This window comes from Acidisoma sp. S159 (genome assembly GCF_009766125.1).
Lineage (GTDB): Bacteria > Pseudomonadota > Alphaproteobacteria > Acetobacterales > Acetobacteraceae > Acidisoma.
This window is the reverse complement of record NZ_LMUG01000059.1, coordinates 215,396-330,738: the sequence shown is the minus strand read 5'-3', so window position 1 is coordinate 330,738 and position 115,343 is coordinate 215,396. Positions and strand designations below refer to the sequence as shown.

Annotated in this window: 104 protein-coding genes, 5 tRNA genes and 1 pseudogene; 34 read left to right on the top strand and 76 right to left on the bottom strand. The window is 63.2% G+C overall.

What is annotated here, in order from left to right; translation table 11 throughout:
• Positions 1–167 precede the first annotated feature (167 nt).
• Complete coding sequence (locus tag GSQ92_RS18335; protein WP_254065703.1) at positions 168–503, bottom strand: hypothetical protein; 336 nt, start codon at positions 501–503, stop codon at positions 168–170.
• A gap of 101 nt (positions 504–604) precedes the next feature.
• Positions 605–1,327 carry a DUF2786 domain-containing protein gene (locus GSQ92_RS18330; RefSeq protein WP_158803675.1) on the bottom strand — a complete coding sequence of 241 codons (723 nt, stop codon included), beginning with the start codon at positions 1,325–1,327 and terminating at the stop codon, positions 605–607.
• Between the two features lie 392 nt (positions 1,328–1,719).
• Between GSQ92_RS18330 and GSQ92_RS18325 the strand changes: the two genes are divergently transcribed.
• A complete protein-coding gene (locus GSQ92_RS18325) occupies positions 1,720–2,745 on the top strand; it encodes a helix-turn-helix transcriptional regulator (protein WP_159013823.1) in 1,026 nt (341 codons plus the stop codon).
• Positions 2,746–2,928: 183 nt separating this feature from the next.
• On the opposite strand, the gene GSQ92_RS18320 is transcribed toward GSQ92_RS18325, so the two are convergent.
• Positions 2,929–3,126: a hypothetical protein gene (locus GSQ92_RS18320; protein ID WP_159013822.1), complete on the bottom strand. Its 198-nt coding sequence runs from the start codon at positions 3,124–3,126 to the stop codon at positions 2,929–2,931.
• A 45-nt stretch (positions 3,127–3,171) separates the two neighbouring features.
• Here GSQ92_RS18320 and GSQ92_RS18315 point away from each other — a divergent pair, with 45 nt between their 5' ends.
• Positions 3,172–4,626, top strand: coding sequence for a diguanylate cyclase (locus tag GSQ92_RS18315; RefSeq protein WP_159013821.1), 1,455 nt, complete (start codon positions 3,172–3,174; stop codon positions 4,624–4,626).
• A 26-nt stretch (positions 4,627–4,652) separates the two neighbouring features.
• Here GSQ92_RS18315 and GSQ92_RS18310 read toward each other — a convergent pair whose 3' ends face one another.
• Genes GSQ92_RS18310 through GSQ92_RS18300 form a run of 3 tightly spaced genes read right to left on the bottom strand, consistent with a single transcriptional unit; the run spans position 4,653 to position 11,351 of the window.
• Positions 4,653–5,558: a transglutaminase family protein gene (locus GSQ92_RS18310; RefSeq protein WP_158803672.1), complete on the bottom strand. Its 906-nt coding sequence runs from the start codon at positions 5,556–5,558 to the stop codon at positions 4,653–4,655.
• A complete protein-coding gene (locus tag GSQ92_RS18305) occupies positions 5,555–8,086 on the bottom strand; it encodes a circularly permuted type 2 ATP-grasp protein (protein WP_216856870.1) in 2,532 nt (843 codons plus the stop codon). Before GSQ92_RS18305 ends, GSQ92_RS18310 begins: the two co-directional genes overlap by 4 nt.
• Positions 8,076–11,351: a DUF2126 domain-containing protein gene (locus GSQ92_RS18300; RefSeq protein ID WP_158803736.1), complete on the bottom strand. Its 3,276-nt coding sequence runs from the start codon at positions 11,349–11,351 to the stop codon at positions 8,076–8,078. The genes GSQ92_RS18305 and GSQ92_RS18300 overlap by 11 nt, the downstream gene beginning before the upstream one ends.
• A gap of 326 nt (positions 11,352–11,677) precedes the next feature.
• Here GSQ92_RS18300 and GSQ92_RS18295 point away from each other — a divergent pair, with 326 nt between their 5' ends.
• Together GSQ92_RS18295 and GSQ92_RS18290 are read left to right on the top strand one after the other, a co-directional pair.
• Positions 11,678–12,469 (top strand): SDR family NAD(P)-dependent oxidoreductase, encoded by a 792-nt coding sequence (locus tag GSQ92_RS18295; RefSeq protein WP_158803670.1) that lies wholly within the window; start codon positions 11,678–11,680, stop codon positions 12,467–12,469.
• A gap of 26 nt (positions 12,470–12,495) precedes the next feature.
• Complete coding sequence (locus tag GSQ92_RS18290; protein ID WP_158803669.1) at positions 12,496–13,899, top strand: FAD-binding oxidoreductase; 1,404 nt, start codon at positions 12,496–12,498, stop codon at positions 13,897–13,899.
• Positions 13,900–13,924: 25 nt separating this feature from the next.
• On the opposite strand, the gene GSQ92_RS18285 is transcribed toward GSQ92_RS18290, so the two are convergent.
• The gene (locus GSQ92_RS18285; RefSeq protein WP_158803668.1) at positions 13,925–14,353 is read right to left on the bottom strand and encodes a DUF1810 domain-containing protein; all 429 of its coding nucleotides are present in this window, start codon (positions 14,351–14,353) and stop codon (positions 13,925–13,927) included.
• A 202-nt stretch (positions 14,354–14,555) separates the two neighbouring features.
• On the opposite strand from GSQ92_RS18285, the gene GSQ92_RS18280 reads away from it, so the two are divergent.
• Positions 14,556–14,753, top strand: a complete 198-nt coding sequence (locus GSQ92_RS18280) for a hypothetical protein (RefSeq protein ID WP_158803667.1) — start codon at positions 14,556–14,558, stop codon at positions 14,751–14,753.
• A 21-nt stretch (positions 14,754–14,774) separates the two neighbouring features.
• On the opposite strand, the gene GSQ92_RS18275 is transcribed toward GSQ92_RS18280, so the two are convergent.
• Positions 14,775–15,086 (bottom strand): hypothetical protein, encoded by a 312-nt coding sequence (locus tag GSQ92_RS18275; RefSeq protein ID WP_158803666.1) that lies wholly within the window; start codon positions 15,084–15,086, stop codon positions 14,775–14,777.
• 21 nt (positions 15,087–15,107) lie between these two features.
• On the bottom strand, positions 15,108–15,755 hold the full coding sequence (locus GSQ92_RS18270; RefSeq protein ID WP_158803665.1) for a pyridoxamine 5'-phosphate oxidase family protein: 648 nt from the start codon (positions 15,753–15,755) through the stop codon (positions 15,108–15,110).
• A gap of 139 nt (positions 15,756–15,894) precedes the next feature.
• Here GSQ92_RS18270 and GSQ92_RS18265 point away from each other — a divergent pair, with 139 nt between their 5' ends.
• The 6 genes from GSQ92_RS18265 (at position 15,895) to GSQ92_RS18235 (ending at position 22,340) form a co-directional block, all read left to right on the top strand.
• On the top strand, positions 15,895–17,301 hold the full coding sequence (locus GSQ92_RS18265) for an amidase (RefSeq protein ID WP_159013820.1): 1,407 nt from the start codon (positions 15,895–15,897) through the stop codon (positions 17,299–17,301).
• A 485-nt stretch (positions 17,302–17,786) separates the two neighbouring features.
• The gene (locus tag GSQ92_RS18255) at positions 17,787–18,842 is read left to right on the top strand and encodes an ABC transporter ATP-binding protein (protein WP_254065702.1); all 1,056 of its coding nucleotides are present in this window, start codon (positions 17,787–17,789) and stop codon (positions 18,840–18,842) included.
• A complete protein-coding gene (locus GSQ92_RS18250; protein ID WP_159013818.1) occupies positions 18,839–19,987 on the top strand; it encodes an ABC transporter substrate-binding protein in 1,149 nt (382 codons plus the stop codon). The genes GSQ92_RS18255 and GSQ92_RS18250 overlap by 4 nt, the downstream gene beginning before the upstream one ends.
• A 175-nt stretch (positions 19,988–20,162) precedes the next feature.
• On the top strand, positions 20,163–20,678 hold the full coding sequence (locus GSQ92_RS18245; protein WP_158803660.1) for a hypothetical protein: 516 nt from the start codon (positions 20,163–20,165) through the stop codon (positions 20,676–20,678).
• Positions 20,675–21,544: an ABC transporter permease gene (locus tag GSQ92_RS18240; protein WP_158803659.1), complete on the top strand. Its 870-nt coding sequence runs from the start codon at positions 20,675–20,677 to the stop codon at positions 21,542–21,544. The genes GSQ92_RS18245 and GSQ92_RS18240 overlap by 4 nt, the downstream gene beginning before the upstream one ends.
• Before the next feature lie 10 nt (positions 21,545–21,554).
• Positions 21,555–22,340: an ABC transporter permease gene (locus GSQ92_RS18235; protein ID WP_158803658.1), complete on the top strand. Its 786-nt coding sequence runs from the start codon at positions 21,555–21,557 to the stop codon at positions 22,338–22,340.
• Between the two features lie 6 nt (positions 22,341–22,346).
• Here the strand turns inward: GSQ92_RS18235 and GSQ92_RS18230 are convergent, their stop codons facing one another.
• Together GSQ92_RS18230 and GSQ92_RS18225 are read right to left on the bottom strand one after the other, a co-directional pair.
• Positions 22,347–23,852 (bottom strand): diguanylate cyclase domain-containing protein, encoded by a 1,506-nt coding sequence (locus GSQ92_RS18230; RefSeq protein ID WP_158803657.1) that lies wholly within the window; start codon positions 23,850–23,852, stop codon positions 22,347–22,349.
• 54 nt (positions 23,853–23,906) lie between these two features.
• Positions 23,907–24,242, bottom strand: a complete 336-nt coding sequence (locus GSQ92_RS18225) for a TIGR02300 family protein (protein ID WP_158803656.1) — start codon at positions 24,240–24,242, stop codon at positions 23,907–23,909.
• 126 nt (positions 24,243–24,368) lie between these two features.
• On the opposite strand from GSQ92_RS18225, the gene aroA reads away from it, so the two are divergent.
• The 3 genes from aroA to rpsA all read left to right on the top strand — a co-directional run bounded on the left by aroA (position 24,369) and on the right by rpsA (position 28,350).
• The gene (gene aroA / locus GSQ92_RS18220; protein ID WP_158803655.1) at positions 24,369–25,724 is read left to right on the top strand and encodes a 3-phosphoshikimate 1-carboxyvinyltransferase; all 1,356 of its coding nucleotides are present in this window, start codon (positions 24,369–24,371) and stop codon (positions 25,722–25,724) included.
• Positions 25,721–26,374 carry a (d)CMP kinase gene (cmk, locus tag GSQ92_RS18215; protein ID WP_158803654.1) on the top strand — a complete coding sequence of 218 codons (654 nt, stop codon included), beginning with the start codon at positions 25,721–25,723 and terminating at the stop codon, positions 26,372–26,374. The genes aroA and cmk overlap by 4 nt, the downstream gene beginning before the upstream one ends.
• Before the next feature lie 251 nt (positions 26,375–26,625).
• Positions 26,626–28,350, top strand: a complete 1,725-nt coding sequence (rpsA, locus tag GSQ92_RS18210; protein ID WP_158803653.1) for a 30S ribosomal protein S1 — start codon at positions 26,626–26,628, stop codon at positions 28,348–28,350.
• A gap of 658 nt (positions 28,351–29,008) precedes the next feature.
• On the opposite strand, the gene GSQ92_RS29855 is transcribed toward rpsA, so the two are convergent.
• Both GSQ92_RS29855 and GSQ92_RS18205 read right to left on the bottom strand, forming a co-directional pair.
• Positions 29,009–29,179: a hypothetical protein gene (locus GSQ92_RS29855; protein WP_174247825.1), complete on the bottom strand. Its 171-nt coding sequence runs from the start codon at positions 29,177–29,179 to the stop codon at positions 29,009–29,011.
• Between the two features lie 82 nt (positions 29,180–29,261).
• Entirely contained in the window at positions 29,262–29,468 is a 207-nt protein-coding gene (locus GSQ92_RS18205) for a cold-shock protein (RefSeq protein WP_158803652.1), read from the bottom strand.
• A 334-nt stretch (positions 29,469–29,802) separates the two neighbouring features.
• Here GSQ92_RS18205 and GSQ92_RS18200 point away from each other — a divergent pair, with 334 nt between their 5' ends.
• Genes GSQ92_RS18200 through GSQ92_RS18180 form a run of 5 tightly spaced genes read left to right on the top strand, consistent with a single transcriptional unit; the run spans position 29,803 to position 36,199 of the window.
• Positions 29,803–31,047 carry an SRPBCC family protein gene (locus tag GSQ92_RS18200; protein WP_158803651.1) on the top strand — a complete coding sequence of 415 codons (1,245 nt, stop codon included), beginning with the start codon at positions 29,803–29,805 and terminating at the stop codon, positions 31,045–31,047.
• A gap of 58 nt (positions 31,048–31,105) precedes the next feature.
• On the top strand, positions 31,106–32,158 hold the full coding sequence (locus GSQ92_RS18195; RefSeq protein ID WP_158803650.1) for a flavin reductase family protein: 1,053 nt from the start codon (positions 31,106–31,108) through the stop codon (positions 32,156–32,158).
• Entirely contained in the window at positions 32,158–33,423 is a 1,266-nt protein-coding gene (locus tag GSQ92_RS18190; protein WP_158803649.1) for a cystathionine gamma-synthase family protein, read from the top strand. The genes GSQ92_RS18195 and GSQ92_RS18190 overlap by 1 nt, the downstream gene beginning before the upstream one ends.
• Complete coding sequence (locus tag GSQ92_RS18185; protein ID WP_158803648.1) at positions 33,423–34,994, top strand: FAD-dependent oxidoreductase; 1,572 nt, start codon at positions 33,423–33,425, stop codon at positions 34,992–34,994. Before GSQ92_RS18190 ends, GSQ92_RS18185 begins: the two co-directional genes overlap by 1 nt.
• 11 nt (positions 34,995–35,005) lie before the next feature.
• Positions 35,006–36,199, top strand: a complete 1,194-nt coding sequence (locus GSQ92_RS18180) for an FAD-binding oxidoreductase (protein ID WP_254065701.1) — start codon at positions 35,006–35,008, stop codon at positions 36,197–36,199.
• Here GSQ92_RS18180 and GSQ92_RS18175 read toward each other — a convergent pair.
• Positions 36,196–36,531, bottom strand: a complete 336-nt coding sequence (locus GSQ92_RS18175; protein ID WP_158803647.1) for a hypothetical protein — start codon at positions 36,529–36,531, stop codon at positions 36,196–36,198. The two genes, GSQ92_RS18180 and GSQ92_RS18175, sit on opposite strands and share 4 nt — an antisense overlap.
• 73 nt (positions 36,532–36,604) lie before the next feature.
• On the opposite strand from GSQ92_RS18175, the gene GSQ92_RS18170 reads away from it, so the two are divergent.
• A complete protein-coding gene (locus GSQ92_RS18170; protein WP_158803646.1) occupies positions 36,605–37,723 on the top strand; it encodes an FAD-binding oxidoreductase in 1,119 nt (372 codons plus the stop codon).
• A gap of 6 nt (positions 37,724–37,729) precedes the next feature.
• On the opposite strand, the gene GSQ92_RS18165 is transcribed toward GSQ92_RS18170, so the two are convergent.
• Entirely contained in the window at positions 37,730–38,239 is a 510-nt protein-coding gene (locus GSQ92_RS18165) for a hypothetical protein (protein WP_159013817.1), read from the bottom strand.
• Between the two features lie 154 nt (positions 38,240–38,393).
• On the opposite strand from GSQ92_RS18165, the gene GSQ92_RS18160 reads away from it, so the two are divergent.
• From GSQ92_RS18160 to GSQ92_RS18145, 4 genes are all read left to right on the top strand, one after another.
• Positions 38,394–39,440, top strand: a complete 1,047-nt coding sequence (locus GSQ92_RS18160; protein WP_158803644.1) for an AraC family transcriptional regulator — start codon at positions 38,394–38,396, stop codon at positions 39,438–39,440.
• A 64-nt stretch (positions 39,441–39,504) separates the two neighbouring features.
• On the top strand, positions 39,505–40,824 hold the full coding sequence (locus tag GSQ92_RS18155; protein ID WP_216856869.1) for a paraquat-inducible protein A: 1,320 nt from the start codon (positions 39,505–39,507) through the stop codon (positions 40,822–40,824).
• Positions 40,821–42,506, top strand: coding sequence for an intermembrane transport protein PqiB (locus GSQ92_RS18150; protein WP_158803642.1), 1,686 nt, complete (start codon positions 40,821–40,823; stop codon positions 42,504–42,506). The genes GSQ92_RS18155 and GSQ92_RS18150 overlap by 4 nt, the downstream gene beginning before the upstream one ends.
• Positions 42,503–43,093: a membrane integrity-associated transporter subunit PqiC gene (locus GSQ92_RS18145; RefSeq protein WP_159013815.1), complete on the top strand. Its 591-nt coding sequence runs from the start codon at positions 42,503–42,505 to the stop codon at positions 43,091–43,093. The genes GSQ92_RS18150 and GSQ92_RS18145 overlap by 4 nt, the downstream gene beginning before the upstream one ends.
• A gap of 13 nt (positions 43,094–43,106) precedes the next feature.
• Here the strand turns inward: GSQ92_RS18145 and GSQ92_RS18140 are convergent, their stop codons facing one another.
• The 5 genes from GSQ92_RS18140 to GSQ92_RS18120 all read right to left on the bottom strand — a co-directional run bounded on the left by GSQ92_RS18140 (position 43,107) and on the right by GSQ92_RS18120 (position 50,202).
• Positions 43,107–45,815 carry a molybdopterin-dependent oxidoreductase gene (locus GSQ92_RS18140; protein ID WP_159013814.1) on the bottom strand — a complete coding sequence of 903 codons (2,709 nt, stop codon included), beginning with the start codon at positions 45,813–45,815 and terminating at the stop codon, positions 43,107–43,109.
• A complete protein-coding gene (locus GSQ92_RS18135) occupies positions 45,812–46,621 on the bottom strand; it encodes a xanthine dehydrogenase family protein subunit M (RefSeq protein ID WP_158803639.1) in 810 nt (269 codons plus the stop codon). The genes GSQ92_RS18140 and GSQ92_RS18135 overlap by 4 nt, the downstream gene beginning before the upstream one ends.
• 7 nt (positions 46,622–46,628) lie before the next feature.
• Positions 46,629–48,338 (bottom strand): adenine deaminase, encoded by a 1,710-nt coding sequence (gene ade, locus GSQ92_RS18130; RefSeq protein ID WP_371418027.1) that lies wholly within the window; start codon positions 48,336–48,338, stop codon positions 46,629–46,631.
• A gap of 70 nt (positions 48,339–48,408) precedes the next feature.
• Complete coding sequence (locus GSQ92_RS18125; protein WP_158803637.1) at positions 48,409–49,707, bottom strand: hypothetical protein; 1,299 nt, start codon at positions 49,705–49,707, stop codon at positions 48,409–48,411.
• A 234-nt stretch (positions 49,708–49,941) separates the two neighbouring features.
• Positions 49,942–50,202, bottom strand: coding sequence for a hypothetical protein (locus GSQ92_RS18120; RefSeq protein WP_158803636.1), 261 nt, complete (start codon positions 50,200–50,202; stop codon positions 49,942–49,944).
• A gap of 585 nt (positions 50,203–50,787) precedes the next feature.
• Here GSQ92_RS18120 and GSQ92_RS18115 point away from each other — a divergent pair.
• Positions 50,788–51,114 (top strand): NIPSNAP family protein, encoded by a 327-nt coding sequence (locus GSQ92_RS18115; RefSeq protein WP_158803635.1) that lies wholly within the window; start codon positions 50,788–50,790, stop codon positions 51,112–51,114.
• 120 nt (positions 51,115–51,234) lie between these two features.
• Here GSQ92_RS18115 and GSQ92_RS18110 read toward each other — a convergent pair whose 3' ends face one another.
• Positions 51,235–51,993: an HpcH/HpaI aldolase/citrate lyase family protein gene (locus GSQ92_RS18110; protein ID WP_159013813.1), complete on the bottom strand. Its 759-nt coding sequence runs from the start codon at positions 51,991–51,993 to the stop codon at positions 51,235–51,237.
• Between the two features lie 155 nt (positions 51,994–52,148).
• On the opposite strand from GSQ92_RS18110, the gene GSQ92_RS18105 reads away from it, so the two are divergent.
• Genes GSQ92_RS18105 through GSQ92_RS18090 form a run of 4 tightly spaced genes read left to right on the top strand, consistent with a single transcriptional unit; the run spans position 52,149 to position 56,855 of the window.
• Complete coding sequence (locus tag GSQ92_RS18105) at positions 52,149–53,249, top strand: sugar ABC transporter substrate-binding protein (protein ID WP_254065699.1); 1,101 nt, start codon at positions 52,149–52,151, stop codon at positions 53,247–53,249.
• A gap of 33 nt (positions 53,250–53,282) precedes the next feature.
• A complete protein-coding gene (locus GSQ92_RS18100; RefSeq protein WP_159013812.1) occupies positions 53,283–54,800 on the top strand; it encodes a sugar ABC transporter ATP-binding protein in 1,518 nt (505 codons plus the stop codon).
• Positions 54,781–55,824, top strand: a complete 1,044-nt coding sequence (locus GSQ92_RS18095) for an ABC transporter permease (protein WP_254066643.1) — start codon at positions 54,781–54,783, stop codon at positions 55,822–55,824. The genes GSQ92_RS18100 and GSQ92_RS18095 overlap by 20 nt, the downstream gene beginning before the upstream one ends.
• Positions 55,825–55,847: 23 nt before the next feature.
• Positions 55,848–56,855, top strand: a complete 1,008-nt coding sequence (locus tag GSQ92_RS18090; RefSeq protein WP_158803630.1) for an ABC transporter permease — start codon at positions 55,848–55,850, stop codon at positions 56,853–56,855.
• A 12-nt stretch (positions 56,856–56,867) separates the two neighbouring features.
• Here the strand turns inward: GSQ92_RS18090 and GSQ92_RS18085 are convergent, their stop codons facing one another.
• The 37 genes from GSQ92_RS18085 to GSQ92_RS17905 form a co-directional block, all read right to left on the bottom strand.
• Complete coding sequence (locus GSQ92_RS18085) at positions 56,868–57,803, bottom strand: branched-chain amino acid ABC transporter permease (RefSeq protein WP_158803629.1); 936 nt, start codon at positions 57,801–57,803, stop codon at positions 56,868–56,870.
• Positions 57,804–58,691, bottom strand: coding sequence for a branched-chain amino acid ABC transporter permease (locus tag GSQ92_RS18080; RefSeq protein ID WP_158803628.1), 888 nt, complete (start codon positions 58,689–58,691; stop codon positions 57,804–57,806).
• Positions 58,692–58,705: 14 nt separating this feature from the next.
• Positions 58,706–59,938: an ABC transporter substrate-binding protein gene (locus tag GSQ92_RS18075; RefSeq protein ID WP_159013810.1), complete on the bottom strand. Its 1,233-nt coding sequence runs from the start codon at positions 59,936–59,938 to the stop codon at positions 58,706–58,708.
• Between the two features lie 42 nt (positions 59,939–59,980).
• A complete protein-coding gene (locus tag GSQ92_RS18070) occupies positions 59,981–60,673 on the bottom strand; it encodes an ABC transporter ATP-binding protein (protein WP_158803626.1) in 693 nt (230 codons plus the stop codon).
• Positions 60,666–61,418 (bottom strand): ABC transporter ATP-binding protein, encoded by a 753-nt coding sequence (locus GSQ92_RS18065; protein ID WP_158803625.1) that lies wholly within the window; start codon positions 61,416–61,418, stop codon positions 60,666–60,668. The genes GSQ92_RS18070 and GSQ92_RS18065 overlap by 8 nt, the downstream gene beginning before the upstream one ends.
• A 90-nt stretch (positions 61,419–61,508) precedes the next feature.
• Positions 61,509–62,273, bottom strand: coding sequence for a short-chain dehydrogenase/reductase (locus GSQ92_RS18060; RefSeq protein ID WP_158803624.1), 765 nt, complete (start codon positions 62,271–62,273; stop codon positions 61,509–61,511).
• Positions 62,274–62,799: 526 nt separating this feature from the next.
• Complete coding sequence (locus GSQ92_RS18055) at positions 62,800–63,123, bottom strand: hypothetical protein (protein WP_158803623.1); 324 nt, start codon at positions 63,121–63,123, stop codon at positions 62,800–62,802.
• Positions 63,124–63,864: 741 nt separating this feature from the next.
• Positions 63,865–63,954 (bottom strand) — tRNA-Ser (locus GSQ92_RS18050).
• Positions 63,955–64,034: 80 nt separating this feature from the next.
• Entirely contained in the window at positions 64,035–64,745 is a 711-nt protein-coding gene (locus GSQ92_RS18045; protein WP_158803622.1) for a response regulator transcription factor, read from the bottom strand.
• 176 nt (positions 64,746–64,921) lie between these two features.
• Positions 64,922–65,920 (bottom strand): MBL fold metallo-hydrolase, encoded by a 999-nt coding sequence (locus GSQ92_RS18040; protein WP_254065697.1) that lies wholly within the window; start codon positions 65,918–65,920, stop codon positions 64,922–64,924.
• 51 nt (positions 65,921–65,971) lie between these two features.
• Positions 65,972–66,046: transfer RNA gene (locus GSQ92_RS18035), tRNA-Val, on the bottom strand.
• 63 nt (positions 66,047–66,109) lie between these two features.
• Positions 66,110–66,376 (bottom strand): DUF1467 family protein, encoded by a 267-nt coding sequence (locus GSQ92_RS18030; RefSeq protein ID WP_158803621.1) that lies wholly within the window; start codon positions 66,374–66,376, stop codon positions 66,110–66,112.
• 28 nt (positions 66,377–66,404) lie between these two features.
• Positions 66,405–68,057, bottom strand: coding sequence for a ribonuclease J (locus GSQ92_RS18025; protein WP_158803620.1), 1,653 nt, complete (start codon positions 68,055–68,057; stop codon positions 66,405–66,407).
• Positions 68,058–68,076: 19 nt separating this feature from the next.
• Positions 68,077–68,886 (bottom strand): type III pantothenate kinase, encoded by an 810-nt coding sequence (locus GSQ92_RS18020; protein WP_158803619.1) that lies wholly within the window; start codon positions 68,884–68,886, stop codon positions 68,077–68,079.
• On the bottom strand, positions 68,883–69,671 hold the full coding sequence (locus GSQ92_RS18015) for a biotin--[acetyl-CoA-carboxylase] ligase (RefSeq protein WP_158803618.1): 789 nt from the start codon (positions 69,669–69,671) through the stop codon (positions 68,883–68,885). Before GSQ92_RS18015 ends, GSQ92_RS18020 begins: the two co-directional genes overlap by 4 nt.
• Entirely contained in the window at positions 69,668–71,092 is a 1,425-nt protein-coding gene (gene nuoN / locus GSQ92_RS18010) for an NADH-quinone oxidoreductase subunit NuoN (RefSeq protein WP_158803617.1), read from the bottom strand. The genes GSQ92_RS18015 and nuoN overlap by 4 nt, the downstream gene beginning before the upstream one ends.
• Entirely contained in the window at positions 71,089–72,624 is a 1,536-nt protein-coding gene (locus tag GSQ92_RS18005) for an NADH-quinone oxidoreductase subunit M (protein ID WP_158803616.1), read from the bottom strand. Before GSQ92_RS18005 ends, nuoN begins: the two co-directional genes overlap by 4 nt.
• 5 nt (positions 72,625–72,629) lie before the next feature.
• Positions 72,630–74,552, bottom strand: coding sequence for an NADH-quinone oxidoreductase subunit L (gene nuoL / locus GSQ92_RS18000; protein ID WP_158803615.1), 1,923 nt, complete (start codon positions 74,550–74,552; stop codon positions 72,630–72,632).
• A gap of 4 nt (positions 74,553–74,556) precedes the next feature.
• Positions 74,557–74,865 (bottom strand): NADH-quinone oxidoreductase subunit NuoK, encoded by a 309-nt coding sequence (gene nuoK / locus GSQ92_RS17995; RefSeq protein ID WP_158803614.1) that lies wholly within the window; start codon positions 74,863–74,865, stop codon positions 74,557–74,559.
• Between the two features lie 3 nt (positions 74,866–74,868).
• On the bottom strand, positions 74,869–75,594 hold the full coding sequence (locus GSQ92_RS17990) for an NADH-quinone oxidoreductase subunit J (protein WP_158803733.1): 726 nt from the start codon (positions 75,592–75,594) through the stop codon (positions 74,869–74,871).
• A 12-nt stretch (positions 75,595–75,606) separates the two neighbouring features.
• Positions 75,607–76,095: an NADH-quinone oxidoreductase subunit NuoI gene (gene nuoI, locus GSQ92_RS17985; RefSeq protein WP_158803613.1), complete on the bottom strand. Its 489-nt coding sequence runs from the start codon at positions 76,093–76,095 to the stop codon at positions 75,607–75,609.
• A gap of 15 nt (positions 76,096–76,110) precedes the next feature.
• Positions 76,111–77,121 (bottom strand): NADH-quinone oxidoreductase subunit NuoH, encoded by a 1,011-nt coding sequence (nuoH, locus tag GSQ92_RS17980; RefSeq protein WP_158803612.1) that lies wholly within the window; start codon positions 77,119–77,121, stop codon positions 76,111–76,113.
• 9 nt (positions 77,122–77,130) lie between these two features.
• Positions 77,131–79,218, bottom strand: a complete 2,088-nt coding sequence (gene nuoG, locus GSQ92_RS17975) for an NADH-quinone oxidoreductase subunit NuoG (RefSeq protein ID WP_158803611.1) — start codon at positions 79,216–79,218, stop codon at positions 77,131–77,133.
• A gap of 5 nt (positions 79,219–79,223) precedes the next feature.
• Entirely contained in the window at positions 79,224–80,540 is a 1,317-nt protein-coding gene (gene nuoF, locus GSQ92_RS17970; protein WP_159013809.1) for an NADH-quinone oxidoreductase subunit NuoF, read from the bottom strand.
• Between the two features lie 4 nt (positions 80,541–80,544).
• Positions 80,545–81,285 carry an NAD(P)H-dependent oxidoreductase subunit E gene (locus tag GSQ92_RS17965; RefSeq protein WP_159013808.1) on the bottom strand — a complete coding sequence of 247 codons (741 nt, stop codon included), beginning with the start codon at positions 81,283–81,285 and terminating at the stop codon, positions 80,545–80,547.
• Positions 81,286–81,287: 2 nt separating this feature from the next.
• Positions 81,288–82,496, bottom strand: coding sequence for an NADH-quinone oxidoreductase subunit D (locus GSQ92_RS17960; protein ID WP_158803608.1), 1,209 nt, complete (start codon positions 82,494–82,496; stop codon positions 81,288–81,290).
• Positions 82,497–82,499: 3 nt separating this feature from the next.
• A complete protein-coding gene (locus GSQ92_RS17955; RefSeq protein ID WP_159013912.1) occupies positions 82,500–83,045 on the bottom strand; it encodes an NADH-quinone oxidoreductase subunit C in 546 nt (181 codons plus the stop codon).
• A 94-nt stretch (positions 83,046–83,139) separates the two neighbouring features.
• The gene (locus GSQ92_RS17950) at positions 83,140–83,658 is read right to left on the bottom strand and encodes an NADH-quinone oxidoreductase subunit B family protein (protein WP_158803731.1); all 519 of its coding nucleotides are present in this window, start codon (positions 83,656–83,658) and stop codon (positions 83,140–83,142) included.
• 62 nt (positions 83,659–83,720) lie between these two features.
• The gene (locus GSQ92_RS17945; RefSeq protein WP_158803607.1) at positions 83,721–84,086 is read right to left on the bottom strand and encodes an NADH-quinone oxidoreductase subunit A; all 366 of its coding nucleotides are present in this window, start codon (positions 84,084–84,086) and stop codon (positions 83,721–83,723) included.
• Between the two features lie 188 nt (positions 84,087–84,274).
• Positions 84,275–84,351 (bottom strand) — tRNA-Asp (locus GSQ92_RS17940).
• Between the two features lie 159 nt (positions 84,352–84,510).
• Positions 84,511–84,585 (bottom strand) — tRNA-Val (locus GSQ92_RS17935).
• A 145-nt stretch (positions 84,586–84,730) separates the two neighbouring features.
• Complete coding sequence (gene lon, locus GSQ92_RS17930) at positions 84,731–87,154, bottom strand: endopeptidase La (RefSeq protein ID WP_158803606.1); 2,424 nt, start codon at positions 87,152–87,154, stop codon at positions 84,731–84,733.
• A 160-nt stretch (positions 87,155–87,314) separates the two neighbouring features.
• Entirely contained in the window at positions 87,315–88,568 is a 1,254-nt protein-coding gene (gene clpX, locus GSQ92_RS17925) for an ATP-dependent Clp protease ATP-binding subunit ClpX (RefSeq protein WP_158803605.1), read from the bottom strand.
• Positions 88,569–88,701: 133 nt separating this feature from the next.
• Positions 88,702–89,346: an ATP-dependent Clp endopeptidase proteolytic subunit ClpP gene (clpP, locus tag GSQ92_RS17920; RefSeq protein ID WP_158803604.1), complete on the bottom strand. Its 645-nt coding sequence runs from the start codon at positions 89,344–89,346 to the stop codon at positions 88,702–88,704.
• A 209-nt stretch (positions 89,347–89,555) separates the two neighbouring features.
• Positions 89,556–90,890: a trigger factor gene (gene tig / locus GSQ92_RS17915; protein ID WP_158803603.1), complete on the bottom strand. Its 1,335-nt coding sequence runs from the start codon at positions 90,888–90,890 to the stop codon at positions 89,556–89,558.
• Between the two features lie 89 nt (positions 90,891–90,979).
• Positions 90,980–91,064 (bottom strand) — tRNA-Leu (locus GSQ92_RS17910).
• Positions 91,065–91,123: 59 nt separating this feature from the next.
• Positions 91,124–92,557, bottom strand: a complete 1,434-nt coding sequence (locus GSQ92_RS17905; RefSeq protein WP_254065696.1) for an NAD(P)H-hydrate dehydratase — start codon at positions 92,555–92,557, stop codon at positions 91,124–91,126.
• A gap of 150 nt (positions 92,558–92,707) precedes the next feature.
• Here GSQ92_RS17905 and GSQ92_RS17900 point away from each other — a divergent pair, with 150 nt between their 5' ends.
• Both GSQ92_RS17900 and GSQ92_RS17895 read left to right on the top strand, forming a co-directional pair.
• Positions 92,708–93,100 carry a DUF305 domain-containing protein gene (locus GSQ92_RS17900; protein ID WP_158803602.1) on the top strand — a complete coding sequence of 131 codons (393 nt, stop codon included), beginning with the start codon at positions 92,708–92,710 and terminating at the stop codon, positions 93,098–93,100.
• On the top strand, positions 93,097–93,852 hold the full coding sequence (locus GSQ92_RS17895; RefSeq protein WP_158803601.1) for an SDR family oxidoreductase: 756 nt from the start codon (positions 93,097–93,099) through the stop codon (positions 93,850–93,852). Before GSQ92_RS17900 ends, GSQ92_RS17895 begins: the two co-directional genes overlap by 4 nt.
• A 22-nt stretch (positions 93,853–93,874) precedes the next feature.
• Here the strand turns inward: GSQ92_RS17895 and GSQ92_RS17890 are convergent, their stop codons facing one another.
• The 3 genes from GSQ92_RS17890 to GSQ92_RS17880 are packed head-to-tail and all read right to left on the bottom strand — an operon-like array spanning position 93,875 to position 96,746.
• Positions 93,875–94,552, bottom strand: a complete 678-nt coding sequence (locus GSQ92_RS17890) for an LUD domain-containing protein (protein WP_158803600.1) — start codon at positions 94,550–94,552, stop codon at positions 93,875–93,877.
• Positions 94,549–95,964: a LutB/LldF family L-lactate oxidation iron-sulfur protein gene (locus GSQ92_RS17885; RefSeq protein WP_158803599.1), complete on the bottom strand. Its 1,416-nt coding sequence runs from the start codon at positions 95,962–95,964 to the stop codon at positions 94,549–94,551. The genes GSQ92_RS17890 and GSQ92_RS17885 overlap by 4 nt, the downstream gene beginning before the upstream one ends.
• Complete coding sequence (locus GSQ92_RS17880; protein WP_254065695.1) at positions 95,961–96,746, bottom strand: (Fe-S)-binding protein; 786 nt, start codon at positions 96,744–96,746, stop codon at positions 95,961–95,963. The genes GSQ92_RS17885 and GSQ92_RS17880 overlap by 4 nt, the downstream gene beginning before the upstream one ends.
• 225 nt (positions 96,747–96,971) lie before the next feature.
• Between GSQ92_RS17880 and GSQ92_RS17875 the strand changes: the two genes are divergently transcribed.
• On the top strand, positions 96,972–97,757 hold the full coding sequence (locus GSQ92_RS17875) for an SDR family NAD(P)-dependent oxidoreductase (RefSeq protein ID WP_159013807.1): 786 nt from the start codon (positions 96,972–96,974) through the stop codon (positions 97,755–97,757).
• Positions 97,758–97,762: 5 nt separating this feature from the next.
• On the opposite strand, the gene GSQ92_RS17870 is transcribed toward GSQ92_RS17875, so the two are convergent.
• The 7 genes and pseudogenes from GSQ92_RS17870 to GSQ92_RS17840 all read right to left on the bottom strand — a co-directional run bounded on the left by GSQ92_RS17870 (position 97,763) and on the right by GSQ92_RS17840 (position 104,206).
• Positions 97,763–98,770, bottom strand: a complete 1,008-nt coding sequence (locus GSQ92_RS17870; RefSeq protein ID WP_158803597.1) for a zinc-binding dehydrogenase — start codon at positions 98,768–98,770, stop codon at positions 97,763–97,765.
• Between the two features lie 2 nt (positions 98,771–98,772).
• On the bottom strand, positions 98,773–100,092 hold the full coding sequence (gene hisD / locus GSQ92_RS17865) for a histidinol dehydrogenase (RefSeq protein WP_158803596.1): 1,320 nt from the start codon (positions 100,090–100,092) through the stop codon (positions 98,773–98,775).
• Positions 100,093–100,391: 299 nt separating this feature from the next.
• Positions 100,392–100,871: pseudogene (locus tag GSQ92_RS31770) on the bottom strand (ABC transporter ATP-binding protein); the annotation flags it as partial.
• A complete protein-coding gene (locus GSQ92_RS17855; RefSeq protein WP_158803594.1) occupies positions 100,868–101,668 on the bottom strand; it encodes an ABC transporter permease in 801 nt (266 codons plus the stop codon). The gene GSQ92_RS17855 and the pseudogene GSQ92_RS31770, both read right to left, overlap by 4 nt.
• A gap of 35 nt (positions 101,669–101,703) precedes the next feature.
• Positions 101,704–102,705 carry an ABC transporter substrate-binding protein gene (locus GSQ92_RS17850; protein ID WP_158803593.1) on the bottom strand — a complete coding sequence of 334 codons (1,002 nt, stop codon included), beginning with the start codon at positions 102,703–102,705 and terminating at the stop codon, positions 101,704–101,706.
• Positions 102,706–102,879: 174 nt separating this feature from the next.
• A complete protein-coding gene (gene hutC / locus GSQ92_RS17845) occupies positions 102,880–103,614 on the bottom strand; it encodes a histidine utilization repressor (protein ID WP_158803592.1) in 735 nt (244 codons plus the stop codon).
• Between the two features lie 10 nt (positions 103,615–103,624).
• Positions 103,625–104,206, bottom strand: a complete 582-nt coding sequence (locus tag GSQ92_RS17840; RefSeq protein WP_159013806.1) for a helix-turn-helix domain-containing protein — start codon at positions 104,204–104,206, stop codon at positions 103,625–103,627.
• A gap of 169 nt (positions 104,207–104,375) precedes the next feature.
• On the opposite strand from GSQ92_RS17840, the gene GSQ92_RS17835 reads away from it, so the two are divergent.
• Both GSQ92_RS17835 and GSQ92_RS17830 read left to right on the top strand, forming a co-directional pair.
• A complete protein-coding gene (locus GSQ92_RS17835; protein ID WP_159013805.1) occupies positions 104,376–105,503 on the top strand; it encodes an HlyD family secretion protein in 1,128 nt (375 codons plus the stop codon).
• A complete protein-coding gene (locus GSQ92_RS17830; protein ID WP_159013804.1) occupies positions 105,500–107,092 on the top strand; it encodes a DHA2 family efflux MFS transporter permease subunit in 1,593 nt (530 codons plus the stop codon). Before GSQ92_RS17835 ends, GSQ92_RS17830 begins: the two co-directional genes overlap by 4 nt.
• Positions 107,093–107,114: 22 nt before the next feature.
• On the opposite strand, the gene GSQ92_RS17825 is transcribed toward GSQ92_RS17830, so the two are convergent.
• The 8 genes from GSQ92_RS17825 to GSQ92_RS17790 all read right to left on the bottom strand — a co-directional run.
• Entirely contained in the window at positions 107,115–107,624 is a 510-nt protein-coding gene (locus tag GSQ92_RS17825; RefSeq protein ID WP_159013803.1) for an NADH-quinone oxidoreductase subunit B family protein, read from the bottom strand.
• Positions 107,624–109,120, bottom strand: a complete 1,497-nt coding sequence (locus GSQ92_RS17820) for a hydrogenase expression protein HypE (RefSeq protein WP_159013802.1) — start codon at positions 109,118–109,120, stop codon at positions 107,624–107,626. Before GSQ92_RS17820 ends, GSQ92_RS17825 begins: the two co-directional genes overlap by 1 nt.
• Positions 109,117–110,565 carry a hydrogenase 4 subunit F gene (locus GSQ92_RS17815; RefSeq protein ID WP_159013801.1) on the bottom strand — a complete coding sequence of 483 codons (1,449 nt, stop codon included), beginning with the start codon at positions 110,563–110,565 and terminating at the stop codon, positions 109,117–109,119. The genes GSQ92_RS17820 and GSQ92_RS17815 overlap by 4 nt, the downstream gene beginning before the upstream one ends.
• Positions 110,562–111,224: a hydrogenase-4 component E gene (locus GSQ92_RS17810; protein WP_158803586.1), complete on the bottom strand. Its 663-nt coding sequence runs from the start codon at positions 111,222–111,224 to the stop codon at positions 110,562–110,564. The genes GSQ92_RS17815 and GSQ92_RS17810 overlap by 4 nt, the downstream gene beginning before the upstream one ends.
• Positions 111,224–112,171, bottom strand: coding sequence for a respiratory chain complex I subunit 1 family protein (locus GSQ92_RS17805; RefSeq protein WP_158803585.1), 948 nt, complete (start codon positions 112,169–112,171; stop codon positions 111,224–111,226). Before GSQ92_RS17805 ends, GSQ92_RS17810 begins: the two co-directional genes overlap by 1 nt.
• Before the next feature lie 8 nt (positions 112,172–112,179).
• Positions 112,180–114,180 (bottom strand): hydrogenase 4 subunit B, encoded by a 2,001-nt coding sequence (hyfB, locus tag GSQ92_RS17800; RefSeq protein ID WP_254065694.1) that lies wholly within the window; start codon positions 114,178–114,180, stop codon positions 112,180–112,182.
• Between the two features lie 46 nt (positions 114,181–114,226).
• Positions 114,227–114,472, bottom strand: a complete 246-nt coding sequence (locus GSQ92_RS17795; RefSeq protein ID WP_158803584.1) for a helix-turn-helix domain-containing protein — start codon at positions 114,470–114,472, stop codon at positions 114,227–114,229.
• A gap of 433 nt (positions 114,473–114,905) precedes the next feature.
• Positions 114,906–115,343, bottom strand: a 438-nt coding sequence (locus GSQ92_RS17790; protein ID WP_159013911.1) for a plasmid pRiA4b ORF-3 family protein, incomplete at its 5' end; no start/stop codon positions are given.

Genomic DNA, 115,343 nt, shown 5'->3' with positions numbered 1-115,343 from the left:
GCCGCGAGGCCCAGAAAACGCACTGCTTTTGTCGCCATAATCGAGCCCCCGAGGAATGTTCCGAGAGGAAGCATTGTGATGCGCCGCTCTACTTACGAGGGATGCTCGTGGTTTGTTGACAACATGGGAGATTAAGGATGTGGGGCCAGCGGCCCCAAGAAAATGGCCTATGGATCGATGAAGACAGGGCGGGCACCTTCCATCAAAAGTATTCCGGCTTCCGTAAGGCTTCGCCGGAGTTCGGCTTCGTCGAGACGCAGGTAACGGACCAGTAATTGAAGGTAGATCCCAACAAAGCGCTCTCCATGCCCATCTGAATTTCCATCTTGAGTCGTGCTCATGGCATGGGCGAGTTCGTGCAACAAACACCACGACGGCGACTGCGGGCGCAGCCGAAGCGTGAGGCGGTCCGCATCGGCAATCCGGGTGCGCGCCTGTGCCGGCAAGGCTTCTACCCTCGGAGGATACCGTAGCCCCATCTCAGCCCAGATGGCGTCAACCATCCCCTGGGCCGCGAGAAATGCAACCAAGCTGGGATCACGCGGCGCGACCTGACGAGCCTCCCAAGCATAGACTCTTCCTCGCTGGAGATCGCGTTTTGGCACTACTGAACCAAGATCCGACCACGACCCTCGATCGGCCGTCTTAAGTTGACCCGCTCACCCGCTAGCCGCCCGGCCCGAAAAGCGGAGTTCCGCCGCTGAACCAAGCCGGGAAGCGCCTGCAACCGGATTTTGCGGGCACGGAAGGCGGTCTCCACTGTCTGGTGGCGAACGAGGATGAGCGCCGTGCCGGTCGAACTCTGTGCGGAAACCGACGCCTCGCGCTCGGCATGCAACGCCTCGAGCCTTTCGGCGATCCGCGCCGCCATGCCGTGCTGGAAACTCGCCGTGGCTCGGCGAAGCGCGGTGCCGGCAAAGCTCGTCGCGGTGGCCCGAAAATCCGAGAGTTCACTCCTGATGGCGCGATCGATCACCGCGAAGAGATAGGCTGCCAGGCTGGTATCCGTATCGAAGCCAAAGAAGACGTAGCGGGCCTGCCGCTCCACTCGAGTGATCCAGACCTTGCAGTCACAGAAGCGGGCGATGGCCGGTACACAGGCATCGATTGGCCGCCGCCTTTGGCCGCCGAACGGTACCTCTAACTGGATGCAGGGCTCCTGCCGGACGTCCACCTCCTGCATCGTCAGAGCATAGCGTTCGAGCAGGCGGCCAACCATTTCGGCGGCAGTCATCGCTTCCGCCTCGGTGCAGCCTCGGTCGATGGTCCGCTCGGTGAGCGCCTTGATCCGGGCTTTGACCCGGGCAAGTTCGTCATTCTGACTCAATGGGCTTCCTCGTGAAATGACCGACTCGGCCGATGGCCTCGCCGTTCGAGTTTAACCGAGGCTGCCGCAAAATATGCAGCTCTGCGAGCAAGCCATCGCAAAGCGGTGCTAAGGTAGAGCAACACAATCAACGGCTTATTGTTGTATTCCAATACATCGGCGTCATTATGCACGCTAAAGATGTATCGATTAAAGCCTACGAACAAGTTTTTTTGAACACTAGTCCAAATGGATTAACGGCAGAACCTCGTCCTAAGCTAGGATAGTCGATCATATCTGAACAAGGGAATGGTGCCCTGGTCGGCCTGCCATCATTGTCTCTCGCTGTCGGGCGGTTGAGTGATGCCCTGATCGACGGGTCCGACATCCCATTCCAGCCGGTCTGTGACGCGGTGGGCGCTTCCTATTCGCTGCTTTTTTCGGAACAGCAGATCGATGGTCGCGTTGATGACACTGTCGTACAAGGGGTCGATCCCGCTTACGCACAGAGGCTGAAAAATGCCTCGGCTGAGCGCCTGCTTCCTATTTGGCTTCGCGACCTCGATACGGGAACGGTAGTCGACCGAGCCGCATTGCAGCGAGACCACGATTTCGCGCGGTCGCCTTTCTTCGACTACGTTGTACGCCCCGAAGGGCGTTTCCACTGCCTTATTTCGACGCCGTTCGTCAGCGATACCCAGCGCTACCATTTGATCGTAGGCCGCCCTTTCCATCGAGAGGATTTTGCTCCGAGCGACGTTCGGGTGCTGCGGACGCTCCTTCCCTATATTGGCCGGGCAATCGCGCTCGAACACGAGGCGGCTGCCGCGAAAAGCGACGCGACCAGTCTACGTCTGGCCTTCGATCACCTCGCCTCGAACGTTTTGATCGTCGCTCAAGACGGCCGCCTAAGATTCGCGAATATCGGCGCCACCCGGTTGCTACAGGTACGGGACGGATTGGGCTTGGCTGGAGACATCATCACAGCGTCCAGTCCCGCGGCAAACTCCATGCTGCAACAATCGATCCAGCGCGTTTTGACCGCCGAAGGCGGAGCTGAAACCTCATTGCATCTGCCGCGTCCGTCGGGTTGTCCGCCGTTGCAGGTGAGAATCCTGCGACTGGAGATGCAGACGGAGCCGGTGCCGGGGAGCGGATTACTCGCGGGCCGCGTCATGATCGTCGTCCAGGAACACGAGCTCGATGACCAGGTGGACGGTTGGTCGATCGGAAAAATCTACGGGCTTTCGCCCAAAGAGCTCGAGGTTTCTGTGCTCCTCGCGCGTGGCCAAACACTTCGCACGGCATCCAGCACACTAGGTATCAGCTATAACACCGCCCGGTGTCATCTGCGCCGCGCGCTGGACAAGACGTCCAATCATCGACAAAGCGATTTGATCCGAATGGTTTTGAACGCGTCGCCTCGTTTGCGGAGGTAGCGCGGCTTGCGTCGCCGCAAGAGATTCTAGTTCCCAGGTAACGGGACAGCTATTGGTGCCAATGCAATGACGGGTTCGCACCCTTCCGAGGTGGCGGTCGAAAGCGCGATGACGGCCGGGTCCATTCTGTTCCAGGATTGCATTCGCGCGTCCCGTCTGGGCTTAGTGCCGCAGGCAAGGGCGCTAGCCTTGCAAGTAATTGGCACGTACGGCGAATCCGACGCCACCCTCCGGCTGAACGCAAAACTCCGCCTCATTCGGATCGAGTTCCAGGATGGCCGCCACGATGCCGCCCGCGACGCGGCGACGGGCGCGATCGAGGACGCGGCAAGACTTGGCGACCTCGCGAAGGAGTCTCTCGGCCGGTCCTACTACGCGCATCTCCTGGCCGAGGAAATTGAGACCGCCGCCGCCGCCGATCAGGCATTGGCGGCGCTGCGACTGGCGCGCGCAACCGGCGACCCACTTGCTCTGTCCACCGCATTGATCGTGCCGGCCATCATATGCTCCCGCCTCGGCCTTTATGACGCCGCAGTGGAATTGGCTGAACAGGCGGTGGTGCAGGCCCGGCTTTCCGGCGATGTTGAGGCAATCGCGCAGTGTATCTCCAATTTCGGCTCGCTGCACGCCGACTATCTTTACCGTTTCGCAGTGGTTTCTCCCGAAGAGCGGTACAGCTATTTGCAGACGGCGATCGAGCACAGCCGAATTGCGGCGGTTTTGGCGCGTGACCATGCGGATGGAGAGATGCAACGTCTCCCGGGTTACAACCTTGTCGAATTTCTGCTGCTCGCCGGCGACCGGTTAGCCGCCGAGGAAGCAATGCGGGACACCGACGCCGCAGCGGGAGAGCCATCGAAGCGTAGTCTTGTGCAACGCGGTCATGTTCATGCCTTGCTGCTTCTTGAACAGGGCGACCGAGCACACGCCATTGCGGCGCTTCAAGAAAGCATAGAGCGCTGCATCGCCTATCCCTCTCTGGAACTCGCGGTCTTCTCCTGCCACCGTCTGTCGCAGGTGCTGGAAGAAGAGGGCGACTTCCAGGCCGCCTATTCCGCACACGCCCGCTTTCACGAGCTCTTTTGCCGGCACACCAACGAAGATGCGAGCCGTCACATGCAATATTCGATCTTGCATGACAAGATCGAGGAAATGCGATCTCTCGTCGCGGAGGAAGAAGGACGCTCCAGCCGGCTCGAAGCGCAAAACATGAAGCTTGTCGAGGAGACTGAGCGTTTTGCACGTGAAACGCTGGAGGATGCCTTGACGGGTGTGGGAAATCGGCGCCGTCTGGATGCGGTGCTCGCGGAACTTTCTGAGAGCCGGCCCCGCTATGCAATAGCGATTGCTGACGTTGATCACTTCAAACTGGTCAACGACCGCTATTCTCATGTCACCGGAGATCTTGTGCTGCAGACAATCGCCTGGCTCATGCGTGGCATCGTCATGGACCCGGAGGAAGAAGGAAATCTTGTTGCGCGGATGGGCGGCGAGGAATTCGCGATCGTGCTTCTAAAGCGCTCCGCCGTGTATGGACGAGAGATTTGCGAGAAAATTCGGAGCGCGGTCCAAACCTATGACTGGGAGGGGCTAGCTCCCGGCCTTTCAGTCACAATCAGCCTGGGCCTCACCTTTTCGCAGGAAGGCAAAGATGCCGCCGAATGCCTCTCGATTTCAGACAAGAGGTTGTATGATGGTAAACGCGCGGGGCGTAATCGCGTCGTCTCCAGCGACAGGCAGCGCTATATGCGCGCACTAGCGGACTCTCAGGCTATCTGCGACCGGGTGATGTTCCCATATGCGAGAATGTGTCACACATCCGCCTCCGGGCTGCGCGGCAACCCGCGTTCCGGAATGCGGGTTCGACGGAAACCACTGTAGGACCGCTGGTCTAACCGCTGCTGTGGCTAAGAAACCACCATAGATGCTCCCTCGAATTCGCTCTCAGGGATCACATCGACTCCAACTTTCAAAGTCTGCTTACCCGGCGCCAAGATAATGCCGTCGATGGGCGCTACGTCCGAGTAGTCCCGTCCGATCGCCAGAACGATGTGATCGTTCTTGACGACAATGGCGTTGGTAGGATCGAATGCAATCCAGCCATTCTCTTCGCCACACCATACCGACACCCAGGCATGGGTCGCGTCCGCTCCCTCGAGCCGCACGCCGCCCGGCGGAGGCAAAGTGCGCAAATAGCCACTGACGTACGCGGCCGGCAGACCAAGCCCTCGAAGGCCCGAGATCATGATATGGGCAAAATCCTGGCAAACCCCACGCCGAACGCGAAAGGCCTCCGCCGCCGGCGTGGAAACATCCGTGGCCTCAGAATCATAGACGAAGTCGGAATGTATGCGGCTCATCAAATCCGTGGTTGCCTCGACAATCGCTCTACCTTGTCGAAAACTTGCCCGCGAATAGTCTGTAATGGCCGGAACCAACGGTGTTCGCGCCGTGGGATAGAGATACCCGGATGGACCATCGGGCTCGAGGGAAACCGTCGCGAGGCTGCGCGTCCTCACCGCGTCCCAAGACTCGCTGAAACCCGGCGTCTCGGCAGGCGCGTGAACATCCACACGAGACTTCGCTTCGATGATCAATGAGCGATGAGGTTCGTCGACCACAATCGACACCGTCCGCTCGCCAAATGGTCCGATACGCTCAAACCGATCGGACGGAGTGGGAGAAACAGTGATTGAGGTTTGCAAAACGGTCTGGGTGGAGGAGGATCGCGGCGTCAACCGCAGAACGCAACGCGCGTACTTTACCGAAGTGGCATAGCTATATGTCGTCCTGTGTCGAAGTTTGTAAATCACGCCAGGCCAGCGAGCTTGATCGTCGGAACGGCGTTGGCACCCTGCAGAAAATACCGCGCTGCAACCGCGTCCGAAAGACGCATCAATGCAAGTTCAAGCTTTCGCATTTTCGCGGCATTGAGATCCGCCGCGCTCTGAGTTTTCACTTCGCTGGACAAGGTGAGCAGAATATTGGCGGGCTCTTCCATCATTCCATCCTCAAGCAGAGATGGCAGAGACGAGAGATGCTCCGCCAACGTCACGATCTGGAAAGCCAGCGAACGCGTATTGAAGGGGTCGAGCATCACCATATCAAGCACCGGCGTCAGCGATAAACCCACGAGGTAGCGCGCCCGATAGGTGATCTGGCTGTCAGCCAGATCAAGAAGCAGGTCGAGGTCATCCGTTGTCGCCGCCTCATGCGACAGCGCTCGCGTGAACCGGCAAGTGTTGATGCCGCGCTCGAGTCTGCGTCCCATATCGAGGAACCGCCAACCCGCACTGCGATTCATGTTCTCCTGTGCCAGACCGGAGAGAGCAGCGAGGCTCTGTAGCGCGCTTTCGACCTGTTGCAGCGCGTCCGCTTCTGACAGCAGGTGACGCGCGGGATCGACCAGACCGCTTTCCAGGTTGAGCAGCAACGTCCAGAAGTCGGGTGAAAGTCGTTCCCGCATGCTCGCTGCCGTGCGACGGGCGGCGCGCACCAGATAGATGACCGAGCCGAACGCCTTCAGGTCGTGCAAGGCATCGCGGGCCGCGTCCAATGCCCTGCGGCCAGCCGCATCTTCATCCAAAGCGCCCCAGGCGATCAGCAACTCCTCGAGCCGAACCAAAGTCTCGCCGGCGCCGTGGATTGCCGCCTCCGAATCCATCAAGCTCGTGCAGAGGCTGCGCACAAGGCGCAGGGTCGCCTCCGCGCGTTCCAGGTAGCGCCCTAGCCAAAACAGATTGTCAGCGGCGCGGCTGGGCAACTGGCCCATGATCCGTCTGACCTTCACGTCGTCCTTGTTGGCGAGCAGCGTCACGCGCTCGACCGGCTTTTCAGTGATGACCCAGACATCAGCAGTACGCGCGCCGGCGCCCATCGAAATAGCGCGCACATCCGGAAAATCCGAAGTGCGACAAAACCCTCCGGGCATGACGCAATATCCGTCCGGCGTTGCCGCCACGAAGACCCGCAGCACGAAGGGCGCGGGCTCTAGTCTGCCGTCTCGAAGAACCGGCGTCGTCGACAGTCGCACGACTTCCTGGCCGACAAAATCGCAGGGGCGGTCGTCGAGACGAGAGAAGAGTTCCTTTCTCTCCTCCGCCGATAGATCCCCGACCAGCCTTGGCTTTGTCAGAAACTCGTCAGGCTGTTGCACGTTGAAGGCGGGACCTATCGCCAAGTCCGGGTCTCTTTCTACCCTTGCCCGCTCAGAGGGCTGTCCACACCACCAGGTCGCCACATTCGGCATCTTGAGTTCTTCGCCCAGCAGCCGGCGGCAAAGCTTCGGGAGGAACCCCAGCAGAGCTTTGGATTCCAGAACGCCAGAGCCCGGCATATTCAGCACGGCCACACCGCCCACGCGGATCGCCTCAAGCAGCCCCGGCACGCCAAGACGAGACGCGCTGTTCAGTTCCAGCGGATCAACGAAATCGGCATCCACACGCCGCAGAATAACGTCCACTCGCTTGAGGCCCGCGATGGTCCGAACATAAGCGCGGCCATCGCGAACAACCAAGTCGTCGCCTTCGACGAGCAGAAAACCCAGGTAGCGCGCGAGATGCGCTTGCTCGAAATAGGTCTCGCTATAGGGCCCTGGCGTCAGGAGACAAATACGCGGATCTTTGCGTTCCGCAGCCTGCGCCAAGCCTTTGCGCAATGCGGCGAAGAATGGGGCGAGACGCTCGACATTCATCGCGTTGTAGAGGTTGGGATAAGCGCGAGAGAGAACCAAGCGGTTCTCCAACTCGTACCCCGCACCGGACGGCGCCTGCGTCCGATCTCCGAGCACCCACCACCGTCCGTCCGGGCCTCGACCGAGATCAGCGGCATAAAGCTGAAGATAACGGCCGCCGGGTGGCGCGACACCGCGCATGGCACGAATGAAATCCGGGCTGCCGGTCAGCGCGGCGGCTGGAATAGCACCATCCGCTACGAGCCTGCCGTCGCCGTAAATGTCTCGCAGCAGCTCTTCCATGAGCCGCGCCCGCTGCTCCACCCCCGCCGCAATCTGCGCCCATTCGCGATGGCCGATGATCAGAGGAACCGGGCTGAGCGGCCAGCTACGCTCATTCTCCTCGCCATAAACGCGATGCGAGACGCCGGTGTCGCGGATATGCCGCGTCGCCAGGCTAAAGCGACTCTTGAGCTCGTCCGGCGTGTATTCTGCGAGATCGCCGAGGAAGTTCAGCCAGTATTCGCGCGGCCGCCCGGTGGGGTCGAAGAGTTCGTCGGGTATTCCCTGTATGGGCCGATAGCCACGCAGCCACTCGGACAGCCGAATCGCAGCCGCCGCGTCGAGGTCTCCTCGCCGTTTTGTGGCACCCGGGATTTCAGCCGCCAACATGGGTCCTCAGATCAAGTGTCATCGGGAATTCCCCCGTGATCTCTTCGTACGGAGGCGTAATGATGCCGGGCGTATGCCCATGCTCCTCGAACCGCGCCTTGCGACGCGACTGCGCTTCATAGGCATTGACGGGGAAGGTGTCGTAGCTGCGGCCTCCTGGATGGACCACGTGATAGACGCAGCCACCCAAGGAACGGCTATTCCCAAGATCCACGATATCGAAGGTCAAAGGCGCATTGACCTTTAAAGTCGGATGAAGCCCGCTCGGCAGTTTCCAAGCCTTGTAGCGAACGCCGGCCACGACCTCCATGGAAACGCCGGTCGATGTCATGGGCAGCGCTCTGCCGTTGCAGGTGATCAAATGCCGCTCCGCATTGAATCCCTTCGCCATCACCTGCAGCCGCTCGACCGAAGAGTCGACGAAACGCACGGTGCCCGATCCGGAGCTTTCCTCCCCCATGACATGCCAAGGCTCCAGCGCATGCCGGAGTTCCAATGTAACGCCTCCATATTGGACAGCACCGTGCACGGGGAATCGAAACGCGCGTTGAGCTTCATACCAATGCGGATCGAAATCGTAGCCGGCGGCTTTGAGATCAGCCATCACGCCCAGAAAATCGTTCCAGACGAAATGCGGCAGCATGAAGCGGTCGTGCAAAGCCGTGCCCCAACGCGCCAACCGGCCTGTTTGCGGCTCCCGCCAGAACCACGCGATCAGCGCGCGGATGAGAAGCTGCTGAGCCAGATTCATGCGCGCGTCAGGCGGCATCTCGAAGCCACGGAATTCGAGCAGGCCGAGCCGCCCGGCCGGGCCGTCGGGCGAGTAAAGCTTGTCGATGCAGATTTCCGTGCGGTGGGTATTGCCACCGACATCGATCAGCAGATTGCGCAGCAGGCGGTCGACCAACCAAGGAGTCGGTGGCTCTGCCTCACTCGGCGCCGGGATCGCGGCCAGCGCTATATCCAGCTCATAGAGCGCATCGTGCCGCGCTTCGTCCACGCGCGGCGACTGACTGGTCGGCCCGACGAAGAGCCCCGAGAAGAGGTACGACAGCGAAGGATGGCGCTGCCAATACAGCAGCATGCTTTTCAGCACATCGGGCCGCCGGAGAAACGGCGAGTTGTCTGGGGACGAGCCACCGACAACGACATGGGCGCCGCCGCCGGTGCCGACATGACGACCGTCCACCATGAACTTGTCGGCGCCGAGCCGGCAGCTCCTCGCATCCTCATAAACGCCGGTCACGATATTGACCGCTTCCCGCCAGTCACTGGCCGGCTGGATATTCACCTCGATAACGCCCGGATCAGGCGTAACCTTCAGGACGATCAGCCTTGGATCGCCCGGCGGCGTATAGCCCTCAATCCGGACCGGCCTGCCCTCGGCGGCGACTTCGAGATGCGCCACGAGTTCGAGATAGTCCTCAAGCCGTGAGATCGGCGGCATGAAGATATGCAGCAGCCCGTTCCGAGGCTCGATCGAGATCGCTGTCCGCACCGGCGGCGGCTTGGCCTGGTGTTCCTTCGAGGCGGACGACGCGGGTGACGGCGCCTCATAGATTGCATCCAGGCTCGGCAACGGGCCGCGATTCTCGTAGGGGTCCAAGGGCACGACATGCGGATAGTCTTCAGGCTTCAGCACTGGAAGGCCGTCGAGGGGTAGACGTAATCCGACCGGAGAGTCGCCCGAGACGAGGTAGAGCTGCCCGCGCCTGAATTGCCACGCCTCACTCAGCCAGCCCTGACCCTCAGCCTCGGTGAAGGCGCGGCGAAGCGGCAGGACGTAGCCTACCGGCTTCGACAAGCCGCCCTCCATCACACGACGGAGGCTTGCGCGAGATGTTGCATCATCGATGTTCGGGTCGCTCAGCTCGACATTCGGCGGCAGATCGCTCTCAGCCTTGATCGCGTTGAGCGGATCCTCCCGCGCCGGAAGCGCTAACCTCGCATCAACGCCGAGGCGGTTCGCGAGCCGCTGGATGAGCGCCAATGCGTCGGCGACTGTCGCGGCTGGCGCATCATCTGCCTCAGGCGTGGTCCCTCGCCAGACCGGCTGGCCGTCGCGGCGCCAGAAAAGCCCCAGCGCCCAGCGCGGAAGGGGCTCGCCCGGGTACCATTTGCCCTGGCCGTAATGCAGCATGCCGCCTTTGCCGAACCGATCCTCAAGCCGCCGGATCAGCCTTTCGCCGATGACGGGTTTGGTCGGCCCCGAGGCATCCGTGTTCCATTCGGCCGCCTCGCGGTCGTCGATCGAGACGAAGGTCGGCTCGCTGCCCATGGTGAGGCGGACGTCATGGGCCAGGAGGTCGGCCTCTACCCGGTCCCCAAGCTGATCGAGCGCATTCCAGTCCGCGACCTCGAAGGGCCGTGTAATGCGGATCGGTTCAACCAGCCGCGAGACGGTCATCTCAAATTCGAAATCGGTCTTAGCCACGCTCGCCACGCCGCTTATGGCGCCAGCGGACCGGTAGTGCGGCGAGGCCGCCAGAGGCAGGTGTCCTTCACCGCAGAGCAGGCCGGAGGTCGCGTCAAAGCCGATCCATCCCGCGCCGGGCACATAGACTTCGGCCCAGGCATGCAGGTCGGTGAAGTCCGTCTGGGTCCCGAGGGGGCCTTCGATCGGGTCGATATCGGCCTTGAGCTGGATCAGATAACCCGAGACAAAGCGCGCGGCGAAGCCAAGGCGGCGCAGCATCTGGACCAGCAGCCAGGCGCTATCCCGGCACGAGCCTGAGCCCTGAGACAGGGTCTCGTCAGGGGTCTGAACCCCCGGCTCCATACGGACGACGTAGCTGACGCGCCGCGAAAGGCGCTCATTGAGCGCGACAAGAAAATCGACCGTTTTCTGCCCTTCAACGGGCAGATCGCCGACAGCGGCATCGAGCAGCGGGCCGTCCTCGTCGACATCCATATAGGCGGCCAGGTCCCGGCGAAGATCGTCGGGATAGCTGAACGGCAACATCTCGGCATACGGCTCGATGAAGAAATCGAAGGGGTTGATCACCACCATCTCGGCGGTGAGATCGACCGTGACGCTGAACTCCCGCGTACGCTCGGGAAAGACTAGCCGCGCCAGCCAGTTGCCGTGGGGATCCTGCTGCCAGTTGATAAAATGGTTCGCGGGGGTGATCGTCAGCGAATAACTGAGGATCCGCGTGCGGCAGTGTGGCGCGGGCCGGAGACGCACTGTTTGCGGCCCCAGTTCCACGGGCTGGTCGTACCGGTACCTAGTGGCATGATGGAGAGCAGCGACAACCGACAGGGCGATATCCTCGTTCCGAATGGGGCTGGGGTTCCAGGGCCGTCCACTCCTAGCGACCGAACGCCTGGGGTCGCAAGGGGAAAGGGTCAACGGTGTGGCGATCCCCGTCCAGCCGTCACTATCCCTCGCGCCTGGCCAGAGGCGTGAAGTTTCCCTGTCAATTTGACCCTTGCTGCGTGCAAAGCGGCCTCAACCGGAGATTGTATCGCTAGACGGACGCCGCACCGTTGTATCGAGGCTCGATGACGGCGGTCGAGTCACTTCTAGTCTGATTGCCGCGCGTGTAGCCTAGTCGCCAAGAACACATCGAGGGGACGAACGGCGCCATGGAACTCGGACTTAAGGGCAAAGTTGCGGTCATCACAGGCGGCAGCGTCGGCATCGGTCTTGCAATCGCCGAAGGCTTCGCGGCCGAGGGCGTGAATCTCGTACTCGCCGCGCGAGATGAAGCGAGGCTCGATCGGGTCGCGGAGACGATCCGCGAGACCCATGGCGTCCGCGTGGTGCCGGTCGCCTGCGATGTTTCGCTGGCCGAAGCCGCCACCCAGATCGTGGGTGCCGCGGAAGCAGAGTTTGGCGGCGCCGATATCCTCATCAACAACGCGGGCACCGGCAGCAACGAGACGATCATGGAGGCTCCCGACTCGAAATGGGACTTCTACTGGAATCTGCATGTAATGGCGGCGGTCAGGCTGGCGCGCGGGTTAGTGCCCGGAATGAAACGGCGCGGCGGTGGCGTTATCCTGCACAACGCATCGATCTGCGCGAGCCAGCCGCTCGGCTACGAGCCGATCTATAACGTCACCAAGGCGGCACTCGTCATGTTCTCGAAAAACCTCGCCAATGAAGTCGTCCGCGACAACATTCGCGTCAACACCGTCAACCCCGGCCTCGTCCTGACGCCTGATTGGATCAAGACGGCGAAGGAATTGACGGCGGATTCCGGCGGGGACTGGGAGGCGCATCTGCAATCGGTCGCCGACGAATACGCGCCGATCAGACGCTTCGCCTCAGCGGCTGAGATCGCCAACCTCTTCGTGTTTCTGTGCTCCGATCGCGCAAGCTATTGCGTGGGCTCGACCTTTTTCGCCGATGGCGGCATGCTGCGGACGATTTGACCTCCTGCACCGCGAGTATTCATCCCATGACGATCATCGCCGAATTGCAGGCGCTTTTAGGCGAAGCTCATGTTCTGGAACCGTCCGCGGGGCTGGAGCGTTACACGAGGGACTGGTCGCGCGAAATAGTCGGCCAGCCGCTCGCGGTCGTGCGGCCGGCTGACACCGCCGAGGTCGCGGCGGTTCTGCGGCTTTGTCATGAACGAGGCGTGCCAGTGGTCGCGCAGGGGGGCAATACCGGCCTCGTTCACGGCGCGATCCCTTCCTCGGATGGCCGCGAACTTGTCGTCAGCCTGGAGCGGATGAACCGTGTCCGTGCGATCGATCGGGTCAACTTCAGCCTGGTGGCCGAAGCCGGCTGTATCTTGCAAAGCGTGAACGATGCGGCGGAGGCGGAGGATCGCTTCTTCCCGCTGTCGCTTGGCGCGCGTGGAAGCTGCCAGATCGGCGGCACGATCTCGACCAATGCGGGAGGGATCAATGTTCTCCGCTGGGGCATGATGCGGGAACTCGTTCTGGGTCTGGAAGTCGTGCTGCCGGATGGCCGCATCTGGAACGGCCTGCGTCAACTGCGCAAAGACAATACGGGCTACGACCTCAAACAACTTTTCATTGGCGCGGAGGGCACGCTTGGCATCGTCACCGCCGCAGCGCTGAAGCTTTTTCCTCGGCCGACGCAGATTGAAACCTGTCTGCTCGCGGTCCCTTCCGCCGAAGCCGCGATGACTCTTTTCGCCGCCGCACGGCGCGACCTGTCCGATCTTCTGAGCGCCTTCGAGCTTCTTCTGCGTCCCTGCATCGATATCGTGCTGCGCCAACAACCGGCGATACACGAGCCGCTCGCAACGCAAGCGCCGGCCTATGTTCTTCTGGAAGCCTCCGCCAGCGGCTTCGTCGAGTTACGCCCGCTTCTGGAGCGCTTTCTCGAACAATCGATGAGCGCGGGTCTGGTCCTGGATGGCGTCGTCGCTGAATCGAAAGCCCAGTCCGCCGCGCTCTGGCGTATCCGCGAGGATCTGGTGGAAGCACAATACCAGGAAGCGCCGCGTCATCTGCGCACCGATATTTCCGTGCCGCTCTCCGCCCTGCCCGCCTTCATCGCGGCGGCCGACAAGGCATTGGGAGAAGCGATGCCGGGTGTGCAGTCGCTCGCTTACGGCCATGTCGGAGATGGCAATGTGCACTACAACGTCATGCCGGCGCCTGGCACGCCGGAAGGCGAAGTCGCTGATCTCATGAAGCAGTGCGAGACGCTTCTCTATGCCCTAGCAAGGAAGTTTGAAGGCTCGATCAGCGCCGAGCATGGGATTGGACGATCCAAACGAACGGCGTTTCTCGATCAGCTACCAGCAATTGATCTGATGCTGATGCGAATGATCAAGGCCGGCTTGGACCCCGACGATCTCATGGCGAAGTCGCGGCTACTATAGTTCGCGAAAGAGACGAGCGAGCTGCTCACGACGCGGGCAGTCTCTCCTTGGTCTTCCGATCAAGGGCGCCGTCAAAATACTTCGCGAGCGCGTCGCGAAAGACAATTTCGTCCGGCACCGCGAGCCAGAACAAAGTCATCGACGAATGGAACTTCAGATCGTCAGGCGAGCCCAGAATTTCGAGGATAGAGCGGCCCTCGACCCTGTTGACCAATCCGGTGCAATCGACCAGGCGCTTTCCCAGAACCGGATGGTCAGCATAGGCGCGGGCTTCATCGAGCGAAGCAAGCGCATAGCGCTGAGCCATCGCGCTGTGACCCAGGCCGGTCAACTGGGGAAATACAAACCACATCCAGTGGCTGCGTTTACGACCGTCCTCCAATTCCTGGCGCACTTGCGTCAGTACGGGCTCTTGCGCCCGGAGGAAACGATCGAGATCGAACGGGTCTGACATATCCCCTCCAGTCCGCAGCGAAGGCTACCCAATCTGCCCTGGTGTCAGCGATCGGTGCGCGGCCATATTGCCGAGACGTCTTGCGCACACGGCCGATCAACGACGATGCTACTCGCCGCATGGAAGCCCAAGAAGCCGCGTGACAGTCACTTTCTCGGTGGCTACCGTTTCTGCTGATGTCAGATCAAGTGTGGAGGTTTCCGTGAGTGCCGCTTCCGGTCATTCCGCCCCATTGGGGCTTCTTGCCGTCTTCCTTCTGGCCGGAGTCGCGATGGGCCTGACCGCATGCAATACCGTCCATGGCGCGGGTGAGGATTTGTCGATCGCAGGCAAGGCTACTGGCACCGCCGTCGCCAACGCCGGTCACGCGATCAGCAATACGGCGCAGAATATCCAGTAAGGCCTGGAGCCCGCCCGTGCGCTATTGGGCCAACCCCGTATTGGATCGTCCGAGCTGAAGCCCCTGAGCCTCCAGCCTCAAGCCATCGCCTGCGCCCCATCCGACGCTGCCGCTACCGCCCGCATCGGAGCCTTCGAGCTGAGCTTCCGCCCGCGCAGCCGCGGAACCGGGAGGGGCGCCGCCATGTGTCCGGCTAGCGTCCAAATTCTGCTGTTGCGGAAGTGCCAGGCCGCCTTCCCCGCCAACATAGAACCCGCTGACAGGCTGTGCCTGCGACGCGACCGGAATCGCGAGACCAACAATCGCGAAAACGGCACACAGGTGACGTATCATTTGCCTCACCACAGGCTGAAGTCATCCGACCCCGAAACCCGCAAGCCCCGGCGGCGCCACGACGCCTTCCAGATTGCGCGGGTCGGCTTCCGGCGCGCCCATCACGGTCCGGATCGGAACCAGTCCAGCCCAGACCGGGAAGGTGTAGTCCTCATCATCGTCAATCGTATGCCCGTCGCGTAGCTTAATCGAGAACTCCTCGATCGGCATGGAGACGACCGTTGTTGCCTTAAGCTCCTGGGAGCGCATCGGCCGCAGTTGGTCCCAATGCCCCGCCACCAAAATCTCCATCAGTGCCTGTAGAGCCTCAGTCTTCTCCGCAGGCTCCGCCACGACGCGCGCAGTACCCAAAAGCATCGCGGAGCGGTAATTCACGGTGAAGTTGAATGCCGAGCGGGCCAAAACAAGACCGTCGAACAGAGACACGGTCAGGCATACTGGCTGACCCTCCACCGCTTCCAGCATCCGGCTCGCTGCGGAGCCGTGCCAATAAATATGGTCGCCGATTCGCCATTGCAGCGTCGGCGTCACATAGGGCCGACCGTCGAATACATACCCTACATGGCACATCGGCATCGCGGCAAGAATCGCGTCCAATGTGTCGCGATCGTAGCGCGCCAATTCGTTGACGCGTTTCACCCGAACGCGCTGTGTCGCCGGCCGATCCATCGTATTTCGCTCCGATCCGTTCCCGCCAAAGGACGGGCTCGCCCGGATCCCGTCAATGCCTCAACAAACCGCGCGCGGCATCGCCGTTGACCGCTCCACGGGGAGACAAGCTCCACGCCCGCGCGTTAAGCTTACGTCAATGAGCACCGATCCCGCCGACCTCTCCGCCACCGCCCTTACCGCCGCCTATCGCGCCCGCAGCCTCTCTCCTGTCGAGGCGGCAGAGGCGATCCTCGCCAGAATAGCCGCCTGGGACGACAGGATCTGCGCGACCTGGGCGCTCGACGCCGATGCCGCGCGCTCTGCCGCCAAGGCCTCCGAGTCCCGCTATGGCAAGGGCGCCCCGGCTGGTCCGCTCGATGGCGTGCCGGTGACGATCAAGGAGAATATCGCGACCCGCGGCGTGCCGCTGCCCGCCGGCACGGCCGCGAAGGAGCTCACCCCCGCCGAGGCCGACGCACCACCGGCGGCGCGGCTGCGAGAGGGTGGTGCCGTCATCCTCGGCAAGACGACGATGCCTGACTTCGGCATGCTGTCCTCCGGCCTCTCCAGCTTCCACCGCCTGACGCGCAATCCCTGGGATCTCGCCCTCAACCCTGGCGGATCCAGCGCGGGTGCCGCTGCCTCTGCCGCCGTCGGCTACGGGCCGATCCATATCGGCACGGATATCGGCGGCTCGATCCGGCTTCCGGCCGCTGCCTGTGGCGTCGTCGGACTCAAGCCGAGCTTCGGGCGGATTCCGATCGACCCGCCTTTCCCCGGTCGCGTCGCCGGCCCGATCACCCGCACCGTGGCAGATGCGGCCTTGGCCATGTCGGTGCTCTCGGCAGCCGATATGCGCGACTACATGAGCCTTCCTCCCGCGGCGATCGACTGGGACTTAGCCCCGCTCGACCTTCAGGGTTTGCGCATTGGGTTCTGCGCCGACACCGGCCTCGGCGGTACGGCCGCGCCCGAGCTCATGGCGGCGGCCGAGGCGGCGGCAAAGCTATTCGAAGCGGCCGGCGCCATCGTGGAACCGGTAGCGCCTTATCTTCGACGCGAGATGGTGGAGGGTCTCGACCGCTTCTGGCGCACCCGCTTCCGCGCCGATCTCGCAGAGATGGCGCCCGAGCGGCGTGCGATGATCCTGCCATATATCCTCGCCTGGATCGATGGCGGTGGCGAGATCAGCGGGAACGAGGTGTTCCGTGGCTTCTCCCAGATCGGGGCAATGGCCAAGGCGACGGTTGCCGCCACCGCCGCCTTCGATTTCGTCCTTTCGCCAGTCTGGACCGCGTCCCCTTTCCCTGCGGACTGGGCGAGCCCCCTCAACGATCCCGCAAGGCCCTTCGATCACATCGCCTATTGCGTGGCCTACAATATGTCGGAGCAGCCCGCGCTCTCGATCAACTGCGGCTACACCAGCGGCGGCGCCCCGATCGGACTGCAGATCGCCGGCCGCCGCTTCGACGATGCCGGTGTGCTGAGATTGGCCGCCGCCTATGAGGCCATGCGCCCGGCATCGCGGGCTTGGCCACGCCTCGACGGCGCCCTCCCCACGTAACATTGCGAGACGTCCTGCCATCGCTTCGACACTTGGCAGTTACTCTGCCGCCATTTCACTAGCCGGAAATGGCTTCAAGCCCAAGTGTCGGGCGCAAGATCGGAGATGATGATGATAACTGGTTTCAGACGCCTTCTGCTGGGCGTCGGCGCCGCGCTCCTCGCAGCGCCAGCGGCCTTCGCTCAAATGCCGCCACCTCCAGGCTATGGGCGACCGCCGCCGCCGCCCGGTTACCACAGGCCGCCGCCGCCTCCGCCTCCCTACTATTACCATCACCACCATCACCACTATTACCACCGGTATCCGCCCCCGCCTCCGCCGGGTTACGGTCGCCCACCGCCGCCTCCGCCACCGCGCGGCTACTGACCTAAAGACAAGGGGGCGGAGCGCTTGCTTCGCCCCTGACGTGCTGGACGAAAGCGGGCGCCTCGGGCAGAGAAGAGCACCGCCCGAAGGGTTGAATGCGGCGGGAGGGAGAGCGCCGCTTGCCGGATGACGCCACGCTGACGACGCCGATCATCCGGCTCACCGACCTGCGCAAGAGCTATGCGGGCGCCCCGGCCATCACCGGCCTCGACCTCGACATCGCATCCGGCGAGTTCTTCACCTTCCTTGGCCCTTCCGGGTCCGGCAAAACCACTACGCTGCGAATGATCGCGGGCTTTGAGCAGCCGGATGCGGGCCGTATCGAGCTGGACGGCAAGGATCTTGCGGGCTCCCCACCCTATGCCCGAGCGGTAAACACCGTCTTCCAGGACTACGCCCTCTTCCCCCATCTGACCCTGCGCGAGAACGTCGCCTACGGGCTACGCGCACGCCGCGTCCCAAATGCCGAGGCCCTGGCGCGCGCCGACGAAGCGCTCGCCACCGTGCGGCTGGAGGGTTTCGGCGATCGCCGGCCTGGCCAGCTTTCGGGTGGCCAGAGGCAGCGCGTGGCGCTTGCCCGCGCCGTCGTCAACCGTCCTCGCGTCTTGCTGCTCGACGAGCCGCTCGGCGCGCTCGACCTCAAGCTGCGTCACCAGATGCAGGTTGAACTCAAGCAACTGCAGCAGCAGACCGGCATCACCTTCGTCTATGTCACGCATGACCAGGATGAAGCGCTGACGATGAGCGACCGCATCGCGGTGTTCAATCGCGGCGGTATCGAGCAGGTCGCCACACCGTGGGAGCTTTATGAGCGGCCGCACACGGAATTTGTCGCGGGCTTCGTGGGCGTCACGAATATACTGCGTGAAGACGGCACCCTATTTGCCCTTCGGCCGGAAAAGATTCGGCTGTCCTCAACCGGCGCCGCGGCCGAAGGCGAGCGCTCGATTGCGGCAAAGGTAACTGCTGCCAGTTATCTCGGCATGTCGACACGCTATCTGCTGACAACGGCAACCGGCGAGGCGCTGACAGTGGTCGAGCAGAATGCCGGCTTCGGCGACGGTGCGCCGCGTTGGGCGCCCGGAGTCGCTGTACACGCCAATTGGGCGCCCCGCTCGGCATGGCCTCTCGCCAGCGCTCCGATCATCGAAACACCAGGGAGAACCGCATCATGAGCACGTCCATCAGGCGTTTCGCACGCGCCGCCGCACTTGCGGCGGGGCTCGCGATACCCGCGACTCAGGCGGCGACGGCCGCGGCACCGCTCCAGGCAATCGGCAAAGGCGAAGGCACGCTCAACATCGTCGCTTGGGAAGGCTATGCGCAAGATGATTGGGTGAAGCCTTTCACCGCCGCGACCGGCTGCGTCGTCCATCGCAAATATGCCGGCTCGTCGGACGAGATGGTGGCGCTCATGCGGTCGGGCGGCGGCAACCAATATGACCTCGTTTCGGCCTCAGGCGATGCGACGCTGCGGCTGATCTATGGGCATAATGTGCAGCCGATCAATCTGGCGCTGATCCCCGCCTGGCAACACCTGATTCCCGCTTTGCAAGCGCCCGACTTCAATACGATCAAGGACGTGCATTACGGCGTGTCCTATGAATGGGGGCCGAATGTCCTGATCTACAACACGCAAAAGGTGACGCCGGCGCCAACTTCCTGGTCCGTGCTTTACGATCCGGCCAACAAGGGCCTGGTTTCGGTTCCCGACAATCCCATCCAGATCGCCGATGCGGCACTTTATCTCTCGAAGACGAAGCCCGATCTCGGCATTACCGATCCCTATGAACTCAATCAGTCGCAAATGGATGCTGTTGTGGCGTTGCTTAAGACTCAGCGTCCTCTGGTGCGGAAATATTGGGCGCTGGCGTCCGACCAGATCGACCTCATGAAGAACGGCGACAGCACGATGGGCGCCTCCTGGCCCTACATGACCAACACGTTGCAGGCGGCCAAGGTGCCGGTGGCGGATACGCTGCCGAAGGAGGGCGTCACCGGCTGGGCCGATACCTGGATGGTGTCGTCGAACGCGCCCCATCCCAACTGCGCCTATGAGTGGATCAACTGGGTGACGACACCGGCGGTTCAGGCACAACAGGCGATCTACTTCGGCGAGACGCCGGCCAACACGCTCGCCTGCCCGGAGATGGACAAGCAGCAAGCCGGCTCCTGCGCACAGTATCACGCGAATGCCCCGGCGAGCTATTTCGACCAGATAAAATTCTGGAAAACGCCTCTACGGAACTGCGGCAATGGCAAATCGGACTGCCTGAACTACGGCGAGTGGCAACGCGCCTGGCAGCAGATCAAGGGCTAAACATGCGCGGCCTGTCTCCCCTCCCTGCAAGGGAGGGGCTGGGGGTGGCGCATGTCGCATTCACACGGTCGCATAGGTCCAGAATTTACTTCAAGCCCAGAACAGGATCGCCTCGCGTTTACTCGCCGCTAGGCTAGTCGCCCTACCTGAGAGGGAGTCCACTGGAGTTAGCCCGATGACCGCAATCACCGACCTGCCACCCGTCCTTCGAGAGCGCTTGATGGAACTCGTGAAATCGCCCGAATGGCCCAATAGAACCATTGTTATCAGGCCGATACGGGATCCGCTGGAACTCCACGTTCCTCATAACATCATCGAAGATGCAGAGGCAGCGGTCGCTCAGGCGGGAAAGGACATCGGCAGAGCAATTCCGCCCGAATTGAAGCCCGGAAGAAGCGCTAATTTGTTCGAGGCTGGCGAAAGATTGCCCAGCATGAAACTCATGGCCAGGCACGATGGTAGCCTGGAATTTTGGCAACCATCCTCACTAATGCGACCGGGCGGGCGGGCGACGGTGACAATCACTAGAGATGGTCAGGTGCTTTACTACGGTAAGCGGCCGCCGCTCGTTCTGCTGGATAAGCAGTATTGTGAGTACTACAACACCGTGCACAAATGCCTAAGGTTGCTGACAGAAGGGAACGTCGAAATGGTTCCCGTCCGCGGAAGGGGTGCGTCGCCGAAGCCATGACGACCCTCGCAGCCACCCTCTGGCGTCACCCACGCCTCCGCATCGCGAGCTTGCTCGCGCTGCCCGCGATCTGGTTCGTCGCCTTCTACCTGCTCGCATTGGCGGCGATGTTCGTCTCCTCGCTGCATACTGTGGACGACCTCTCCGGCCAGATCCTGCCCGGCTGGACGCTCGCCAACTTCCGCATTCTGGCGAGCGACTGGACCTACGGCCGTATCGCGCTCCGCACCGTCGGCATCGCGCTTGCCGTCACGATCACCGACGGGCTTCTCGCCTGGCCCTTCGCCTATGTCATGGCGCGGCATGCGAGCCCGCGCTTGCGAGCAATGCTCATGGCGCTGGTGATGCTGCCGCTGTGGTCGAGCTACCTCGCCCGCGTCTATGCCTGGCGCCTCATCCTCGCCCATGACGGCGTGCTCAACTGGGCACTGCATGGCCTAGGTTTGCCGACAGCCTCGATCGGCTATTCCAACTGGGCGATGTGGATCGTCTTCACCTACCTCTGGCTGCCCTTCATGATCCTCCCGCTTTTTGCCGCGCTGGAGCGCATTCCCACGACGCTGTTGGAAGCGTCGAGCGATCTCGGCGCGGCGGGTGGCCGCACGTTCCGGCGGGTCATTGTGCCGCTGGCGCTGCCGGGGCTGGCGGCGGGCGCGATCTTTACCTTCTCGCTCACGCTCGGCGACTACGTGACGCCGCTGCTGGTCGGCGGGCCGAGTTCGGACTTCATCGGCAACGTGGTCTACTCGAATGTCGGCGTCTCCAACAACGTGCCCTTCGCCGCCGCCTTCGCGGTACTGCCGCTGTTGGTGATGGCCGGCTACCTTCTCATCGCGCGCCGCCTCGGCGCCTTCGACGCGTTGTGAGGATCAGCACATGATCGGGCGCGGACTTCTCTGGTTTTCGGTAGTCGTGATCTTGCTGTTCCTGTTTGTGCCGGTCGCGATCATCCTGCTCTACGCCTTCTCGGATTCGAATATCCAGGGCTGGCCGATCGGGGTCTACAGCGTGAAATGGTTCATCGCGACCTGGCATGACGGCGAGGTCCGCGCAGCGCTCTGGCTATCGATAGAGGTCGCGGTGGTCGCGACGATCATTGCTACCGTCTTCGGCACCCTCGCGGCGCTGGCGGTGCAACGCATGCGGGGCTACGGCAACGAGATCGTGTCCTTCGCCGCTGTGTTGCCTATCGCGCTGCCCGGCATCCTCACCGGCATGGCGCTGAACTCCTATTTCGTGCTCTGGGGCATCGGGCTGTCCTTCTGGACCATCGTGATCGGCCACGCGACCTTCTGCACAGTCATCGTATACAACAATGTCGTTGCGCGGCTGCGTCGCCTGCCGCCTTCATGGGTTGAGGCGTCGATGGATCTCGGCGCCGGACCATGGCGCAGCTTCCGTCTGGTCACTCTGCCGATGATCGCGAGCGCGCTCGGCGCCGGCGCATTGCTCGCCTTCGCTTTGTCCTTCGACGAGGTAATCGTCACCACCTTCACCGCTGGCGCTCAGACGACTCTCCCCTTGTGGATCTTCGGCGCGATCCGGCTCGGCCAGCATTTGCCCGAGGTAAACTGCGTGGTTTTCGCCGTGATCGCCCTTACCATCGTGCCAGTGCTGATCGCTCAACGTCTGATGGGCAGTGCCGCGACGCTGCACAAATAGCCGCGCTCAAACCACCCTGCGACTCACCACGCGGTTCCGGCCCGAATTCTTCGCTTCGTACAGCGCCTCATCCGCCGAACCCACAAGTGTCGCTTCGCTATCGGTGCGTCCAGGCTCGTGGTAGCTCAAGCCGATACTGACCGTGACGACACCGGCTTCGCCATTGCCCTCATGCGCCAGCGCCAGCGCCGCGATGCTGGAGCGTATGTTCTCGGCGATCAGGCCGGCGCCCTCGAACTCGGTATCGGGCAATACGACGGCGAACTCCTCGCCGCCATAACGCGCCGCGATGTCGCCGGGCCGCCGGATCGCATCCGTGATGCAGCGGGAAACCAGCCGCAACACGCCGTCCCCCGCCTGATGGCCGTTCTTGTCGTTGTAACGCTTGAAGTTGTCGGCATCGAGGAGCAGCAGCGCGACCGGCCTGTTATTGCGCCGCGCCCGCCGCCATTCCCGCGACAGATGCTCGTCGAAGCCGCGCCGGTTGAGCAGCCCCGTGAGCTGATCAGTGCGCGCGAGTTCGGCCAATTGCCGGTTCGCGGTCAATGCGTCCCGCTCGGCCTCCGTGGTGCGGCGCACCTCACGGACCAGAACGAGGGTCAGGCCGACAATGGTGGCCGAAAGCAGCAGCACTAGGACGCCGATGATGGCGGCGAGCAGCCCGACCCCGCTCGCCAATTCGCTGACGGCGACGCCCACGGCGATCACCAGCCGCAGGTCACCGACCTGTCCGATGCTGTAGCGGCGTAATACGTGGTCGACCCCGGAGCGTCGCTCCCGGTGCACGATATGGGTTCCGGTCGCACCTTCCAGATCGCCGGGCGAAACCACGACCCGTCCGATCGCGTTGCGAAAATGCGGCAACCGAAGAATCAGCGTGCCGCCCTCCGTGAGCAGCACAAGCGATCCTCGACGTCCGAGTGCCAAGCGCCCGAAGGTCGCGTTGAGCGATTGCATCGAAAGCGGCGCGACAACCGCGACGGCGCCACCGCACTGGCCCGGCGCGCAACGCCGGATGAGCGCCAATACCGCGACCGGCGAACCAGGTGGTTTGAAGGGACCGCCAACGGAAAGCCCATCGACCGGAGGACCGACCTCGGCGAGTAGTCGCGGCACCTTCGCCAGGAAGCCCTTGGCCTCCGATGCCGGGCCGGACGAAGCGATCAGCCGGCCGTCCGGCTCGACCACAATCAACCCACCCCCCGGCTGCCCCGACACGCCAGCACGAGGAGCGGCGACAGCGCCGGCGCCATACTGCAGAGCGGTTTGCAGCATACGCAGCTGACCATCGATCTGATCGATTTCCCGCGCGACCGTCTGGCCCGCCAGGATGACCAGATTGCGCGCCATCTGGTCATCCCGCCGCAGTGAATCTTCCCGGTTTTCGAGCATCAGCGCGGTGCAAGCGGCGAACAGCACCACAGCGGCAATGATACTGAGCCCCGCCAAGCCGCCGAAGGATGCGAGCCGGCGCGCCCCGGGCGCGGCTCCGTCGGCGGCCTGGACGCTCATCCCGCGTCCAGGCCCCTAGCTTCGGTCTTTACCGCGCCCAACCGGCGCGGCGGCCTACTGGTCGCGCTCGTCAACGTCCTTCTCGACCTCGATTTCCCCCTCGATAGGATCGTCGTCGTCATCGATATCCGCGGCATCCTCAAGGATCTCATCTTCCTCGACGGCGTCCTCGGTTTCGACTTCCGCGTCGGGCTCCTCGGTGCGAGCCGCGGGAACCACCTTCTTGACCCGCTTGTCCTCGACCGGGTTGCCGCCGCGTTTCAGGCGCGGTTGCTCCGGCGGCTGTTCGGTGCCGCATTTCGGGCAGATCGGCGGTGTCTTGCCGAGATCGTAGAACCGCGCGCCACAGGCCACGCAGGTCCGCTTGGTGCCTAGTTCAGGCTTGGGCATCAGGAGCCTCGTCGGTCGCCGGTTTTGGAAAGGTGGCGCCCTTGCCATCCCACGGAGCCGCTGTCAAACCCGCGCCTTCGTTTTCCTCCGAACCCCGCGCGTTTCCGTGCCAGGCGAGACATGCCGATGGACCAGTCCAACCCCACTCTCGCTGCCAGCGCGAGGCCCGTGATCGCCCGTTCGGGAGGCGTTTTGGCCGGGCGCCTCCGCGTTCCCGGTGACAAATCGATCAGCCACCGCGCTTTGATGTTCGGCGCTTTGGCCGAGGGCGTCACCCGCATCACCGGCCTGCTGGAAGGCGAGGACGTTTTGCGTACTGCCGCCGCGATGCGCGCCCTCGGCGCCGATGCGGTGCGCGAGTCGCAAGGCTCTTGGCGAGTCGAGGGCCAAGGGCGCGGCAAGCTGCGGGAGCCCGCCGACGTGCTCGACATGGGCAATTCCGGCACCGCCGCCCGGCTGATCTGCGGTATCTTGGCGAGCCATCCGATCTTCACGGTGCTTACCGGGGATGCGAGCCTCCGGGGCCGCCCGATGCGCCGGGTCACGGATCCGCTGGCCGCTTGCGGCGCCCGGTTCACCGGTCGCGCCGGTGGCCGGCTGCCGCTCGCCATCGAAGGCGCGGCGGAGGCGAAGCCACTTTCCTACCGCCTCCCTGTCGCCTCAGCACAGGTGAAGTCGGCTGTCCTGCTCGCCGGTCTCAACGCTCCAGGAGAAACTCGGGTGGAGGAGCCCGAAGCCACCCGCGATCATACCGAGAACATGCTCCGCCATTTCGGCGCCGAGCTTCGCGTCGAGATCCAGGGAGCGGGTCGAGTCATCACGCTGACCGGCCGTCCGACTCTACGCGGCGCCGATGTGATGGTGCCGGGCGACCCCTCCTCCGCCGCCTTCCCGCTTGTCGCGGCGCTGCTGGTGCCCGGTTCCGCCGTGACGGTCGAAGGGGTAGGCCTCAACCCGCTGCGCACGGGCCTCTTCGCAGCGCTGCGTGAGATGGGCGCTGACCTGTCCGTGGCGAATGAACGCATCGAGGGCGGCGAGCCCATCGGCGATGTCACGGCGCGAGCAGGCACCTTGCGCGCAGTGGATCTGCCGCCGGAGCGAGCGCCGAGCATGATCGACGAATATCCGGTGCTTGCGGTCGCCGCCGCCTGCGCCACAGGCACCAGCCGCTTCCGCGGCCTCTCGGAGCTGCGCGTCAAGGAAAGCGACCGCCTCACGGCCACGGCGGCGATGCTCCAGGCCAATGGCGTCAAGGTTTCGATCGAGGGCGACGACCTGCTGGTCGTGGGCTCTGGCGGCCCGCCTGAGGGCGGCGGCACTGTGCTGACCCAGATGGACCACCGGCTGGCGATGTCGGGCGTGGTACTGGGCCTGGCGGCTCGCACGACCGTCCGGATTGATGACGTTGCCTTCGTCGATACCAGCTTCCCCGGCTTCGTCGAGCTCATGCGCGGCCTTGGCGCGGATCTCGTCGCGGCATGACGATCACGGTCGCCATCGACGGCCCTGCCGCCTCCGGAAAGGGCACGCTCGCGCGCCAGCTTGCCGCAAGCCTCGGCGTGCCGCATCTCGACACTGGTCTGCTCTACCGCGCGGTCGGACGCCGGGTGCTCGATCGCGGCGAGAATCCTGCGGACGGCGTGGCGGCGACCGCGTCTGCCCGCGCCTTGGTTCGTGAAGACCTCGCACGTGACGACCTACGCGGGCCGGTGGCGGATGCTGCTGCGGCGGCGGTCGCCTCGGAGCCCGGTGTGCGGGCGGCCCTGCTCGACTTCCAGCGCGGCTTCGCCAAAAACGGCGCCGTTCTAGATGGGCGAGACATCGGCACGGTGGTTTTGCCTCAAGCGACGGTCAAATTCTTCGTTACCGCCCGGCTCGAGGTACGCGCGCTGCGCCGCCAGGTCGAGCTTCAACAGCGCGGGACGGTGGCGTCGCTGGACCTCGTTCGCGCCGAGATGGCCGCACGCGACGAAGCCGACCGCAATCGGGCGGCAGCGCCGCTGCGCCCGGCCGAGGACGCCATCCAGCTCGATACCAGCGACCTTTCCGCCGACGAGGCACTGGCGACCGCCAAGCGGCTTATCAAGGCTCGGCTGGCACAACCCGCCGCCGCGAAGGTTTCACGAGGGTAAACCTCGGGTTTTCCTTGACTTGGTGGAATGTGAGCGTATTGCTCCGCCCGCAGATCCACGGGCCGCGCGCCCGGGGCTCTAACGTCGTTCGTTTCATCCGTTCTGAACGACAGCCGATGTGACAAGACCCATACGGTTCGCCCGAATAATGAGCGGACAAGCCGTCCCGACCGGTGGAATCCCCCGCCGCGTGGTGCGCAGACCCAGAAGCGCCAAGGCTCGGCGCCTCGTGCAAGGACAGATACCGCAACATGTCAGCCATTGCCGCCCTCCGCGAACGCGATCCCGCGCTGGAGGAGGATTTTGCTTCGCTTCTCGATGAGACCCTCGGCCGCGACACCGGCTTTGACGGCTCCGTCGTCTCGGGCCGCGTGCTTCGCGTCACCGACGATGCCGTGATCGTCGATGTGGGCCTGAAGAGCGAAGGCCGCGTACCCCTGAAGGAGTTCGGCCCGCCCGGCCAGAAGCCCGAGGTCGCCGAGGGCGATGTCGTCGAGCTTTATGTCGAGCGCTACGAGGACCGTGACGGCACCATCGTGCTCTCGCGCGAGAAGGCCCGCCGCGAGGAGGCCTGGTCGAACCTCGAAAAGGCCCATGCCGCGAACCAGCGGGTCAACGGCACGATCTACAGCCGCGTCAAGGGCGGCTTCACCGTCGATCTCGGCGGCGCCGTGGCCTTCCTGCCGGGCAGCCAGGTCGATATCCGCCCCGTCCGCGACGTCGGCCCGCTCATGGGCACGCCGCAGCCTTTCCAGATTCTCAAGATGGACCGTGCCCGCGGCAACATCGTCGTGTCGCGCCGTGCGGTGCTGGAGGAGACGCGCGCCGAGCAGCGCAGCGAGCTCATCCAGGGCCTCAAGGAAGGCATGATCCTGGACGGCGTGGTCAAGAACATCACCGATTACGGCGCCTTCGTCGATCTCGGTGGCGTGGACGGCCTGCTGCATGTGACCGACATCGCCTGGCGCCGGATCAACCATCCGTCCGAGGCGCTGCAGATCGGCCAGCCCGTCAAGGTGCAGGTCATCCGCTTTAACCAGGAAACCCAGCGCATCAGCCTCGGCATGAAGCAGCTGGAGATCGACCCCTGGGAGGGTGTCGCGGCGAAGTATCCGCCGGGCGCCAAGTTCGCGGGCCGCGTCACCAACATCACCGACTACGGCGCCTTCGTGGAGCTGGAGGCCGGGGTCGAGGGTCTGGTTCATGTCTCCGAAATGTCCTGGACGAAGAAGAACGTCCACCCGGGCAAGATCGTGGCGACCAGCCAGGAAGTCGATGTGCTGGTGCTGGACGTGGATGCCGGCAAACGCCGCATCTCGCTCGGCCTCAAGCAGGTTCAGCGCAACCCCTGGGAGCAGTTCGTCGACGAGCATCCGATCGGCACCGAGGTCGAGGGAGAAATCCGCAACATTACGGAATTCGGTCTCTTCATCGGCATCACCGCGGATATCGACGGCATGGTCCATATGTCCGACCTGTCCTGGGACGAGCAGGGCGAGCAGGCCATTGCCCATTTCGAGAAGGGCCAGGTCATCAAGGCCAAGGTGCTCGACGTCGACGTGGAGAAGGAGCGCATCAGCCTCGGCATCAAGCAGCTGCGTGATGATCCGGCGGCCGGCATCTTCGATCGCGTCCACAAGGGCGATATCGTGACCTGCGTGGTGACGGCGGTTCAGGCCAACGGCATCGAAGTTCAGGTCGACGACCTGCTGACGGGCTTCATCCGTCGCGCCGAACTGGCGCGCGACAAGGGCGACCAGCGCCCCGACCGCTTCGCCGTCGGCGAGAAGGTCGATGCGAAGATCGTCTCGATCGACCGTGCGGCCCGCAAGCTCGCTCTCACCATCCGTGGCAAGGAGATGGATGAGGACAAGCAGGCGGTGCAGGAATACGGCAGCGTGGACTCGGGTGCGTCGCTCGGCGACATCCTGGGCGCCGCGATCCGCCGCCGGAACCAGCAGAGCCAAGACAGCTAAGCTACCGGCTCCCCGAAACGGCCTTCCCCAGAGATGGGGAAGGCCGTTTTTCGTTGTGGGGGGTGCAGGCGCTGCGCGCTCGCGGACGGATGCGTTCACCGACCCTTATTCACGTTCTTCGAAGTCAGGACGTCCGGGCGCGATTAAACGGGCGAGCGGGCGCGCATGCTCTTCACCCTCCTCGCTGCAAGAGAGAGGCTAGGGGTGGGTACTTGCGGCGATAGTGGGCGGCGTTGCCCGTATCAACCCATCCCAAAGCCCTCCCGGGCAGGGGGAGCGAGCTACGTACCGCGGGCGCATAGCTCGCGAGCAGCGCATTTACAGCCGCCTCGTCGCCTTCCCCGCCGATGAGCTGTTAGGCGGCCTCGCCAGTGAGTTGGCCGCCAGGGCAACGAGGTAGAATGACCGGCGCAACCGCAAAGTCTCGCCGCGAACGCCGGCCGACATCGATGTCGGCCGCAGCGCCCAGCATATGCTTGTCGATGGTAATGAGGGTGGAGCGGCCGGCGGATCGCCAAGGCCGATCCCATTCGCGGCCGCGACGACCCCGAAACCGAGGTCCCAGACCTCGTCAGCGATCTTCGCGAACGCACGGCTCATCCTCCGCGAGTGAAACGCACGCGGCGTCACACCCTGGGATGCCGGCCGCAGGCCGGAACTAGGCCTGCGGTTCTTCGGTAGCAGCCGGCTCGCTTGTCGCGGGAGCGTCCTGCTCGGCGCGACGGCGGGCGCGGGCATCTTCCTGCTCGCGCGCCTTCTCTTCTTTGCGGGCCCGTTTCAGACGGTCACGCTCGGCACGCTGCTGGTTGTAGTTCGGCTTCATTGCCAAGGCTTCGACTCTCCTCTCCCTCTTGAGCTTGCCGCTAGCGCGGCTAGCCCGGCGCCATGGTCACGCGCCGGGCCGCCTGGGATCAGGAAGCGCGGAGATTGACCGCCGCCATCTTACCCTTCTGGCCACGCTCGAGATCGAAGCTGACCACCTGGCCCTCGTTCAGGCCGCCGAGCCCGGAACGCTCGACCGCGGAGATGTGCACGAACACATCGGCGGTGCCGTCCTCAGGCTCGATAAATCCGTAACCTTTGGTGGCGTTGAACCACTTAACCTTCCCCTTAGCCATCGGGTCTCTCCTCGCACCGGCAACCCGCAACATGCGGGCCGAAACTACTTTTGCATTGGGAAGGCGCCGGCTGCGCGAGCAGGCCGAAACACGAAAGCCCTTGATGAAAAGCGCCGAGGCGCCCGTATGAACGCTTCCACAAGGGATTGCTAGGTCCAATTGCGCAGAGCCGAACCTGATCGCGCGAATTGCGATGGGTCTATCGGCAAATACGATTTGCTTGCCGCCGAGGCGATGATGTCATCTCCGAAGACGCAACGGCGCCTCCACTGGGCGACCAATGGCGGCGCCCGGACGAGAGCCGGACTAGAGTACGTACAGGAAAGAGGGGTTCATGCAGGATTACGCCAGGATCGCCGCCGCCTTCGATGCTCGCCCGCCTGGCCACTCCCTGCCCCGCTCGCTCTACCTGGATGAGGAGGTCTTCACCTTCGACCAAGTCGCGTTATTCCGGCGCGCCTGGATGCATGTCGGCTTCGAGATCGAGTTCCCCGCGACCGGCAGTTACCAGTCGATCAAGATCGGGGACGCGCCGGTTATTCTCATCCGCGACCGCTCCGGCCAAATCCGTGGCTTCCACAATACCTGTCGTCATCGGGGCGCGGAGCTCTGCCCCGAGGGTTCGGGCAAGGCGGCGCGGCTTGTTTGCCCCTATCATCAATGGACCTACGACCTCGCTGGCAAGCTCATCTTCGCCGGCCGCATGCAGGACGGCTTCGACCCGGCCCAGCACGGGCTGCGGCCGATCCATGTCGAGACCGTCGCCGGAACCGTTTACGCCTGCCTCGCCGAGACCCCGCCGGATTTCGAGCCCTATCGCCGCGCGGTCGGCCCCATGCTGGCGGTGCACAACTTCCAGAACGCCAAGGTCGTCCACACGGCGACACTGCTGGAACGGGCCAACTGGAAGTTGGTGATGGAGAATGCGCGCGAGTGCTACCACTGCGCGGGCCGCCACCCCGAGCTCGCGATCACCTTCCCGATCTTCGCCAAGGGCAATTTCGAGACGATCAGCGAGCATGAAGCGAATTTCGACCGCCGCATGCTTCAGCTTGTCCTGCCGAGCGCTCCGGCCGAGGGCGCTTGGTGGCAAGCCGCCCGCTTTCCGCTCAATGAGGGCGCGGTGTCGATGACCATGGATGGCAGCCGGGGCGTCGCCAAGCTCATGTGCCCGACTGGCGATGGCGATATCGGCAGCCTGCGCTGGGCGCTTGAACCGAACAGCTTCGCCCACTCCACCGGCGACTTCACCTTCACCTTCTACTGCCAACCCATCAACGCGCGGGAAACCTTGGTGATCGGCAAGTGGCTGGTCCACAAGGATGCCGTCGAGGGAGTGGACTACGACCTCGCCAAGCTCGTCGAGCTTTGGGACACCACCAATCTGCAGGACCGCGACCTCTGCGAACTCAACCAGCGCGGCGTCAACTCACCCGCCTATACGCCTGGCCCCTATTCCGAGATATCGGAAGCCCTGGTGCATCGCTTCACCGACTACTACTGCGCGACCGCGCGCGCTTTCCTCGACGAACAGCAGGCGGCCCGGACGCCGACCAGCAGCGCCGCTATCGCCGCCTGACTTGGTTGGATACCGCTTTGCGCCTGACCCAGCCTCTTCGTCATGCCACATGGAAGCGATGAGCGTTTCTGGATTCTGGCGCGGCGGCGAGGACCGGCTGCGCTGCCTCGACATATCGGACGAGGCGCCAGGGGTGAAGACCTTCCGCATGGCCCCGGAATCCGGTGCCTTCGTCCACTTCTATGCCGGCCAGTTCGTCACGCTCGAACTACCTCTGCCGAGCGGCCCCGTCTGGCGCTGTTTCACGATCGCCTCCTCTCCGGAGCAACATGATTCGATCTCGATCACCAACAAACGGCAGGACGGCACAAGCGCGGAAAGCGGCGGCACCGCCTGGATGCATGCGCAGCTCGCGCCCGGCATGCGGTTGAAGGCCATGCCGCCCGCTGGACCCTTTTGCCTTACCGCGCCGCCTGCCCGCCCGCTTCTGCTCGTCTCGGCCGGCAGCGGCGCCACACCGATGGCGGCCATCGCCCGCTGGATGCGCGACATCACAGACCGCACACCGGTTCACTACGTCCATCTCGGCCGCACCCAAGCCGACTGGCTGTTCAAGCCTGAGATCGAGGCCATCGCCGCTGAGCTCGGCACCTGGAAGCTGGACTGGCTCGCAACCGGCGGCGCCACCCGGCCCGATGCCGCCGCCTTCGCCGCCATGTCGCCAGATCTAGCCATCCGAGAAGTCTTTTGCTGCGGCCCCGTCGGCTTCATGGCGGCGGTCGAACAGGCCCACGCCGCGGCCGGCGGGCCGGCTGGCGCTTTCCGCAAGGAAGCCTTCACCGCCGTCCCGATCCCCGAACTGACCGGCACACCCGCCGCGCCCTCAGCCCGAACCACCGCGAGCGGCCGCCACCGCCTCCGCTTCGAACCCTCCGGCAAGGAAGCGGAAGCGGGACCCGAGGAGACTTTGCTCGCCGTTGCCACCCGACTCGGCCTTGCCATCCCCTATGCCTGCGGGGAAGGTATCTGCGGCACCTGCCGTATCCGCCGCATCAGCGGTGAGGTCGAGATGAAGGACCAGGGCGGCATCGAGGAAGACGAGATCGCGGCTGGCGAGATCCTCGCCTGCTGCTCCTACGCCCGATCGAACCTGACGCTGGAGATGCTGTGATGGCGGGATTGCCCGAGACCGACCGCCGGCTGAGCCTCGAAACCCTCGCGGTCGGCGCGGGCTATGATCCGGCCGAGCATGGCGGCGCCGCCAAGCCGCCGATCTACATGACCTCGACCTTCGTCTATCCCTCCGCCGCGAATGCGAAAGAGGTCCACCGTGCCTTCTTTGATGGCGCGGTGCCGGAGCGTGGCGCGCCTGGCTTCATCTATGCCCGTCTGGACCACCCCAATCTCGTCATGGCGCAAGCCCGCGTCGCGGCCCTGGATGGCGCCGAGGATGCCGCGCTGTTTTCTTCCGGCATGGCGGCGATTTCGACGCTCGCGCTGAACTTCCTGCGTCCTGGCGATACCGTGATGCACAGCCGGCCGATCTATGGCGGCACCGACATGCTGCTGCACACCCATCTCAACGAAATGGGTATCACGCCCTTCGGATTCACGGATGGCACGGACGAGGCGCATCTCACCGAGATCGCGAACGCCGCGACGGCGCGTGGCCCGCTTGCTTTGATCATGGTGGAGACCCCAACCAACCCAATCGGCACCATCGCCGATATCGCCCTTATCGCCCGCCTTGCCGACCGTATCGCGCTGACCCAGGGGCGGCGGCCGATCGTGTCGGTCGACAACACCTTCCTCGGCCCATTCCTGCAGTCGCCGCTGGAGCAAGGCGCCGATCTCTGTGTCACCTCACTCACGAAATATGCTGGTGGGCACAGCGACTTCCTCGCCGGAAGCGTGAGCGGATCGGCCGCTCTCGTGGGCCAACTCAAAAAGCTGCGGACCCTGCTCGGTTGTCATTGCGATCCCCATAGCTGCTGGATGCTGCTCCGGTCCGTCGAAACCATGTCGCTGCGAACCGAGCGCGCGGGGCGGAATGCGCGCGTTGTGGCGGAGTATCTGCGCGACCATCCGAAGATCGCCGGCATCACCTATCTCGGTTTCCTTGAGGAGGGTATGCCCGACCGCGCGGTCTTCGATCGGCAATGCGGCGGCGCGGGCTCGACCTTTTCGTTCAGCACACGCGGCGATGAGGCGGCGGCTTCCCGCTTCCTCGACCGCCTGAAATTGCTGCGCTTCGCGGTCAGCTTGGGCGGCACCGAAACGCTCATCTGTCACCCGGCGACGACGACGCATTACGCGGTGCCAGAAGCACTGCGTGCCGAGGTCGGCATCGGCCCCGCCACGATGCGCGTCTCCATCGGCATCGAGAATGCCGATGACCTGATCGCCGACCTCGAACAAGCCTTGGAGGCCGTCTGATGGAAGATGAAGCGCCCCGTCACGACGAGGACGGCACAGATTTCCACGCCATCGGCGCCAAGCATGCGGCGGTCGCGGAGAGCGTCGAGCTACTGGTGATCGGCGCGGGTGAAGCGGGCCTCGCCGCCGCCATCGAGGCCGCCCGCGCGGGCGTGCAAGTGATGCTGGTCGATGAGAACCCGCTAGGCGCGGGTCTCGTCGGCATGGATGTGCCGTTGCTCTTCGGCAACCGCTGGACAGCCGCCGTGCAGAATCAGGGCCGCATGACGGAGCAATTGCTGGCGACGAATCCGGGTCTTGAGGAAGCCTTCGAGCTTGGCGTCGATGTGCGGCTCGGCACTTATGCCTGGGGCGCCTTTGTGGCCGGTCCGAACCTGAAATCGCTTCCCGGACCGGCTGTGGGCTTGGCGGATGAGGCACGCTCCTGGCTCTGCGGTTTCAAACATCTAATCATTGCGACTGGCGCGCGTGACCTCGTCTACAGCTTCGCCGGTTTCGAGACGCCGGGGGTGATCGGCGCGCTGGGATTCTCCAGCCTCCTTACCCGTTACGAGGCGTTTAACGGCCACCGCCTCGTCATCCTCGGCTCAGGCGACCTCGCGGTGCAGACCGCGACGCTCGCGTTCAATCGCGGCCTCGAGGTCGCGGCGCTGGTTGAGGTGCGAAGCGCGCCGCAAGCCGACGTCTCCGCACTTGTCGCGCGCGGCGTGGAAGTCATTACGGGCCACGCAATTCAGGAAGCACGCGGCACAGCCGAGGGCGTAGCCAGCGCCATACTCGCCGATGTCGGCAGCGGCAATCAGCGGGCCGTCAGCTGCGACACGATCGTATTGGCGATCGGCGCAGTTCCCGTGGTGGAGCTTGCCGACGTGGCAGGCGCCCGTCTCCGCCGCAGTGATGCCGGGGCCTATGTGCCGACCGTGGAAAACGCACCCGATGGCGTCTTCTTTGCCGGCGACTGCGCTGGGTTGGGCGGTGACGCCGCCGTAGATGGCCGCGTCATCGCGCGGAGCGTAATGCGCTCGCTCGGCCACGAGGTGACCGCAGCCGAACCGTCAGTCCGCACGCCGTTGGCGCCGGCCGACACCGACGCCTATCACATGGAGTGGATGCGCGCGCTCATCGCCGCTGGCGGGCTCGATGTCGTGGCCTGTTCCTGCGAGGAGGTGACGCGGCGCGACGTGCTCACGGTGCAACCACCGCGCTACCTCGGCGCGCCAATCGATCGCCGCGATATCTCGACACTCACGCAAGACGGTCCGGTCAACCAGGATCAGATCAAGCGCCTCACACGTGCCTGCATGGGTCCATGTCAGGCGCGCCGCTGCCGGGAACAGGTGGCGATGCTCCTCGCGATCGGCGCCGATGTGCCGCTCGCCCAGGTCGCACTTGCCGGCTACCGCGCGCCGGTGCGTCCGCTGCCGCTCGGCGTGCTGGCGGCGGCCGATGAATCGCCCGAGATGGCGGAGGGTTGGAACGTGTGGTTCGGCATCCGCAAACAGTGGATTCCCTACGCCGATATCGGCACCGAGCGCGAAATCGACCGCGCCGGCCGCATGATGCATTTCTGAAGGACGCTGCCGTGAGCGACAGAAAAGCGGCCTCCGTCATCATCATCGGCGGCGGAGTGACGGGCCTGAGCGCCGCCTGGTGGCTGGCGCGCGAGGGCGTGGATGTTCTCGTCATCGAGAAGGGCATCGTCGGCTGGGAAGCTTCTGGCCGCAACGGCGGCGGTTGCACGCATTACCAAAGCCCGCTCTTCGACGAGGAGCAGCGGCTATGGCCGCAGATGGATGAGCTGCTCGGCTATCCCACGGAATACCGTCGCGAGCGCGTGATCATCGCGCTGACGCAGGCGCAGCTGGCGCAATATCAGGACCACGGCGATATCTGCAAAGGCATGGGCTACCACTACGACATATTGGACGCGAAGCAGACGCGCTCGCTCGTGCCGCTGGCTGGCGACAACGTTGTCGGAGCCGTGCATTACCGTTTCGGCGGCCAGGCGAATCCACAGCGAACCGTGCAGGCCTACGCCTGGGCGGCGCAGGATCACGGCGCCCGCATCCTCCAGCATACGGCGGTCTCGTCGCTGGTGATGGAAGGCGGCCACATAAAAGCCGTCGAAACCGATCGCGGGCGTTTTGACTGCGACCATCTGGTACTCGCCGCCGGGCCACAGACAGCAGCTTTGTTGGAGACAATCGGCATTTACCTGCCCATGGCTCCGGCTCGGGCGGAGATGATCGTGACCGAGCCCCTGCCGCTCATGGCGATCGGCGGTGTCGATGGCAACGGACTCTACGGACGGCAGACGCTACGCGGCAATCTCGCCTATGGCGGCGGCCCGCATGAATGGCTGGAAGATACGCCTGCGATCGGCGGCAGCACCGCCCGCCCCTCCACGCAACTACTGCAGAACTTGTCGAAACGCCTGGTCGAACTGTTTCCCAAAGCCGCGCATGTGCGCGTGATCCGCAGTTGGGCCGGCATCATCGAAAACACGCCGGATGGCCGCCCAGTAATCGAGCGTCTGCGCGAACCCGACAATCTTATTGTGACAACGATGAGCAGCGTCGGCTTTGGCCTTTCCCCGGCGACCGGCCACGCGATTCGTGATCTTGTGATGGAGGGCCGCTGCAGCTTCGCCGACATCGACAAGCTCGGCCTGGACCGCTTCTCCAACCTGCCACGTGACTGGCGCGAAAGGCAGGGATGGGTGCCATCGGGAGTATCGGCGGCAACGACCACGCAACGGAACGCGGCTATACTCTAGCCAGCTGCTATGCTTTGGATCTCACCTCGACGGGGGCCGGGTCGCGGAACTGGATGCCTCCTGTTCTGCAAATACAGCGCCAGGATGTGTTTGAGACCTTCGTACAATGAGCTTTCGCTCCTGCTTCTATTCGGCCGATAGAGCGCTCCCAGCATGCGCTTGAGCGGCGGCGAGAGCTTCTCCCGGCTGAGGAAATTCTGCATCGCGAGGATCTGTTGTTCCCTGGGAAGCCGCGCCGCATCTACCGCCGGCGTGAAATGTCCATCTTCGTTACCGTTGCATTCGGGCTGCCGGAAATAACTCACAACGTGATGAAGGCGCATGTCGTTCATGGCTAGCCCTGAGTGAGGTTAAAGCTTGCCTGACCAATCGTTGATACCGTCTGAATCGTCCCTGGAGATCGCCATGACTGCTCGCGGAAAAATCCTCATCGTCGGTGCTGGCATCGCGGGTCTCGCCACTGCTTGGGCATTGACGCGGCGCGGCTACGCCGTGGAGGTCTTTGAGCAGGGGCCGATCCCAAATCCCAAAGCCTCCTCCTGGGACGAACACCGCATCACCCGCCACGCCTATGGCGAATGGGAAGGCTATGCGGCGCTCATGCCCGAGGCTTTCCGGATGTGGGACCAGATCTGGCGTGATATCGGTGCCACCCATTACGACCCCTGTGGCGCAGTCTATTTCATGCGTGGCGACAATCCCTGGTACCCCAGCACGTCCCGCTCCCTGACCGAGATGAACATCGGCTACCGCGACATTCCCCTCGCGCGCGCCGCCGCCCGCTTCCCCATGCTCAACCTCGAGACCGTCACGCGGATCGTGGAAACCGATGGCGCCGGGATGCTCTTTCCCGTGCGCATCCTGACGGATCTCGTGGTTCATCTCGCCGGCCGCGGCGTCGTCTTCCACAGCTACAGTCTCGTCAGTGAAATCGACCCCGAGCGAGCGACTGTCACCAGCGATGGCCGTGTCTTCGGCGGCGATCGCGTCGTCATGGCGGCCGGCGCCTGGAACGACCGGCTGGTTCCGAGTTTACGGCCGGAAGCGGTACCGTCCCGGCAAGCGGTCATGTTCCTCGCCCCGCCGTCCGACCTCGCCCATGCCTGGTCCGAGGCGCCCGTGATGGCCGATATCGGCGACGAGAGCAGTTGCTACATGCTACCTCCCCGGCGCGGCACGCGGCTCAAGATCGGCGACCACGTCTTCACGCGCCGTGGCGATGCGGATGAAGATCGCACCGCGACCGATCAGGATGTCGCCCGGCTGATGCGCGTGCTTCCCCTCGCGATCCACGATTTCGACCGCTACATGGTCCTGGAGCGCAAAGCCTGCTTCTATACGGTGACCGAGGACGAGCACTTCGTGCAGCGTGCCGTCGGCGCGCGCGGCTGGATCATCAGTGCCTGCTCCGGCCATGGCTTCAAGCTCGGCCCGCTGACCGGTGAATTCGCCGCGCAGGCGCTGAGCGGCGAACGTCCGGAGGCGCAGATCACGCGGCTCGCCGCCGGGCTGGAGACCGTGTAGGCGCGACTACTGCGTGAACTTGATGACCATTACGTCACCGCCGAGGCTTAACATCAGCCCTTCCCGCTTCGCGCGCAGATGGAGGACCACGCCCTTTTCGTTCTTCAGCCACATGTCGCCGCCGCTCATATCTCCAAGAGCGTAGCCATAGCGGCCTTGCCCATAAGAGCCGGCGAATTGCGCGACGGTCTGGAGCCCATAGACGTCGCCAGTCGCCTCGATACTCGAGGCGCCGATGCCGCCAATTCCCACGCCACCGATGTCGAAGGGATAGCTCTGACCATTGAAGAAGAGCGTCCCAGCGCCGCCACTCGCGCTGCCGATATAGGCGGCCTGGACCTGGTGCATCTCCACGGTGCCGACCGGGCTCATGCCCTCCACGGTTTGCGGACCGGCACCAGACTTCGCGCAGCCCGCGAGTAGGGCCAGGACGGCGACGGCCTGCAAGATCGCCTTGACATGCCGCCGCCCAATTGATGAGGCGACCGGAGTGTGGCCCGTATAATTCGACGACATAGGACGCTCTTTCAATGCGTTACAGTCAAGGATCAGGCGACCGCCGGACCAGTTCTTGAACTCTTAGCCCTCTTCTAGAGCTTTGGCTTGACCAAAATAACGAAAATGTTACCTTTCTCGGACGTATCGTTAAACGGATCAGCGAGCTGCGACTATGATCGGGCCGGGCATGATTCGGGTGAGCGCCGCGATGCCGATACCCTCTGTGTTGGGGCATTTCGGCATACCGTTGGAGCCAGTGCTGTCGGACCTCGGCATCCGTTCTGATATTTTCAACGACTTCGAGAATGTCATCCCCTATGCGACGCTCTGCCGGCTCGCCTCGCGCTGCGCGGCTCTGACGAAACGCGATGATTTTGGGCTTTTGGTTGGCCAGAAGGGCGGATTCAGCAGCCTCGGGCGAGTTGGTTTCGCGGCTCAACATGCCCCGACCGTGGGTGCCGCCGTCGACAGCGTGGGCGAATATTTCCAGCTCCACGATCGCGGCGCGACCAGCGCGCTTCGGGTGAACGGCCCCCTCGCCGTGGTCAACTATCGGGTCTATCATCCGGAAATCGAAGGCGCCGATCAGGTAGGCGACGGCGCGGTGGCGATAAGCTTTCTGATCCTGCAGGCCTTGTGCGGTCCACGCTGGTCGGCGACCGAAGTGTTCTTCTCGCGCCGCAAGCCTGCAAACCTCAAGCCCTACAAAGAATTCTTCAAGAGCCCGCTGCGCTTCGATTGCGACAGTTGGGGGGTATCCTTTCCGGCCGCGTGGCTGGACCATCCTGTCCGTCAAGCAGAACCGGTCCTGCGCAAGCTGCTCGTCAAGGATATGCAACAGCTTCTAGCCGAGGCGCCAGACGAATTTCGTGATATTGTCCATCGGCGGGTAAGCGAGACGTTGAGTTCAGGGGAGTTCGAAACCGAGGCAATTGCGGAATTTCTTGGCATAAGCCAGCGCAAGCTTCATCGGCGTTTGGAGGCAGAGGGGGCAAGTTTTCGCGCGATCCTCCGGGACGCACGCTATGGCGCGGCGCGACAACTTATGGGACGAACGGATCTGCCAGTTAGCGAGATCGCTGTGATGGTGGGATATTCGGAGACAAGTGCTTTTGTACGAGCCTTCAAGCGCTGGTCCGGCGTGACACCCGGATCATGGCGCCACCGAACATCATCCGATCGCGATTCCCGCGCGGCCGAAGTCGGCATGACTGTCTGAACTTGCCAAGCTCCAGGCACCTTCGGTCAAGGCGACATAGCGCCCGTTTCTTGGCACGCAGCCGATGAGCACTGCAATGAATGATCCGCGACCAATCGCGGACCAGACACCTCCCAGGCACCAAACCCTGCCGCGCCCGGCAATGTGCCGGCATTGCGGTCTGCTCCAAACGATTCCGGCACTCGATGATTCTTCCTCGGCATCTTGCCCCAGGTGCCACACCATGCTGCGCCGAACCCATCCCGATTCCCTCAATCGTGCTCTGGCAATGACTATGGCGGCCCTCTCCCTCTTTGGGGTTGCCTGCCTGATGCCCTTGATGAGTGTCAGCACAGCGGGGATTAGCCTGAGTGCCGATCTTTTCACTGGTCCTGAGCGCCTGCAGCAGCGAGGCATTTGGGAACTCGCGCTCATCGTCTTGTTCACAACCGTCGCGGCGCCGTTCCTCAAACTGCTCGGCATGGCCTATGTTCTTATCGGACTGAAAATGTCGCGGCCGCCCCGCCATCTGCGCCGCGTTTTCGGCTGGATCGAACGGCTGCGCGCCTGGTCGATGGTCGAGGTCTATCTCCTCGGTGTTTTCGTCGCCTACGTGAAACTGGTGGATATCGTCCATATCGACATAGGTCTGGCGCTGTATGCGCTTGGCCTGCTGATCCTGACGACCGTGGCAGCCGACGCGGTGCTCGACCGCCAGGCAGTCTGGGAAGAGATGGAACGCCGCGGCCTGTCAGATGAATCCAGAGGAACGAACGCGACGGTCATGCTTTTCGAGGGCCGGCACCCGGCTAGTTGCGAGACCTGCGGGAAGGTCGGCTTCCTCGGCGTCGGTTCCCGGCCTTCCTGTTCAAGATGCGGATCGCGGCTACATCATCGCAAACCCAATCACATGGCGCGGTGCTGGGCGCTCGTGATAGCCGCGATCGTTCTCTATGTCCCCGCGAACGTCTATCCGGTTCTGACCGTCGTGCATCTGGGCAGCGGCGCACCCAGCACGATCCTCGGCGGCGTAGAGGAATTGCTCGACGCCGGCATGTATCCGCTTGCCGCTCTGGTCTTTTTCGCCAGCATCCTCGTGCCCGTGCTCAAGCTCGGGGGCCTGATCATTCTGATGATCTCCACGCAATTCGCCTGGGCCGGGCGCCTGCTCGACCGCACGCGCCTTTACCGTATCGTCAGCGTGATCGGCCGCTGGTCGATGATCGACATCTTCATGGAATCGATCCTGGTGGCGCTGGTCCAATTCGGTGCAATAGCCACCATCGAGCCAGGCTTCGGCGCGATCTCCTTTTGCGGCGTCGTGATTCTCACGATCTTCGCGGCCGAGGCCTTTGATCCCCGGTCGATGTGGGATGCGGCCGCATCTTCCAGGACGACATCATGAGCGATTATCCTCTTCCCACAGCCGCGGTAGAGCCCCGGCGCGGCAGGCGCAGATTTTCCCTGATCTGGATCATCCCCATTGTCACGCTGCTGATCGGGCTCTGGCTGGTATGGGATACTTTGTCGAAGCGCGGTCCGACTCTGACCATCACCTTTGATTCCGCTGAGGGACTTCTCGCGGGTCAGTCCCACATCAAACACAAAGAAGTTGATCTGGGCACTGTGACCGCGGTGCGACTGACCAAGGACATGGATCACGTCGCCGTCACGGTGCAGTTGACGCGTGAAGCAACCCCGCTGATCACGAACCAGACGCGGTTCTGGGTAGTGCGGCCGAGGTTTTTCGCAGGCAGCATTTCCGGCCTGAGCACGCTTCTCTCCGGTTCCTATATCGATTTATTGCCGTCCAAAACCGGCACGAAGAGCCAAACTCATTTCACGGGGCTGGAAACTCCGCCAGTTCTGCAGACCGATGTTCCTGGCCGAACCTTCATGCTGAAGGCCGACCGCGTGGGTTCCGTGACACTCGGTTCGCCGGTCTTTTATCGCGACTTGCAGGTCGGCCAAATCCTCGGCTGGGATATCGGCGACATGGCGCGCAGCGTCACGATCCATGCCTTCGTGCGTGCGCCCTTTGACAGCTACGTGCATGACGAATCGCGCTTCTGGAATGCCTCTGGCCTCTCGGTCAAACTCGGCGCCGAGGGCGTGCGCATTCAGGTGCAGTCGATCGACGCACTGCTCCTCGGCGGCATAGCCTTCGATACGCCCGCGTCGGCGGACGATGCTCCGCCCAGCCCCGACTTGCGGAACTTCCCGCTCTACACGGATGAGGACGCGGCCGACCAAGCCGCGTTCCGTCGCAGGGTTCCCTTCGCCGCCTACTTCAGTGGATCAGTCGCTGGACTGGCGCCGGGTTCGCCTGTCAGCTTCCAGGGAATAAAGGTCGGCCAGGTCACCAACGTCGACATCATGTACGATCCGAAAACCGACTCAATCCTGACACCCGTCCATTTCGAGATCGAACCAGAGCGGATCAAAAACATTCAGATCGCGGCAAATCGCGGCCCGTTGGAGAACACGCGTCTTCTGGTGCAGCATGGCTTGCGGGCGCAGATCCAAAGCGCAAACCTCATCACCGGACAGATGCAGGTGGCTCTTACCATCATGCCCAATGCCAAGCCTGCCGAGCTGTCGCTCGAGGGGAACACCATAGTGATCCCCACCGTGCCAGGCACATTCGCCGGCCTTACCGACACAGCGACGGCGCTGATGGCAAAAGTGGGCGCTCTTCCTTTCGATCAAATCGGAAACAGCCTATCGGGCACATTCCAGGGCCTAGACAAGCTTGCCAATGGCCCGCAAGCCAAGCAGGCCATCACCTCACTCTCGGTCACCCTGCAATCCGCGCAGGAATTGGTAAAACACATGGATGCCGGCATGGGCCCAACGATGAAGAAATTGCCGGCATTGACGGCTGGTCTGGAAGCGGCGCTCACTCATCTAAGCCAGGTGCTTGCCTCGGCGAATACAGGCTATGGCGACAATTCGCATTTCAGCCGGCAGCTTGACCGTTTGATGACGCAGCTCAATGGCATGGCACAATCCTTCCGCGCTCTGTCGGATCTGCTGACACGTCACCCCGAAGCACTGATACGCGGCCGCACGGGAGGAGTACAATGACCGTCATCACGCGCCGGACCACCGTTTCGGGACTGCTTGCCATCGCGCTGCTACCTGCGGCCTGCGCATCGCCTAGCCCGGTTCTTTACACGCTCGACCAGGTACCCGGCGTCACGCGCCCGCACGGTCCGCATGTCGTCATGCTGCGTGATATCGGTCTTGCGCCCTATCTCGATCGCCAGCAGATCGTCCGCTCGTCGAGCAACTACAGAATCGACGTCGAGGCCAATAACTGGTGGGGTGAATCATTCGGCGCGATGATGATTCGCGTGCTCACGGCCGAAATCGATCAGCGCCTTCCTGGAACCTCGGTGTACAGCGAAAGCGGCGCGATTTCCCCGCTACCGGACGCCACGGTAGAAATCAACATCCAACGCTTCGACACGGATTCGGACGGCAAGGTTCGCCTCACGGCTCAGCTTGCTGTCACCTTCGCCAATGTCGATCGCGCGAGCGTTTCCAGAAGCCTGCAGCTTGTCGCTGTTCCGCCGAAGCCGGATCTCACAGGACAGGTCGCCGCGATGAGCATTGCGGTTGGGCAACTTTCCGACGCCGTCGCAGCCGCGCTTACCTCGCGGCACCGATAGGCAGCCGACAGGATCAACCCGCCGCTGCGTGTTGCGAAAGCGCGCGCCAGACAATATCGGCGGCAAGTGGCGTCCGGCGGAACCGCACGTCGGTCGCGTCCGCGACCGCATTCGCCAGCGCCGCCGCCACCGGGTTGAACGGACTTTCGCTCATCGACTTGGCCCCCGCAGGCCCTATGAGATCGTAGGTATCGGCGAACAGGACGTCGGTCGGCGGCAGATCGGCCATTGTCGGGATATGGTAGGAACGGAATGCCGCGTTCGAGACGGCCCCTGACGCGTCAATCCGCAATTCTTCGAAAAGCGCGGCTCCCAAGGCCTGCGCCACGCCACCCTCCACCTGGCCGCGACACTGCATGGGATTGATGACCCTGCCGGCATCCGCGGCATGCACGCTCTTCAGAATACGGATCCGCCCCGTCGGATGGTGTACGGCCACGCGGAACCCTTGCACATTAAAGGCGATAGATCGCCGCGACCCGTCGCTCGCTCCTTCCGCCGCCAATCCGGCAAATTCACCCAACGACACCTCTTGACTTGCAATTTCAACGTGATCGGCATGAAGCACGGAGCTACCTTCCTCTCGCCCGTGCATCGATGCCGCCCGCTTTCGGATCAGAGCCGCCAATGCCTCCGCCGCGCGCTGCGTCGCGAGCCCGGCCACCACCGTGCCCGTGCTGCCGAATGCGCCGGAATCATAACCGCCCAGTGCCGTGTCCGATTGCGCGAGCCGTATCCGTGACGGCAGCGAGCCAAGCGCCTCCGCCGCGATTTGGAGATGCACCGTCGAACTCCCGCTACCGAAATCCGCTGTCCCCACGGTCAGTTCGTAGTGCCCATCGGCCGCGATCTGAATCCTGGACGTCGCGAAATGCCCGCGTGGCGGAATCGTATCGATCATCGCCATCGCCATCCCGCTACCGACACTCCAATCCGTGCTCTCGGCTTGCTCGGTGCAGGCGGAGAGCCGGTCGCGCACCAGATCGAGACATTGGTCGAGGCCGTAGCTGCCATATTCGACGTCCTCCGGCGATCCGCCGAATGATACCATCTGGTCGCCTGGTTTTATCCTGTTGCGATGCCGCAGATCGAAAGGGTCGATGCCCAGTTTGACCGCAAGCTCATCCATCGCACTCTCGATCGCGAAAATGGTCTGGCTCAAGCCGTAGCCGCGAAACGCGCCAGAAGGTGGCGTATTGGTATAGACCACGCGTCCGGTGACGCGCTTATTCGGGCAGCGGTAGATTGCCACCGACTCACCACAGCCGTGAAACAACACGCCGATGGCGTGATTGCCGTAAGCACCGGTATCCGACAGCACATCCAACTCCAACGCCGTGAGCGTCCCGTCCCGTCGCGCTCCAAGCCGCACGCTAACCGTCATCGGGTGCCGGCATGTCGTGGCGGCGAACTGTTCCGCCCGAGTAAGCTCCAACTGCACCGGCCGCCCCACCCGCAGCGTCGCGAGTGCCAGAATATCCTCGATCAGCATCTCCTGCTTGCCGCCGAAACCGCCACCTACCTGCTCGCAAAGCACACGGATAGTTTTGCGTGGTCGCTTAAGCAAATCGGCAAGCGCGGTCTGAACCAGATAGGGCACCTGCGTGCTCGTCCGCATGACCAAGATGCCATCCGCATCGACAAAGGCGATCGCGGCATTAGTTTCCATCGCCGCGTGCTGAACGCGCTGAGAGTGATATTCAGCCGAATGTACCACGTCGGCTGCCGCCAGGCCCGCGGCCAGATCGCCTACGCCTCCCGCTAGCTCCGCGACGAGGTTATGGGCGGCATCACGAATACGCCGCTCACGCATCACCTCAGGAGGACCGTCATGAACCGCCGGCGCGCCCGGTGTCAGCGCGGATTGCGGCGTCAGAACAGCGGGGAGCACCTCGTAGGTCACATGCAACTGTGCGCAGCCGGCTTCGGCCGCGGCCACGGTCTCCGCCACTACGGCCGCGACCCGTTGCCCGACAAAACGCATGACGCTGTCCAGCACGACAGAGTCATCCGGATCGTCACGCCAATCCTGATGACGCGCCGTCGAGAAATGATGTTGTGGTGAATCCTCGTGGGTCAGTACGCATAGTACACCTGGAACAGCCAAGGCTGCTGTGGTGTCGATCGCGACCAAGCGCGCATGGGCGTGTGGCGAACGCAGCAGCTTAAGATGTGTAAGACCGGGCACCGCAACATCCAAAGTGTAGCGCGCCGTCCCCGTCACCACTGCGACCCCGCTCGGCGCACCCAAATCTCTGCCGGTGACCGTCGCCACCGCGTGTTCGGTCATCACGTTCGTGACGCCCGCAACCGCGTCCGAGATTGCCCGATAGCCGGTGCAGCGACAAAGATTGCCCTTCATCGCTTCCGGAAGAGACGCGAGCTGGCCTTGATCGAGCGCCGAGACCGTTACGATCATTCCCGCTGTGCAAAAGCCGCACTGATATCCTTGAGCGTCGAGGAAAGCCTTCTGCGTCGGATGGAGCGCCGCCGGATTGCCCAATCCAGCAACGGTCGTGACAACCCGTCCTTCCGCGCGAAACGCCGGCATCAGGCAGGAATGCACCGGTACACCGTCAAGCAAGACACTGCACGCACCGCAGTCGCCAGCGTCGCATCCCCGCTTCACACCGAATCTTCCCATATCGCGAAGCAGGGTGCGCAGGCACTGCCCCGGTTGCGGCGTGGCCTCTCGATCCTCGCCGTCGATGACGAGCCTCAAGGTGCCGACAACTCCAGCCTGATCTCCTGCGCGAGAAGATGCGTAAGGTTTCGGCGCCAGTCGGGGGCGCCATGGATATCGTCGTACCAGGCTGGCACCTCGACATCGATTCGTGCTTCTAGCTCAGCTGACTCTGGAAATCCGTCGAAAACGATCCGCACCGGGTGCGGCGTCGCCGCCGTAATCGTGAGCGTGAAACCAACGCCGTCGCGGCTTCCGATCAGTAGCGCCGCCGACCGGCCATAAGTCGTGAGCGACCCCTGCCGGAATGCTGTCCGCCGCCGGAAGGCGGCTGCTGGCAGAAGGATCTCACGCAGCAGTTCGCCAGGCCTCAATGCGGTTTGTCCCGGGCCCGCCACGAACTCGACGGCATCCAGCAGCCTATCCCCGCCGTCGGTGCTCCAGATCACGCATGTCCCGTCGAGCGCCGTCGCAAGCGCCACCATGGGTCCAGCGGCGAGACCGAGGCAAAGATTGCCACCCACCGTCGCCACCCCTCGAATCTTAAAGGAGCCGAGCAACGCGTGGCAGCAGGAGGTAATCAGCTCCGCCGCAATCCAATCGACCGGCGCCTCGAAGGCCTCCAATTCGGCGAACGTGCAAGTAGCCGCGACATGCAGCGCTGTCTCCGTCCGCCGCAAACTTTCCCAGCGAAGTGCCGAAAGATCGACCAGGCGCCGCAAGGCAGGCTGTGGCTCGGAGAAAAGCCAGGTTCCGCCGGCAAGAAAACTGTCGCCGCTCGCTGACGGGGGGAGTTCCGATCGCATGCGAGGACGCAGAACCGCCTCGACGGTGTTCAGATCCATCGCCGTCTCACAATAGTCGCATCGAATCGACGTCGAAGAGGCCGAGGTCAGTGATCTTGAGATGCGGAATGACCGGCAGCGCCAAAAAAGCCACCTGCAGAAATGGTTCGGCCAAAGTCACGCCGAGTTCCCTCGCCGCCGCCCGCAGCGCCTCGAGCATCACGCAAACCTCCTCGAACGGGCGATCGCTCATGAGGCCGGCAACCGGTAGAGCAATCTCGGCCAGGATCGTCCCATCCAGCACCACCACAAAACCACCGCCGAGCACGCCAAGCCGGTTCGCCGCCAGCGCCATGTCCGCATCATCCGAACCGACGACGCAGATATTGTGACTGTCGTGCCCCACAGAGGAGGCGATGGCGCCACGGGCCATGCCAAAGCCCCGGACAAAGCCACGTCCAATATTGTCGTTCTTGCCATGCCGCGCGATGACCGCAACCTTGGCCACATCCTGCGCCGCATCGGCGCGCAACTCGCCATCCTCTTTCGGCAGCGCCACAGCCAGGCGCGCGGTGATGATCTTGCCTGGAATCACGCCGATCACCGGCACCGTTTCGCCCGCCGCCCAGCCCTTGGCCAAGACACGCAGGTCAGCCGCCGTGACGGGCGCCGCCTTCATGCTGTCAAGACCAACCGGTTCGATCGTCGCTCGTTGCGCGAACAGGGCATCATCTACGGGACAGCCTGCCGCGATCACCAAAGAGACGGAACACGCCGCCAAATCGTCGAGCAGCACGATATCCGCACGCTTGCCGGGAGCGATCATCCCGCGATCCCCGAGGCCAAAGGCCTGTGCGGCCGTCAATGACGCCGAACGATAGGCCGCAAGGGGCGGAACGCCTTGCGCTATGGCGCTACTGATCAGGAAATCGATATGACCTTCGTGCTGAATTTCCAGCGGATTCCGGTCATCCGTGCAGAAAGCCAGAAAGGGCGAGGTTGCGATGGTCAGCAACGGGGCCAGCGCCGCGAGATCCTTGCAGATGGAGCCCTCTCGTATCAGCACCGTCATGCCCTTGCGGATTTTCTCCAGGGCCTCCTCAGCGGTGGTCGCCTCATGATCCGTGCGAACGCCGGCAGCGATATACCCGTTGAGCAGCAGCCCCCGCAGAAGGGGTGCATGGCCGTCGATATGCCGCTCCGAGAAGGCCGCGAGTTTGGCCAGGCAGCCGGGATCACCCGCGAGCACCCCCGGATAGTTCATAAACTCCGCGAGGCCGATGACCTTGGGGTGAGACGCATAGCGCAGGAGATCGGTAGCCGTCAGCCGAGCCCCGGCTGTCTCGAATTCTGTGGCTGGCACGCAGCTCGAGAGGTTCACGCGAATATCCATTGCGGTGCGCGCCACCGCGGCCAAGGCATAGTCGAGCGCCGCCTCCCCCAGGACATTGGCAATTTCATGCGGGTCCCAGATTGCGGTTGTCACACCATGCGGCAGCACGCAGCGGTCGAACTCCGCTGGGGTCACCAGGGATGACTCAATATGCAGATGCGTATCGATAAAGCCGGGAACCGCGATCCGCCCGCACCCTTCGATCACGCGCCGGGCCTCGTAAGCCCCGTAGGTGCCGACGATGGTGTCGCCCGCGATCGCGATATCTGTCTCGATGAGATCGCCCGTGACGAGATCAAATAGTCGCACGTCGCGGATCACGAGGTCGGCCAGGACCTGACCCGTGCCCTGCGCGATCCGCCGTGAAATTGTGTCTGCGTCGATCACGAGACTCCTGGGCATCGGTATGCTGGCAGTCTAGCCACTTTCTCGCCGCTGCGCGCTATCGGATCCCTCAGCCTGCCGCCAAGGCAACGCCTGCCGCATCATCGCGAGACAGGCCCATCGCCGGGTTGGGGCCCTCGCCGCCAAGCTGTCTCTCGATCTCGGCGCGTAGTGTCGCGAGACGCTCATAGTAGCGCGCGTAAAACGCCGCGAAAGATGCGCGGTCGGAGACATCCACCTTGTTTTCCCAGAACCCGACGGGACGCCGCGACACCGCCAGATGAGCGTAGAGGGCCGCGAAATAATGCAGGTTCGCGGTCGCATCCATGTATCGCGGCTCGGAGAAGATTTGGTCGAACCAGCCAGGGTAGGCTCCCAATCCCGGCGTGTCGTAGAAGATCAGGTCGAGCTTCGTGCCGAACACGTCGTTCGGTGCATGGGGCGGATAGGCGCTCGCGAGCGCCCCTGGCTCGGAGGGGAGACGGCCGAATTCGAGCAATTGTCGCCGTGCTGGCAGGTCATCGTAAAGCGCCAGGAGGTCGTCCATCCTGGTATCATTGGTCCGGCGCATGACATTGACGAAATCGTTCTTCGGCACTGGGAAGTCGAAGAGAGCGAACGGGATGAAACCGTTGGTCGGCCAAGGACTCATCACGTCGCAAGCCGCCAAAGCGTTGTGTGGCAAATGAACGCAGTTATCCTCGATGATCGAACTCGTGAAGTGTCGCGGTCCGGTCTTATACATGGCGTTCTTGGCGTTCAGGAACGCCACCATCCGAACCATTTGGGGGCGCGAAACAGGCACCCGGGCGCAGTAGAGGCCGCGCCCCATGGTGAGCCCGTAATCCGTGCCGACCGACAGACCGTAGCGGAAATCCTCGTCCGACATTCCTGCCGGCTTGTCGTTGAACAATTCAGGCCGAAACACGAGGCCGTCCAGAATGCCCATGCTTTCCGCGGTGTGCTGCACCTGGCGAAAAACCCCCGCGGTGAGCCGCTCGCCTTTCGCGAGCCCGCCATTATAGAAAAAATCGCGATCGGAGGTGACCGTCCAGTTCGCGTTGCTGAAGTTACCATCCATGCTGACGCCGGCGCCTTGCCCCGCGCCTGCCGGGAAATCATCGCACATCCGCAAGGTGGGGTAGCCCGCACTGGCGTCCCGGCAGGCGCCTTCCAGATAGAATGCAGCGTGACCGCCAGGCCCCCCGCTGACATCCGGAGGGTATCCCGGCTTCATTTTCATGCCCGAACCGGCGCAATATTCTAGGAAATAGGTATCTTGGGCGCCCGCCGATTGTTGGGTCGCGTTCGGCGTGTAGTTGAAATCAGATGCCCCGCAGGCAGCCAGAGCGACGAGCGTACCCGTCATAACCGCCCAACGACAAAACCCAAGCCACCATCTCACCTCCTGCCGCACTCCCTCGAGCTGAGCTATCGTCGTGGCAGACGCGACCACTTCGTCAACGTCTGTCCGAGTCGCACAACGCGAGATTATGCCCGATCGACGAGAATATCGCCAATCTTCGTGCAGGCCCCTACCGCTCCTACGTCGGAGAGGGCTGGGACCCGGCAGAGGCTCCAGCCCTCGAGCGACAAGCCCGCTCTACTCGTCGCCGACTGAGTCCTCGGTGGCGCCATTGCCGTTAGTGGCACCGCGCCGGCCGCGCTTGGCAGGGGTCGAGGAGGGCTTCCGGCCGCGTTTCGCGGGCTTCGTCGGCGCGGCGCCTTTCTTCAACTGCGCCACCTGGTCTTCGAGTTCAGCGATCCGCGCGGCGGCTGCGGGATGGCCCGACCGGCCGGCCTCTTTATTCTTTTCGCGCAGCTTTATATTTGCGCGCTTCAGTTTCTCGACCTGGGCGCGCAATTCATCCTTGCTGAATTTCGCGACAGGAGGAGCAACTGCGGTCGCGCGTTTGGGAGCGGCCGCCTTTTTCGCGCCGCGGGTCGCCGGGCCCTTAGCGCTGGTTTTAGTTCCGCTGCCGGGCGGCCGACCTCGCTTGCGTCCCGTTGGCGTTGTGGTCTTTGTTGCTTTGGCAAGTCGCGCCATAATCTTTAATTCCCATCATTAAAAAAAAGAAAGTTTTCGGCGCCGAGGGTTCCGAATTGATTTCCTAACAGCGCTTTCGAATTTGCGATAGCTTTCTTCACTCAAACGCCCAAGGTTAAACGATCCTTAGCAGCTGCAGGCACTTGAGCGTCGATCGAAAACTCTAATTCTTCTTTACGCGAAGAAGCAACGAACATTGCGAGTACTAAGCTCCGATCCCGACGAAAACTTCCGACGAACCCTCCCGCGGCAATCGGGGCCCGGCGGGTTCTGGGCGGCTGGGAATTTTTCGGCTAGAGAATGTCGCGATTATGTGAGGTTAGGAATCCGCCCGGACGAGGCGAGAAAGCTTCGCCCATATGATCGCCGCAATAATGCGATGGTACATAAGGACATGGCGTCATGATCTATGAGTTGCGCATCTATCACTGCGTTCCAGGTCGTCTGCCGGCGGTGATGAAACGCTTCGAGACAATTACCCTGAAGATTTGGGAGCGCCATGGAATCCGGCAAGCCGGCTTCTGGACGACTTTGGTAGGATCCTCAAATCAGTCGCTGACCTATCTGCTGGCATGGGAGAGCATGGCGGAGCGGGAAACGAAATGGACGGCGTTCCAGAGCGACGCGGATTGGATCGCCAAGCGCGCGGAGACGGAGAAGGACGGCGCGCTCGTCAGCAATATCGTGAACGAATTCCTCGCGCCGACCAGCTTTTCGTCCGTGAAATAGCCGAACTCCTAAAGCCGGGGCGGCCTCTCGCCGGTGCCATGCCGCTAACAGCAGGGCACCGGTCGAGCCGCCTGATGGCCAGAGGCGTTGAAAACGGCTTTTGGCCGGTCAGCACAAACCTCAGCCGCGAACTTCTGCGATCGCCTGGCGTGACCCCGCCCCAATGAAAACGCTGTCGCTTCCGATCGTGACGAGCTTGAAACCCATGCCGATCGCCCGTTTCGCATAAGCGGCCGTGCCGCAGTGAACTCCGGCGGCCAGGCCGCGCTTCGCGGTTTCACGCACCACTTTTTCGTAGATATCGAGGATCTGCTTTTCCTCGCGGTCCAGCACCGGCACAAGGCCAAGCGAGAAGCCGAGGTCGGACGGACCGATATAGACGGCATCCACGCCCTCGACGTCCAGGATCGCTTCCAGATTGGAAACCGCCTCGCCGGTCTCGATCATCGGGATGCGCAAGGTCTCGACATTCGCGGTCTTCTGGTAGCCCGTCGTAACGCCGTAAATCCCGGCGCGGATCGGACCGTTGGAGCGCGTTCCGGCGGGCGGATAGAGGGCAGCCGCGACGAAGGCCCGCGCCTGTTCGGCCGTATTGACCATCGGACAAATCACGCCGTAGGCGCCGGCATCGAGCACCTTGCCGATGATGCCGGGCTCGTTCCAGGGCAGTCGGACCATGGGCATTACCGGATGCACCTGGATGGCCTGGAAGCAGGTGACCATGGAAAGGTAATCCTGCACGCCGTGTTGCAGGTCCACGGTCACGCTGTCCCAGCCGCATTGCGCCAGCACCTCGGCCGAGAAGCCATTTGGGATGGCAAGCCAGCCATTGATGGCCGCGCCACCGCTGGCCCAGATCTGCTTCAGCTTGTTTGGCATGACAGCGATCGCCTCGAAATTGCCGGACCGACCTTAGTGACGATTGCGCGAAAGGCGAGCCGTCAAGATCGCTCTCCGACGCGAATTGGGGAGTTGTGAGGTCGATGCGATTGGTTGATAGTGCGCGAAAATGCAGGTTTATTGGGGGAAACGAAGTGAGTAAACTACTCGCGCGCCGCTCTGTCGTCCAACTTGGTAGTGCCGGTCTCCTGGGTTTGGGCCTGGGCGGACGATTGTCCACCCCAGCCCTGGCAGCCGCCACAAAGCCATATAAGATCGCGCTCTCGAATTCCTATATCGGCAATAAATGGCGCCTCGAAATGGAGAACGTCTTCAAGGCCGCGCTCCAGATGGAGCCCTTCAAGTCGGATGTGAAGGGCACATGGTTCAATTCGGGCAACAGCGTTAGTACGCAGTCGCAACAGCTCTCGAACCTGATTGCGCAGGAAGTCGATGCGATCATCATCGATGCGGCATCCCCTACGGGTCTGAACGGAATCCTGCACCAGGCAGTGTCACGCGGTATCGTGGTCATCGCTTTCGATAATCTCGTGACGGCGCCTGGCGTGCTCTCGGTCAATGTCAGCCAATTCGACCTCGGGAAGACCCTTGCCGCGTGGCTGGCCAAGCAAATGAACGGCACCGGCAATGTCATCATGGTGACGGGTGTCGCCGGAACTCAGGTGGATCTCGATCGCAACAAGGGCGCCGATAGCGTCTGGGCGCAATATCCGAACATCAAGGTGGTCAACCGTTATACGGGCATGTGGGACAGTTCGACGGCCGAACGGAACACCGCCGCCGTATTGCCCTCGCTACCCAAGATCGATGGCATCTGGTGCCAGGGCGGCACGGATGGCGTGCTTAAGGCGTTTATCTCCGCCGGGCGGACCCCGCTGCCGCCAACCGCCGGTGAATGCGAGAACGGCTTCCGCAAATTCATGATCGGCTATCAGGGCCAGAAAATCAAAGGCATCTCGATCGGCTCACCGCCCTTTATGTCCGTTGTCTCTCTGGAACTCGCACGCCGTATTCTGGCCGGCCAATACCCGAAGAAGAGCATCGATCTGCCGCTCGCCATCGTGACCGACGAAACCGTGAAAGTCGGCGAGACGGTATTCCCCGACCAGCCGGACAGCTTCTTTGACGACTTCACCGATTCCGGCCCGAACGCCATCGTCAAGCTCTGCATCGAGGCGGCGCTTTCCGGAACGCCCTGCCCCGGTACCCTCAACGTCAACCTTCCGGCCGCATAGCGCCCGAGGCCGCGACCCGCGAGCAGGATCGGGATGGCTGAGTTAGACGGCGTTCAGGCTGAGCCCGCGATCGAGGGTCGCGGGCTCAGCCGCTCCTATGGCGGCGTCCATGCGCTGAATGACGCTTCGATCTCGGCGGTCGCGGGTGAGGTGCATGCGCTGGTCGGCGAAAACGGCGCGGGCAAAAGCACGCTCATCAAGATATTGGGCGGCCGAACGCGCGCCGATACCGGAACCGTTAGTGTCGGCGGCCGGGAGGTAAAATTCGCAGGTCCGGACGCCGCCCATCGCCTCGGCGTCTGGACGGTCTTCCAGGAACTGACGCTGCTGCCCTGGATGTCCGTCGCCGAGAACCTCATGATCGGCCGCGAACCACGGTCGCGCCTAGGTCTGATCGACCGCCGCGGCATGGAACGGCGAGCGGAAGACACCCTGGCGGCTCTCGGGGCGGAGCACATCGATCCGCTCGCCTTGGTCGAGGACATCCCTCTCTCTCAGCGCCAGACTGTCGAGATCGTACGCGCCATCAGCTACGAACCGGACATCCTGTTCCTCGACGAACCGACATCCTCCCTCGTCGAGCGCGAGGTCGTGTGGCTCTTCGGCCAGATCAGGCGGCTGCGCGACTGTGGCACGGCCCTGGTCTTTACCTCCCACCGCTGGAACGAAATCCGCGACATCGCCGACCGCATCACAGTCTTTCGCAGCGGGCGCAATGTCGGGACCTTCAAGGAATTGCCCGAGGATGACGCGGTCACGCTCATGACCGGCCGCCGGCTTGAGGCGCTCTATCCCCAGCGCCCGCCGCCGCCGCCGGCCGTTCCCGCACTGGCCCTCAAGTCATACAATGCGCGTGGCGTGCGTGATGTCTCGCTGGAGCTGCGCAAAGGTGAAATCCTCGGGCTTGGGGGCTTAGCCGGGCACGGTCATCGCGAACTCTTCTTTAGTCTTTTCGGCGCTGAGAAGATGATAGCGGGCACTGTCGAGGTCGGCGGCAAAGCGGTTCGCATCCGAAATCCGCGGGAGGCGATGCGCCACGGAATCGCGCTGGTGCCTGAGGACCGCAAGACCGAAGGGCTGCTCCTCGCGATGAGCGTGCGGGACAATGCGACCCTCGCCGTGCTGCGCCGCCTGGCGCGCTTCTCGATCTTGCGGCATGTGCGGGAAAGGCAACTCGCGCAAGGTTTGATCGACCGGCTGCGGGTGCGAACGCCCGGACTATCGAACCCCGTAGGCGCGCTGAGTGGCGGCAACCAGCAGAAGGTTTTGCTCGGCCGCTGGCTGCTCGCGGAGCCGAACATCTTCCTGCTCTACGATGTCACGCGCGGGGTCGATGTCGCGACCAAGCATGAAATATACGAACTTATTATGAGACTTGCGAAGGAAGGCCGCGCGATCATGCTCTATTCCTCCGACGCCGAGGAATTGGCGCATTTGTCTCACCGCGTGCTGGTGATGCGCGAAGGCCGGATCGCCGCCGAGTTGAGCGGCGCGGAACTCGATGCCGAAATTATCGTCTCGGCCGCCGTGCGTGATCGAATTGCCGCCTAAGCCCCGCGCCGTGTCGGACAATAGAAGGCCGCGCTGGGTTCACCGGCTAGCGCAGGAGGCCGGGCTTTTCCTCGCGGCGACCATGCTCGGCATCGCGGTCATTCTTTACTGTGTGGTCTTTCTGATCGCGCAGCGCCATCTGCCCGGCGGTTTCGAGCTGACCTCGACCGTGAACTCCACCTTGCCGCTGGTATTGGCGGCCGTTGCCCAAACTCTGGTTGTGCTGACACGCGGCATCGACTTGTCCGTCGGCGGCGTGATTGACCTCACCAATGGGCTCGCCGCGATCACGCTCGACGGCTCCGCCTGGGGACATGCCGGGCAGCCGGGAACTGGCTCGATCGGCACGATGATCCTGGGCTCCCTTCTGGTGCTGGCTGTCGGCGGAGTCTGCGGGTTGATCAACGGCCTTCTCGTGACGCTCGGGCGGCTGCAGCCGATCCTCGTGACGCTCGCCACACTCTCGATCTTCCAGGGCATAGCGATTCGGGTCCTGCCCCAACCGGGAGGTGCGGTGCCGCAGGGCTACACCAACCTGCTCGCCAATCCGAATTGGCCGACCTCCGTATTGTGGCTCGTCGCCTTGGCCGTCATGTGGTGGATGTTCCGCCGCACGCGTTTCGGGGTCGGCGTCTACGCGATCGGCAATGACGCCGCCGGCGCCGCCGCCATTGGCGTGCCAGTCGCGTCGGTCCGTATCCTGGCTTACGTGCTGGGCGGCGTCTGCTCCGGCGCGGCCGGGCTGTTTCTCGCGGCGACCGCGACCGCCGGAGACGCCACCGCCGGCAATACTTATACGCTGACCTCGATCGTCGCGGCTGTGTTGGGCGGCGTCAGCCTATTCGGCGGGCGCGGCAGCGGTATCGGCGCGATCTTCGGCGCTTTCGTCAGCAGCATGATCGTGAACATTCTGTTCTTCGCGCATATCGACCCCCTGTATCAAAGCTTCTACGAGGGCGTTTTCCTGATCGCGGCCGTCGTGCTGGTCGGTGGCATCGGCCATCTATTGCGGAGGCGCTACTAATGGCGTCATCAGCGGAGCCCGTAATGCCGGGACCCGAAACTCCCGTGCCAACAGGCCAAGACGCGCCTCTGCTTCTGCGCCTCCTCGGCTCACCCACGCGGCGCCGCATCCTCTACGCGCTCTTGGCGTCCATTGTGCTGTTCGCGATCGGCCAGGCGGTGCGGCCGGGTTTCGCGAGCCCCTCTGGTATTCGCGCCGTGCTGACGATCGCCTCTTTCGTCGGTCTCGTGGCGGCAGGGCAAACCTTCGTCATCCTGATCGGCGGTATCGACCTTTCAGTGCCTTGGGTTCTGAACGGCGCCTCCATCCTCATGGTGACCTCCTCGTTGGGGAGTAACGCCCGCGCCATTCCCGCTTTGCTACTGACTCTCGGCATGGGGACTTTGGTCGGCATGCTGAATGGGGCCGGCATCGTCCTGCTCGGTGTGCCGGCGGTGGTGATGACCCTTGCCATGAACGGCATCATGGAGGGCCTCACGCTCGGCTTCAGCGGCGGGATGACCTGCGCCGCTTGTGGCTCCTACGCGCCGCCGGTGGTTCAAGCGGCGGTGCATGACTCGCTCTTCGGCATCCCGACCGCGCTGCTGCTGTGGTTGGTGGTGATCGTGCTCGTCTCGGTCGTCCTGAGCATGACCACCTTCGGCCGCCGGACCTACGCGATCGGCAACAGCCCCCGCGCCAGTTTCCTCGCGGGCGTCGATGTCACGACCTGCACGATCGGACTCTATGCGTTGAGCGGCCTCTTCTCCGCCCTGGCCGGCATCGTGCTGGTCGGTTATGGCGGACAGGCGGCGCTCGGCATGGGCGACCCCTATCTTTTCCAATCGATCGCCGCCGTGGTGATCGGTGGGGCGTCGATCCTGGGCGGGCGGGGAAATTATATCGGCAGTGCCGCCGGCGCGATCAGCCTGGTGACGCTGGTCAGCGTGCTTATGGCGATGAACATGCCCGAATACGGGCGCAGCATCATCTACGGCGTGATCATTCTCGTGCTGTTGTTGCTGTACGGGCGAGAAGACGCGGAGCGGTAGTCCGGCAGCACGTCATAATTCGGCGCGCAACCGATAGGCCAGCTCGCCGATGATACCTCTGCGGAAAACCAGCACGCAGATCATGAAGATAGCGCCCTGGATCACCACGACCCAAGCCCCGAAGGGCGCCAGATAATACTGCATCGCGACGACGATCAAAGCGCCGATGATCGGTCCGAAAATAGTCCCGATCCCGCCCAGCAGAACCATAAGCACGACTAGCCCCGAGACGCTGGTGCCCACATCCGAAAGTGTTTGTATGCCCATGACCATGGCCTTCGTTCCCCCCGCGATACCGGCAAGGGTCGCGGCGAGGATGAAGATGACCCACTTATAGTTCGTCGCTTTGTAGCCGAGCGAAATGGCGCGCGGCTCATTGTCCCGGATCGCTTTAACGACCTGGCCAAAGGGCGAATGCACCACACGATAGACGAATAGAAACGCGGCGAGAAAAATGACCGCGACGACGACATAGATCGCGAGATCTCTGGTCAGCGGGAAGACATCGAAAAGCTTGCCGCGCGGGATGCCTTGAATGCCGTTCTCGCCACCGGTGAAATCGGTCAGCTGCACGGCGAAGAAATAAATGATCTGCGCCAAGGCCAGCGTGATCATCGCGAAATAGATTGTCTGCCGACGGATCGAGAGCCAGCCGAAAACCGTGCCAAGCGCGGCCCCCGCGAGAGCGCCCGCGATGATCCCAACCTCCGGCGTCAGACCAAGGGATTCCACAAGGTAGCCGGCGACGTAGCCGCCCAGACCGAAATAGGCCGCCTGTCCCAGCGACAGCAGCCCCACCGAGCCCATCAGGAGATTCGTTCCCATGGCGAAGATCGCGTAGCACATCACCTGCATGACCACGATCGGATACAGGACAAAGGGCGCCGCGATCACCACGACGACGAGGACGGCGAAACCCAGCAACTGGTGTCGCGTCAGGCCAAACATTCAGGCGACCTTGCCAAAAAGGCCGGCGGGCCGGGCCAGCAGCACGATCGCCATCACCACGAACACAACGACCGCCGAGCCTTGCGGATAAAACACGTCGGTAAAACCCTCGATGATGCCAAGCCCGAATCCCGTGAGGATCGCTCCACCGATCGAGCCCATCCCGCCGATGACGACGACCGCGAAAACGGTGTCGATAAGTTGAGCGCCCATATCCGGATTGACCGAATAGAGCGGCGCCGCAAGCACGCCCGCAAGGGCCGCGAGGGCGACACCGGCGCCGAAGGTGAGTGCGATGAGACGTGGCACGTTCACACCGAAGGATTGCACGAGCGACGGGTTTTCGGTGGCCGCGCGCAGCAAAGCCCCGAGCCGCGTTTTCTCGACCGCGAACCAGGTCACGAAGCAGATGATGATTGCGGCAACCACCACAAAGCCGCGATAGACCGGCAGATACATGAAGCCGAGCTTCAGCACGCCCGAAAGGGCGTTCGGCGCATTGTAGCTAACCCCAGAGCTGCCGAAGTAGTTTGTGGCCAGACCTTGCAGCACCTGAGCCATGCCAAAGGTCAGCAGAAGGCCGTAGAGAATATCGAGCTTGTAGATCCGCCTGATGAAAGCCCGCTCCAGAAGCAAGCCGAAAACGCCCACAATAATGGGGGCGCAGACCAGCGCCGCCCAGAAGCCGATACCCAGATAGGTGAACAGCCCCCAGGCAACGAAAGCGCCCACCATGAACATCGCGCCATGGGCAAAGTTGATGATGTTCAGCAAGCCGAAGATGATCGCGAGCCCCATCGAAAGCATCGCGTAGAATGAGCCGTTGATGATGCCGAGCAGGAGCTGCCCGAACAACAACGGCAGCGGCTTGCCGAAGATCATCACCATGGCGGGCGCTGCCCTCAGGCTTTCACAAGAGGACAGCCTTCAGTCGCCAGTGGGGCGAAGGTCTGGTCCGCCGGCGTTGTGTGCAGCAGATCGTAGTAATCCCAGGGGATATTGCTCTCGCCGGGCTTCTTCACGCGGAAGAGATAGGATGGACACATGAACCTCCCGTCCTCGCGCACCGAGCAATGTCCGAAGGCATCGTCATCCGTGGGCATCTTTTTCATCTGCTCGACAATCGCGATACCGCTCTTATTGGCCGCGTCAATGCCGATCGCATCGACCGCCTTCATAAAATGCAGCGTACCACTATAGCAGCCAGCCTGCGCCATGGAGGGATAGTTGTTCGGCGTCTTCGGCAGGACGCGCTTGGTGAAGGCCCGCGTCTTGTCGTTCATATTCCAGTAGAAGCTCTCGGTCAGGACAAGACCCTGCGCGATGTCCAGGCCCATGCCATGCACATCGTTCAGGTAGATCAGCAAACCGGCGATCTTCATCCCGCTTTGCGTGATGCCAAACTGATGCGCCTGCTTGATCGAGTTCACCGTATCCTTGCCGGCATTCGCAAGCCCAAGAACCTGCGCCCCCGAGGACTGCGCTTGCACCAGGAAAGACGAGAAATCCGTCGTCTGCGGAAATGGGTAGGCGACACCACCGACAACCGTGCCGCCAGCCGCTTTGATCACCGCCGAGGTCTGGTCGCGCAGCAGCTGCCCGAAGGCATAGTTGGCGGTTATGAAGAACCAGCTCTTGCCGCCAGCCGCCACCATTGCCCCACCGGTGGAATGCGAGAGCATATAGGTGTCATAGGTCCAGTGAATCGTATTCGCGTTGCATTTAGGCCCGGTCAGGGCAGAAGTGGCCGCGTTCGAGTTGATATAGGCTTTGTTCTTGGCTGCCGCGACGCCCGCGATCGCCAGTCCGACGGCGGAATTGGGAACATCGATGAGCAGATCGACGCCGCTATCGAACCACTGACGCGCCAGCCCAGCGCCGACATCGGGCTTGTTCTGGTGATCACCCTTGATGACCTTGACGTTATAGCCTTTGGCGGTGGCGCCATAGTCCTCCAATGCCTGCCGCACGCAGGCGACGGATGTCTCGCCGCCAACATCGCTATAGGTGCCGGAGAAATCGCTGCAAACGCCGATCGTCAGGAACTTTCCGGCAGCGCGGGCCTTTAGAATCGGCAAGCTGGCGGCCGTAGCCGCCGCGGCACTGCCGAGGATCGTGCGTCTTGTTACGTCCATTTTGACTTCTCCCTTGCTATTCAACGCGACGTCAGCGGCTCGTCAGACGCCGAGCCTCTTTTGCAGCTCGCCCATGCGGGCTCCGAGTTCGTGGTTCGGTATCATATCGACGACCTGGCCGAGCTCGATGACGTAATGGCGATCAGCGAGTTTGGATGCAAAGCGAAAATTCTGCTCGACCAGAAGCACAGTGAAGCCACGGCGTTTGATCTCAGCGATCATTAAACCGATCTGTTGTACAATGACGGGGGCGAGACCTTCCGTTGGTTCATCAAGCAAAAGAAGCTTCGCGCCCGTGCGAAGAATGCGGGCGATCGCAAGCATCTGCTGCTCGCCGCCGGAAAGTTTCGTACCCGGACTACGGGCACGCTCCTTCAGGTTTGGGAAGAGGGTATGGATCTCGTCAATCGTCATCCCGCCTGGGGCGACAATGGGGGGAAGCAGCAGATTCTCCGTGACGCTCAGACCCGCGAAAATGCCGCGATTCTCAGGGCAAAATCCGATGCCGCGCCGGCCGACGATATCGGGCCGCGCATTAACGAGTTCCTCGCCGCGAAACTTGATACTGCCTTCCCGGCGCGGCACCAGACCCATGATCGACTTCAGCGTTGTACTCTTGCCCGCGCCATTTCGGCCAAGCAGAGTGACCACCTCGCCTTCACGCACCTCGAAATCCAGCCCGTGGAGAACGTGGCTCTCGTCGTACCAGGCGTTGAGGCCTTGGACCTCAAGCATAGTCGGTTCCCAGATATGCCGTGATCACGTCACGGTTATTGGCAACTGTCTGGTAGTCCCCTTCCGCCAAAATTCTCCCACGCGTCAGCACGGTGATTCGGTCCGAGAGACCGGAGACGACCGAGAGATTGTGTTCCACCATAAGGATACTGCGACCGGCCCTGATGCGGCCGATCAGCGCCACGATGCGGAGAACGTCCGCCTCCGTCATGCCCGCCGTTGGCTCATCCAGCAGCATTAGAACCGGATCCAATGCGAGCGTCGTCGCTATCTCCAGCGCGCGCTTGCGACCGTACGAGAGTTCCGCCGCCGGGGTTGCCGCGGCATCCGCTAGCCCGACATCGAAAAGCAGTTCATGCGCGCGATCATTGTACCGGCGAAGCACGGCATCCGACCGCCAGAAGTCAAAGCTCCGCCCTCGTTTCCGCTGAAGCGCGATGCGAATATTCTCAGCGGCTGTTAGGTGGCCAAACACCGCGGAGATTTGAAAACTGCGAACCAGACCGCGACGAGCGATGTCGGCGGGTTTCAACCTCGTGATATCCTCGCCTTGAAAATGGATCGTGCCCGCGCTGGGCTGAAGAAATTTCGTGAGCAGATTGAAGCAAGTGGTTTTGCCGGCGCCGTTGGGTCCGATCAGCGCGTGAATACTATTCGTTTCAATCCGTAACTTGACATCACTGACCGCCGAGAAGCCGCCAAAGACCTTGCTCAGACCGGCCGTCTCCAGGATCGCTTCGGCCAAATTGTCTCTTCCCGCGTTGTCGGTGCCTTACCAAAATAAGTCGCATAGACCCCCGAGAGGCGCAATCCACGGAGACGATCTAGTCCCGCCCTATCGGCCGCCGCCGTCAATCGTGAGAATCGTGCCCGAGGTGTAGGCCGATCTCGGGCTCGCCAGGAATGCCACGGCGGCGCCGATTTCCTCGGGGGAAGCTGGGCGACCGAAGGGCATGCCCTTCAGCAGTTCCGGCCAGCGCTCCGCATCCCCGAATTCGCGCTCGGCCCGCGCACGCTGCAGCATCTCCAGCCGCTTGGTTAGAACTGGCCCAGGATTGATGCCAACCGCCCGAATACCATCCTTATGGCTGCCGCCGGCCAAGGCCCGCGTAAAACCCATCAGCGCGGCATTGCCGGCCGAGCCCGTGATATAGGCAGGATCGAATCGTTCCCCGGCCGAGCCAATCACATTGACGATCACCCCGCCGCCTCGCTTCGCCAACATGGGATACACCGCCCGGCTGAGGGAGATGAAGCCGAACACCTTCAGGTCCCAGGCCTTGCGCCAAGTGGCGTCATCCACGGCAGTGAGCGTCCCCGGCGGTATCGCGCCCGCATTGTTCACCAATATATCGAAGTCCCCAGCCGTCTCAGCGACAGCGCGTGCCGCCGCATCGCTGGAAAGATCAATCGCAAATGTGGAGACAGCCACCTGAAAGCGCTCCCGGATCCCGGCTGCAGTCTCGTTCAGAGCAGCCGGATCACGCGCGACGAGTAGCAACTCGCATCCTTCCGCGGCAAGCGTCTCCGCAGCCGCTCGGCCGATGCCCTTCGAGCCTCCAGTAATAACGACGCGTTTGCCGGCAAGCTGCAAATCCATCTTCCACTCCAGAATGACCCCAGGCGGGCGGTCTAAGCTCGGGCAGGTTAACCGCACCCCGCCTGAAAGCCCTACACACCTCAACCGAACTCTGCAGTGACAATCCGGTCGGCGGCAACACGCGACCCCCGAGACGGGCCGGGCCGATCGGTGATATATCGCCTGCCGGCCGCCAGTAGTCCGCGAGCGACTGAATTTCTTGACGCAGCGCAGCATTCCCGCCATGGTTGCATAGGGTAGCGCGAGGACGCAGGATTTTCTCGGGACATTGAGGCCCGGTGCGACACCGGCATGCTCCACGGCGGCGGCCTTACATTGCCGCATGATGTTATACGTCGCTGCATCCGCTGCCGCGACCCGAAGTCTGCGGCGAGTGCCGAAACGTCATTGCAACCTAAGACTGCAGGTATCGCAGCCTCGCCCTTGACGCAGCGCGGCTTCCGTCCGCGTCCAAAAAATGCAATTGAGCTTGGGTATAGCCCGCTAGAAGGCATGCGGCGCGTAGAGGCGGCAAGACACGTGAATGTCATTCACCCAAGCGGGGTTCGTTGACGCGGGGCACCCCGCGCGCCAATCGCTCCCCCATGCGGCGAGGCCAAGTCGCCGTCAGCTTGGCTTGAAGATCTTGCAGCACAAACTCCAATGCGGCTCCCTTGATGTCTTGGGCTAACGGATGGCCCTTTAGCTTTTCGGGCACTTGCGCACGGCCGTTGGCCCGCACAATCCCTACCTCGTACACAACGCCGCCAATCTCGACTTCGACAAAATAAGAGTTGCGGTTTCTGGTTCCGTCCGGATGAGGTTCCGCCTGCCGATATCGAAGAACGTGAAACGACGACTGTTCAAACACCGGCCACAAATCCCGCTTATGCTTGTGTGTAGGTAGCGTAATCGTCGGCGCACATCGCGACAATGTCGAGGACGTTACGTTTTGGCAAATCTCAACGTGGTGCCTTCCTACAAGATGATCCCGCTCTTCGTTAGCAGAGCCAAACTACGATCCGCAAACGCCGCGACTGGAATTTCCGGGGTTTCCTGGAATTTCCACCGATGCACGTTTGCAATGGTGCGGCACTCGCCGGCGAGGAACGTGGCTGGAGACTTGTGCATTGGCTTTCCACAGTCCCGCATGAACGCATCTATAGTCGATTGTGACAGGTCTTCGGCGTGGGGCTTGCGCATCGCGGCAGGCATCTCCGCGCGTTGCCCAGCGGTGCTCGTAAGCGAACTCGAAGTTCGTGTGGGGGCTCTCCGCGGGAGCGCGGCGGTAGCAGTTTTCGTTTCGATGTCGTGTAGAAAATCGAACTCCGATGGACGCATTTTCCGTACCCGACCCTATGAGATTTTGGAGCGACCGGGACGACGCGGAACAACTGGGGATCGATGACCAAACCCTTTTGCGACGATCTCTGCGTGCCGACTTCAAGGGCGAGTTCAGGCTCGGTGACGGCCAATGCTGCTGCCCGCTCAATGTCACCGACCAAGCTTCGAGTGCTTGCTGCTCTATGAGACAATCGCCTCCACTCGAGGTTGTCAGCCATGTCTCAGGAACGATCCGTTACCTAAGTCTCAAGGTCGGACACATAGACTCTGGCGGATGGGGTGGGATTCGAACCCACGGTACGCTTGCACGCACGGCGGTTTTCAAGACCGCTGCCTTAAACCACTCGGCCACCCATCCCCGCGACGGCCGGTCCGGCGGCCGCGAAGATAAAATAGAACGCATTTCCGTCGTTGAAAAGCAGCCGCTAATGTGAGCGGTTAGGCCGCGACAACCTCGCCGCGTTCGGGCATTCTTTCGGAATTCTCCTTGACGATGTAGCCTCTTCCCCAGACGGTGGAGATGACGCTGGAGGCTCCCGCGGCCTGAAGTTTTTTCCTCAGCTTGCAAACGAAAACGTCGATGATCTTGATATCTGGCTCATCGTTGCCGCCGTAGAGATGGTTAAGAAACGATTCCTTCGCGATAATCGTTCCGCTGCGAAGGAACATCAGCTCGAGAATCGCATATTCCTTCTCGGTGAGATGCACGTCCTGGTCGTTCACGGTGACACCGTGACCGTCCATATCGAGGACGACGGGACCGATCTGAATCTTGGAATGGCTGAGGCCCTTGGAGCGGCGTACGAGCGCTTGCACGCGGGCATGCAACTCAGTCTGATCGAACGGCTTCGCCAGGAAATCATCGGCACCCAGCGAGAACCCCTTCACCTTCGCTTGCGGCCGGGTAAGGCCTGACAAGACAAGGATTGGGAGATCAAGGCGCGCCCAGCGTAGCCGCCGGATGACCTCATAACCTTCCATGTCTGGAAGCATAAGATCCAGGATCATTAGGTCATAATCGTATCGTTTCGCGAGAAGCAGGGCTTCTTCCCCTGTTTCGACGTGTTCGACGACCGCCCCCGTGGATTTGAGAGCCAGCATGACGGCCGCGACTGAATTTGGTTCATCTTCGACCAAGACGATGCGCATGGGGTGCACTCCTAGGTTGTGAAGAGAGTGCTACTTCCGCGTGTGCCGGTCAACGACGAAAATAAATTGAAATGTATTAAAAAATATACTGTTAGAAATTTTCGTCCGATTTATCAATGAATCGTCTCCGCAAGCAAATTCTTGCGGAACGATACCTTTAGGAAATTAGCTTTGTCTCAGTCGGCGTCATCTTTTATTGCAACCATGCTTTGACCGAAGCCCAGGGTTGAGAATTGGGACGGCTCTATTGCAGCCGCCTTCAGTGCAACGGAGAGCGTCTGAACGGGGGCATCGACCGCTTCGTCCGTGAGCCGAAACGTCCCAAAATGCATCCCAATCGAACGCTGTGCCCCAAGTGCCTGATGAGCCTGCACGGCCTCGTGCGGGTTCATATGCACGGGGGCCATCATCCAACGGGGCTCATAAGCTCCGATCGGCAAGAGGGCCAAATCGGGTGGCCCCAATCTTTTCCCGATCTCGGCCCAATGTCCGCCTGCACCTGAGTCGCCCGCGAAGAGCAATCGTCGCTCTGCGGCCTCTATCATGAAGCCGGACCACAGTGTTCGATTGCGATCCCAAAGCGTGCGGGCGGCGAAATGACGCGCCGGCGTCGCTGTTACCCTTGCGTCACCGATCTGGGTACTGCCCCACCAATCCAAGGCCTCCACGCGCGTGAAGCCCAGCCGCCTCAGGCGTGGCCCATTGCCCAGTGTCGTGACGACGACCGTGTCCCCTCGGCTGCGAAGGGCGCGAAGGCTCGGTAGGTCCATATGATCATAGTGATTGTGAGACAGCAGGATCAGGTCGATGGGCGGAAGATCGGCGAGCGCCAGTCCGGGAGGCCGAACACGCTTGGGGCCTGCCCAGGAAACAGGCGAGCAGCGAAGGCTGAAGATCGGGTCGGTCAGGATCGTGAGGCCGCCGAGGCGGAGCAGGAACGTCGAATGGCCGATGTAGGTCGCAACGATATCCCTAGGCGAGTTGGGCTCCGGAGGTGGATTGTAGCGAGGATCGACGATGCTGTCCGGCCATCGTACACGGTCGCGCCGCATCTGCCATTTCAGCACCGCCAGCAACCCACCCGACCGTGACGAGGTCCCGGGATTGCGGAAGCGCCGGCCGTCGAAATGGTCAGACTGAGGGGGGCTAATGGGAGGGTCCGGGGGACAGGGCATGCCTCGCTTCGCGAAAGCGCTAAAGGCTTCGGATGGCTGCCGGTCGGTTCGTGGTGGGCGCAACAGGGATTGAACCTGTGACCCCCACCGTGTCAAGGTGGTGCTCTCCCGCTGAGCTATGCGCCCACGAACCCGATGCGGCGACTTCCTAGCCGCTGCACACGGCCGCCGCAAGAGCCTGCCGCCGTGTCACCCTTGGTCCTCCGTCATGGCGAACCAACCATGGTGGAAACTGATCCAGCCGCTATGGATCAGGGCCCATACGCAAAGCCACACAATCGTCGTGATGACCGTCGTGCGCAGGATCGTGCGCTTGATGAAGGGGCGGGTCGGCGTTCCCCGCCAGCCGGAAACCGGATCGGCCTCGCTCGTCGCCGGACTGCTGAAGGGCAGCACAGCGAAAAGCAGGGACCACCAAATGAGAACGTAGAGCACCACGCCGGTGAACCACGCCATTTTCGCGACCTTTCAGGCTTGGTACGGTTTAGACCGCGATTCGCATCAGATGCACATCCACCAAGGGCCGCTTCTGCAGCCTGCGGCCCACCGTGCGGCGGAGCGAAGCCCGCGCAGACTCGGCGAGCGTCACATCATCTTGCCTCATCGCACCTGGCAGATCATCCACCGCGGCCGCGAACTCCGCCGCCATGCGCGCGGTCTCGGGGTCTTCCGAGTCGAGTAGCCCAGGTGCGCTGATCTGCGCTTCACCCCGGACCCGCCCATTGGAATCGACCATCAGGCTGCCGATGACGACGCCATTGAACAACATGCGCCGCCGTGCCGCCATGAGGCCGCCGGAAACCGGCACCAGCCGATTGCCATCGACCACAAGCCGTCCGACCGGAGCGCTATCGACGACGCGCGGCTGCCCCGGAGCCAGCCGCAGGATGTCGCCATCTTCCAGCATATAGGGTCGCGACCCCTCTTCCCGCGCCAATGCGGCGTGGGCGGCAAGATGGCGCCACTCGCCATGGACCGGCACGGCGTGGGTCGGCCGCACCAACTCATAGATACGACGGAGTTCGTCGCGCGCCGGGTGGCCGGAGACGTGGACCATGTGGTCGTCGTCGGTCATCAGATGCACGCCGCGGCGAGCCAGATTGTCCTGCACGGTGCTGATAGCGCGCTCGTTGCCCGGGATGACCCGGCTTGAGAAGATCACCGTGTCGCCTTCGCCCAGCGCAATGCGCGGGTGGCTGTCGGCCGCGATGCGGGACATGGCGCTACGCGCCTCGCCCTGGCTGCCCGAGACAATGAGCAGTAGGTTGTCGTCGGGAATGTCGGCTGCCGCGTCCTCGCTCAGGAAGGGCGGCACCGTCGAGAGATAGCCGCATTCGCGCGCGGCCTGCTCCAAATTGCGAAGGCTGCGACCCGCCACCGCTACGCGACGGCCTACCGCCTGAGCGGCAAGCGCAATTGTCTCCACCCGTGCGACATTGCTCGCGAAGCATGTTACCGCGATACGCCCGCTCAGCCCGCGAATCAGCGCCGGCAGCGCACGCCGGACCTCGGACTCCGAGCCGGAATGCCCCTCCACCAAGGCATTGGTGGAATCACCGATCATCGCCAGCACGCCACGATCGCCCAGCGCCTTCAGCGCCGGCTCGTCGGAGAGCGGCCCGACCAGCGGATCGGGATCGAGCTTCCAGTCGCCGCTATGCAGGACCAGACCATAGGGTGTGGTGATCGCCAAAGCCTGCGCCTCCGGAACGGAGTGCGTCATCGGGATGAACTCGACGTGGAACGTGCCGAGATCAAGCGTCTGCCCCGGCTGCACCACCTTGAGCGGCACCTCCGACAGCAGCCCTGCCTCCCCGAGCTTCCGGCGCAGTACGGCGGCGGTGAAGGGCGTCGCATAGACCGGGCAGCGCAGCTGGCGCCATAGCCAGGCGACGGCGCCGATGTGATCCTCATGGGCGTGAGTGATGATCAGGCCAACGAGTTTCTGCCGGCGCTCGGCGATGAAGCTCGGATCCGGAACCATGATCTCGGCCTCCGGATGCTCGGGGCCGCCAAAGCCGAGGCCGCAATCAATCGCCAGCCACTGCCCATTACAACGGTACAGGTTCAAATTCATGCCGATCTCGCCCGTCCCTCCCAAAGGAAGGAAGGCGAGGTCGTTCTCATCAATATCCATAGTCGGTCAGTCCTTGTGGTCAGTCTCCTGTGGGCTGGCGCTTCCAGTCTCTCGGCAAGCTGGGTGCAGGGTTGCGCAACGCCAACAAACGCATCCCCTCCAGCGTGATGTCTTGGTCAATGTGGTCAAAAATCGTGGTGCCTTCGGCAAACAGCGGAGCTAGGCCGCCGGTCGCGATAACCTTGATGGGGGCGTCGATCTCCTTGCGAACCCGCTCCACCAAGCCTTCGACCATGCCGACATAGCCCCAGAAAATCCCCGAGCGCATCGCCGGGACCGTCGAGCGCCCAATCACCGCCTGCGGCCGCCCGATTGCGATCCGTGGTAACCGCGCCGCCGCGCGATGCAGCGCCTCGATCGAGAGGTTCACGCCAGGGGCGATAATCCCGCCGAGGAAGGCGCCATCGTCACCGACAACATCGAAATTTGTCGCGGTGCCGAAATCAATCACCACCAGCGGCCCTCCATAGATCTGATGGGCGGCCAGCGTATTCAATAGACGATCGGCCCCCACCTCCGCGGGGTGATCTATGCGTATCTCGAAGCCCCAATCCAGTCCGGACGAGGCGATAAGCGGCTCGACCTCGAACCACTCCCGGCAAAGACGGCGTAGGTGATAGAGCGCGGCCGGCACCACGGTGCCGATCACGGCGCGGCTTATGCCGGCCCGCTTGAGACCGTTATGCTGCAAAAGAGTCAGCAACCATACCGCGTATTCGTCTGAGGTGCGCTGCGCGTCGGTTGATATGCGCCAGATACCCCGCCAGCGGGCACCGTCATGCACCGCCATGACGATGTTGGTATTGCCGGCATCGACCACGAGCATCATGGCTTAGGATTCCCCTGCCCTGACAGAAGCACATCCCCGGTGGAGACGACGTGAAGATTGTCGCCGCACTGCAACAAAAGTTTGCCCTCTGGTGAGAGGCCGGCGAAGAAGCCTTCCCGCGCCTCGCCACCGCCATACTGTACGCGGATTGCCGTGCCGAGTGGATGCGCTCGCGCCAGCCAAGCCTCGCGTATCGGCTCCAGACCCTTCGCTTCCAGTCGCCGGCGCCAGATGGCGAGCCTCGGCAGCAGCGCCCGCGTGACGTCGCCCGGAGTCGGCGCCGGGGCAGCCAAGGCCGCCGTCTCTCGGCCGGGAAGCTCTGGCGCGACAGCAAGATTGGCGCCGAAACCGATCACCAGCCAGTCGACGGTCGTGCCGATCGCACCTTCCACCAGCACGCCCGCGAGCTTGGCGCCACGGCTGAGGATGTCGTTCGGCCATTTAAGCGAAAGCTGGGCCTCTTCCGCGCCGCAATCCTCCAGCGCTTCCAGTAGCGCAAGACCCGACAGCAGCGACCATCCGCCGATGACGTCGGCAGGCGAAGCGGTGGTCCGTGCCGGGCGCTGGAGAACCGAAAGGTAGAGGTTGCCGACCGGCGAACTCCAGGCGCGTCCGCGACTGCCGCGCCCGGCGCTTTGCGCCTCCGCCAATATGCTCAGCCCATCGGGCGCGCCGAGCCGGGCGCGTGCGAGGCAAATGTCGGAGGTCGAGGAAACGACCCCGACTTTCTCCAACCGAAAGCCGTCTATCTGGTCCGGGGCGGTGGCGGCTAGCCCAAGGCTCAACCCAGCAACGCCTGCGCCGCTGCTTGCGCCGCCGCAGTCACCGGACCCAGCACGACGATGAAGAATGTCGTCACGATACCGGTCGCCGCGATGACGAAAGAGAGTGATGGCGCGCGGTGATCGAACACCCCGGCGGGGGCGTCGAAATACATCACCTTCACGATCCGCAGGTAATAATAGAGGCCAAAAATGCTGGTGATGATGCCGAAGGCAGCGAGCGTCCAGAGCCCGCTATGGACCGCCGCGAGGAACACATAAAGCTTGGCGAAGAAGCCCGAGAAGGGCGGCAGCCCGGCCATGCTCAGCAAGAACACAGCGAGCACCAAGGCGAGGGCACCGTCGTTGCGTCCAAGACCGCTGAGATCGGCGATAGTCTCCACCGGCCTTCCCTGACGCCGCATCGCTATGATGACGGCGAAGGAGCCGAGCGCCATGAAAGCATAGGTCGCCAGGTAAACCAGCGTGTCCGTCACGCCGTTTGCGTTGCCCGCCGCCAGACCCATCAGGGCGTAGCCGACATGGCCGATGGCGGAATAGGCGAGCAACCGCTTGACGTTGGTCTGCATGATCGGCGCGAGCGAGCCGAGCACCATCGACGCAATCGAGACGATCTCGATCAGCAACTGCCACTGCGGCAACAGATGGCCGAACGGCACGAGCATGACCCGCAACAGCAAGGCGATGCCGGCAACCTTCGGCGCGGAACCGAGCAGTGCCGTCACCGAGGTCGGCGACCCCTCGTAGACGTCAGGCGACCACATATGGAACGGCACGGCGGCGATCTTGAAGCTGAGACCAGTGAGCACGAAGATCATGCCGACGATCAGGCCTGCGGAAGGCTTGGGTGCCAGCAGCGCCGTCGCGATCCGCGAGAAATCCATGCTGCCGGAGAAGCCGTAGACCAGCGAGATGCCATAGAGCAGCAGACCCGAGGCGAGCGAGCCCAGCACGAAGTATTTCAGCCCCGCCTCGGCGGAACGCAGCGTGTCCCGCGCGAAGGCGGCGATGACGTAGAGGGCAAGCGATTGCAGCTCCAGCCCCAGATACAGCGTCATCAGGTTATTGGCCGAGACCATGATCAGCATGCCCGCGGAGGCGAACAGGATCAGGACCGGAAACTCGAACCTGGCCATCTCGTCTTCCCGCTCGTTGAAGTCGAGCGAGAGGATGATCGCGAGCGCGGCAGAAGCGAGAATGACCACTTTGACGAAACGGCTGAAGGCGTCGGCGACGAACAGGCCGCCATAGCCGATGCCCTGAGGTGCTACGGCAACCAGTCCCGTGGTGATAAGCAAGGCGCCGAGCGACAGCATGCTGGCGAGCCGGAAGGCGCCGGGCTTCGGTGCGAAAGCTCCCACCAGCAAAATCGCCATCGCGAGGATCGCGAGCGCGATCTCCGGCAGCGCGACGAGCCAGTTCATCGGATCACTCCCGCCATCGGCAAGGCTGCGGCGAGATGCGTCGTCCCGGCAATGGCCGCCACATGCTGCTGCGCCATGGCGCCCACCGTCGCGTCGAAAAACACCGAGAAGCTGGAGGGGTAGAGGCCCATCCACAGGGTCAGCGCGACCAATGGTATCAGCATCGCCATCTCGCGACCGTTCAGGTCAACCAGCGCCTTGAGGTCCGGCCGAACCAAGGCGCCGAAGATGATCCGCCGATACCAGACCAGGGTGTAGACCGCGCTGATGATCAGCGTGATGGCGGTCAGGAAGGCCACCCAGAAATTCACTTTCAGCGCGCCGACGATCACCAGGATCTCGCCGATAAAGCCGGCGGTTCCAGGCAGCCCCACGGTGCCCATGGCGAAGATCATAAAGAGCAACGCGAAGAAGGGCATGCGATGCACGACGCCGCCGAAGCCGTCCATGCTCTGGCTACGCGTGCGGTCCATCAGTACGCCGACACACAGGAAGAGGGCGGCGGTGATGAAGCCGTGGCTCAGCATGCGGAACAGCGAGCCCTCGATCCCCTGCACCGTGAAGGTGAAGATGCCGACCACCGCGATCGCCATATGCCCAACTGAGGAATAGGCGACGAGCTTGAGCATATCCCGCTGCACCAGCGCCACGACCGAGGTGTAGATGATCGCGATCACCCCCAGCGCGAACATCAGCGGCGCGAAATACTCGGCGGCATTGGGCAGCATCGGCACGGAAAAGCGCAGGAAGCCATAGCCGCCCATATTGGCGAGCACACCCGCGAGCAACACTGAACCCGCGATCGGTGCCTCCCGATGCGCGTCGATCAACCAGGTATGCACTGGCCAGATAGGGATCTTGACCGCGAAGGCGGCGAGGAAAGCGAGGAAAAGCCAGAACTGCATGTCGCGCGACAATGGCGTCTGCAACAGCACCGGGATGCTCGTCGTTCCCGCATGGAACCATAGGGCCAGGATGCCAAGCAGCATCACCATCGAGCCGGTGAACATGTAGAGGAAGAACTTGATCGCAGCATAGAGCCGCTTCTCGCCGCCCCAGACCCCGATGATGAGAAACATGGGGATCAGCACGGCCTCGAAGAAAATGAAGAACATCACGAAGTCGAGCGAGCAGAAGAGCCCGATCATGGTGGTTTCCATGAACAGGAAGGCCAGCATGTATTCCCGCACCCGGACCTTCGCCGTCCAGCTCGACAGGATCGCGATGGGCGTAAGCGCTGTCGTTATCAGCACGAACAATACGCTGATGCCGTCGATGCCCATACGGTAATCGATGCCATAGGTCGGCAGCCAGCTCAGCCGCTCCGTGAACTGAAAGCCCGCCTGACCGCGGTCGAATTCGAACCACAGCACCAGGCTGAGCACGAAGACGATCAGGCTGGTCCATAGCGCCGCCCAGCGCGCATTGGAGGCGACCGTCGCCTCGTCGCCGCGCACGGTCAGGATCACCAGGCAGCCGACCAGCGGCAGGAAGGTGAGCAATGAGAGCAGCGGGAATCCGGCTTGGTTCATCACGCTCACCGGAAAATCAGAAACACGGTGATCAGCACTACGAGGCCGATCAGCATGACGAAAGCGTAGCCCGCCAACGAGCCCGTTTGCAGCCGGACAACCCCGCCCGACGAGCCGCGCACCAGGGCCGCGCCGCCACGCGGAATACCGTCGATAATGCCCTCATCGCCGACGTGCCAAAGCACGCGGGCGACGGCGTGGTAGGGCCGCACGAAGACCGCGTCATACAGCTCGTCGAAATACCACTTGTTGAGAAACAGCCGGTAAATCGGCCCGAACATCTGCGCCATCCGCGCGGGCAGCCCAGGCATCGCGATATACATCACGAAAGCGGTCAGGATGCCGAGCAGGCCAAGAAGCGACGGCAGCAATTCGATGAACAGCGGTGTGTGCTCGATCTGCGTCAGCAGATTGGGGTGGTGGATGTCGGAAATCGATCCCGCCCAGAATAGCCCCTGCCCGCCGCCGATGAAGCTGTAGCGCAGCGTCATGCCCGCGAAAATCGCGCCGAGCGCCAGCACAGCAAGCGGCCCCGTCATTACCAGCGGGCTCTCATGGACATGGTGCTCGACCTCCGGCGCGACATGCGACGGTCCATGGAAGGTTAGGAAGATGAGGCGCCAGGAATAGAAGGCGGTTAGGAAGGTCGCGAGTTCGCCGCAGATGAAGCCATAGCCGCCGCCGCGCCCGAAATAGGCGGCGTCGAGGATGGCGTCCTTTGAGTAGAAGCCCGACAGGACCGGGATACCGGCAATGGCCAGGCTGCCGATCCACATCATAACATAGGTATAGGGAATGCGCCGGGCGAGGCCGCCCATCTTCCGCATATCCTGCTCGCCCGACATCGCATGGATGACCGAGCCGGCGGTGAGGAAGAGCAGCGCCTTGAAGCAGGCATGGCAGATGAGATGGAACATCGAGGCCTGATAGGCGCCGACGCCGATCGCCACGAACATGTAGCCGAGCTGCGAGCAGGTCGAATAGGCGATGACCCGTTTGATGTCCGTCTGCGCGCAGCCGATGGTCGCCGCGAAAAGCGCCGTCGTGCCGCCGATGATGGTCACGACCGTCAGCGCGAAGGGCGCGTATTCCAGCAGCGGCGACATCCGCGCCATCAGGAAGACACCAGCCGTCACCATGGTCGCCGCATGGATGAGGGCAGAAACCGGCGTCGGCCCTTCCATGGCATCCGCGAGCCAGGTGTGCAGCCCGATCTGCGCCGACTTGCCCATGGCACCGATGAACAGCAGCACGCCGATCACGTCATAGGCATGCATATTGGTGCCAAACAGGCGGTAGGTGGCCGCGTTGTGCAGCGGCGCGTCGGCGAAAATCGTGTCGAGCTGGATCGAGCCGAAGAGGAAAAACACCAGCGCGATGCCCAGGGCGAACCCCAGGTCACCTACACGGTTCATGATGAAGGCTTTGATCGCCGCCGCATTCGCGCTCGGCTTGTCGTACCAGAAGCCGATCAGCAGATAGCTGACGAGGCCCACGCCTTCCCAGCCAAAGAACAGTTGCAGCAGGTCGTTCGCCGTCACCAGCATCAGCATGGCGAAGGTGAACAGAGACAGGTAGGCGAAGAAGCGCGGCACCGAGCGGTCGCCGTGCATATAGCCCACCGAGTACAGGTGGATAAGCGTGGAGACGACCGTCACCATCACCACCATGACGGCGGCAAGGCTGTCGTAGCGAAGCTCCCAATTTGCCTGGAAGCTCCCGACATGCAGCCAATCGCCGATCGAGACGGTGCTGGCGGGAACCAGGCCCGTCAGAATCTGGCCGCCGGTGAAGATGCCGGCGGCAGCCGCGATCACCATGAAGAGAAGGCTCACGCCCATCGCGCCGCGGTCGCCCAGCCAGCGGCCGAACAAGCCGGAGATCAGGGAGCCGAAGAGCGGCGCGAAGACGGCGATGGCGAAGATCACGGTCTCAGCCCTTCATCAGATTAACATCCTCGACCGCGATAGAACCGCGGTTGCGGAAGTAGGTGACGACAATGGCGAGACCGATCGCCGCCTCGGCGGCGGCGACCGTCAGCACGAACATGGTAAAGACCTGGCCGGTGAGATCGCCCAGCGCGCCCGAGAAGGCGACCAGGTTGAGGTTGACGGCGAGCAGCATGAGCTCGATCGACATCATGATGGTGATGACGTTCTTGCGGTTCATGAAGATGCCGAAGATGCCAATGACCAGCAGGATGGCGGATACGACGAGGTAATGGCTGACGCTCAGAGGCATCCCTCAGCCCTCCACACGTGTGATCGGCTCGGGAACGCGATGATCGCTGGCAAGCTGAACCGGCGCCTCAGCCGGAGCCGGCAACGCCGCTAGCTTGGGCTTTGGCCGCAGAATGCCGAGTTGCTTCACGCCAACGCCGATCGGCAGATCGAGCATCGTCATAGTATCGGCAGGCTGCCGCGCGATCTGCTCGGCGATATTCTGGTAGCGCGAACGGCGCCGGTCGCGATGGGTGAGCACGATCGCGCCGATCATCGCCACCATCAGCACAAGCGCCGCCGTCTCGAAGAGGAAGGCGTATTGCGTATAGAGCACCCGCCCCAGCGCATCCGTATTGGAGATACCCGCGACGGCGGGGTTGAGCCGCAAGGCCGGGGCGCTCGCGGAGAAACGCCAGCCGCCCACCACCAGAACCAGTTCGAGCAACAGAATGACACCGATAACCGCGCCGATCGGGGCATAGCGCTGCACCCCGGCCCGAAGCTGGCTGAAGTCGATATCCAGCATCATGACGACGAACAGGAACAGGACCGCGACGGCGCCGATATAGACGATCAGCAGAATCATCGCGAGGAACTCGGCTCCGGCGATCAGGAACAATGCGGCCGCGTTGAAGAAGCACAGGATCAGGAACAGAACGGAATGCACCGGGTTGCGCGAGGTCACCACCATGACCGCCGCCGCGACCAGCACCGCCGAGAACAGGTAGAAAAAGATCTGGTCGAAGATCATGACGCCGCCTTAACGGTAGGGTGCATCGAGTTCAAGACGACGCGCCAGCTCCGGCTCCCAGCGGTCACCGTTCGAGAGCAGCTTCTCCTTGTCGTAAAGCAGCTCCTCCCGCGTCTCGACCGCGAATTCGAAGTTCGGACCCTCGACGATGGCATCGACCGGGCAGGCTTCCTCGCACAAGCCGCAATAGATGCATTTCACCATGTCGATGTCGTAACGCGTGGTCCGGCGGCTGCCATCTTCGCGCGGTTCGGCCTCGATGGTGATGGCCTGTGCCGGGCAGATCGCCTCGCATAGCTTGCAGGCGATGCAGCGCTCCTCGCCATTGGGATAGCGGCGAAGCGCGTGTTCGCCTTTGAAGCGCGGGCTGATCGGCCCCTTCTCGAAGGGGTAGTTGATCGTGACCTTCGGCTTGAAGATGTATTTAAAGGTCACATACATGCCGCCGAGAAGCTCGGTCAGAAGCAGGCTGCGCGCGGTGCGGTCGAGGAAGGCCATGCGACGAAGATCCTCTTACGCGTGGGGAAGCCAGCCGAAGGCGACGAGCGCGCCCGCGGTGATCACCATCCAGAGCAGCGACAGCGGCAGAAAGACCTTCCAGCCGAGGCGCATAAGCTGGTCGTAGCGGAAGCGCGGGAAGGTGGCGCGCACCCAGAAGAACATGAACATCACGAAGCAGATTTTCGCGATAAACCAGATCGGCCCGGGAATGAGCGTGAACGGCACGAAGGGCAGCGGAGACATCCAGCCGCCGAGGAACAGGATCGTCGTCATCCCGCTCATCAGGATCATGTTGGCGTATTCGCCGAGGAAGAACATCGCGAAGCTCATCGCGCTGTATTCGACGAAGAAGCCGGCCACGATCTCGCTCTCGCCTTCTGGCAGATCGAAGGGGGCGCGGTTGCACTCGGCGAGACCGGAGATGAAGAAGACTATGAACATCGGAAACAGCGGGATGCAGAACCACAGCCCGTTCTGCGCCAGCACGATGTCATTGAGATTCAGGCTGCCGACACAGAGCAGCACCGAGACCATCACGAAGCCGATCGAGACCTCGTAACTCACCATCTGCGCCGCCGAGCGAAGGGCGCCGAGGAAAGCGTATTTCGAATTGCTCGCCCAGCCCGCGATGATAATGCCGTAGACACCTAGCGAGCTGATCGCGAACAGATAAAGAATGCCGACATTGATATCGGCGACAGCGAGATGGTTGCCGGTCGGCACCACCGCCCAGGCGGTCATCGCTAGGCCGAAGGTAATCATCGGGGCCATGATGAACAGCGCGCGATTGGCGCCGGTCGGAATGATCGTCTCCTTCATGACCATCTTGATGGCATCCGCGAAGGGCTGCCACAGACCGAAGGGACCCACCACGTTCGGCCCCTTCCGCAACTGGATGGCGGCAAGGGCCTTACGTTCGGCGTAGGTCGCATAGGCGACCAGAATCAGTAGCGGCACGAGTACGGCCAAAGTCTCCAGCAGGCGCAGGATGATCTGGCCGAGGATTGTCGTGAAGAAGCCCATCGCCCTGCCCTACTCCGCCGCCTGCATGAGAGGCGCGCTATACGTCTCGGTGCAGACTCGCATGGTCGGGCTCGCACGGCTGATCGGATCGGTCTGATAGTAGTCGGTGATGGCCGGCGCGAAATGCTCCGTGCGCATTCCGCCGGCTGCCGGGGCCGTGGGCCCTCCGGCATCACCCGTCGCCATGCGGCGGAAACTGCCGATCGTGCCGAAGACCGGATTGACCTCAACCAGGCGTGTGCGTAGCGCCTCAAGCGTGTCATAGGGCAGCGTCTTGCCGATCACGGCACTGAAGGCGCGGAGAATGCGCCAATCCTCCTTCGCCTCTCCTGGCGGGAAGACGGCGAGCGCGGTGCGCTGGACGCGGCCTTCCATGTTCACATAGGTTCCGCTCTTCTCGGTATAGGCGGCACCCGGCAGCACCACGTCGGCACGCGCCGCGCCGCGGTCGCCGTGGTGTCCCTGGTAGATGACGAAGGTCTCCGGGCTGATCTGCGCCGCATCGAACTCATCGGCACCGAGCAGCCAGAGCAGATCGACGCCCCCGCGCACCATGCCCTGCCAATCCTGCCCGCCCTCGCCCGGCAGGAAGCCGAGATCCAAGGCGCCGACGCGCGCCGCCGCGCGGTGAAGCACGTTGAATCCGTGCCAATCGGCGCCGAGTCCGCCAACCTTTCCGGCAAGCGACCAAGCCGCCGCCAGTAGGGCTGCGCCGTCCGCTCCGGCGAGGGCCGCTTCCCCGATCACGATCATCGGCCGTTCGGCCTTCGCCAGTACCTTGGCGAAGTCGTGGCTGCCATCGGCCAGCCCATCCAAGGCTGCCGCACCGTCGCCAAGGATCGTCGAGGGATAGGTCAGATCGGTCGCCGAGCCGATCACGCCGACCGGCAACCGGTTCATCAGCCAACGCTTGCGGATGCGCGCGTTCAGGATCGGCGCCTCATGGCGAGGATTGGTGCCGATCAGCAGGATCGCGTCGGCCTGCTCGATCCCGGCGATGGTCGTATTGAACAGGTAATAGTCCCGGCGGCTCGTGTTGAACCGAGCGCCACCCTGACGGCAATCGATGTTCTCGCTACCGAGCGCTGCCATGAGATCCTTAAGCGCCAGCATGCTCTCGGCATCCGCGAGATCACCCGCCAAGGCTCCGATGCGGCCGCCCGGCACGCCCGCGAGACGGGTGGCGATGGCTTGAAACGCCTCCGGCCATGTCGCTGGCTGGAGCTTTCCGGCAAGGCGCAGCCAGGGCTTGTCCAGGCGGCGGCGCATGAGCCCGTCAATCGAATGGCGCGACTTATCCGCCATCCACTCCTCGTTGATGTCCTCGTTCAGTCGCGGCAGGACGCGCATCACCTGCGGGCCGCGCGCATCGACGCGGATATTGGTGCCGACAGCATCCAGCACATCGATGCTGTCGGTCTTCTTCAGCTCCCAGGGCCGCGCATGATAGGCGTAGGGCTTCGAGGTCAGCGCACCTACCGGGCAGATATCGACCAGGTTGCCGGAAAGCTCCGAGGTCAGCGCCTTCTCGACATAGGTCGTGATCTCCATCATCTCGCCGCGCGAGGTGCCACCCAATTCCGGAACACCAGCGATTTCAGTCGAGAAACGGATGCAGCGGCTGCATTGGATGCAGCGCGTCATATTGGTCTTGACCAGCGGACCGAGATCCTTGTCCCGCACCGTCCGCTTATTCTCATGATAGCGCGTATGATCCGCGCCATAGGCCATGGCCTGGTCCTGCAAATCGCATTCGCCGCCCTGGTCGCAGATCGGGCAATCCAGCGGATGGTTGATGAGCAGGAATTCCATCACCCCGCGACGCGCCTTGCGCACCAGCGGACTATCGGTCTTCACCACCATGCCCTCGCCCACCGGGAAAGCGCAGGACGCAACAGGCTTCGGCGCTTTCTCGACCTCGACCAGACACATGCGGCAATTGGCGGCGACCGAAAGCCGGTCGTGGAAACAGAAGCGCGGGATCTCTTTCCCCGCCTGCTCCGCCGCCTGCAACACAGAGGTCCCGGCCTCGACCACGATCTCGACGCCGTCGATGGTGAGCTTGGTCGGCTTGATGAACGTCTGGGCTTCTGACATCCCGCCTACTCCGCCGCGATCGGCATTGGCATCGGCGGCCGTTTCGCCAGAAGGTCGCGCTTATACTGGGCGATCCGCTCCTCCAGAACCGGGCGGAAATGGCGTATCAAGCCCTGGATCGGCCAGGCCGCCGCGTCGCCCAGTGCGCAAATCGTATGGCCTTCGATCTGCCGCGACATCTGGTCGAGCATATTGATCTCCTCGACCTCGGCGCGACCCTCGACCATGCGATTCATGATCCGCATCATCCAGCCAGTGCCTTCACGGCAAGGCGTGCACTGGCCACAGCTCTCGTGCTTGTAAAAGGCCGAGATCCGCGCGATCGCCTTGATGACGTCAGTGGACTTGTCCATGACGATAACGGCGCCCGTTCCGAGACCGCTGCGGAATTCGCGCAGGCTGTCGAAATCCATCAGAGCGGTTTCGGCCATTTCCTTCGTGATCATCGGCACCGAGACGCCGCCGGGAATGACGGCCAGCAGATTGTCCCAGCCGCCGCGCACCCCGCCCGCATGAACCTCGATGAGCTCCCGCAGCGGAACGCTCATCGATTCCTCGACGGTGCAAGGACGGTTCACATGCCCGGAAATGCAGAAGAGTTTCGTGCCCTGGTTCTTATCGCGCCCAAAGCCCGCGAACCATTTGGCGCCGCGCCGCATAATGGTCGGCGCCACTGCCACCGTCTCGCAATTGGTGACAGTGCTAGGGCAACCATAGAGCCCCATCGCCGCCGGGAATGGCGGCTTGGAGCGCGGCATGCCCTTCTTGCCCTCAAGGCTCTCGATCAGCGCCGTCTCTTCGCCGCAAATATAGGCCCCCGCGCCGCGATGAACGAAGACATCGAAGGCGTAACCCGAGCCGCAGGCGTCAGGCCCAAGAAGTCCAGCCGTGTAGGCTTCCTCGACCGCCGTCTGGAGATGAACATATTCGTTGTAATATTCGCCACGAATGTAGCAGTAGGCAGCGGTCGCCCCCATCGCGAAGCCCGCGACAAGGCAGCCCTCCACCAGCTTATGCGGATGAAAGCGGAGGATTTCGCGATCCTTGCACGTGCCGGGCTCGCTCTCGTCGCAGTTGACGAGCAGATAGGCCGGCTTGTTGCCGCGATCCTTCGGCATGAAGCTCCACTTGAGCCCCGCCGGAAAGCCGGCGCCGCCACGGCCGCGCAAGCCGGAAGCCTTGATTTCGTTGACGATGGCGTCTCGTCCACGCGCCAGCAAATCCGCCGTGCCATCCCAATCGCCTTGAGCACGCGCGCCATCGAGGTGCCAGTCGTGCTGGCCATACAGGTTGGTGAAGATGCGGTCGTGGTCTTTCAGCATGACCTCACTCCCCAGCCGGCGGCGGTGCGGCCGGCGGCGGTGCCGCGGCGGCCGCCGCTGCGGCAGCCTCCGCCTCGGCGCGTGCGCGGCGTTCCGCCGCATAATGTTCCGGGTTCCACAGCGCCGCCTCATCCGTCAGCGTCGTCGGACCGCCCACGCTCATGGAACCCTCGCGCCCGATCGTCGAACCAATCGGCGGCGTCTCGCCCCGGCGAAACGCGGCGAGCAGCGCCTCGGTTCGCGGCCCGTCCAGGTCCTCATAGTAGTCGTCGTTGATCTGCATCATCGGCGCATTCACGCAGGCGCCAAGACACTCGACCTCGGTCATGGTGAAGAGCCCATCGACGCTCGTCTCGCCCATTTGCTGGATGCCCGTCGCGCGCTTGCAGGCCGCGACCACATCATCCGAGCCGCGCAACCAGCATGGCGTCGTGGTGCAAACCTGGAGATGGAAACGCCCGATCGGCTTGGTGTTGAACATGAGGTAAAAGGTCGCGACCTCATAGACGCGGATCGGCGGCATCTCCAGCAACGCGGCCACCGCATCCATCGCGACGCGCGGCACCCACGCGCTGCCGGTCAGGCGGCCCATCTGCTTCTGCACGACATACAAGACGGGAATGACGGCGCTCGCCTGCCGTCCCGGCGGGTAGCGCTTGAGAATGATGGCGATCTGCTCATCGCTGAGCGGATCGAACGCGAAGCTGGTGGGCTCGGCGGCGGCGGCGATGCTCGTTTCGCTCATGATTACCTGTCGATTTCGCCGAAAACGAGGTCGATGGAGCCGATGATCGCGACCGCATCGGCCAGCATGTGCCCATGAGCCATCTTGTCCATGGCCTGCAAATGCGAGAACCCCGTCGCCCGGATCTTGCAGCGATAGGGCCGGTTCGTGCCGTCGGCGATCAGATAGACCCCAAACTCGCCCTTGGGCGCCTCAACCGTCGTGTAGGTGGCGCCGGCCGGAACATGGAAGCCTTCGGTAAAGAGCTTGAAGTGGTGGATCAGCGCTTCCATCGAACGCTTCATTTCAGCGCGTTTCGGTGGCGTGAACTTGTTATCCTGAATTCGCACCGGCCCGGGCTTCATCTTTGCAATACACTGCTGGATAATCTTCACGCTCTCACGCATCTCGGCGACGCGCATGAGGTAGCGGTCGTAGCAATCGCCATTGCGGCTTACCGGCACCTGAAAGGCGACATCATTGTATTTCGCGTAGGGCTGTGCGCGACGCAGATCCCATGGCACGCCCGAAGCTCGCAAGTTCGGGCCACTAAAGCCCCAGGCGAGCGCCTCTTCAGCGGAAACGACGCCAATGTTGACGGTGCGCTGCTTCCAGATTCTGTTGTTGGTCAGCAGCCCTTCGAGATCGTTGAGATAATTCGGGAAGTCGTCGCACCAGGCGAGGATCCGCTCATCGAGACCGGCAGGCAAATCGCGATTCACGCCGCCCGGCCTCACGTAATTGGCGTGCATGCGTGCGCCGGACGCCGCCTCATGGAACTCCATGAGCTTCTCGCGCTCCTCATAGCCCCAAAGGCTCGGCGTGAGCGCGCCGGCATCGAGCGCAAAGGATGTCACGTTCAGCAGATGGTTGAGAATGCGCGTGATCTCGCAGAACATCGTGCGGATCCATTCTGCGCGCTCTGGCACGGTGATGCCCAGCAGCTTCTCGACCGCCATCGAGTAGCAGTGCTCCTGCGCCATCGGGCTCACGTAGTCGAGCCGGTCGAAATACGGGACGTTCTGCAGATACGTCCGATACTCCATCAGCTTCTCGGTGCCGCGATGGAGCAGGCCGATATGCGGATCGGCACGTTCCACAACCTCGCCATCCATCTCGAGGATGAGCCGCAACACGCCATGGGCCGCAGGATGCTGCGGCCCGAAATTCATCGCATGGCTATCGATCTCGACCGTCTTGGTCGTCTTCTCGCGAATTGCCGTATCGCTCATCTCTCAGCCCTCGCGATGCGCTTTCTCGTCTCCGGGGAGCGTCGTCATGCCCTCCCAAGGCGAGATGAAATCGAACCGGCGATAATCCTGCGTCAGCTTCACCGGCTCATAGATGACCTGGCGCCGCTCCTCGTCGTATCGCACCTCGACATAGCCGGTGAGGGGAAAGTCCTTGCGCAGCGGATGCCCGACGAAGCCGTAATCGGTGAGGATGCGGCGCAGATCGGCTTGCCCCGAGAAGGTGATGCCGAACAGGTCGTAAGCCTCCCGCTCCCACCAGGTCGCGCAGGGCCACAAACCACAGACGGAGGGCACAGCCGAGGCCTCGTCAGTCGTCACGATGACCCGGATGCGATGGTTCAGGGAGACGGAGAGCAGGTTGTAAACAACGTCGAAGCGCTCCGCCCGCTGCGGCCAGTCGACACCGCAAATATCCATGAGCTGCTCGAAGGCGAAGCGCGGGTCGTCCCGCAGGGTCTCCAACAGTCCGAGCAGCGAGTCGCGATCGGTATGGATCACCACCTCGCCGATCTCGACGGAAGCCCTCATCACGCGCGGCAGCGCGCCCACGTTTGCGGTAAGCTGCTGGATCGGTGTCGGGGGAATCGGAAGCGCCTCTTCGGCCGGGGCGGGCGACGGCGCCTCAGCCACGGAGGATCGTCCCTGTGCGGCGGATCTTCTTCTGTAGCTGCATGATGCCGTAGACCAGCGCTTCAGCCGTCGGCGGGCAGCCCGGCACGTAGATGTCGACCGGCACGATCCGGTCGCAGCCGCGCACCACGGAATAGGAGTAGTGATAGTAGCCGCCACCATTGGCGCAACTGCCCATCGAGATGACCCAGCGCGGCTCGGGCATCTGGTCGTAGAGTTTCCGCAGAGCCGGCGCCATCTTGTTGGTCAGGGTGCCGGACACGATCATGACGTCGCTCTGACGCGGGCTCGCGCGCGGGATAATGCCCATGCGGTCGAGGTCGTAGCGCGGCATATAGGCGTGGATCATCTCGACGGCGCAGCAGGCCAGGCCGAAGGTCATCGGCCACAGGCTGCCGGTGCGCGCCCAGTTCACCAGCTTGTCGATATTGCCGACCACGAAACCGCGCCCGGCGATCTCGCCGGTAATGCTGCGGATGACGTCCTCCTGGTCGGGACCAGGCGGCAGCATCTCGCGGTTCCAAGCGACGGGCAGCGGCGCGCCTTCGGTGGGATGCGGCAGGTCCACGACGCTCACTCCCAGTCCAGGGCGCCCTTGCGCCACTCGTAGATAAAACCAACCGTCAGGATCGCGAGAAAGCCCAACATCGTGAAGAAACCAAACAATCCGATATGGGAGAGGCTGACCGCCCAGGGAAACAGGAAGGCCACCTCAAGGTCAAAGATAATGAAAAGCAGGCAAACGAGATAAAAACGGACATCGAAGCGCCTACGGGCGTCGTCGAAGGCATCGAAGCCGCATTCGTAAGCGGAAAGCTTCTCCGCATAGGGCTTCTGCCGCGCCGCCAGTAGCGAGCCGCCCACCATGGCCGCGGCGATAAAGCCGGCGACGCCCAGGAAAACGAGGATCGGCCAATACTGCGCAAGGATGGGCTGCACCCTGACCTCCTCATGAACCAAGCGGCGATCGGCACAGCCGCGTCTCACCGCGCCTTGCCTTCCGCCGCAACTGCTAACGGAACCTATACCCCAAAGAGCCGCCTTGCCAGAGGGCGACCCATCACCCCGCGGTGTGCCGCGAGGCGTCTGGATGACAAGGATTGGCGGAGGAGCTTGGACTTCGCCGCTGGCGCGAGTGACGGGGCTCGAACCCGCGACCTCCGGCGTGACAGGCCGGCGCTCTAACCAACTGAGCTACACCCGCAGCGACGGGCGGGTGTTAAAGCGGCGGCGCGGCAGCGTCAAGCGGCGGCATGCGCGCGAGGACCCTGCGCGAGACAGCGCTTGCAGAGCTGAAAGCGCGGCGGCGGAGGCGACTATGCGCAAGCCGCGCGTTCCAGGGTTTTTCGACTTGTCTAGTGGCTGGTGGGCGGTGACGGTTTCGAACCGCCGACCCTCTCGGTGTAAACGAGACGCTCTACCGCTGAGCTAACCGCCCCAGCCAGACCCTTTGCGGTGCCGTGAACCCGCACCCTTGGGGCAACGCGACGCTCTAAGCACAAGCGCGCCGAGCGGGCGACAAAAAAGCGCGCGGACCGAAGCCCGCGCGCTCTTCTGGAAATACCTAAACCTTCAGCCCAACCTCAGTGCGGCAGGGAAGCGCCCTGTGTCGGCGGCGGAGTAACGGGCACCGGCTGTTCCTCAGGCTCCGTCCACTCGATCGGCTCCAGCTTGCGCACCAGCGCCCGGGCGAGAACCTCGTCGACATGCGCCACGGGGATGATCGTCATCCCCTTCTTCACGTTGTCCGGAATCTCGGCGAGATCCTTCTCATTGTCCTTCGGGATCAGAACCGTCGTGATACCGGCCCGCAGAGCCGCCAGCAGTTTTTCTTTCAACCCACCGATCGGCAACACGCGGCCGCGCAGGGTGATCTCACCCGTCATCGCCACATCGCGCCGCACGGCGATTCCCGTCAGCACGCTCACGATGCTCGTCGCCATAGCGATGCCGGCCGAAGGACCGTCCTTCGGAGTCGCACCCTCGGGCACATGCACGTGGATGTCTCGCTTCTCGAAGATCGTCGGCTTGATGCCGAAGTCGATCGCGCGACTCCGCACATAACTCATCGCCGCCTGCACGCTCTCCTGCATCACGTCGCCAAGCTTGCCGGTGCTCTGCACCTTGCCCTTACCCGGCAGCATAACGCTTTCGATCGTCAGGATCTCGCCGCCGACTTCGGTCCAGGCCAGGCCGGTCACGGCGCCGACCATATCCTCGGCCTCCGCCTCGCCGAACTGGAACTTCCGGACGCCGGAATATTTCTCCAGATTCTTGCGGGTGAAAGCGACCTTCTTGCTTTTCCCGACGAGGATCTCTTTCACCGCCTTGCGGGCGAGCTTGGCGATCTCACGCTCCAAATTCCGGACGCCGGCTTCCCGCGTGTAGTAGCGGATGAGGTCACGCAGCGCGTCGTCATGCACCGACCACTCGTCCGGCTTCAGCGTATGGGCCGTCGTCTGTTTCGGAATCAGGTGGCGCTTCGCGATCTCGACCTTCTCATCCTCGGTGTAGCCGGGGATGCGAATGATCTCCATGCGGTCCAGCAGCGGCTGGGGCATCTTGAGGCTATTCGCCGTGGTGATGAACATCACGTCGGACAGGTCGTAATCGACCTCGAGATAATGGTCCGCGAAGGTCGAGTTCTGCTCCGGATCCAGCACCTCGAGAAGTGCCGAGGTCGGATCGCCGCGCCAGTCCTGGCCCAGCTTGTCGATCTCGTCGAGCAGGAAGAGCGGGTTGGACGTTTTGGCCTTCTTCATGCCCTGGACGATCTTGCCCGGCATCGAACCGATATAGGTCCGCCGATGGCCGCGGATCTCGGCCTCGTCCCGCACGCCGCCCAGCGACATACGGACGAAGTTACGGCCTGTGGCATGCGCGATCGACTTGCCGAGCGAGGTCTTGCCCACGCCGGGCGGCCCCACCAGGCAGAGGATCGGACCCTTCACCTTCTTGCTGCGCACCTGCACCGCAAGATATTCGATGATCCGTTCCTTGATCTTTTCCATGCCGTAATGCTCGGCATCAAGGACCTTTTCGGCTTCAACGAGGTCTTTCTTGACGGCGCTGCGCTTCTTCCACGGGATGCTCAGCATCCAGTCGAGGTAGTTGCGCACCACCGTCGCCTCGGCGCTCATAGGGCTCATCGACTTGAGCTTCTTCAGCTCGGCAATGGCCTTCTCTTGCGCCTCTTTGGAGAGCTTGGTCTTGCGCATGCGGTCTTCGAGTTCGGCATTCTCATCCTTGCCGTCCTCACCCTCGCCGAGCTCCTTCTGGATCGCCTTGAGCTGCTCGTTGAGATAGTACTCGCGCTGGGTCTTCTCCATCTGCCGCTTCACGCGGTTACGGATACGCTTTTCGACCTGGAGGACCCCAATCTCGGATTCCATATGGGCGAAGAGCCGCTCCAGCCGATCGCTGACCGCGGGAACCTCCAGCAGTTCCTGCTTCTCGGCGATCTTTAACGTGAGGTGGCTCGCCACCGTGTCGGCGAGCTTCGCCGGGTCGTCGATCTGGTTCAGCGAAACCAGGACTTCCTGAGTGATTTTCTTGTTGAGCTTGATGTATTGCTCGAACTGCCCGACCACGGTGCGCGCCAGCGCCTCCAGCTCCTTGGGCTCGGCGCGTATGTCATCGATCGCGACCGTCTCGGCCTCGAAATAGTTCTCGGTTTCGGTGAAATCGACGGCGCGGGCGCGGCGCGTGCCTTCCACCAACACCTTCACGGTGCCATCGGGCAGCTTGAGGTGCTGCAGGATCGTGGAGACGGTTCCGACGCGAAAGATATCCTCGGCGGACGGGTCATCCTGCGAGGCGTTCTTCTGGGCCACGAGGAGGATCTGTTTGCCCTCCGTCATGACGGCTTCGAGCGCCCGGACAGATTTCTCGCGGCCGACAAAGAGCGGCACAATCATGTGCGGAAATACGACGATGTCCCGCAGCGGAAGCACTGGCATCCGGCTTTCGCTCGGAGGCGACGCCGCTACGGGCTGGGTTTCAGGCATGATGACCTCCTTCAAGGACAGTCGCCTCTGAAGCGGGCCCGAAGACTCGGCACCCTCATCGAGAGCTGTAATTCTAGCTGGGCGGCCGAAGCCCCCCGATCAAGTTAAGCGCGGCAGCGGTGACTAGACCGCAGGACCGAAGCGTTGAGCGTTAGCCGTCTTACGCGCTCTCCTCGGCCCTTTCCTTACCGTAGGTGAATAGCGGGGCAGCGCGATTCTCAGCCACCTCGCGATTGATTACCACCTCCTCGACGTTCCCGAGGCCCGGCAGTTCGAACATTGTCCCGAGGAGTATCTGCTCCATGATCGAGCGTAATCCGCGGGCACCCGTTCGGCGCTGAATGGCACGCGCCGCGACGGACTTCATGGCGTCTTCGGTGAACGAAAGCTTTACGCCTTCCATTTCGAACAGGCGGCCATACTGCTTAACCAAGGCGTTTTTCGGCTTCGTCAGAATCTCGATGAGCGCCGGCTCGTCCAGATCTTCCAAGGTCGCTACTACTGGCAGACGACCAATGAATTCCGGGATAAGGCCGAATCGCAATAAATCCTCGGGCTCGACCGCGCGCAGCACCTCGCCCGTCCGCCGCTCCTCCGGAGACTGCACGGTCGCGCCGTAGCCGATGCCCGAGCCCTTGCCCCGCGCGCCGATGATCTTCTCCAACCCGGCGAAAGCGCCGCCGCAGATGAAGAGGATATTCGTCGTGTCGACCTGCAGGAACTCCTGCTGGGGATGCTTGCGCCCGCCTTGCGGCGGCACGGAGGCGACGGTGCCCTCCATGATCTTCAGCAAAGCCTGCTGGACACCCTCGCCGCTCACATCGCGGGTGATCGAGGGGTTGTCCGACTTGCGGCTGATCTTATCGACCTCGTCGATATACACGATGCCGCGCTGCGCCCGCTCGACGTTGTAGTCAGCCGACTGGAGCAGCTTGAGGATGATGTTCTCGACATCCTCACCGACATAGCCAGCCTCGGTGAGGGTCGTCGCATCGGCCATCGTGAAGGGCACGTCCAGCATGCGGGCCAAGGTCTGGGCCAGCAGCGTCTTGCCCGAGCCGGTGGGCCCGATCAGCAGGATGTTGGACTTCGCGATTTCAACGTCATTATGCTTCTGGCCATGGGCCAAGCGCTTGTAATGATTATGAACCGCGACGCTCAGGACCTTCTTGGCATGTTCCTGGCCAATAACGTAATCGTCCAGGACCTTGCAGATCTCGCGCGGGGTGGGCACCCCGTCCCGCGACTTCACGAGGTGGGTCTTGTTCTCCTCGCGGATGATGTCCATGCACAGTTCGACGCATTCATCGCAGATGAAGACGGTCGGGCCGGCGATGAGCTTGCGAACTTCGTGCTGGGACTTGCCGCAGAACGAGCAGTAGAGGGTGTTCTTAGACTCGCCGGATTTGCTCACAACAGGCTCCTTCCCCGGACCGCGCCGGGGCCACCAAAATTCAGACTACGCCGCGAACGCTTAATCGAACAAGGCGCTTGACACCGGCCGGGTATTCCCAAATCCGGCCCAGGCTCTGGCAATGGCGGTATCGTCAGAGGACCTTGCCGTCTTCGGCAACGACAGGTCGATTCTCAACGACCAGATCGATAAGGCCGAACTCCAGCGCCTCCTGGGCGGACATGAAGCTGTCGCGCTCGAGCTTGCTCTCGATCTTCTCCAGCGTCTGCCCGGTATGCCGGACATAAATCTCATTCAGCCGCTGGCGAATCCGGAGGATCTCCCGCGCCTGGATCTCGATATCGGTCGCCTGGCCCTGAGCACCGCCGGAAGGCTGGTGAACCATGATCCTCGCATTGGGCAGGGCGAACCGTTTGCCGGCCGCACCGGCTGCCAGCAACAGGCTGCCCATCGAGGCCGCTTGCCCGATACATACGGTGCTCACCGGCGACCGGATGTATTGCATGGTGTCGTAGATCGCGAGACCGGAGGTCACGACGCCGCCTGGGCTATTGATATAGAAAGAAATATCCTTGGAAGGGTTCTCACTCTCCAGGAACAGCAGCTGGGCGCAGACCAGGGCGCTCATCTCGTCGAAGACCTGGCCGGTCAGGAAGATGATCCGCTCCTTGAGGAGCCGGGAGTAGATGTCGTACGAGCGTTCCCCTCGCGACGTCTGCTCGACGACCATCGGAACGAGCGTGTTCATGTAGACGTCGATCGGATCCCGATCCCTCATAGCTTGTCCTTTCCTTGCCCCGGAGGCTCCGTTTGGCAGCCCCGGTTTGGGCAATTCTCCACTAAGCCAGCCTCACCGCAAGCAGCTACGCGTGAGGTTCTGACCCGCCATCACCGGCCCCCATCGCGGGCAGCCTTGGCGTAGCGGACATCGGCCTCACCGCTATGTGAGGCCGCTCCGATTGAAATGGAAGGGGTGGTCTGCCGTTCTCAGCTTTCGGCGTCGACAGCGGCCGCCAGCTCTTCAGGCGTCACTTGCTTATCGGAGACCTGAGCCAGTTCAAGGATATAATCGACGACCTTCTCCTCGAAGATTGGCCCCCGCAGGAATTCCGCCGCCTGCGGGTTCTTGCGGAAGAGATCCAAAGCCTCCTTCTGGCGCGCGCCATATTGCATGGCGTGCTGGAAAACCGCGCGGTTCATCTCCTCGTTGGAGACCGTGATGCCGTTGCGCTGGCCGATCTCGGCGAGCAGCAGCCCGAGTCGCACCCGCCGGTCGGCGATCGCCTGATACTCGGTCCGCAGCGTCTCCTCGTCCTTCGCCTTGTCCTCTTCGTCCAGCCGGCCGGCTTTGCGTTCCTCCTCAAGCCGATCCCAGATCTGCTTGAACTCGCCCTCCGTCAGGCTCGGCGGCACCGGGAAGTCGCTGGTTTCGGCGAGGGCGTCGAGCAGCTGGCGCTTCAGGTTCTGCCGTGCTCCCGCATCCAGCTCCCGCTGCAACCGGTCACGCACAAACTTCTTGAGGTCCTCGAGATCCTCGAAGCCCAGCTCGGCCGCGATCGCATCGTCGAGCTCCGGCGTCTCGAAACGCTTGAGCCCCTTGGCGGTGACCTCGAACTCCGCATCCTTGCCAGCGAGCTCAACCGCGCCGTAATCGGCGGGGAAGGTCACGTTGATGGTCCGCGTCTCGCCGGATTTCAGTCCTTCGAGCTGCTCGGCAAAGCCCGGAATGAAGCCTGAGCCGCCGATCTCCACCGGCACATCCTGCGCCGCACCACCCTCGAAGGGGACGCCCGCGATGCGGCCAAGGAAATCGACGACGACAGCGTCGCCAGCCTCGGCGCCGCGCTCCTCGGTGATCTCGACCTCCTTGCGGCGGCTCCGGGCGATATTGGCGAGGCCCGCGCCAACCGCCTCATCATTCGGCTCGGTCTTCAACCGCGTGAGGTTGATTTGCGACAGGTCCGGGATCGTGATGTCGGGCAGCACTTCCAGCTCGAGCTTGAACTCGAGGTCATTCGCCTCAGCCATCATGTCAGAGACGAAATCGACCTTCGGCTGCGTCGCGGGCCGCAGGCCACGCTCGGAGAGCAGCTGCCGGGTCGCCTCGTTCATGGATTCATCGGCGACCTCCGCGGCCACCGCGTTCCCGTAGCGCTTGCGCAGCACCGTCATCGGAACCTTGCCGGGCCGGAAGCCGGGCATCCGCATGGTTCGGCCCAGTTCATCGAGCTTCGCCTGGCGCTTTTGCTGCAGATCGGCGGCTGGCAGCACGATAGTAAAGGCGTGCTTAAGCCCGTCTGACTGGGTCTCGGTGATCTGCATGAGGGCTCGGCACTCCGGGTAGAGTCATAAGAACAGGCGGATCGAGGGAGAAGCAGGCAAGCGGAAGTCGGCCAGAAGATCGGGCCGAGTGGTGCGGGCGGAGGGACTTGAACCCCCACGACTTGCGCCACCAGAACCTAAATCTGGCGTGTCTACCAATTCCACCACGCCCGCAGGCCCTCAGGCCGCAGGGGGGGCGCTGTACAGCACTAGCCACATCCCCACAAGCGGGATCAGCCAGAGCCGGAACGAAGTGCCGCCAATGCGCGCACCAGCCCATCCGCCAGATCCTCTGCGATCAAGCCCGCGCCGGTGGCTCCCCCGGCCTGCCGCGCCGCTTCCCCATGCAGCCAAACGCCCGCCGACGCCGCTTCCCATGCCTCCATGCCCTGCGTGAGCAACCCCGCGATTATGCCCGCCAGCACATCCCCCGAACCGGCCGTTGCCAGACTGGGCGGCGCGTTGTGATTGATCGCGACCCGCCCATCCGGCGAGGCGACCACGGTGTCGGAACCCTTCAGGACCACCACGGCCCCGATCCGCGCCGCCGCATCCCGCGCCGCACCCGGCTTGTCCTTACCCAGCGGCCCGAACAGCTTCGAGAACTCGCCGCCATGCGGCGTGATAGCGGTAACGCCGCGCAGCTTTTCGGGCGCCCCGGCGCAAGCCCCGAGCGCATCGGCATCGGCAACGATCCTACGCCCCGCCGCGATGAGCTTGGGCAAAGCCTCTCGAGCACGCTCCAACCCGAGCCCCGGCCCGCATAGCCAAGTCTTGCGCCGGTCGTCCCTGAGCAGCTCGTCGAGCGGCTTCTCGCTCACGATCAGACCTGGTTCCGTGGACCGCAGCACGTCGCCGCTCCCGACCACTGCAAGCGTCAGGAGGCCAGCGCCCACGCGCCGCGCGCCCATCGAGGCGAGCCGGGAAGCCCCGGCCATTTCGCTTCCGGCGAGAATGGTGAGCATGCCACGGGTATACTTCTGTCCCTGCGCTTCGAGCGCCGGCAACTGCCAGAGCCCCGGCCCATTGGCAAAGGTCTTCGCCTCCACGGCCCTCAAGGCAGCGTCGGGCATGCCGATATCCGCGAGGATACGTTTGCCGCAGAGGTCTCGCCCCGGAAGCAGCAAATGGGCCGGCTTGAGGCGGACGAAGGTCACCGTCATCTCCGCCTGGGGCGCATAGCCACGCACCGCACCCGTCGCGCCATCGACGCCGGAGGGTGTATCGACCGCCACCACCCGCCCCGCCGCGCGCAACACTTCGGCGACCTCTGGCGCGATATCGCGGCCCAGCCCGGCACCGAAGACCGCATCGACCACCAACTCGGCCCGGGCGGCTTCCGCGGCGACAAAGCCTCGCATCGATCCCGTCCATCTGCGCCGCATGACCGCCGCGTCGCTCGCGGCACGGGGCTCGGCAAGCGCCGCCACCGTCACCGGCCAGCCCTCCTGCGCGAGCAATCGCGCCACCACATAGCCGTCGCCGCCATTATTTCCCGGACCACACAGAACCAGCACGCGGCAAGGCCGGTAGTGCTGCCTGATCGCCCGCGTGACCGCCCGGCCGGCATTTTCCATGAGCGTCAGTCCGGGCACCCCAGCGCCCGGTGCCGCGCGATCCACCGCCGCCATTTGGTCGGGCGTCAGAAGATCGGCTGGCTGATGCATGAAACGTCTCCCAAAGGTGAGGCTCGACGAATGCCACTGGGCCTTACCGATCAAATGATCCACGCACTAAGCGGCGCAAGCCGGCGCAGGGGTGTCGTTGCGCTGCGCTCCCGCCTATCCTCAATCGAGTAGGCTCAATGGAGACCCCTCATGACCGCGGCCTGGCATCATATCAGCGGCCTTACACTCGGCATTTTCACTCTCGCCCTAGCCGGATCACTCCCGGCGACAGCTCAGCAGAGTGGCGCAATGTCCATGCCGGCCGCGTCTTCAGCAGATAGCGCCTTCGCTCACGGGATGAAGGAGATGCAACGGCAGATGGCGGATGCACCGATGACCGGAAATCCCGATCAGGATTTCGTCGCCGCGATGATCCCCCACCATGAGGGCGCGATCGACATGGCCGAAGTCGAATTGAAATACGGTCATGACCCCTTCCTACGCCGCCTCGCGCGCGACATCATCACAGCTCAAAGGCACGAGATCGCGGATATGAAAGCATGGCAGACACGGCACCCCATTCATGCGGGCGCCGCCCAATGACCGCCCTCATCACCGGCGCCAGCGCTGGCTTCGGAGCCGCGATCGCCCATCGCCTCGCCAACAGCGGACACCGCATCATCGCTGTCGGCCGCCGCGCCGATCGGCTGGAGGCGCTGCGACAGGAAGTCGGCGCGGACCGCGTGCTCGCCCTGCCACTGGACGTGACCGATCGCGCGGCGGTCGTAGCGGCCATCGCCTCCCTGCCCGCCGACTGGGCTGAGATCGATGTGCTGGTGAACAATGCCGGCCTCGCCCGCGGCATCGACAAGGCGCAGGAGGCGAAGCTCGATAATTGGCAGGCGATGATCGACACCAATATCGGCGGCGTCGTCTATCTCACCCATGCCGTGCTGCCAGGAATGGTGGCGCGCGACCGCGGGCACATCATCAATATGGGCTCGGTCGCAGGCACCTGGCCCTATCTGGGCGGCAACGTGTACGGCGCGACCAAGGCCTTCGTGCGCAACTTCTCGCTCAATCTCCGCACCGATCTTGCAGGCACCCAGCTGAGGGTCACCAACATCGAGCCCGGCCTCGTCGGCGGCACGGAATTCTCCGCCGTGCGCTTCGATGGCGATCAAGGGCGCGCAGATAAAATTTATGAGGGCACTACACCGCTCACGGCCGAAGATGTTGCCGAAACAGTGCATTGGGTCGTTTCCCTCCCAAAGCACTTCAACGTCAACACAATCGAGATCATGCCCGTCTGCCAGGCCTTCGGCGGCCTCAAGGTCATCAAGGAAGGCGGCTGAGCGCGGCGCCTAGCTCCACCGGCTAAAGCGCATCGATGATCACAAGGTGAACCGTCTTCGGCCCGTGCGCGCCAAGTTGCAGGATCTCCTCGATGTCGCCGGTCCGGGATGGCCCGCCGATGAAATTCACTGCCCGCGGCAGACGAAGACCATAGTCACGCCGTAGGAGCGCAAGAGCCTCCTCGTAACTCCCGACGATGCGCGAACGCGGCACCGCGCAGATCCAGAGTTCGGGCAGCAGGTTGAGGCTCGTCGGCGTCTCCGGGCGAGACGTCATCATCACCACCCCAGTCTCTGCCACCGCAGCCGCCGCCACGTTCACGCCGACCGAGTCGGCCGCTTCGGCGGCCCCCGAGCGCGTGGCGATTCCCTGTACCGCGAATCCCGACATACCCCGCAGCAGCAAAGGGTCGGACGCCATCACCACACGAGGCGGCAACCCCAAGCGCCGAATGACCCGCGCCGCCGCCGAGCCCAAACCCTCGATCTCCGCGACATGCTCGACACTCGCCGAAAGCCCCTGCGCCCGCGTGACGAAAGCCTGCACCGCCGCATCACCGCTGAGGCGGCCCAATGCCAGAGAAGGGCCGCCCGCGCCCTCCAGCCGCGCAGCCACTCCCGCGCGACGCACGGTATCGTCGCCGGTGACACCCAAGGCACGCCGCAGCGAGGACAGTACCGTCTCGCGGCCGCCACTCACCGCGCGCCGCCCTTCCAGAGATCGGTGAAAGTCGAACCCGTCGGCGCGGGCAGATCGCGATGGCCGGTCCAACCGCGCGCCAATGGCAACCGCGCCAGCTTGCCACGCCGGCCGCCCAGCCTCGCCAAAACGCGGGCGCCCAGCCGACTTGCAAAACGATAGAGAGTCGGATGCGCCGCAACGGTCGCCCAGAGCCCAAGCGCCCATCGCTGGGACCTCGCCACGTCCCGCGCATCGAACTGCTCCTCCCGCAGGTTCCGCATCAGCTTTGGCAGCGGGATCATCACGGGACACACACTCTCGCAGCGCCCACAAAAGGTGGAGGCGTTGGGAAGGTCTTTCGCCTCATGCAGCCCGACGAAATTCGGCGTGAGCACCGCGCCCATCGGCCCCGGATAGACCCAGCCATAGGCATGGCCGCCCACTGCGCCATAGACCGGGCAGTGGTTCATGCAGGCGCCGCAGCGGATGCAGCGAAGCATCTCCCGGTTACGCGACCCCAGCAGCTTCGAGCGGCCATTGTCCACCAGCACCACATGGAAGGCGTCCGGTCCGTCCAGATCCCGAGCCTCGCGCTTGCCGCTGGCGATCGTCGTGTAGCCCGTCGCGGATTGGCCGGTCGCCGAGCGGACCAGCAGCCGCAGCAGAACCAGCGCATCCTCCAGTGTCGGCACCACCTTCTCGATGCCCGTCAGCACGATATGCACGCGCGGCAGCGTCATCGTGAGGTCGGCGTTGCCCTCATTCGTGACCACCACCGCCGAACCCGTCTCGGCCACCAGGAAATTGGCGCCAGTAATGCCGACATCTGCCGACACGAACTGCGAGCGCAGCACATGCCGCGCCTCAGCCAGCAGCTCCGCCGGCTCATCGATTTTCCGGCTCACCGGCAGCGAGGTGTGATTGGCGCGAAACGCCTCCTCGACCTGGCGGCGGCCGAGATGGACCGCCGGGGCGATGATATGGCTCGGCGGTTCGTCGCGTAGCTGGATGATGTATTCGCCCAGATCCGTCTCTACTGGCCGAATGCTCGCCGCCTCTAGAGCGGCGTTGAGGCCGATCTCCTCCGTCACCATCGACTTGCTCTTGATCACCCGCTCGGCGCCGGCGTCCCGGCAGATCGCCAGCACGGCGGCGCAAGCCTCCTCGGCCGTGGCGGCGAAGTGTACTTGCCCGCCCCGCGCCTCCACTTGGCTGGCGAAATGCTCCAGGTAGAGGTCGAGATGGTCCAGCGTGTGGTCCTTGATCGCCCGCCCGGCCTCCCGCAGCGCCTGGAACTCTGGCAGCGCGTCCACTGCCGCACGGCGGCCGTTCACCAAGAGACCCTGAATTTGCGACAGCGCATGCTGCAGCGCCGGATCCTCAAGTGCCTTGGCCGACTCGGACTTGAACGCGTGGCTTTGCGGTTTCATGGATCCGCCCTCCCGCAAAGCGCCGGAACCTCCAGCCGCCCCGCGAGAACCTCCGCCACATGCCGCACCTCAATCGGCGACCCGAGGCGTGACAGCTTGCCCGCGATGTTCATGAGGCAACCGAGATCGCCCGCCAGCAGCAGCTTCGCCCCGGTCGCCTGCGCCTCCGTGCATTTGTCGGAAACCATCCGGTTCGAGATCGCGGGATATTTCACGCAAAACGTTCCGCCAAACCCACAGCAGGTTTCCGCACCCGGCATCTCGGTCAGCGCCAACCCCTCGACGCTGGCCAGCAGCTTTCGCGGCTGCGTTTTAACCCCGAGTTCCCGCAGCCCCGAGCAAGAATCGTGATACGTCGCTGTCCCGGGGAAGGCTGTATCGACGCCCTCCAGCTTCAGCACATCGACGAGGAAAGACAGCAGCTCGTAGGACCTCTCGGCGAGCTGCCGCGCACGCGGCGCCCAAAGCGCATCATCCGCCAGCAACTCCGGATAGTGATGACGAAGCATACCGCCACAGGAACCCGAGGGGATGACGATATAGTCGAAGCCCTCGCAGGCAGAGATAACCTGCCGCGCCAGTCGCTGCGCGCTACGCCTGTCTCCGGAATTATATGAGGGCTGGCCGCAGCAGGTGAGCCCCTCGGGAAGGCTAACCTCGCAACCGGCTCTTGTTAAAAGCTGAGCGGCGGCGAAACCCACAACCGGCCGGAAAAGATCGACCAGACAAGTCGGAAACAGCCCGACCCGCAGGGGTACCTCGCCGGTCACCTTTGGAAGCAACTCATGATCCGCATCTCCCCAGCAGCGGGCGCCACCGTCATGTGGCCTCGATGTCCTGGAAGGCTTGCCGCAGCCGTGACAACTAGTCTGTCGCGACGACCAGAGTCCCGTCCACGTATTTCGCCGCGGCCTTCTAACGCGCGACGGCGTCCATGTCTGTTCCGCATGAGTTCTCGCGTGTAATCATCGCGAGCGCTCCAAATCCAGCCCGCAGGCGATACCGAGATGACCGTTCCACACTTCGATCCCGTCGATTTCGGCCTCACCGGACAGACGGCCCTCGTCACCGGTGCATCACGCGGCATCGGCCAGGCTCTTGCGGTCGCGCTCGCACAGGCGGGGGCGGAGCTGGTGCTCGCCGGACGCGAGCCCAAAACCCTGGAGGAGACCGCCGACGCCATACGCGCGCTCGGCAGGAAAGCCTTTGTGCAGCGACTTGATGTTTCCGACGTCGCCAGCATCGGCGCGGCTTTCGCCACGATCACCGAAACCATCGGCGGGATCGACATCCTCATCAACAATGCGGGGATCGAGCAGGTGAAACCATCGCTCGAAATCGATGAGGCGTTGTGGGATAGCCTGCTCGACACCAATCTCAAGGGCGCCTTCTTCTGCGCCCAGGCGGCGGCCCGGCTGATGAGCAAGGCGGGACAAGGCGGCGCGATCCTCAATCTTTGTTCGCTGACCTCCGAGGTCGGCATCCCCACGGCGGTCCCCTATGGCGCCTCCAAAACCGGCCTGCTCGGCATGACACGCGCGCTCGCCACCGAATGGGCGCCGCTCGGCATCCGCGTGAATGGCATCGGCCCCGGCTATTTCCGCACCGCGCTCACCGAAGTCTTCTACGGGAATGAGGTATGGCAAACGGACATGCTCGCCAAGATCCCGCTTGCCCGCTTTGGCCGCATGGAGGATCTGATGGGCGCGGCGGTGTTCCTGTCCTCGCCCGCCGCCGCCTATGTCACCGGCCAGGTGCTCTATGTCGACGGCGGCTTCCTCGCCTCGATCTGAAAGCCTCATGGCCGGATCAGGGTCTTCAGCTTCGAGGTCTCGCCGCGAATAAGCCGATCGTAAGCCGCCGGGACATCCGCGAGCCCGATGGGATCCTCGGTCAGCCGCGCCAGCTTCGGGGCGAGTGCCGGCAACAAACCCAAAGCCTCGGCCTGCTCGCCGCCGAACACGCTGCAACCGCGCAAGTCGATCTCCCGCTCCACAATGAGATTCGGGTCAAGCATGCCCTCGCCATGGAAGATCCCGACCATGGCGATGCGCCCGCCACCCGACACGGAGCGCAACAGCACTCGCAGCACATCCAAGGAGCCCGTCGCCTCAAGGCAGAAACGCGGGCCGATGCCGCCACAGCGTGCGCCAATCACCACCGGATCGAGCGCAATAGGCTCGGCCCCCGCGACTTCCTCGAGCAGCGCTGAACGCCGCGCATTCCGCTCCGCCAGCAGCACCGGGCCGAAACCGAAGCTGCTCAGCAGCAGCGCCGCGAGACCGCCGATCGGCCCGCCCCCCGCCACCAGCACCGGCTCGCCAGGTATCGGATCGAGGCGCCGGATCGCATGCAATGCCACCGCCAGTGGCTCGCATAGCGCCGCGATCTCGGGCGCTATGTCGGACGCCACGCGCAGCAGACCCCGCGCCGGCAACAACACCTCTTCGGCGAAGCCCCCGTCGCACACCTCGCCGACGAAGCCAAGCGAGATGCAAAGATTGGCACGCCCAGCGAGACAATGCGGACACCGCCCGCAAGGCACACGAGAATCAGCGACAACGAGATCGCCCACGCTGAACCCAAGAACATCCGCGCCGACTTCAACAACCTCGCCCGAGAATTCATGCCCCGGCGTCACCGGAAGCTGCGCCAGCCACATCCCGGTGCGAAAATTATGGACATCGGAACCGCAGATACCCGCAGCGCGAACGCGAATCCGCACCTGATCAGGCAACAGCGCGCCCGGACGCGGAATGTCCTCGACCCGCAAATCACCCGGCTTGTGAAAGCGAACCGCCCGCACTGTCAGCCGGCTTGGATTTTGGCGCGAAGCGATGAAACAGCGCGCGCATGGCCGTCGAAACCCTCGTACCGCGCCAGAACTTCGGCATGTTTCGCGAGCGGCGGAAAGCCGGTCTTGGTGACATAGCCGATAGACGACCGCTTCATGTAGTCGAACACGGAAAGCGGCGAAGCCGTTTTGGCCGCCGCCCCGGTCGGCAAAACAGCATTCGGTCCGAGCACGAAATTGCCGATCGTCATCGGTGTATACTCACCGAGCAGGATCTCGCCCGCATTCTTGATCCGCCCCATCACGGCAAGCGGCTCGGCCGCCAGGATCTCCAAATGCTCCGGCGCATAGTCATTGACGAAGGCGATGGCTGCGTCGAAATCCTTCGTCAGCACGATCCCACCATGCGGGCCGCACAGCACCGCCTGCGAGAACTTCGCCCTGCCCTCCTCCATCTCCGCCCAATACTTAGGCAGCGCTGCCCGCGCCTCTTCCGCCACGCGGCGGCTGCTGGTGACGAGATAGGCGGAGGAATCCGGGCCATGCTCAGACTCGATAATGAGGTCCAGCGCCGCCAAAGCACCGTTTGCGGCACCATCTGCCAAAACAATCGCCTCGCTCGGCCCCGCCGGCGTTCCGGGATCGATGTGATCGGACAGCAGCCGCTTGGCCGCGACCACCCAAGGGCTGCCAGGTCCCACGATCTTGAGGCATTTCGGCACGGTCTCGGTGCCAAAGGCCACCGCCGAGACGCCCTGCGCGCCGCCGCATTTGTACACTTCCGTCACGCCAATCAGCCTCGCCGCCACCAACGTCGCCGCATCCACCGTGCCATCCGGTCCCGGAGGCGTCAGCACGATCAGGCGCGGCACACCCGCGACCTTGCCGGGGATCGTCGTCATCATGAAGACGCTCGGGAACGAGCCTTTTCCGCGCGGCACGTAGCAGGCGATGGACTCGATCGGCAGGAAGCGGTCGCCCGCGAAGACACCGGGCTGGATTTCTTTCAGCCACATGTCTTCGGGCTTCTGCGCCTCGTGGAAGCGGCGGATATTGTCGATCGCGAATTCCAGCGCGGCGCGCACCTCCGCGCTGACGGCCTTTGCGGCCGCGTCGAATTCGGCCTCGGTCACGCGCAAGGACAGATCAGCCGGCGCATGATCGAACTCATGAGCGAAGCGCCGCAACGCCGCGTCACCTTCCCGCCGCACTGCCTCGATGATCGGCTTCGCGCGATCCATGAAGACGGTCAGATCCGCTTCGGTGCGAGCGAACAACGCTGGCGGCGTCTGGTCCGCCGCGGTCAGATCGTGGAGATTCGGAACGGCGGTCATGCAGCCTCCATCTTGAGCGACTCCTCGCGGATCGAACGCAGCACTTCTCGCTGCAGGGCCACCGCCTGCGGACTGGAAATGCTATCCTCGTCGCGCGGCCGCCCAACACCCACATCGAATGTCCGCTTGATGCAGCCCGGCGCGATCCCCATGACAACAACGCGGTCGGACAGGAAAACCGCCTCCTCCACGTCATGCGTGACGAACAGCACGGTGAGCCGATGCTCCTCCCAGATGCGCGTCAACAACTCCTGCATCTGTCGCCGCGTCAGGGCATCCAACGCGCCAAAAGGCTCGTCCATCAGCAACATTTTGGGCCGGTAGGACAGCGCCCGCGCGATCGCCACGCGCTGCTTCATGCCGCCGGAAAGCTCATTCGGATAAGCGTTCGCGAAACGGGTAAGCCGCACCAATTCGATATGCTCGCGCGCGATCTCCCGCCGCTCGCGGCCCTTGTAGCCGGCGGCCTTCAGCGCGAACTCCACATTCTGCTGTGCCGTCAGCCAGGGCAGCAGCGTGTAGGTCTGAAACACCACGCCACGATCGAGCCCCGGCCCCGTCACGGGCTCGCCATCCACCAGCAGCGTCCCGGAATCGAAATCCATCAGCCCCGCGACAATCGAAAGCAACGTGCTCTTCCCGCAGCCTGAAGTCCCGACCAGGGACACAAACTCGCGATCTGCCAAACTGAGATCGATGTCGAACAGCGCCTGCACCCGCTTGGCGCCTTTGCCAAAGGATTTGTTGAGCCCACCGATCTGGAGCTTCGGAACGCTCATTGTGCCCGCGCCGCATAACGGAACAGCACCTTCTCCATCGCCTTCATCGCCTGGTCCGTGATGAGGCCGAAGATGCCGAGCAGCAGGATATAGCCGATGATCGTATTGGTCTGGAAATAGCGCTGCGACACGGTGATGCGATAGCCGAGCCCGGAAGTAGCCGCCACCAGCTCCGCCAGCACGAGCCAAGTCCAGGCCCATCCCAAGCTGATGCGCAGTGTGTCCCAGATGCCAGGCAGCGCCGAGGGCACCACGATGCGCATGAGAATCTTGCGCTCCGGCAACCCCAACGTGCGCCCAAGACCGACGAAATCCTCCGGCACGCGCTTCACATTATCCATCACCATGAGCACCTGCTGGAAGAAGGTGCCGATCCAGATGATGAGGAATTTCTGCGTATCGCCCGTGCCAGCCCAGAGGATCGTCAGCGGCACGAAGGCAACTACCGGCATGTAGCGCACGAAATCCACCAGCGGTTCGATTGCCGCTTCCCATACCCGGAAGCAGCCGATCAGCACGCCGATCGGGATCGACATCGCCGAGGCGATCAGGAAGCCGATGACGATGCGATAGAAGCTGATACGCGCGTCATCCCACAGCGTGCCATTCGCCGCGAGCTTCACCATCTGGTTCCACACGCCAGCCGGCGACGGCAAGAAAATCGCCGTCACGAAGCCCCCCGCCGTCGCAACCCACCAGATCAGGCCGAGCAGCAGAAACACGACAACGGCGATGGCGACGAACAACGTCCGGTCGATGCGCGCGCCAATGACGAAAAATCGGGGACGGCGGCGCATCAAACGGACTCAGTGATCAAGCAAGTAGCCACAATCTACTGCGCGGCCTCGACAAAGCTCGGATCGATAAGATCCTTCGCGTCGACCTTCGACGATAGAATCCCCGCCTTGGTAGCCGCCTGTTCCACGTCAAGGAAGGTCTTCTGAGCGTAACTCCCCTGCAGCACCTGCTTGTTCTCCGCGAGCGAATAGAAACGCACGCCATCGAACGCAGTGTTGAGACTGGCGAGGTCTGATCCAACTGCCTTGGCGATGATCCCGCGGTCCTCCGCCGTATTGGCTTTGTAGTCGGTCAGTGCATCGTTCCAAGCCTCGACCATGGCGAGAACCTGGCCCGGCTTTTCCTTAAGCACCGAATCCCGAACCACCAGAACGTCGCTGATCAAGCCAGGATCGACGCCCGCGCTGAACAGCAGCTTCACGTCATGGTTCTGCGCCCGAGCCGCGGTCAGATACGGCTCATAGGTCACCGCCACCGGGACCCGCCCCGCGATTAGCGCGCTGCCCGCATCAGCCGCCGGCATCGGCACCGGCGTCACGTCAGCGATCGTCATGCCTTTGGACTGCAGCGCGTAGTTCAGCAGAATGTCGCTCGTCGTGCCTTGCTCGAAAGCAATCTTCTTGCCCTTGAGATCTTCAACCGTATTTACGTCCTTGCCCGACAGGATCGCATCCGCCGTCATGCTGAAATCGAGTAGCATGATGACCTTGATCGGTAGCCCAGCAGCCGCCATCACCATCGCGGTATGGCTCGCGACATTGGCGCCGTCCAACTGACCGCTGGCGAGCGCGGCGTTGAGGTCCTTATCCTCGCTGAAATTGACGAGCTCGACCTTGCTCAGCCCGCGCTTCGCGAAGAAGCCCTTGCTCGCCGCGACATCCCATTGCCCGTAGCCGAGCCAGGGCTCAGTGCCGAGTTTGAAGGTGCCCGGTTCGGGCTTCGTCGGAATGCTGTCCGCCGCAAGAGCCGGGCGTATCGCGAGGCTGATCGCGGCGGCGGCGGCGAGACAGGCACCCTTCCAGATCGATAGGCTCATCGGTTTTTCCCTTGGAAGATGATCTGGGCGCGCCTGCGCCCACACAAAGACGCATCGCTCGCACGGTCCGTGGCTAACGTCACACGCATGGCAGCCACGAGGCAATCTCACGCCAAGACAGGACGAGCGTCAAGGCGACATGTCTATACATATTAAGAATTACGCCCTCCGCGCTCAGCCCATCCTCCGAGGCCGCGAGCCGGCAGGATTGAACCGAGCAACCAACTCGTGCCGATCTCCGGGATAGGTCAGCCGAACGCTCGTGATCGGCGTCCCCGCCTGCCAGGTCCGCCGCTCCACCTGCAGGCAGGCGGCACCACTGGCTAACACAAGAGACGTCGCGATCTCGGCATCAGCACTGACGGCGCGGATCGCGTGCTCCGCCTCGGTCCAAGGGATCTCCCGCAACAGCCAAGTCCCTGGCGGCGCCGTCTCGAAAGCCTCCTCCTCCGCCTGTGGCACGGCGGCGAGGTTCAGCAGCCGATCCTCATGGACGAAGGGGTGCCCCGCAGCCAAATGGCGCACCGCGATCGCCAGCACCGGGCTCCCCCGTGGCAGCCCAAGCCGCCGCGCATCCTCCGCACGCGCCGGCCGCGTCCCGCGGCTCAATACAACGTGGCGGTAAGGTTTGCCGCTCGCCGCGACCTCAGCCTTGATGTCGTGGATTTCGAGGATCGTCTCCTCTGACCGTGGCACGGCAACCACCGACCCAGATCGCCGCTTGCGAGCGATAAGCCCGGCCTCCGACAGCGCCGAAAGCGCCTTGTTCACCGTCATGCGCGAGCAGCCGTACAGCGCCGCCAGCGTCAGTTCCGAGGGAACGGGATGGCCCGGCGCCCAGTCGCCGGAGACGATACGGCTCTCTAGTGCCTGACGGATCTCGATGTAGCGCGGCAGACGGCCGTCCATGCCCACCCGTTCAAATTTGTCCCGCGCGTCGGCCGCGCCGACCCGAAGCCGTCATGCCACGGAGAGGCGCCGCCTGACGAGACGCCTGAGCTTGAGGCTGCGCCCGACGCTTGGCGGCGGCCTCGATCCGCGCCTGCACCCGCGCACCAGCGGCCGGCCCCGCCGTAAGTTGAAAGCGCGCATCATTCATCGGCTGGCCGCTGAGGCGATCGACCATCACCGGCTCCGCGATCGTGCCGGTATCGGTATCCTCGTAGACGACGCTCAACCCTTCCGGCGCGAAGTGCCGGTTGCCCCAGCCGAGGAGCGCCTGCATCACCGGCCGGAAATCGCGGCCGAGGTCCGTGAGAATGTACTCGTCACGCGGTGGCCGCTCGCTATAGCGCCGACGCTCCAGCAATCCGCTCTCAACCAGCGCCGCCAGCCGGCGCGTCAGAATATTGGGCGCGATATCCAGACTCTTCTGGAACTCATCGAAGCGCGTGAGGCCGTGGAAGGCGTCACGCAGGATGAGGATACTCCACCACTCCCCTACCCGCTCGAGGCTGCGAGCGATGGGGCACTGCATGTCGCCGAAGCTTTTACGTTGCATCCCGCCATTCTCCGGATGTCTCTATCATTATGCAAGTCTCACGCTCGATGCAGTGCGGGGGTTGCTTGAGGTCAGCCATGCACCGCCGACCGCCCTAGTCACTTGCACAATGCTATCGACTAGCGCAGGTTGATTGCAACATGCAAGCCACTGGGGCCGGAGGGCGTTCATGAGCGACCAAGTGCTTGAGAGACAAGGTGCCGCCGTCATCCCGCGCGACCTCGCTCCCGCACCCGTCAAAACCGCTCGTCTTTCCCGTAGGAAACTTCTGCTCGCCGCGGCGGCTCTGGTCATCGCGACGGGCGGCAGCTGGTATGGCTACGACTGGTGGACAATCGGCCGCTTCATCGAAAGCACCGATGACGCCTATGTTGGTGGCGACATCACCGTCATCGCCCCCCAGGTCAGCGGCTTCATCACGAAACTCGCCATCGCGGACAACCAGACCGTGAAAGCGGGGCAACTCCTCCTCCAGATCGACGACCGCGACTACCGTGCCGCCCTCGCCAAGGCCGATGCCGCGGTCGCCATGCAGCAGGCGTCGCTCGCCAATATCGCCGCAACCCGCCGCCTCCAAGAATCGACCATCGCGCAGGCCCAGGCGGATCTCATCACCACCAATGCCGAGACGATCCGCACGAAGGAAGACACCGACCGCTATCAATCCCTGTCCAAGGATCAGTGGGCGTCGCTGCAACGCTACCAGCAAGCCAACGCGACCTATACCGAGGCGGTCGGCGCCGACGCCAAGGCCCATGCCGGACTAGAAGCAGCCCGCCGCCGGCTAGACGTGATCGACACGGAAAGCCAGCAGGCGCAAGCCTCGCTCGCCGCCTCGATTGCCGACCGCGACACGGCCCGGCTCAATCTCGGCTATACCTCCCTGCGCTCGCCCGTGGACGGCGTCGTCGGCAACCGCAGCGCGCAACTCGGCGCCTTCGCCGCGATCGGCGCGCAGCTTCTCTCCGTCATCCCGGCGCACGACCTCTGGGTGGATGCGAATTTCAAGGAAAGCCAGCTCGCCCGCATGAAGGCCGGACAGCCGGTGAACATTACCGCCGATGTTCTCCCTGGCGAGGTCTTCCACGGCCATGTCGTCAGTCTGGCACCCGCCACAGGCGCCGAGTTCAGCGTCTTGCCCGCCGAGAACGCGACCGGCAACTTCACCAAGATCGTGCAGCGCGTCCCGGTCCGCATTCGCCTCGATGACGGCGCGTCCGAACTCGGAAGGCTGCGGCCCGGCCTCTCAGTCACCGCCTCGGTCGTCGAGCGGGATCGCGACGCCCCCAGCCAATGAGCGCCTTCTCGGTCGCGGCCGCGCCCGGCGCGCCACGAACCCTCACGCAAACCGGCAAGATTTTCGCCTTCGCCACCATGGCCGTCGGCATGTTCATCGCTTTGCTCGACATCCAGATCGTCTCCGCTTCGCTGCGCGATATCGGCGGCGGTCTGTCGGCCGGCACGGACGAAACCGCCTGGGTGCAAACCAGCTACCTGATCGCCGAGATCATCGTCATTCCGCTCTCCGGCTGGCTGTCGCGCGTGATGTCGACGCGCTGGCTGTTCTGCGCCTCAGCCGTCGGTTTCACCCTGGCCAGCCTGCTGTGCGGCGCCGCCTGGAACATCCAGAGCATGATCGCGTTCCGCGCGCTGCAGGGCTTCCTTGGCGGCTCGATGGTCCCGACCGTCTTCACCACGGCTTTCGCGTTCTTCTCAGGCCCGCAGATCGTCCTTGCCGCCGCGACCATCGGCGCGCTGTCCTCGCTGGCCCCGACCTTGGGGCCGACCGTCGGCGGCTGGATCACGGATAATTATTCCTGGCACTGGCTGTTCTTCATCAACCTCGTGCCTGGAATCTTCGTCGCTGTTGTGGTCCCGATCCTCATCCGCATCGACAAGGCCGACCTCTCACTTCTCAAAGGCGCCGACTATCTCGGCATGGTGCTGATGGCGCTCTTCCTCGGCTGCCTCGAATATACGCTGGAGGAAGGACCGCGATGGGATTGGTTCGGCGATGACAGCATTCGCGCGGCTGCCTGGGTCTCGGGCATCGCGGGGGTCGCCTTTGTCTGGCGCAGCCTTACCATCGCGCAGCCAGTGGTCGATCTGCGCGCGCTCAAAAGCTGCAACTTCGCCTTGGGCTGTTTCTTCTCCTTCGTCACCGGCATCGGCATCTTCGCGACCATCTACCTCACGCCGCTCTTCCTCAGCGGCGTGCGCGGCTTCAGCGCCCTGCAGATCGGCCTTGCGATCTTTTCGACCGGCCTGTTCCAGGTCTGCGCGATTCCCGTCTACACCGTGCTCGCCAAACGCATCGACCTGCGCTGGCTGATGATGTTCGGCCTCGGCTGTTTCGCCCTCTCGATGTGGTTCTTCACGCCGATCACCCATGACTGGGGATGGCGGCAATTGCTGCTGCCCCAAGCCTTCCGCGGCTTCGCGCAGCAATTCGCCGTGGCGCCGACGGTGACGCTGACTTTGGGCGGCCTCGCACCAAATCGCCTCAAGCTCGCCTCCGGCTTGTTCAACCTGATGCGAAATCTCGGCGGCGCCATCGGCATTGCCGCGTGCGGGACGATCCTGAACAACCGCACCAACCTGCATTTAGAGCGGCTCGCCGAACATCTGACCACCGCAAATCCCGCGATGACCGCGTTGCTTCAGCGAACCACCGCCCACGATACGGTTCTGGCTGGAGGCGATGCCGCGAAAGGTGGCGCCATGGCACTCAAATCCCTGTGGCTACTGACGTGGAACGAGGCCCAGACGCTGTCTTTCTCAGACGCCTTCCTCAGCATTGCCCTCTGCTTCATCATCGCAACGGTGATGGTGCCGCTGATGAAAAAGGTCGTCCGGCCGAAAGCGCCACCGGCTGACGCGCATTGACGCCGTGCGCCCAAAGCACTGCCTATTTCGCGAATAGCGCGAGCAGGCCTTGCAGTAACTGCGTAGGCGTCGGCGGGCATCCCGGAATTCTAAGATCGACCGGCAGCACGTCGCCCGCTCCGTTCAGACAGGCATAGCCACCGCCCAGCAGCCCGCCGCAGGTCGCGCAGTCTCCCACTGCCACCACCCATTTCGGGCTCGGCATCGCATCGTGCGTCCGCAACAGCGCCTCCCGCATATTCTTGGTGACCGGCCCGGTAACGAGCAGCACATCCGCATGACGCGGCGACGCGACTAAGCGCAGTCCAAAACGTTCCAGATCGTAATAGGCATTGCTCAGCGCATTGAGTTCCAGCTCGCATGCGTTGCAGGACCCCGCATCGACCAATCGCAATGACAGGCTGCGGCCCAGACGCCGCTGCGCCGAGACATCGAGTTCAGCCGCCATCCGCGCGATATCGCCGTCAGCCCCCAGCGGCGCCTTCTCCGTGAAAGGCCCGCGAAGCAGGCTTTCGAGCAGGGTGCCGCGCATCAGAGATCATGCCCCGCATAGGAACAATTGAACGACTTATTGCAGAGCGGGAAATCCGCGATGATGTTGCCCTCGACCACCGCCTCCAGCAAAGGCCATTGGAACCAGGACGGGTCACGCAGATGGCACCGTGCGACATGCCCGGCCGTATCGACCCGCAGCCAGACCAGAATATCGCCGCGAAAGCCTTCGACGATGGCCATACCCTCGCCGCCATGGGCGGGTGGCACCGGCACCTGGATCTCGCCATTGGGCATGCGGAACACAATTTGTTCGACCAGCCGCAAGGATTGCTCCACCTCTAGGATCCGGATGCGCAGCCGCGCATCGACATCGCCCTTGGTGAGAACCGGAATATCGAAGTTGAGCTCGTCATACGGCGCATAGCCAGGCCAGCGCCGCGCATCGCAGCGGCGACCGGACGCGCGGCCGACATATCCGCCAGCCCCGAACTGCGCGGCCAGCGCTGGTCGCAGAATACCGGTCCCAACTGTGCGATCCTGCAGCGAAGCGGTTTTATCGTATAGCGCCATCAAAGGCTTCAGATGGCTCCGCACATCCGGCACCAGCGCGCGGATGAGCGCAAAATCCGTCGCATCCAGATCCACCGCGACACCGCCGAGCACGATCCGGTCCATCATCAGCCGGTGTCCGAAACATGCGGCGCCGATACGCAGCACATCCTCCCGCAGCACGCCGCACCGCGCGAGCAGGATGGCGAAACCCGCATCGTTGCAGATGGCGCCGATATCGCCGAGATGGTTCGCGAGACGCTCCAACTCCGCCATCAGTGCGCGCAACCAAACCGCCCGGCGCGGCGGCTCCCATCCCATCGCGGCCTCCGCCGCCCGGCAGAAAGCGAGCGTATAGGCAACGGTCGAATCGCCCGAGCACCGGCCCGCCAGCCGCGCCGCCTGCTCCAATGGCATGCCCTGCAGACGATTCTCGATGCCGCGATGCGTATAGCCAAGCCGCGCCTCGAGCCGCACGATCGTCTCGCCATCCGCGGTGAAGCGAAAATGGCCGGGCTCGATGATGCCGGCATGCACCGGCCCGACCGGAATCTGGTGGACGTCCTCAGCCTCAACCGGGAGGAACTCGTAGGCCGCAGCCTTGGCCTGCTCGTCCCATAGCCCGTGATCAAGCCATGGCCGGCTATCCGGCAGACCGATCGCGCTTGTGCCGAAAAGATCCTGTGTGGCGCGCTCCAGCCGGATCGCCGGCGGATGAGCGCGCCCAACGGAGGGGTAGGTTCCATCCGGACAATGCAGACTCAGCACGAGAATGCGAGCCGGATCCACCGCATCCGCGATCGCCATATGGACCGCGCCGAAATCTCCCCACAGTCCGAGCAACACCAGCGCGCCATTACCCAGACGTTCTGCCGCCTCCGCCCATACCTCCGGCGAGACCGCAAGCCGAGGCCAAGGCCAATGACCGGCCACAGCCCAGCCCGGCAGCGCCAGGGGATCGAGTGTGGGGCCCTCAGCGATCATTTCAGCAGCACCGCGACATTCTGAAACCAGCCGACCATCACGCTGGGCAAATACAGCCCCGCCGCAAAAACCAAAGCGAGATGAACGAAGATTGGCACATAGGAGGCCCGCACCGCGGCATTGCTACCGGTCGGCTCGCCAAAGGCCAGGCGGTTCATCTGGAACAGCAGCGCGCCGAAAGCCACCAGCAACCCGATCACGGCGATGACAGCCAGCACCGGCGCCCGGGCAAAAGTGGACGTGATGAGAAGAAACTCGCTCGTGAAGATCCCGAACGGCGGTAGTCCCGCTATTGCCACGACCCCGGCGACCAGGGTCCAGCCAAGCACCGGATGGCTGGTCGTCAGCCCGCGGATTTCATCGATCCGCTGCGTGCCTTTGACCTGCGCCACATGCCCGACCGTGAAGAAAATCGCCGATTTTGTGAGGCTATGCATGACCATCTGCAAAAGCCCGGCAAAATTCCCCAATGGCCCGCCCATGCCGAAGGCGAAGGCGATGATGCCCATATGCTCGATCGAGGAATAAGCGAACAGCCGCTTTATGTCGCGGCGCCGATACAGCATGAAAGCGGCGAAAAGCAGCGAAACGAGCCCGAGCAGAATCAGCAACGGCCCAAACGCGATGGCACCCGGACTCGCCTCGATCAACATCTTGAATCGCAGCAGCGCATAGAGCGCCACGTTCAGCAGCAATCCGGACAGCACGGCCGAAACCGGCGTCGGGCCCTCGGCATGCGCATCCGGCAACCAGGCATGCATCGGCACCAGACCGACCTTCGTGCCATAGCCCAGCAGCAGGAAGATCAGCGCGACGTTGAGCAGCGCCGGGTCCAAGGCGGTCGCATGCTGAAGCAGGTTGCTCCAGGCCATCGAACCCAAACCCTCCCCGAGCACCGATACCGCGGCGAGATAGACGAGGATGGTGCCGAACAGCGCCAGCGCGATGCCGACACTGCCAAGTATGAAGTATTTCCACGCCGCCTCGATCGCCTCATGCGTTCGGTAGATCCCCACCATCATGACCGTGGTGAGCGTCGCAAGCTCGATCGCCACCCACATCAGGCCGATATTATTGGCCGTGAGCGCAAGGTTCATGCCGAACATCATGAGTTGAAAGGTCGCGTGATAAAAACGCAGATAGCCGGGCGTCAGCCGCCCGCTCTCCAATTCATGGCCGATGTAGCTCGCGCTGAAAATGCTGGTGGTGAGGCCGATCAGCGTGTTCAGCAGAATGAAAATAATGTTGAGGTCATCGATGATGAAGAAGCGCGTCACCGGCGGATGGCCCCGGAGCAACACAACCGCGAAGAGCAGCGCAATCGCGCTCGCCGCCATGTTCACCCGCGCCGACAGACGATAATCCTGCACCAGCGCCAGCACGGCGGCGGCCACCAGCGGCGTGAGCAGCAAGGCGCTCACCGGATTGAGTGGCAGCAGGCTCATTGTCGCTCTCCGCGGAAGCGGTCCAGCGCCTGCACGTCCACCGTGTCGAAGCGCTCGCGAATACGGAACAGGAAAATGCCGATCACGATGAAGGCGATGAGCACCGAGAAGGCGACGCTGATTTCCACCACCAGCGGCATCCCGCTCGCACCGGTCCCCGCCAGCACCAGCCCATTCTCCAGCGACATGAAGCCGATGATCTGACTCACGGCATTGCGCCGCGTCACCATGATCAGCAGACCGAGCAGCACGACGGAAAGCGACAGCGCGACATCCTCTCGCACAAGCAATGCGGCGCGCGCCGTCACCCGCAGCATGAGATCCATCGACAAGGCAATCAGGCCGATGCCCACCAGCATGGTCAACCCGGTCGAGACCGCGACCTCGATCTCGCGATGAATGCCCATCCGCAGCACCATGCGGCGCAGCACGATGGGAATTGCCACGGTCTTGAAGCCGAAGGCGATCACCGCCGTGACATAAAGATCGGGCAATTGCTGGATATGCGCCTGCCAGGCGACCGACAGGGTCAGCAGCAACGAGTGCAGTCTGAGGACATTGATCAGCGGCAAAAGCCGGTCCTGGTACAGCATCATGAGACTGACCAGCACCAGGCCGCCGGCAAACATATGCGCGACGTCGAAGGCAAAGGGCGTCATCACATATGCCCCGCGACGAATAACAGCAGCGTCGCCAGAAGCCCCAGCATCAGCGCGATGCCCAGGAAGTCGGGCACGCGAAACACCCGCATCTTGGCGATCGTGGTTTCCAACGTCGCCAACAAGACGCAGCCGATGACCATCTTGAGCAGATAGGCGGCGAGCGCTCCCGCATGCGCGAGCAATCCCGCGGCATGAGTGAGCAGTCCGAAAGGCGCGAAGATACAGGCGATCAGCGACAGATAGAGCAGCAGACGCAGCGACCCCGCCATCTCGATCATCGCCAGATGACGGCCCGAATATTCCAGCACCATCGCCTCATGCACCATCGTGAGTTCGAGATGCGTGGCCGGATTATCGACCGGGATGCGGGCATTCTCGGCCAGTGCCACGATGACCAGGGCGATCAGCGCCATGCCGAGTGACACGCGCAGCCCGCCGGTGTTCACCATGAATTCGGCGATAGTGGAGAGCAGCGTCGAACCGGCAACCAGCGCGACAGTGAACACCACCATGATCATGGCCGGCTCGGCGAGCGACGCGATCATCATTTCGCGGCTCGCGCCAATGCCGCCGAAGCTGGTGCCGGCATCCAATGCCGCGAGCGCCTGCAGAAACCGTGCGGCACCCAGCAGTGCGACAATGGCGATGAGATCGCCGGTCCAGCTGAACAGCAGCCCTGCCTGGAAGGTCGGCACCAGCGCCGCCGAAACCCAGGTCGTGGCGAAGATGAGATACGGCGCGGCGCGGAACAGCCAGGATGTGCTCTCGGCCAGCACGACCTCTTTGCCAAGCAAGCGCCGCAAGTCGCGATAGGGCTGCAATACCGGCGGCCCGATTCGCCGCTGCAGCCTCGCCTTTAGCTTACGGACGAGCCCCGTCACGCCCGGCGCCAGAGCCAGCACGAGCAGCATCTGCAGAAGCTGAGCCGCCAGCGTCCCAACCATGCCGGCCGCTACTCCCACAGCGCAAGCGCCACGAGCAGCAGAACCAGCGTCAGGAACACCAGCCCCAGATAACGGCGGATCGTCAGGAACTGCAGGCGATTGAGCACGGTCGCCGCGGCATTCACGCTTCTCGCCACCGGCGCGTAGCCAAGATCCCAGACAGGGTCGCGGAGGATCCTTTGCAGCCGCGCGGGCCGCATATCGCCGGGCGGCGGCATCTCGACCTGCTCGCGCGACGCAAATACGACCGAGCCGAAAACGCGCCGGAGAGGTTGCGACAGGCTCGTCGCCGAATACTGCGCGACCGGGCCAGCGCCGGGATAGCCGCAATCCCAGGCCGGAGCGCGACGCACGGCGCGGGACGCGAACCGATGCACCGCGGTCGCCACGATTCCTGCGGAAGCCACCACAAAAGCAAAAACCAGAAAGCCATTATAGGAACTGCGGCTAGCCGACACCGGTACGATGGAAAGCCAGTTGCCGCCGCCTTGCGCCGGCATCGCCCCGCCGACGAGAAGGCGCGAGACCGGCTGCAACCAATCAATGACGATCGTCGGGAAAATTCCCGCCGCCAAGCACAGCGCGGCGAAGACAACCATCGCGCCGATCGACCACCGATCGGCCTCAACCGCTCCCTCGGCCGCCGCACTCCTCGGACGCCCAAGATAGGTTGTGCCAAAGGCCCGCACGAAACAGGCTGCCGCGAGCGCCGCCGCCAGAGCAAGCAACACGCCGATCGCCGGCACCAGCAGCTTCAGCCCCATTTGCGGCAGTTGCGGGCTGACGAGAATGCTCTGGAAAATAAGCCATTCCGACGCGAAGCCGTTGAACGGCGGCAGCGCCGAAATCGCCATGCTACCGACCAGCACTGCGGCCGAGGAAACGGGCATGCGCTTGATCAGACCGCCCAGCCGCTCAAGGCTGCGCTCGCCTGTCGCCACGATCACCGTGCCGGCGCCGTAGAACAGCACGCCTTTGAACAGCATGTGGTTCATCGCGTGGAACAGCGCCGCCGTCAGGGCAAGCGCCGCCGCACCCGCCAAGCCGCTCGCCTTGAATGCCATGGCGAGTCCGAGTGCCACGAAGATGATGCCGACATTCTCGATGGTGCTGTAGGCGAGCACGCGTTTGAGGTCGGTCTCCATCAGCGCGTGGAGCACGCCCATCGCCGCCGTGCAGCCGCCGAGTATCAGGACCGGCGCACTCCACCACCAGACCATCGGCCCGAGCAGGTCGAAGGTGATGCGAATGAAGGCGTAGATGGCGACCTTGGTCATCACCCCGCTCATCAGCGCGGAGACATGGCTCGGTGCCGCGGGATGCGCGAGCGGCAGCCAGATGTGCAACGGAACGAGGCCCGCTTTCGACCCAGCGCCGATCAACACGAGAAACAAGGCCAGCGCCGCCAAACCAGGCGGCAAAGGATGCGTGCGCATCGCATCGAAGGTATAGAAGCCTCCGCCGCCCGACAGCAGCCCGAAGCCGAGCAATAGCGCGAAGGTCCCGAGACTCGCCATGAGCAGGTAGACGAACCCCGCTCGCGCCGTTCCCGGGCTGCGCTGCGTCGACATCACAAGCGCCCAGGAGGTCAGGGACATGAGCTCCCAGGCAAACAGGAAGCTATAGGCGTCGGCCGCGAGCACCACGAGGTTCATGGCGGCCAGGAAGGCTGGGAAGAAGGGCAACACCCGGCCCGGCGTAGTCTCGTGCCGCCCATAGCCGATACCAAAGGCGCTCGCGCCCGCCGCGCCGATATTGATGATCGCCAGAAAGGCGGCGGCGAGCGCATCGAGGCGAAACCGCGCCCCGACCCATGGCAATCCTATTGGCAAAATTGTGGTTGTGGGCGCCGCAACAACCGAGACCGCGGCAAGCGTGGCGAGCACGAGCGACAGAAGCAGACAGCCGGAATAGACAACAGGAGTCGCAAGCTTGCCCCGGACCAGAGCGGTCGCGGCCATGGCGAGGGCCAGCAGCGCGACAACGCAGAGGAGAATGCCGATGATCACCGGCGGCCCTCGATCGCTTGCGCAGCAACTCGTGCCATGCGCGAAGTCACGTCTTCAGCCTCACGCCACGGCCGCCACCAGCGCTTGGCACACCTTCGCCGATCAGCACGACGCCAGCGACCTCCAGCGCAGTAATCAACTTCATCAGGGAATCAACGTTCCCGCGGATGACGCCATCACTGGCCTCCATTCTCTGAATCGTCGGCAGTGAAAGGCCGGAGCTCTCAGCGAGCTCGCGCTGGTCCATCCCCAGCAGGGCACGCGCCGCTCGCATCTGTGACGCCGTAATCATGCGCCTTCCCCCTCGGGATGACCTAGCTCGCGCGGGAAGACGTCTTGCCGGCTAAGGCGTCAGCGCGAACTCTAAGAAGTGATGTCTAAAACTGCATTTCATGAGTTTCAACCGCAATTTGCGATATGAATGCCTGTCTGTCGATAGTCGCCACCCTATCACCCGACTGTCGTTAGGATCCGCAACGGACGTTGCCGCACCAGCCCGACTTCTCGTTGGCAACGATCTCACCGAGGTTCACGGCCCGATGCAAAAGATCCGGACACCGCGGTTGGGTGCCTACGTGCCTTCACCGAGTATTGGCCCCCCGCACTTCGCGGAGGCTAGTTGGCGCGTTTCCAAGGGTCAGATAATCTAGACGCTACCGCAAATTGAGGCGTCACCGTGTGGACTGCCCAGCGTCCATGGGTATGCATTCGGCGAGCGCCGCGGATCAGATACGAGACCGGGTCTTTCTGCTGGTTGCCGTTCGGCTCCATTTTGTCGCAAGCGCGTCAACGGCGTGCGAGAGCTGGGTGAGATCGGCGGTTCTGGGATCGAAGTCGTTGCCGATCCATCGCCGCGTTTCTTCGTAGCTGTCGTGCGCCGTGTTGCTCATGATCTCGAGGAAATCCTCGTAGCCTGAAGGGCCACCGACGTCTTCGGGAGGGCATCGTCCGACGGCGTCGACCAGAAATGGAGAAGTCAGGCCTGGGATTGCGTTTTCAATGCGCTCGACTTTGACGGTGTGTTCCCACCCATCGCCGAAGTCGTAGAGATACTTCAGCGTCTTGACGCCGCAGTCTTCCAGGACATCGATGAGCCTAGCCTTCCTGGCGTCAAGCGGACCGTCTCCGAAGTCAGCGTCCGGTATGCCCCACCCAACGCCTCG

Coding starts and splice junctions, on each gene's coding strand:
- nuoK (WP_158803614.1), bottom strand. CDS start 74,865: ATGCCTCTGAGCGTCAGCCATTACCTCGTCGTATCCGCCATCCTGCTG.
- GSQ92_RS18250 (WP_159013818.1), top strand. CDS start 18,839: ATGAGCACGTCCATCAGGCGTTTCGCACGCGCCGCCGCACTTGCGGCG.
- GSQ92_RS18225 (WP_158803656.1), bottom strand. CDS start 24,242: ATGCCCAAGCCTGAACTAGGCACCAAGCGGACCTGCGTGGCCTGTGGC.
- rpsA (WP_158803653.1), top strand. CDS start 26,626: ATGTCAGCCATTGCCGCCCTCCGCGAACGCGATCCCGCGCTGGAGGAG.
- GSQ92_RS17850 (WP_158803593.1), bottom strand. CDS start 102,705: ATGAGCCTATCGATCTGGAAGGGTGCCTGTCTCGCCGCCGCCGCCGCG.
- GSQ92_RS18150 (WP_158803642.1), top strand. CDS start 40,821: ATGAGCGATTATCCTCTTCCCACAGCCGCGGTAGAGCCCCGGCGCGGC.
- GSQ92_RS17900 (WP_158803602.1), top strand. CDS start 92,708: ATGACCGCGGCCTGGCATCATATCAGCGGCCTTACACTCGGCATTTTC.
- hutC (WP_158803592.1), bottom strand. CDS start 103,614: ATGGACGGCCGTCTGCCGCGCTACATCGAGATCCGTCAGGCACTAGAG.
- GSQ92_RS17835 (WP_159013805.1), top strand. CDS start 104,376: ATGAGCGACCAAGTGCTTGAGAGACAAGGTGCCGCCGTCATCCCGCGC.
- GSQ92_RS18040 (WP_254065697.1), bottom strand. CDS start 65,920: ATGCCCTGTCCCCCGGACCCTCCCATTAGCCCCCCTCAGTCTGACCAT.
- nuoF (WP_159013809.1), bottom strand. CDS start 80,540: ATGCTGAAAGACCACGACCGCATCTTCACCAACCTGTATGGCCAGCAC.
- GSQ92_RS17830 (WP_159013804.1), top strand. CDS start 105,500: ATGAGCGCCTTCTCGGTCGCGGCCGCGCCCGGCGCGCCACGAACCCTC.
- hisD (WP_158803596.1), bottom strand. CDS start 100,092: ATGACCGCCGTTCCGAATCTCCACGATCTGACCGCGGCGGACCAGACG.
- GSQ92_RS18170 (WP_158803646.1), top strand. CDS start 36,605: ATGACTGCTCGCGGAAAAATCCTCATCGTCGGTGCTGGCATCGCGGGT.
- GSQ92_RS17905 (WP_254065696.1), bottom strand. CDS start 92,557: ATGCATCAGCCAGCCGATCTTCTGACGCCCGACCAAATGGCGGCGGTG.
- GSQ92_RS18175 (WP_158803647.1), bottom strand. CDS start 36,531: ATGAACGACATGCGCCTTCATCACGTTGTGAGTTATTTCCGGCAGCCC.
- nuoH (WP_158803612.1), bottom strand. CDS start 77,121: ATGGGCTTCTTCACGACAATCCTCGGCCAGATCATCCTGCGCCTGCTG.
- GSQ92_RS17855 (WP_158803594.1), bottom strand. CDS start 101,668: ATGCGCCGCCGTCCCCGATTTTTCGTCATTGGCGCGCGCATCGACCGG.
- GSQ92_RS18190 (WP_158803649.1), top strand. CDS start 32,158: ATGGCGGGATTGCCCGAGACCGACCGCCGGCTGAGCCTCGAAACCCTC.
- GSQ92_RS18135 (WP_158803639.1), bottom strand. CDS start 46,621: ATGGATCTGAACACCGTCGAGGCGGTTCTGCGTCCTCGCATGCGATCG.
- GSQ92_RS18240 (WP_158803659.1), top strand. CDS start 20,675: ATGACGACCCTCGCAGCCACCCTCTGGCGTCACCCACGCCTCCGCATC.
- GSQ92_RS17820 (WP_159013802.1), bottom strand. CDS start 109,120: ATGATCGCTGAGGGCCCCACACTCGATCCCCTGGCGCTGCCGGGCTGG.
- GSQ92_RS17960 (WP_158803608.1), bottom strand. CDS start 82,496: ATGAGCGATACGGCAATTCGCGAGAAGACGACCAAGACGGTCGAGATC.
- GSQ92_RS18205 (WP_158803652.1), bottom strand. CDS start 29,468: ATGGCTAAGGGGAAGGTTAAGTGGTTCAACGCCACCAAAGGTTACGGA.
- GSQ92_RS18265 (WP_159013820.1), top strand. CDS start 15,895: ATGAGCACCGATCCCGCCGACCTCTCCGCCACCGCCCTTACCGCCGCC.
- GSQ92_RS17875 (WP_159013807.1), top strand. CDS start 96,972: ATGACCGTTCCACACTTCGATCCCGTCGATTTCGGCCTCACCGGACAG.
- GSQ92_RS17950 (WP_158803731.1), bottom strand. CDS start 83,658: ATGCTGCCGCCTGGTCCCGACCAGGAGGACGTCATCCGCAGCATTACC.
- cmk (WP_158803654.1), top strand. CDS start 25,721: ATGACGATCACGGTCGCCATCGACGGCCCTGCCGCCTCCGGAAAGGGC.
- GSQ92_RS18080 (WP_158803628.1), bottom strand. CDS start 58,691: ATGGTGATGATCTTCGGCAAGCCGCTGCCGTTGTTGTTCGGGCAGCTC.
- GSQ92_RS18115 (WP_158803635.1), top strand. CDS start 50,788: ATGATCTATGAGTTGCGCATCTATCACTGCGTTCCAGGTCGTCTGCCG.
- nuoN (WP_158803617.1), bottom strand. CDS start 71,092: ATGAACTGGCTCGTCGCGCTGCCGGAGATCGCGCTCGCGATCCTCGCG.
- GSQ92_RS17965 (WP_159013808.1), bottom strand. CDS start 81,285: ATGAGCGAAACGAGCATCGCCGCCGCCGCCGAGCCCACCAGCTTCGCG.
- GSQ92_RS18045 (WP_158803622.1), bottom strand. CDS start 64,745: ATGCGCATCGTCTTGGTCGAAGATGAACCAAATTCAGTCGCGGCCGTC.
- lon (WP_158803606.1), bottom strand. CDS start 87,154: ATGCCTGAAACCCAGCCCGTAGCGGCGTCGCCTCCGAGCGAAAGCCGG.
- GSQ92_RS17810 (WP_158803586.1), bottom strand. CDS start 111,224: ATGACGCCCTTTGCCTTCGACGTCGCGCATATGTTTGCCGGCGGCCTG.
- GSQ92_RS17955 (WP_159013912.1), bottom strand. CDS start 83,045: ATGAGGGCTTCCGTCGAGATCGGCGAGGTGGTGATCCATACCGATCGC.
- GSQ92_RS18125 (WP_158803637.1), bottom strand. CDS start 49,707: ATGACGGGTACGCTCGTCGCTCTGGCTGCCTGCGGGGCATCTGATTTC.
- GSQ92_RS18185 (WP_158803648.1), top strand. CDS start 33,423: ATGGAAGATGAAGCGCCCCGTCACGACGAGGACGGCACAGATTTCCAC.
- GSQ92_RS18335 (WP_254065703.1), bottom strand. CDS start 503: ATGGTTGACGCCATCTGGGCTGAGATGGGGCTACGGTATCCTCCGAGG.
- GSQ92_RS17840 (WP_159013806.1), bottom strand. CDS start 104,206: ATGCAACGTAAAAGCTTCGGCGACATGCAGTGCCCCATCGCTCGCAGC.
- GSQ92_RS17885 (WP_158803599.1), bottom strand. CDS start 95,964: ATGAAACCGCAAAGCCACGCGTTCAAGTCCGAGTCGGCCAAGGCACTT.
- GSQ92_RS17895 (WP_158803601.1), top strand. CDS start 93,097: ATGACCGCCCTCATCACCGGCGCCAGCGCTGGCTTCGGAGCCGCGATC.
- GSQ92_RS18075 (WP_159013810.1), bottom strand. CDS start 59,938: ATGGACGTAACAAGACGCACGATCCTCGGCAGTGCCGCGGCGGCTACG.
- GSQ92_RS18005 (WP_158803616.1), bottom strand. CDS start 72,624: ATGAACCAAGCCGGATTCCCGCTGCTCTCATTGCTCACCTTCCTGCCG.
- GSQ92_RS18070 (WP_158803626.1), bottom strand. CDS start 60,673: ATGCTTGAGGTCCAAGGCCTCAACGCCTGGTACGACGAGAGCCACGTT.
- GSQ92_RS18235 (WP_158803658.1), top strand. CDS start 21,555: ATGATCGGGCGCGGACTTCTCTGGTTTTCGGTAGTCGTGATCTTGCTG.
- GSQ92_RS18030 (WP_158803621.1), bottom strand. CDS start 66,376: ATGGCGTGGTTCACCGGCGTGGTGCTCTACGTTCTCATTTGGTGGTCC.
- GSQ92_RS18275 (WP_158803666.1), bottom strand. CDS start 15,086: ATGATACGTCACCTGTGTGCCGTTTTCGCGATTGTTGGTCTCGCGATT.
- GSQ92_RS18295 (WP_158803670.1), top strand. CDS start 11,678: ATGGAACTCGGACTTAAGGGCAAAGTTGCGGTCATCACAGGCGGCAGC.
- GSQ92_RS18145 (WP_159013815.1), top strand. CDS start 42,503: ATGACCGTCATCACGCGCCGGACCACCGTTTCGGGACTGCTTGCCATC.
- clpP (WP_158803604.1), bottom strand. CDS start 89,346: ATGAGGGATCGGGATCCGATCGACGTCTACATGAACACGCTCGTTCCG.
- GSQ92_RS18085 (WP_158803629.1), bottom strand. CDS start 57,803: ATGTTTGGCCTGACGCGACACCAGTTGCTGGGTTTCGCCGTCCTCGTC.
- GSQ92_RS18285 (WP_158803668.1), bottom strand. CDS start 14,353: ATGTCAGACCCGTTCGATCTCGATCGTTTCCTCCGGGCGCAAGAGCCC.
- nuoI (WP_158803613.1), bottom strand. CDS start 76,095: ATGGCCTTCCTCGACCGCACCGCGCGCAGCCTGCTTCTGACCGAGCTT.
- GSQ92_RS18160 (WP_158803644.1), top strand. CDS start 38,394: ATGATCGGGCCGGGCATGATTCGGGTGAGCGCCGCGATGCCGATACCC.
- GSQ92_RS18245 (WP_158803660.1), top strand. CDS start 20,163: ATGACCGCAATCACCGACCTGCCACCCGTCCTTCGAGAGCGCTTGATG.
- GSQ92_RS17815 (WP_159013801.1), bottom strand. CDS start 110,565: ATGAGCCTGCTGCCACTCAATCCGGTGAGCGCCTTGCTGCTCACGCCG.
- GSQ92_RS18155 (WP_216856869.1), top strand. CDS start 39,505: ATGAGCACTGCAATGAATGATCCGCGACCAATCGCGGACCAGACACCT.
- GSQ92_RS18100 (WP_159013812.1), top strand. CDS start 53,283: ATGGCTGAGTTAGACGGCGTTCAGGCTGAGCCCGCGATCGAGGGTCGC.
- GSQ92_RS18025 (WP_158803620.1), bottom strand. CDS start 68,057: ATGGATATTGATGAGAACGACCTCGCCTTCCTTCCTTTGGGAGGGACG.
- GSQ92_RS17805 (WP_158803585.1), bottom strand. CDS start 112,171: ATGGTTGGGACGCTGGCGGCTCAGCTTCTGCAGATGCTGCTCGTGCTG.
- tig (WP_158803603.1), bottom strand. CDS start 90,890: ATGCAGATCACCGAGACCCAGTCAGACGGGCTTAAGCACGCCTTTACT.
- nuoG (WP_158803611.1), bottom strand. CDS start 79,218: ATGTCAGAAGCCCAGACGTTCATCAAGCCGACCAAGCTCACCATCGAC.
- GSQ92_RS18110 (WP_159013813.1), bottom strand. CDS start 51,993: ATGCCAAACAAGCTGAAGCAGATCTGGGCCAGCGGTGGCGCGGCCATC.
- GSQ92_RS18320 (WP_159013822.1), bottom strand. CDS start 3,126: ATGCGCGTAGTAGGACCGGCCGAGAGACTCCTTCGCGAGGTCGCCAAG.
- aroA (WP_158803655.1), top strand. CDS start 24,369: ATGGACCAGTCCAACCCCACTCTCGCTGCCAGCGCGAGGCCCGTGATC.
- GSQ92_RS17795 (WP_158803584.1), bottom strand. CDS start 114,472: ATGATTACGGCGTCACAGATGCGAGCGGCGCGTGCCCTGCTGGGGATG.
- GSQ92_RS17825 (WP_159013803.1), bottom strand. CDS start 107,624: ATGCGCGGCACCCTGCTCGAAAGCCTGCTTCGCGGGCCTTTCACGGAG.
- GSQ92_RS18290 (WP_158803669.1), top strand. CDS start 12,496: ATGACGATCATCGCCGAATTGCAGGCGCTTTTAGGCGAAGCTCATGTT.
- GSQ92_RS18060 (WP_158803624.1), bottom strand. CDS start 62,273: ATGGATTTGCAGCTTGCCGGCAAACGCGTCGTTATTACTGGAGGCTCG.
- GSQ92_RS18200 (WP_158803651.1), top strand. CDS start 29,803: ATGCAGGATTACGCCAGGATCGCCGCCGCCTTCGATGCTCGCCCGCCT.
- GSQ92_RS18020 (WP_158803619.1), bottom strand. CDS start 68,886: ATGATGCTCGTGGTCGATGCCGGCAATACCAACATCGTCATGGCGGTG.
- GSQ92_RS18165 (WP_159013817.1), bottom strand. CDS start 38,239: ATGTCGTCGAATTATACGGGCCACACTCCGGTCGCCTCATCAATTGGG.
- GSQ92_RS18195 (WP_158803650.1), top strand. CDS start 31,106: ATGAGCGTTTCTGGATTCTGGCGCGGCGGCGAGGACCGGCTGCGCTGC.
- GSQ92_RS18230 (WP_158803657.1), bottom strand. CDS start 23,852: ATGAGCGTCCAGGCCGCCGACGGAGCCGCGCCCGGGGCGCGCCGGCTC.
- GSQ92_RS18090 (WP_158803630.1), top strand. CDS start 55,848: ATGCCGGGACCCGAAACTCCCGTGCCAACAGGCCAAGACGCGCCTCTG.
- GSQ92_RS18270 (WP_158803665.1), bottom strand. CDS start 15,755: ATGGATCGGCCGGCGACACAGCGCGTTCGGGTGAAACGCGTCAACGAA.